The sequence below is a fragment of the Fibrobacter sp. UWH9 genome, from assembly GCF_900129715.1.
Classification (GTDB): domain Bacteria; phylum Fibrobacterota; class Fibrobacteria; order Fibrobacterales; family Fibrobacteraceae; genus Fibrobacter.
The window spans coordinates 1-115,343 of sequence record NZ_FQWP01000005.1; the positions used below are offsets into that span (position 1 = coordinate 1).

The 115,343-nt window shown below is 48.9% G+C and carries 99 protein-coding genes, 3 tRNA genes and 4 pseudogenes; 65 read left to right on the top strand and 41 right to left on the bottom strand.

Annotated elements, in window-relative coordinates; genetic code table 11:
* The 5 genes and pseudogenes from BUB94_RS05760 to BUB94_RS05780 all read left to right on the top strand — a co-directional run.
* Nucleotides 1-286 (top strand): annotated as a pseudogene (locus BUB94_RS05760) (hypothetical protein); the annotation flags it as partial.
* Between the two features lie 258 nt (nt 287-544).
* Nucleotides 545-826, top strand: coding sequence for a UPF0175 family protein (locus tag BUB94_RS05765; RefSeq protein ID WP_073235011.1), 282 nt, complete (start codon nt 545-547; stop codon nt 824-826).
* A gap of 140 nt (nt 827-966) precedes the next feature.
* Nucleotides 967-1,194, top strand: coding sequence for a PIN domain-containing protein (locus tag BUB94_RS16385; protein ID WP_139258468.1), 228 nt, complete (start codon nt 967-969; stop codon nt 1,192-1,194).
* Between the two features lie 55 nt (nt 1,195-1,249).
* Nucleotides 1,250-1,456, top strand: a pseudogene (locus BUB94_RS05775) (succinate dehydrogenase/fumarate reductase iron-sulfur subunit); the annotation flags it as partial.
* Between the two features lie 164 nt (nt 1,457-1,620).
* Nucleotides 1,621-1,728 (top strand): annotated as a pseudogene (locus tag BUB94_RS05780) (IS3 family transposase); the annotation flags it as partial.
* 14 nt (nt 1,729-1,742) lie between these two features.
* Here the strand turns inward: BUB94_RS05780 and BUB94_RS05785 are convergent.
* From BUB94_RS05785 to BUB94_RS05795, 3 genes are read right to left on the bottom strand one after another with little or no spacing between them, the layout of a single operon-like run.
* The gene (locus tag BUB94_RS05785; protein ID WP_073161622.1) at nt 1,743-1,973 is read right to left on the bottom strand and encodes a hypothetical protein; all 231 of its coding nucleotides are present in this window, start codon (nt 1,971-1,973) and stop codon (nt 1,743-1,745) included.
* A complete protein-coding gene (locus BUB94_RS05790) occupies nt 1,966-2,475 on the bottom strand; it encodes a DUF3990 domain-containing protein (RefSeq protein ID WP_073235017.1) in 510 nt (169 codons plus the stop codon). The genes BUB94_RS05785 and BUB94_RS05790 overlap by 8 nt, the downstream gene beginning before the upstream one ends.
* Nucleotides 2,472-2,687 carry a DUF3791 domain-containing protein gene (locus BUB94_RS05795; RefSeq protein ID WP_072801212.1) on the bottom strand — a complete coding sequence of 72 codons (216 nt, stop codon included), beginning with the start codon at nt 2,685-2,687 and terminating at the stop codon, nt 2,472-2,474. The genes BUB94_RS05790 and BUB94_RS05795 overlap by 4 nt, the downstream gene beginning before the upstream one ends.
* A 182-nt stretch (nt 2,688-2,869) precedes the next feature.
* Here BUB94_RS05795 and BUB94_RS05800 point away from each other — a divergent pair, with 182 nt between their 5' ends.
* The 5 genes from BUB94_RS05800 to BUB94_RS05820 all read left to right on the top strand — a co-directional run bounded on the left by BUB94_RS05800 (nt 2,870) and on the right by BUB94_RS05820 (nt 6,880).
* Nucleotides 2,870-3,400, top strand: a complete 531-nt coding sequence (locus tag BUB94_RS05800) for an esterase/lipase family protein (protein WP_073235020.1) — start codon at nt 2,870-2,872, stop codon at nt 3,398-3,400.
* Nucleotides 3,393-4,301 (top strand): hypothetical protein, encoded by a 909-nt coding sequence (locus BUB94_RS05805; protein WP_073235023.1) that lies wholly within the window; start codon nt 3,393-3,395, stop codon nt 4,299-4,301. Before BUB94_RS05800 ends, BUB94_RS05805 begins: the two co-directional genes overlap by 8 nt.
* 141 nt (nt 4,302-4,442) lie before the next feature.
* Nucleotides 4,443-5,234 carry an amino acid ABC transporter substrate-binding protein gene (locus BUB94_RS05810; RefSeq protein WP_073235026.1) on the top strand — a complete coding sequence of 264 codons (792 nt, stop codon included), beginning with the start codon at nt 4,443-4,445 and terminating at the stop codon, nt 5,232-5,234.
* A 156-nt stretch (nt 5,235-5,390) separates the two neighbouring features.
* Nucleotides 5,391-6,050: an amino acid ABC transporter permease gene (locus tag BUB94_RS05815; RefSeq protein ID WP_073161387.1), complete on the top strand. Its 660-nt coding sequence runs from the start codon at nt 5,391-5,393 to the stop codon at nt 6,048-6,050.
* Between the two features lie 53 nt (nt 6,051-6,103).
* Complete coding sequence (locus tag BUB94_RS05820; protein ID WP_083538133.1) at nt 6,104-6,880, top strand: amino acid ABC transporter ATP-binding protein; 777 nt, start codon at nt 6,104-6,106, stop codon at nt 6,878-6,880.
* Between the two features lie 112 nt (nt 6,881-6,992).
* On the opposite strand, the gene BUB94_RS05825 is transcribed toward BUB94_RS05820, so the two are convergent.
* The 8 genes from BUB94_RS05825 to BUB94_RS05865 all read right to left on the bottom strand — a co-directional run bounded on the left by BUB94_RS05825 (nt 6,993) and on the right by BUB94_RS05865 (nt 16,137).
* Nucleotides 6,993-7,823, bottom strand: coding sequence for a hypothetical protein (locus tag BUB94_RS05825; RefSeq protein WP_073235029.1), 831 nt, complete (start codon nt 7,821-7,823; stop codon nt 6,993-6,995).
* A gap of 45 nt (nt 7,824-7,868) precedes the next feature.
* Complete coding sequence (locus tag BUB94_RS05830) at nt 7,869-8,231, bottom strand: four helix bundle protein (protein ID WP_073161385.1); 363 nt, start codon at nt 8,229-8,231, stop codon at nt 7,869-7,871.
* A gap of 28 nt (nt 8,232-8,259) precedes the next feature.
* Nucleotides 8,260-9,234, bottom strand: a complete 975-nt coding sequence (gene floA / locus BUB94_RS05835) for a flotillin-like protein FloA (protein WP_073235031.1) — start codon at nt 9,232-9,234, stop codon at nt 8,260-8,262.
* Nucleotides 9,235-9,388: 154 nt separating this feature from the next.
* Nucleotides 9,389-11,047, bottom strand: coding sequence for an NfeD family protein (locus BUB94_RS05840; protein ID WP_254793681.1), 1,659 nt, complete (start codon nt 11,045-11,047; stop codon nt 9,389-9,391).
* Nucleotides 11,048-11,174: 127 nt separating this feature from the next.
* On the bottom strand, nt 11,175-12,218 hold the full coding sequence (locus BUB94_RS05850) for a SufB/SufD family protein (RefSeq protein WP_073235418.1): 1,044 nt from the start codon (nt 12,216-12,218) through the stop codon (nt 11,175-11,177).
* A 20-nt stretch (nt 12,219-12,238) separates the two neighbouring features.
* Complete coding sequence (gene sufC / locus BUB94_RS05855) at nt 12,239-12,985, bottom strand: Fe-S cluster assembly ATPase SufC (RefSeq protein WP_073161382.1); 747 nt, start codon at nt 12,983-12,985, stop codon at nt 12,239-12,241.
* 54 nt (nt 12,986-13,039) lie between these two features.
* Nucleotides 13,040-14,938: a DNA primase gene (dnaG, locus tag BUB94_RS05860; protein ID WP_073235034.1), complete on the bottom strand. Its 1,899-nt coding sequence runs from the start codon at nt 14,936-14,938 to the stop codon at nt 13,040-13,042.
* 68 nt (nt 14,939-15,006) lie between these two features.
* On the bottom strand, nt 15,007-16,137 hold the full coding sequence (locus tag BUB94_RS05865) for a DegT/DnrJ/EryC1/StrS family aminotransferase (RefSeq protein WP_073235036.1): 1,131 nt from the start codon (nt 16,135-16,137) through the stop codon (nt 15,007-15,009).
* Nucleotides 16,138-16,239: 102 nt separating this feature from the next.
* Between BUB94_RS05865 and rpsT the strand changes: the two genes are divergently transcribed.
* From rpsT to BUB94_RS05895, 6 genes and pseudogenes are all read left to right on the top strand, one after another.
* Nucleotides 16,240-16,500 (top strand): 30S ribosomal protein S20, encoded by a 261-nt coding sequence (rpsT, locus tag BUB94_RS05870; RefSeq protein WP_073161379.1) that lies wholly within the window; start codon nt 16,240-16,242, stop codon nt 16,498-16,500.
* A 257-nt stretch (nt 16,501-16,757) separates the two neighbouring features.
* Nucleotides 16,758-17,321: pseudogene (locus BUB94_RS17470) on the top strand (ATP/GTP-binding protein); the annotation flags it as partial.
* A gap of 407 nt (nt 17,322-17,728) precedes the next feature.
* The gene (locus BUB94_RS05880; RefSeq protein WP_073161377.1) at nt 17,729-18,148 is read left to right on the top strand and encodes a roadblock/LC7 domain-containing protein; all 420 of its coding nucleotides are present in this window, start codon (nt 17,729-17,731) and stop codon (nt 18,146-18,148) included.
* Between the two features lie 29 nt (nt 18,149-18,177).
* Nucleotides 18,178-18,639: a hypothetical protein gene (locus BUB94_RS05885; protein WP_073161376.1), complete on the top strand. Its 462-nt coding sequence runs from the start codon at nt 18,178-18,180 to the stop codon at nt 18,637-18,639.
* A 77-nt stretch (nt 18,640-18,716) separates the two neighbouring features.
* Nucleotides 18,717-21,605 carry a hypothetical protein gene (locus tag BUB94_RS05890; RefSeq protein WP_254793682.1) on the top strand — a complete coding sequence of 963 codons (2,889 nt, stop codon included), beginning with the start codon at nt 18,717-18,719 and terminating at the stop codon, nt 21,603-21,605.
* 78 nt (nt 21,606-21,683) lie between these two features.
* Nucleotides 21,684-23,090, top strand: coding sequence for a BamA/TamA family outer membrane protein (locus tag BUB94_RS05895; RefSeq protein WP_139260147.1), 1,407 nt, complete (start codon nt 21,684-21,686; stop codon nt 23,088-23,090).
* A gap of 72 nt (nt 23,091-23,162) precedes the next feature.
* Here BUB94_RS05895 and BUB94_RS05900 read toward each other — a convergent pair whose 3' ends face one another.
* From BUB94_RS05900 to BUB94_RS05920, 4 genes are all read right to left on the bottom strand, one after another.
* Nucleotides 23,163-23,852 carry a porin family protein gene (locus BUB94_RS05900; RefSeq protein WP_083538134.1) on the bottom strand — a complete coding sequence of 230 codons (690 nt, stop codon included), beginning with the start codon at nt 23,850-23,852 and terminating at the stop codon, nt 23,163-23,165.
* Nucleotides 23,853-23,874: 22 nt separating this feature from the next.
* Nucleotides 23,875-26,277: a T9SS type A sorting domain-containing protein gene (locus tag BUB94_RS05905; RefSeq protein ID WP_083538135.1), complete on the bottom strand. Its 2,403-nt coding sequence runs from the start codon at nt 26,275-26,277 to the stop codon at nt 23,875-23,877.
* A gap of 401 nt (nt 26,278-26,678) precedes the next feature.
* The gene (locus BUB94_RS05915; RefSeq protein ID WP_073161371.1) at nt 26,679-26,954 is read right to left on the bottom strand and encodes a hypothetical protein; all 276 of its coding nucleotides are present in this window, start codon (nt 26,952-26,954) and stop codon (nt 26,679-26,681) included.
* Nucleotides 26,955-27,025: 71 nt separating this feature from the next.
* Nucleotides 27,026-27,841 (bottom strand): TIGR02147 family protein, encoded by an 816-nt coding sequence (locus BUB94_RS05920; protein ID WP_073235054.1) that lies wholly within the window; start codon nt 27,839-27,841, stop codon nt 27,026-27,028.
* A 208-nt stretch (nt 27,842-28,049) separates the two neighbouring features.
* Between BUB94_RS05920 and BUB94_RS05925 the strand changes: the two genes are divergently transcribed.
* The gene (locus BUB94_RS05925) at nt 28,050-29,291 is read left to right on the top strand and encodes a hypothetical protein (protein WP_073235056.1); all 1,242 of its coding nucleotides are present in this window, start codon (nt 28,050-28,052) and stop codon (nt 29,289-29,291) included.
* A gap of 131 nt (nt 29,292-29,422) precedes the next feature.
* On the opposite strand, the gene BUB94_RS05930 is transcribed toward BUB94_RS05925, so the two are convergent.
* The gene (locus BUB94_RS05930; RefSeq protein ID WP_175549683.1) at nt 29,423-30,616 is read right to left on the bottom strand and encodes an FISUMP domain-containing protein; all 1,194 of its coding nucleotides are present in this window, start codon (nt 30,614-30,616) and stop codon (nt 29,423-29,425) included.
* Nucleotides 30,617-30,677: 61 nt separating this feature from the next.
* On the bottom strand, nt 30,678-32,873 hold the full coding sequence (locus tag BUB94_RS05935; protein WP_073235062.1) for an FISUMP domain-containing protein: 2,196 nt from the start codon (nt 32,871-32,873) through the stop codon (nt 30,678-30,680).
* A 296-nt stretch (nt 32,874-33,169) separates the two neighbouring features.
* On the opposite strand from BUB94_RS05935, the gene BUB94_RS05940 reads away from it, so the two are divergent.
* From BUB94_RS05940 to BUB94_RS05950, 3 genes are read left to right on the top strand one after another with little or no spacing between them, the layout of a single operon-like run.
* A complete protein-coding gene (locus tag BUB94_RS05940; protein WP_073235065.1) occupies nt 33,170-35,431 on the top strand; it encodes an FISUMP domain-containing protein in 2,262 nt (753 codons plus the stop codon).
* Nucleotides 35,432-35,451: 20 nt separating this feature from the next.
* Nucleotides 35,452-36,591 carry a fibrobacter succinogenes major paralogous domain-containing protein gene (locus BUB94_RS05945; RefSeq protein WP_073235068.1) on the top strand — a complete coding sequence of 380 codons (1,140 nt, stop codon included), beginning with the start codon at nt 35,452-35,454 and terminating at the stop codon, nt 36,589-36,591.
* 31 nt (nt 36,592-36,622) lie between these two features.
* Nucleotides 36,623-38,503, top strand: coding sequence for an FISUMP domain-containing protein (locus BUB94_RS05950; protein ID WP_083538137.1), 1,881 nt, complete (start codon nt 36,623-36,625; stop codon nt 38,501-38,503).
* A 7-nt stretch (nt 38,504-38,510) separates the two neighbouring features.
* Here the strand turns inward: BUB94_RS05950 and BUB94_RS05955 are convergent, their stop codons facing one another.
* Nucleotides 38,511-39,485, bottom strand: a complete 975-nt coding sequence (locus BUB94_RS05955) for a KamA family radical SAM protein (RefSeq protein WP_073235074.1) — start codon at nt 39,483-39,485, stop codon at nt 38,511-38,513.
* A 44-nt stretch (nt 39,486-39,529) separates the two neighbouring features.
* On the opposite strand from BUB94_RS05955, the gene efp reads away from it, so the two are divergent.
* Nucleotides 39,530-40,114: an elongation factor P gene (efp, locus tag BUB94_RS05960; protein ID WP_073235076.1), complete on the top strand. Its 585-nt coding sequence runs from the start codon at nt 39,530-39,532 to the stop codon at nt 40,112-40,114.
* A gap of 139 nt (nt 40,115-40,253) precedes the next feature.
* On the opposite strand, the gene BUB94_RS05965 is transcribed toward efp, so the two are convergent.
* On the bottom strand, nt 40,254-41,264 hold the full coding sequence (locus BUB94_RS05965) for a hypothetical protein (RefSeq protein WP_254793684.1): 1,011 nt from the start codon (nt 41,262-41,264) through the stop codon (nt 40,254-40,256).
* A 39-nt stretch (nt 41,265-41,303) separates the two neighbouring features.
* Nucleotides 41,304-41,738: a hypothetical protein gene (locus tag BUB94_RS05970; protein WP_073161364.1), complete on the bottom strand. Its 435-nt coding sequence runs from the start codon at nt 41,736-41,738 to the stop codon at nt 41,304-41,306.
* A gap of 239 nt (nt 41,739-41,977) precedes the next feature.
* On the opposite strand from BUB94_RS05970, the gene thiL reads away from it, so the two are divergent.
* The 15 genes from thiL to BUB94_RS06045 all read left to right on the top strand — a co-directional run bounded on the left by thiL (nt 41,978) and on the right by BUB94_RS06045 (nt 57,605).
* Nucleotides 41,978-42,973 carry a thiamine-phosphate kinase gene (thiL, locus tag BUB94_RS05975; RefSeq protein ID WP_073161363.1) on the top strand — a complete coding sequence of 332 codons (996 nt, stop codon included), beginning with the start codon at nt 41,978-41,980 and terminating at the stop codon, nt 42,971-42,973.
* A complete protein-coding gene (locus tag BUB94_RS05980; RefSeq protein ID WP_249269280.1) occupies nt 42,970-44,904 on the top strand; it encodes a GspE/PulE family protein in 1,935 nt (644 codons plus the stop codon). Before thiL ends, BUB94_RS05980 begins: the two co-directional genes overlap by 4 nt.
* Nucleotides 44,905-44,999: 95 nt before the next feature.
* Nucleotides 45,000-47,540 (top strand): ATP-dependent helicase, encoded by a 2,541-nt coding sequence (locus BUB94_RS05985; protein ID WP_073161362.1) that lies wholly within the window; start codon nt 45,000-45,002, stop codon nt 47,538-47,540.
* A 328-nt stretch (nt 47,541-47,868) separates the two neighbouring features.
* Complete coding sequence (gene gatC, locus BUB94_RS05990) at nt 47,869-48,156, top strand: Asp-tRNA(Asn)/Glu-tRNA(Gln) amidotransferase subunit GatC (protein ID WP_073161361.1); 288 nt, start codon at nt 47,869-47,871, stop codon at nt 48,154-48,156.
* A 19-nt stretch (nt 48,157-48,175) separates the two neighbouring features.
* The gene (locus BUB94_RS05995) at nt 48,176-48,892 is read left to right on the top strand and encodes a 3-deoxy-manno-octulosonate cytidylyltransferase (RefSeq protein ID WP_073161360.1); all 717 of its coding nucleotides are present in this window, start codon (nt 48,176-48,178) and stop codon (nt 48,890-48,892) included.
* A 37-nt stretch (nt 48,893-48,929) separates the two neighbouring features.
* Nucleotides 48,930-49,379: a ComEA family DNA-binding protein gene (locus BUB94_RS06000; RefSeq protein ID WP_073161359.1), complete on the top strand. Its 450-nt coding sequence runs from the start codon at nt 48,930-48,932 to the stop codon at nt 49,377-49,379.
* Between the two features lie 38 nt (nt 49,380-49,417).
* Nucleotides 49,418-50,332: a hypothetical protein gene (locus BUB94_RS06005; RefSeq protein WP_073161358.1), complete on the top strand. Its 915-nt coding sequence runs from the start codon at nt 49,418-49,420 to the stop codon at nt 50,330-50,332.
* The gene (locus BUB94_RS06010; RefSeq protein ID WP_073161357.1) at nt 50,329-51,342 is read left to right on the top strand and encodes a hypothetical protein; all 1,014 of its coding nucleotides are present in this window, start codon (nt 50,329-50,331) and stop codon (nt 51,340-51,342) included. The genes BUB94_RS06005 and BUB94_RS06010 overlap by 4 nt, the downstream gene beginning before the upstream one ends.
* Before the next feature lie 13 nt (nt 51,343-51,355).
* Entirely contained in the window at nt 51,356-51,910 is a 555-nt protein-coding gene (gene rsmD / locus BUB94_RS06015) for a 16S rRNA (guanine(966)-N(2))-methyltransferase RsmD (protein ID WP_073161356.1), read from the top strand.
* Nucleotides 51,911-51,921: 11 nt separating this feature from the next.
* Nucleotides 51,922-52,446, top strand: coding sequence for a pantetheine-phosphate adenylyltransferase (coaD, locus tag BUB94_RS06020; protein ID WP_073161355.1), 525 nt, complete (start codon nt 51,922-51,924; stop codon nt 52,444-52,446).
* A 58-nt stretch (nt 52,447-52,504) separates the two neighbouring features.
* Entirely contained in the window at nt 52,505-53,401 is an 897-nt protein-coding gene (locus BUB94_RS06025) for a rhomboid family protein (protein WP_073235079.1), read from the top strand.
* A gap of 57 nt (nt 53,402-53,458) precedes the next feature.
* Nucleotides 53,459-54,424: an adenosine kinase gene (locus BUB94_RS06030; protein WP_073235082.1), complete on the top strand. Its 966-nt coding sequence runs from the start codon at nt 53,459-53,461 to the stop codon at nt 54,422-54,424.
* Between the two features lie 112 nt (nt 54,425-54,536).
* Entirely contained in the window at nt 54,537-55,688 is a 1,152-nt protein-coding gene (locus BUB94_RS16685) for a hypothetical protein (protein WP_073235084.1), read from the top strand.
* A gap of 40 nt (nt 55,689-55,728) precedes the next feature.
* On the top strand, nt 55,729-56,196 hold the full coding sequence (locus BUB94_RS06040) for a hypothetical protein (protein WP_073161351.1): 468 nt from the start codon (nt 55,729-55,731) through the stop codon (nt 56,194-56,196).
* Between the two features lie 20 nt (nt 56,197-56,216).
* Complete coding sequence (locus tag BUB94_RS06045) at nt 56,217-57,605, top strand: choice-of-anchor I domain-containing protein (RefSeq protein ID WP_073235087.1); 1,389 nt, start codon at nt 56,217-56,219, stop codon at nt 57,603-57,605.
* Between the two features lie 15 nt (nt 57,606-57,620).
* On the opposite strand, the gene BUB94_RS06050 is transcribed toward BUB94_RS06045, so the two are convergent.
* Both BUB94_RS06050 and BUB94_RS06055 read right to left on the bottom strand, forming a co-directional pair.
* Nucleotides 57,621-60,158: an ATP-dependent helicase C-terminal domain-containing protein gene (locus tag BUB94_RS06050; RefSeq protein ID WP_073235090.1), complete on the bottom strand. Its 2,538-nt coding sequence runs from the start codon at nt 60,156-60,158 to the stop codon at nt 57,621-57,623.
* 99 nt (nt 60,159-60,257) lie between these two features.
* The gene (locus BUB94_RS06055; RefSeq protein ID WP_073161348.1) at nt 60,258-60,725 is read right to left on the bottom strand and encodes a hypothetical protein; all 468 of its coding nucleotides are present in this window, start codon (nt 60,723-60,725) and stop codon (nt 60,258-60,260) included.
* A gap of 88 nt (nt 60,726-60,813) precedes the next feature.
* On the opposite strand from BUB94_RS06055, the gene BUB94_RS06060 reads away from it, so the two are divergent.
* From BUB94_RS06060 to BUB94_RS06075, 4 genes are all read left to right on the top strand, one after another.
* Nucleotides 60,814-62,136, top strand: a complete 1,323-nt coding sequence (locus tag BUB94_RS06060; protein WP_249269279.1) for a BamA/TamA family outer membrane protein — start codon at nt 60,814-60,816, stop codon at nt 62,134-62,136.
* 63 nt (nt 62,137-62,199) lie between these two features.
* Complete coding sequence (locus BUB94_RS06065) at nt 62,200-62,841, top strand: hypothetical protein (protein WP_073235093.1); 642 nt, start codon at nt 62,200-62,202, stop codon at nt 62,839-62,841.
* A 25-nt stretch (nt 62,842-62,866) separates the two neighbouring features.
* Complete coding sequence (locus tag BUB94_RS06070; RefSeq protein WP_073235096.1) at nt 62,867-65,185, top strand: PEP/pyruvate-binding domain-containing protein; 2,319 nt, start codon at nt 62,867-62,869, stop codon at nt 65,183-65,185.
* A gap of 151 nt (nt 65,186-65,336) precedes the next feature.
* Nucleotides 65,337-65,927: an inorganic diphosphatase gene (locus tag BUB94_RS06075; protein WP_073235100.1), complete on the top strand. Its 591-nt coding sequence runs from the start codon at nt 65,337-65,339 to the stop codon at nt 65,925-65,927.
* Between the two features lie 102 nt (nt 65,928-66,029).
* Here the strand turns inward: BUB94_RS06075 and BUB94_RS06080 are convergent, their stop codons facing one another.
* Nucleotides 66,030-66,914 (bottom strand): radical SAM protein, encoded by an 885-nt coding sequence (locus tag BUB94_RS06080; protein WP_073161343.1) that lies wholly within the window; start codon nt 66,912-66,914, stop codon nt 66,030-66,032.
* Between the two features lie 45 nt (nt 66,915-66,959).
* Here BUB94_RS06080 and BUB94_RS06085 point away from each other — a divergent pair, with 45 nt between their 5' ends.
* The 5 genes from BUB94_RS06085 (at nt 66,960) to BUB94_RS06105 (ending at nt 76,034) form a co-directional block, all read left to right on the top strand.
* Entirely contained in the window at nt 66,960-68,144 is a 1,185-nt protein-coding gene (locus tag BUB94_RS06085) for a hypothetical protein (RefSeq protein WP_073235104.1), read from the top strand.
* Entirely contained in the window at nt 68,144-68,551 is a 408-nt protein-coding gene (locus BUB94_RS06090; RefSeq protein WP_073161341.1) for a hypothetical protein, read from the top strand. Before BUB94_RS06085 ends, BUB94_RS06090 begins: the two co-directional genes overlap by 1 nt.
* Before the next feature lie 83 nt (nt 68,552-68,634).
* Nucleotides 68,635-72,189, top strand: coding sequence for a chromosome segregation protein SMC (gene smc / locus BUB94_RS06095; protein ID WP_073235106.1), 3,555 nt, complete (start codon nt 68,635-68,637; stop codon nt 72,187-72,189).
* Nucleotides 72,190-72,398: 209 nt separating this feature from the next.
* Nucleotides 72,399-73,277, top strand: a complete 879-nt coding sequence (locus BUB94_RS06100; RefSeq protein WP_073161340.1) for a DMT family transporter — start codon at nt 72,399-72,401, stop codon at nt 73,275-73,277.
* A 78-nt stretch (nt 73,278-73,355) separates the two neighbouring features.
* Entirely contained in the window at nt 73,356-76,034 is a 2,679-nt protein-coding gene (locus tag BUB94_RS06105; RefSeq protein WP_073235108.1) for a hybrid sensor histidine kinase/response regulator, read from the top strand.
* 86 nt (nt 76,035-76,120) lie between these two features.
* Here BUB94_RS06105 and fabF read toward each other — a convergent pair whose 3' ends face one another.
* The 4 genes from fabF to BUB94_RS06130 form a co-directional block, all read right to left on the bottom strand.
* On the bottom strand, nt 76,121-77,374 hold the full coding sequence (gene fabF, locus BUB94_RS06110) for a beta-ketoacyl-ACP synthase II (RefSeq protein ID WP_073161390.1): 1,254 nt from the start codon (nt 77,372-77,374) through the stop codon (nt 76,121-76,123).
* A gap of 79 nt (nt 77,375-77,453) precedes the next feature.
* A complete protein-coding gene (locus BUB94_RS06115; protein WP_073235426.1) occupies nt 77,454-79,157 on the bottom strand; it encodes an AMP-binding protein in 1,704 nt (567 codons plus the stop codon).
* Nucleotides 79,158-79,184: 27 nt separating this feature from the next.
* On the bottom strand, nt 79,185-79,958 hold the full coding sequence (locus BUB94_RS06120; protein WP_073235110.1) for a DUF2334 domain-containing protein: 774 nt from the start codon (nt 79,956-79,958) through the stop codon (nt 79,185-79,187).
* Between the two features lie 612 nt (nt 79,959-80,570).
* Nucleotides 80,571-81,737, bottom strand: coding sequence for a hypothetical protein (locus BUB94_RS06130; protein ID WP_073235116.1), 1,167 nt, complete (start codon nt 81,735-81,737; stop codon nt 80,571-80,573).
* Between the two features lie 312 nt (nt 81,738-82,049).
* Between BUB94_RS06130 and BUB94_RS06140 the strand changes: the two genes are divergently transcribed.
* Entirely contained in the window at nt 82,050-83,054 is a 1,005-nt protein-coding gene (locus BUB94_RS06140) for a hypothetical protein (RefSeq protein ID WP_139258421.1), read from the top strand.
* Nucleotides 83,055-83,224: 170 nt separating this feature from the next.
* Here BUB94_RS06140 and BUB94_RS06145 read toward each other — a convergent pair whose 3' ends face one another.
* From BUB94_RS06145 to rpsD, 3 genes are all read right to left on the bottom strand, one after another.
* Nucleotides 83,225-84,472 (bottom strand): hypothetical protein, encoded by a 1,248-nt coding sequence (locus tag BUB94_RS06145; protein WP_139260149.1) that lies wholly within the window; start codon nt 84,470-84,472, stop codon nt 83,225-83,227.
* A 9-nt stretch (nt 84,473-84,481) separates the two neighbouring features.
* Nucleotides 84,482-85,294, bottom strand: a complete 813-nt coding sequence (locus BUB94_RS06150; protein ID WP_073235122.1) for a TIGR02147 family protein — start codon at nt 85,292-85,294, stop codon at nt 84,482-84,484.
* A 200-nt stretch (nt 85,295-85,494) separates the two neighbouring features.
* Nucleotides 85,495-86,100 carry a 30S ribosomal protein S4 gene (gene rpsD, locus BUB94_RS06155; RefSeq protein ID WP_073160538.1) on the bottom strand — a complete coding sequence of 202 codons (606 nt, stop codon included), beginning with the start codon at nt 86,098-86,100 and terminating at the stop codon, nt 85,495-85,497.
* A 342-nt stretch (nt 86,101-86,442) separates the two neighbouring features.
* On the opposite strand from rpsD, the gene BUB94_RS06160 reads away from it, so the two are divergent.
* Complete coding sequence (locus tag BUB94_RS06160; RefSeq protein ID WP_073160540.1) at nt 86,443-86,847, top strand: sugar 3,4-ketoisomerase; 405 nt, start codon at nt 86,443-86,445, stop codon at nt 86,845-86,847.
* A gap of 27 nt (nt 86,848-86,874) precedes the next feature.
* Here BUB94_RS06160 and BUB94_RS06165 read toward each other — a convergent pair whose 3' ends face one another.
* Nucleotides 86,875-87,888 carry a GNAT family N-acetyltransferase gene (locus BUB94_RS06165; protein WP_073235125.1) on the bottom strand — a complete coding sequence of 338 codons (1,014 nt, stop codon included), beginning with the start codon at nt 87,886-87,888 and terminating at the stop codon, nt 86,875-86,877.
* Between the two features lie 121 nt (nt 87,889-88,009).
* Between BUB94_RS06165 and BUB94_RS06170 the strand changes: the two genes are divergently transcribed.
* From BUB94_RS06170 to BUB94_RS06180, 3 genes are read left to right on the top strand one after another with little or no spacing between them, the layout of a single operon-like run.
* Complete coding sequence (locus tag BUB94_RS06170) at nt 88,010-89,188, top strand: DegT/DnrJ/EryC1/StrS family aminotransferase (RefSeq protein WP_073235129.1); 1,179 nt, start codon at nt 88,010-88,012, stop codon at nt 89,186-89,188.
* Nucleotides 89,189-89,191: 3 nt separating this feature from the next.
* Nucleotides 89,192-90,445: an O-antigen translocase gene (locus BUB94_RS06175; protein WP_073235132.1), complete on the top strand. Its 1,254-nt coding sequence runs from the start codon at nt 89,192-89,194 to the stop codon at nt 90,443-90,445.
* The gene (locus BUB94_RS06180; RefSeq protein ID WP_073160548.1) at nt 90,430-91,317 is read left to right on the top strand and encodes a glycosyltransferase family 2 protein; all 888 of its coding nucleotides are present in this window, start codon (nt 90,430-90,432) and stop codon (nt 91,315-91,317) included. The genes BUB94_RS06175 and BUB94_RS06180 overlap by 16 nt, the downstream gene beginning before the upstream one ends.
* Before the next feature lie 12 nt (nt 91,318-91,329).
* Here BUB94_RS06180 and BUB94_RS06185 read toward each other — a convergent pair whose 3' ends face one another.
* The 3 genes from BUB94_RS06185 to BUB94_RS06195 are packed head-to-tail and all read right to left on the bottom strand — an operon-like array spanning nt 91,330 to nt 93,552.
* Nucleotides 91,330-92,079, bottom strand: coding sequence for a glycosyltransferase family 32 protein (locus BUB94_RS06185; protein WP_073235135.1), 750 nt, complete (start codon nt 92,077-92,079; stop codon nt 91,330-91,332).
* Entirely contained in the window at nt 92,076-93,044 is a 969-nt protein-coding gene (locus BUB94_RS06190; protein WP_073235138.1) for a glycosyltransferase family 2 protein, read from the bottom strand. The genes BUB94_RS06185 and BUB94_RS06190 overlap by 4 nt, the downstream gene beginning before the upstream one ends.
* A 13-nt stretch (nt 93,045-93,057) precedes the next feature.
* Nucleotides 93,058-93,552 (bottom strand): hypothetical protein, encoded by a 495-nt coding sequence (locus tag BUB94_RS06195; protein WP_073235141.1) that lies wholly within the window; start codon nt 93,550-93,552, stop codon nt 93,058-93,060.
* Nucleotides 93,553-93,687: 135 nt separating this feature from the next.
* On the opposite strand from BUB94_RS06195, the gene BUB94_RS06200 reads away from it, so the two are divergent.
* The 3 genes from BUB94_RS06200 (at nt 93,688) to purL (ending at nt 98,897) form a co-directional block, all read left to right on the top strand.
* Nucleotides 93,688-94,245 (top strand): hypothetical protein, encoded by a 558-nt coding sequence (locus BUB94_RS06200; RefSeq protein WP_073160556.1) that lies wholly within the window; start codon nt 93,688-93,690, stop codon nt 94,243-94,245.
* A gap of 13 nt (nt 94,246-94,258) precedes the next feature.
* Complete coding sequence (locus BUB94_RS06205) at nt 94,259-94,813, top strand: hypothetical protein (RefSeq protein WP_073235144.1); 555 nt, start codon at nt 94,259-94,261, stop codon at nt 94,811-94,813.
* A gap of 208 nt (nt 94,814-95,021) precedes the next feature.
* Nucleotides 95,022-98,897: a phosphoribosylformylglycinamidine synthase gene (gene purL / locus BUB94_RS06210; RefSeq protein WP_073235147.1), complete on the top strand. Its 3,876-nt coding sequence runs from the start codon at nt 95,022-95,024 to the stop codon at nt 98,895-98,897.
* Between the two features lie 179 nt (nt 98,898-99,076).
* On the opposite strand, the gene BUB94_RS16395 is transcribed toward purL, so the two are convergent.
* Nucleotides 99,077-99,562 (bottom strand): hypothetical protein, encoded by a 486-nt coding sequence (locus BUB94_RS16395; RefSeq protein ID WP_139260150.1) that lies wholly within the window; start codon nt 99,560-99,562, stop codon nt 99,077-99,079.
* Here BUB94_RS16395 and BUB94_RS06215 point away from each other — a divergent pair.
* The 3 genes from BUB94_RS06215 to BUB94_RS06225 all read left to right on the top strand — a co-directional run bounded on the left by BUB94_RS06215 (nt 99,548) and on the right by BUB94_RS06225 (nt 101,736).
* Entirely contained in the window at nt 99,548-100,036 is a 489-nt protein-coding gene (locus BUB94_RS06215) for an FISUMP domain-containing protein (protein ID WP_254793685.1), read from the top strand. The genes BUB94_RS16395 and BUB94_RS06215 overlap by 15 nt on opposite strands.
* A 95-nt stretch (nt 100,037-100,131) precedes the next feature.
* Nucleotides 100,132-101,175 carry a hypothetical protein gene (locus BUB94_RS16690; protein WP_073235153.1) on the top strand — a complete coding sequence of 348 codons (1,044 nt, stop codon included), beginning with the start codon at nt 100,132-100,134 and terminating at the stop codon, nt 101,173-101,175.
* Nucleotides 101,176-101,247: 72 nt separating this feature from the next.
* Nucleotides 101,248-101,736, top strand: a complete 489-nt coding sequence (locus BUB94_RS06225) for a hypothetical protein (protein ID WP_073235156.1) — start codon at nt 101,248-101,250, stop codon at nt 101,734-101,736.
* Nucleotides 101,737-101,997: 261 nt separating this feature from the next.
* Here the strand turns inward: BUB94_RS06225 and leuB are convergent, their stop codons facing one another.
* Together leuB and BUB94_RS06235 are read right to left on the bottom strand one after the other, a co-directional pair.
* Nucleotides 101,998-103,089: a 3-isopropylmalate dehydrogenase gene (leuB, locus tag BUB94_RS06230; protein WP_073235159.1), complete on the bottom strand. Its 1,092-nt coding sequence runs from the start codon at nt 103,087-103,089 to the stop codon at nt 101,998-102,000.
* Between the two features lie 75 nt (nt 103,090-103,164).
* Nucleotides 103,165-104,091, bottom strand: coding sequence for a tyrosine recombinase (locus BUB94_RS06235; protein WP_073235163.1), 927 nt, complete (start codon nt 104,089-104,091; stop codon nt 103,165-103,167).
* Nucleotides 104,092-104,524: 433 nt separating this feature from the next.
* On the opposite strand from BUB94_RS06235, the gene BUB94_RS06245 reads away from it, so the two are divergent.
* From BUB94_RS06245 to ruvX, 5 genes are all read left to right on the top strand, one after another.
* Nucleotides 104,525-104,597 (top strand) — tRNA-Lys (locus BUB94_RS06245).
* A 182-nt stretch (nt 104,598-104,779) separates the two neighbouring features.
* Nucleotides 104,780-104,852 (top strand) — tRNA-Lys (locus BUB94_RS06250).
* Nucleotides 104,853-104,951: 99 nt separating this feature from the next.
* Nucleotides 104,952-105,024, top strand: a tRNA-Lys gene (locus tag BUB94_RS06255).
* A 183-nt stretch (nt 105,025-105,207) separates the two neighbouring features.
* Nucleotides 105,208-106,131, top strand: a complete 924-nt coding sequence (locus BUB94_RS06260) for a sugar nucleotidyltransferase (RefSeq protein ID WP_073235169.1) — start codon at nt 105,208-105,210, stop codon at nt 106,129-106,131.
* Nucleotides 106,132-106,144: 13 nt separating this feature from the next.
* Entirely contained in the window at nt 106,145-106,555 is a 411-nt protein-coding gene (gene ruvX, locus BUB94_RS06265; RefSeq protein WP_073160572.1) for a Holliday junction resolvase RuvX, read from the top strand.
* Nucleotides 106,556-106,615: 60 nt separating this feature from the next.
* Here the strand turns inward: ruvX and BUB94_RS06270 are convergent, their stop codons facing one another.
* Nucleotides 106,616-107,842: a diguanylate cyclase domain-containing protein gene (locus BUB94_RS06270; protein ID WP_249269276.1), complete on the bottom strand. Its 1,227-nt coding sequence runs from the start codon at nt 107,840-107,842 to the stop codon at nt 106,616-106,618.
* A gap of 170 nt (nt 107,843-108,012) precedes the next feature.
* On the opposite strand from BUB94_RS06270, the gene BUB94_RS06275 reads away from it, so the two are divergent.
* Complete coding sequence (locus BUB94_RS06275; RefSeq protein ID WP_073235172.1) at nt 108,013-108,534, top strand: nitroreductase family protein; 522 nt, start codon at nt 108,013-108,015, stop codon at nt 108,532-108,534.
* Here the strand turns inward: BUB94_RS06275 and BUB94_RS06280 are convergent.
* From BUB94_RS06280 to BUB94_RS06290, 3 genes are all read right to left on the bottom strand, one after another.
* Nucleotides 108,531-109,763, bottom strand: coding sequence for a phosphotransferase (locus BUB94_RS06280; RefSeq protein ID WP_175549684.1), 1,233 nt, complete (start codon nt 109,761-109,763; stop codon nt 108,531-108,533). The genes BUB94_RS06275 and BUB94_RS06280 overlap by 4 nt on opposite strands.
* A gap of 93 nt (nt 109,764-109,856) precedes the next feature.
* Nucleotides 109,857-110,396, bottom strand: coding sequence for a beta-class carbonic anhydrase (locus BUB94_RS06285; RefSeq protein WP_073235177.1), 540 nt, complete (start codon nt 110,394-110,396; stop codon nt 109,857-109,859).
* A gap of 35 nt (nt 110,397-110,431) precedes the next feature.
* Nucleotides 110,432-111,304, bottom strand: a complete 873-nt coding sequence (locus tag BUB94_RS06290) for a hypothetical protein (RefSeq protein ID WP_139260151.1) — start codon at nt 111,302-111,304, stop codon at nt 110,432-110,434.
* A gap of 345 nt (nt 111,305-111,649) precedes the next feature.
* Between BUB94_RS06290 and purB the strand changes: the two genes are divergently transcribed.
* From purB to BUB94_RS06310, 3 genes are all read left to right on the top strand, one after another.
* Nucleotides 111,650-113,092 carry an adenylosuccinate lyase gene (gene purB / locus BUB94_RS06300; RefSeq protein WP_073235187.1) on the top strand — a complete coding sequence of 481 codons (1,443 nt, stop codon included), beginning with the start codon at nt 111,650-111,652 and terminating at the stop codon, nt 113,090-113,092.
* A 595-nt stretch (nt 113,093-113,687) separates the two neighbouring features.
* On the top strand, nt 113,688-114,878 hold the full coding sequence (locus BUB94_RS06305; RefSeq protein WP_073235192.1) for an iron-containing alcohol dehydrogenase: 1,191 nt from the start codon (nt 113,688-113,690) through the stop codon (nt 114,876-114,878).
* Between the two features lie 9 nt (nt 114,879-114,887).
* A complete protein-coding gene (locus tag BUB94_RS06310; protein WP_073235195.1) occupies nt 114,888-115,304 on the top strand; it encodes a YunG family protein in 417 nt (138 codons plus the stop codon).
* Nucleotides 115,305-115,343 lie beyond the last annotated feature (39 nt).

Consider the following 115,343-nt stretch of genomic DNA (forward strand, 5'->3'; position numbering starts at 1 on the left):
GTTCGAAACTGTCAAGATCAGCGACATTTCTCCCGACATGTCCTTCCTGGAAATGCTGGACATTGTCAACGAAGAACAGATGAAGCAGGGCAAGGTCGAAGCCAAGAAGCGCGTGCTCGCTATGGTGGCACAGATGGACAAGGAAGGCTTTGGTAACTGCACCAACCTTTACGAATGCCAGGCTGCCTGCCCGAAGGGTATCACCGTGGATTACATCGCCAAGATGAACCGCGAATACCTCATGGCAACCGCTACCTACGCTGAAAAGGTTTATGGTAAGGACTAATTCCTAGCATGTCATCCTGAGCGAAGGCGCTTGCGCCGGAGACGAAGGATCTAGAACTCCGTTCGGGTAAACTCCGGGCGGGGTTCTTTTTTGTGAATTTTGTATTGTCAATATTTATCCTAGATAATTCGATTCAGTAACATTCGCCAAACGCTTCACCTCGGAACTCCTCAGTGAACAGCATCTAACGGTGTCACGTAAATCGGCTAGGTTGCTTTATTCTTGATAAAATTATATATTAAGAGTGGAGGCTTTACAATGGAAATGACAACAGTCCAACTTCAGATCCCGGTGGATATGGAGCCGTATATTGCGACGAAGCCAGAAGGCGAACTTGTGCAGTTGGCCTTGTTGTTGCATCCGTTTGTAAAGAACGAGACCATATCGCATGGTCGCGCTGCCGAAATTCTCGGTATCACAAAGTGGCAGCTAATCGAGCTTTATGCCAATGAGGGCTTTGCCTACTTTGATATGGATTGGGACGAGGTCGAAGAGGATGTCGCTACCTATGAACGTCTCAAGGCGTATTTGAAGAATTAACTGCCAATCCTGACTTTTCTGAAGAAGCGGAAGAGATTAGGAAATGTGAATTCATTGAAATACAAGATGTCAATCCTCAAGAAGTCTCCCTTTTTAGGAGGGCTACGGGGCTTGACCTTGGTGAGAGTGAGGCTCTCGTTTTGACAGATCGGTTAAATGCGGACTTACTTCTTGTTGATGAAATCAGGGCAAGGCATGTTGCCAAAACAATCGGTCTCAACATAATGGGTACAATCGGCATTTTTAGAGCCGCTTATAAGGATGGCTACATTTCTGCAGATGAAGTTCGCGAAGCTGTAGAAATATTGCGTTCTAGCGGTCGTCACATTGGCGAACGACTTTTCAAGAAGTTGCTTGAATCCTTGTAATTTTCCCATACATTCGTCCTTCCTGGAAATGCTGGACATTGTCAACGAAGAACAGATGAAGCAGGGCAAGGTCGAAGCCAAGAAGCGCGTGCTCGCAATGGTCGCTCAGATGGACAAGGAAGGCTTTGGTAACTGCACCAACCTTTACGAATGCCAGGCTGCTTGCCCGAAGGGTATCACCGTGGATTACATCGCCAAGATGAACCGCGAATACCTCATGGCAACCGCTACCTACGCTGAAAAGGTTTATGGTAAGGACTAATGAGGCGTGAGGTATGAGGTCGGTCGCTTCGCTCCCTTTGAGGTGTGGGGCTTCAGCCCCTTTGGGTCTTCCGCGCACCCCCATTGCGGGCTTCAGACGCCAGCCCGCAACGCCTGGCTTATAGCAAAAAATGGAGAAAGTATTTCTGCATGGGGGAGGTGGTGTCGGACATATTCGACTATATTGAGGCGTTCTATAACCGCAGGAGGTTGCATAGCACGCTCGGGTGCCTGAGCCAGGTAGAGTATAGGTTGAAAAGGCTGGCTGCGTAAGGAGCCGGCTTAGGCTAGACTTCGAGTTGAGTCAGTTTCCCGTTTTCCTGTTCCGCCTTGAATATGTCGTAGACATAGGGAGAACTTTCAAGGTAAAGTCCGGTTTCCAGGTCAACCAACTTGGCGAATGTTTCAGACGCGTAGAGCCTGCGCATTGCTTCGATGAGCGGGATTTTCTGGTCTTCCATCATATACGAGATGATGTCTCCCGTTATGAGTTCAGCAAGCATTTTGGGCTTAGACATGGACCGACTCCTTCTTTTTCAACAGCGCAATCGCTTTTTCTGAGTGGAAGGAATATTGGTCGGTTAGTTTCTTGAACTTCATCTCGCTAACGAGCGTCTCGACAGAGATTGTTCCTTCGGAAAACTGCCTGAATAGCAATGCCAAGTCATCGTTCGCAATCGGCCCTATAACCAAGTCGAACCGACCGTCTATGTTGGAGTCTTCCTGCGGGTCTTTCAGTTTCGTTGCGTTTCGGTTCGTGATGACGAATTTCGCCCATTCTATGGTGGGTGAATCAAAGTGACGGATGTTCAGGGTTCCAAGTTTGTCCGCCGAATTGTCGAAATCGTATATATTCAGGGTGGGCGAGCCGCCATACATTCTTGCTACCCTTTGCGCCATCCTTACAGCCTGCTCCCGAATGGTGGTAAGGTAGAACCCCTTGCCGAAATCCTTGTTCGGACGGCACTTGGACAGTTCAATTTGGGCGATGTCCGTGTTCGAACCGTGGAAGAGAATCACTGTATCTTCCCTCCGTTCTGCTGGCTGACTAGCGTTAGGTCGTTGATGGCGTCTTCAAATGAAAGCGTATGCTCCACATCGTAGAATTCGACAAGGAAATCCATCGCTCCGTGATTGCATAGATAATCAAAAGCCTGCTTTTCTGTAAGGCTCTTGTTTGCGGCGAACTCGTTGACGCATGCAACGGTATATCTGATCAGTTTCTTGTCCATTTCTTAGATAATATACATAAAGGCTAGAGTCGTGGCAATAGTATGGGCACTCTCCCGGTACAATGTAGTGCTTATTCATGGAGCTGCTCCGGAAAATCAAGGATTCGAAAGTTCGTGTGATGAAACTGTTCGTAGTGCGTGGGGTTTTCATAACAATTGGGTTGTAGACTATACAACTTAAGATGGATAGCGCGAAACTCCAAAAGTCTTTGGGTGATGCCGCAGGCATGTTGGGGGCATATAATCAGGATGGTGAAAAGAAACTTACTCTTTGGCTAGATTCCGCTGTCTTTGAAGATACGGTAACATACGGCTCCGAGTATATCTATATCCAACGTTCCTTTGCGAATCCAGCGGCGTCCCCTGCACATAACGCATACGAAATTGGTGATAGAACTTGGAAAGGGAATAACAAGTGTTCCGTACGTAGGGCCTTGTTTGAAGAGGCTCAGGAAGTGAAGGCGAAAATATACAATAAGCATATTGTTGGGGATTCTGTTGTTGTTGATTCTACGGTTGGACAAAAAGCTCTTGAAATCATCCGTAAAAACTCCAACCTCTATCGTCAACTTGCATCTCGTTATATCCTTATCGGTCACAGCATGGGCGGTGTAGTTTCCCGCGAGTACGTGCAAGGCAACTTCTACAACGGCGATGTGGACAAGATAATTTCTATCTTCTTCGGAAGAACTGGAGACGAAATTTATGGTTAATGAAAGGAATGTGATTGTGATGAACGTTCTGAAGTTCTTTGTAGGGGCTGTGCTTGCGCTTGTGTGCGGCGGATTTGCGGGGTGCAGCGACGATGTGGAGTATCAGTTGTCCGAGAGAGGCGGGGGCAGCGTTGTTGGTTTTGTTGACGATTCGTTGGTGATGGTTTTAGAAAAGCGTCAATGGCATGAATTTAGGGAAACGTGGAACAGCGTTTATTCGGAAAAATCGGGGTACCAGGACGCACGACTCTGCATGTATAATTATCGTGTGCAAGAAGATGGACCGAGAGTGTGTGACTCGATATCAAGTGATTTTTCATGTAGCGGGCAACTTGCAGACTCCATAATATGGTACGGAATGTTTGGTTCTCGCAGTTCGCTGCATTTGTGGAAGTTTGGTGGGGATGTTCGTTATTATGGTCTTGAAGTTGTTAATAAGGACTGTAAGGTTGGTTTTGATGCGGCAAAAGCGCATCAATGGTTTGACGATAAGTTTATTGTAATCGGTAAGCAGTCGTTGAATGCAGGTGGAGACAGCTGCCAGTATGCTGTATTGGATACGGTTGGGAGGACGCTGGTGTATAAACGTTTCGACGAAGATTTGAAGTGGGTTGAAAAGTGTGACGATGTAAGGGCTTGGGGCGAGGATGTGTATTGTCTTTTGCGGAAAAAAGAAAATTGGAGTGTCCTATTATCTGTGGATAATATTGTCGTTGATTCTATGGAGTTTGATGAAGAACGCAGATATGCGGTTTACCCAGCTCTGTTTGCTGGTAATATGTTGCATACGGGCGACTACATTTGTTCTTTAACAAATAAAAAAATGGAGAGAAAACCGTATGTTAAATCGCTTAGTGATTTAAAATTCATTAATGCGGATGAAAGTATAGTTTCTTATTAAAATATGAAAAAACTTCTTCTTTTAGTGATGGCTTTCGCTATCGTGGTTTGGGCTATACCCAGGCCCATGGAATGTTTAACGAATTTTTTTGTTTTACATTTTTAACTACATTTACCATTGTAAATTTTAAGGAGTTACACAATGAAGTTTTTCTCTAAGATCGCTATGGTTGCCTGCTGTACCGCCTTTTTGTTCGGCTGCAACGAACAGAAGAATGATAATGCTGCCCAGGCTGACGAATCCCTGAACAAGGTGAAGGCTGCAGGCACTTTCGTGCTTGGCCTCGATGACTCTTTCCCGCCCATGGGCTTCCGCGACAAGGACAACAACATTGTGGGCTTTGACATTGACTTGGCTGCTGAAGTTTGCGCACGTCTCGGAGTGACTCTCAAGACTCAGCCCATTTCCTGGGACGCCAAGGAACAGGAACTGAACACAGGCAAGATCGACTGCATCTGGAACGGTATGAGTGTTGACTCTGCCCGCGCTGCCGCCATGAACCTGAGCGACGCCTACCTCAAGAATCGCATGATCTTCTCCGTGAAGGATAAGGCTCTTGCTAACCTCGCTGCTCTCGCTGGCAAGAAGATTGCCGTGCAGAACGGTTCCACTGCCCAGAAGTTGCTCGAAGCTTCTGACGCTGGCAAGGCCGCCAAGGAAATCGTTCCCTTCGACGATAACCAGACCGCTATGATGGACCTGGACAAGGGCGGTGTTGACGCTGTATTCCTGGATGAAATCGTTGCCAAGTACTGGATCGCTTCCAACGCCAAGGATTTCGTTGTTCTTGAAGAAGGCCTCAGCGATGAAGTCTATGCTATCGGCTTCCGCAAGAAGGACCAGGCTCTCCGTGACGCCGTGAACGAAACCATCAAGGCAATGCAGGCCGATGGCAAGTTCGCAGAAATCCAGACCAAGTGGTTCGGTAAGTAGGATCGAGGTCGCTTCGCTTTGAGGTGTGAGGGCGTGCCTTCGGCACTTTGAGCGAAGCATGGCGCCTTTGGCGCTTTTAATATAATGCGCGGAGCGCCAAATAAAAACCTCATACCTCTAGCAGCGTAGCTGCGAACCTCAAACCTCATTGCTGATATGTCTGATTTATTTACTCTTCTGCCAGTTTTGTGGGGCGGTTTCGTTACCACTCTAGAAATCTTTGGACTTACGTTATTGTTCTCCATTCCGCTGGGACTCTTGGTCGCAGTGCTGAAGATGAACAAGTACCGCGTTGTCCGCTATCCGGTGTCCTTCTACATTTCCGTGATGCGCGGGACACCGCTCTTGCTGCAGATTGTAGCTATCTATTTCGGGTCCTATTACCTCAGCGAATTCTCTGGCCTAGGAATTTCCTTTGACCGCTTCCCGGCGGTGGTGGCTGCATTCTCCATCAACTATGCGGCCTATTTTGCCGAAATTTTCCGCGGTGGCATTCAGGCTATTCCCAAGGGCCAGTACGAAGCTGCCCAGATGCTGGGCCTGACCCGCGGCCAGACTTTCTTCCGCATTATCTTCCCCCAGGTTGTAAAGCAGGTTGTTCCCGCCAGCGCCAACGAAGTCATTACCCTGGTGAAGGATACGTCCCTGGCTCAGGTCATTGCCGTGGCGGAACTTTTCTCTCTGGCTAAAAAGCAGCAGGCTGCCTACGCCAGCATTTATCCGCTGTTTGTGGCTGGCGTGTTCTACTATATCGCAAACCTTTTGCTCAGTTGCCTTTTCGCCTACGTAGAAAAGAAGCTGAACTATTATAAGTGATACGTTTCGGTGTCATTCTGAACGAAGTGAAGAATCTAGGATAAAGGTTAAAGATGAGTATGAACGCTGTTTTGAAAGTAGAACACCTAAAGAAGTCTTTTGGTGATAATCATGTGCTGAAAGATATTTCCTTCGACCTGAAGGAAGGCGAAGTTCTTTCTATCATTGGCCCCTCTGGTAGCGGCAAGTCTACGCTTCTCCGCTGCATTACCCAGCTGGAAACCATGAATGCCGGTACGGTTTGCGTGAATGGCAAGGACATGGTTGTGGGTGTGGACAAGAAGGGCGTTGCCAAGTACGCTCCTGCCAGTGTCCTTCGCGAAATTCGTTTGTCTACAGGTCTGGTTTTCCAGAACTTCAATCTATTCCCGCACTTGACGGTGCTTCAGAATTTGACCATCGCGCCTATCCGCGTTCTGGGAATGGATCGTGAAAAAGCTCGCAAGCGTGGCCGCGAACTGCTTAAGCAGATGGGACTTGAAACCAAGGAAAAGGCCTATCCCTGTGAACTTTCCGGCGGCCAGCAGCAGCGCGTTTCCATTGCCCGCGCCTTGGCCATGCAGCCCAAGATTCTGTTCTTTGATGAACCTACCAGCGCCCTGGACCCGGAACTGACCGGCGAAGTGCTGAAGATTATCAAGGGCCTTGCCGACCAGAAGATGACCATGGTTATCGTGACCCACGAAATGGCCTTTGCCCGTGATGTTGCGAATAAAGTAATCTTTATGGACCAGGGTGTGATTGTGGAACAGGGAACACCTGACTTTGTCTTCAACCAGTCCGGTAACGAACGCCTTGCTAGCTTCCTGAGCCGATTTGCGCAAGGGTAGTGAACACTCGGGGAAATTTAAGAACTGCTTATCGCATAGTTCTAAAATCGAAAATGAAAAAGCGTCGGGGGATAAACCTCGACGCTTTTTGCTTTTAAGAGTTGTCTGACAACTAACGTGCCCGGGCGCTCCAGCGTTTTTTGAAGCGGGGCTCGTCGAGAACCTTTGCCCAGATGAAGCCACGGCGGATTTCGAACTTGTCAAGATTGCGTGTGTGGACGTGGTTGTCTGCACTGGCTAGACAAGGTTCCCCGATAGCTTCATTCATGTCAGGAGACGTTCCCTGACCAGCCTGCTCACGTAGTTGCCGGGCTCGCTCTTCAAGTTCTGCCAATTCCTTTTGGTGCTTCAGCTCGGCTTCACGACGTTCTTGGAGGGATGCTTCCTGGGCGGCTGCAGCCTGCTGTTCTTCCGCTTCGCGCTGTAATCGCTTGAAGTGGTTGTCTAGCTCAACCTTGTCGTGGACAAGAAGGTCGCAATCTCCATCGCCCATGTCGCGGCCGACGATGCGCTTTGCCTGAAGTTCCGCAAGAACCTGCTGGGCAATCCGCTCAGAGAAACCGAAAGCTTCCTGCAGTAAATCAACGCTGACGTATTCCCACTGGACCACAGATTCAGCGATTTCGCTGAAGGTGTATTCTCCGGGCTTCGCCGGCGTGACGACTGGCAGGCCCACGTCTTCCTCATCATCCTCTACTTCGGGAGATGGCGGAACATAGGTTCCTCCGGAATTTTCTCGCTGGGCTTCCTCAAATTGGCGAATAAGATCTTGCAGGGAACGTGGCTTTGTATGGCTAGTTTGTTCTTCCTGCTGTTCATTATCGAATTCGTCATCAGGAGGAATTTCCCGATGTTGATCCTGTTGTTTCTTTTTACCTGCAGCAACCTTCTTGATGACAATATCAAGAACGTAGATGCCGATAAGAATGAGTAAACCTTCCATATGAGTTATTAGGTTATAGGTTAAAGGATAAAGGTTAAAGGATTGCTAATTTGAATTTCTTGATTTCGCAGACTTTAAGCCAGAAAGCATTTTGGCAATTTCTTCCGTTTTGCATTCAATGGATGTGAGTTGCTCTTTGGAAATGTAATTCAAAAGAGCAGCGATTTCCAATTGGCTTTGTGCTTCCATCAGAGATCCAAAACTTATTTCCAAAAAATGGATCGAATCTTTGGTAGATGTTCTGCCAGAGCCTTCAGCAATGTTTGATGTTACAGAAACTGCGGCTCGTTGAATTTGGTTTGTCAAAGCGAATTTCTCTGCAGTTGGAAATGTTGACGTAAGATTATATACGTCTATAACCCATTGCAAAGATTTTTGATAAACCTTAAGTTTCCTGTAGGCGAACATCTTTAACCTTTATCCTTTCTACTTTACGCTACTTGGCAGCTTCGCTGCCAGTCCCGATTTCCTTACGCATCTGGGTGTCGGCTTCGATGTTCTTCATGTTGTAATAGTCCATGACGCCAAGCTTTCCGTCGCGGAGGGCGGTTGCCATGGCCATGGGAATCTGTGCTTCTGCTTCCACCAGCTTAGCCTTCATTTCCATGACCTTGGCCTTCATTTCCTGTTCGGCGGCGAATGCCATGGCGCGGCGTTCTTCCGCCTTAGCCTGAGCAATCTTCTTGTCAGCTTCTGCACGGTCGGTTTCGAGGATTGCACCGATGTTCTGACCAACGTCAACGTCGGCAATATCGATGGAAAGAATTTCGAATGCGGTACCTGCGTCCAGGCCGGAAGCAAGAACCTTCTTGGAAATCATGTTGGGGTTTTCAAGAACTTCCTTGTGGCTCTGTGCGGAACCGATGGAGGAAACGATGCCTTCGCCAACACGGGCGATAACGGTTTCTTCACCAGCACCACCAACCAGCTTCTGGATGCTTGCGCGAACGGTAATACGGGTAACAGCGTGAAGCTGGATGCCATCCAGAGCCACAGCGGAAACCTTGGGCGTTGTAATAACCTTGGGATTCACGGACATCTGGACAGCTTCAAGAACGTTACGACCGGCAAGGTCGATAGCCGCAGCTTCCTTGAAGTCCAGTTTGATGTTTGCCTTGTTGGCAGCAATGAGAGCCTGGATCACGCGGAGAACGTTACCGCGAGAAAGGAAGTGGGCTTCCAGCAAGTTGGTGTCTACAGGGAGGCCAGCCTTGCAGCTAAGAATGCGTGCTTCCACAATCACCTGGGGTGGCACTTTACGGAGGCGCATACCGATGAGTTGGAAAATGCTCACGTTTGCCCTGGAGAACAAGGCCTGAAGCCAGAGGCTAAAGAACTTGCCGATAAAGGCGAGAAGAATGATGACGACGATGGCGGCAATGACAATGCCTACGGTAATGAGTGTATCCATGTTGTGTTCCTCGTGGTAATTAAACTTAATTGATAATTAAGCCGAGTGTCGCAAAAATAAACTTGTTTATTTTTATGACCGAGGCGCATTATCAAAAATGATGAAGTTATTCATTGATAATTGACGATTGGTGATTTAATATGGGATGTTGGCGCTAACAGGCAGAAACGAAAATGTGACCTTCCTGCACAGCGTCTACCTTGATGTTCTGACCGGCCTCAATGATTTCACCTTTTGTATGAACGTCATAAAGTTTGACGCTCCCGTCAGGCAATGTAAAGGAGGCTTGTCCAACGGGACGTAAGAATGTCTTTGCAACTCCGATATCGCCAACGTGAATTTCGCTGACTGCTTCCGTGGGGGAGGAGGCTGTTTCCAAATCGGTTTTTAACATTGGAGTCCAGCCTTCAGGTAGCAATGGTATAATGTATTTGCTTGCCGCAATGGGGAATATGAGTGCGATTGCCGCACAGCAAAGCATGTAGAATAATCCGAATAGCCAGGGAAGGGCATCAAAGGTTTCTTCAGTAGCTTCGGGAACGTATTCGGGAATATTGGCAGGATCATAGCTAAAGGCAAGGGCTAGAATCATGCAGATAATGCCACCTACGCCAAAGAGGAACGTTCCTGGCATTACAAAAATTTCAACTAGGAAAAGGGCTACGCCTGCAATCAGGAGAATGGCGGGGAACATTCCGTCTAGCTGAGGTGCGAACTGTCCTAGGAACACCACGGCAATCAATGCGATACCGACAATTCCAAAAACTCCAAAACCAGGAGTCTTGAACTCAATGTACAGGGCGCCGAATCCAAGAATTAATAGCAATCCGCTAATGGCGGCAATGGCGCTGGCGATGTCTTCGCCAAGGGTCGTTTCTACTTCACTACGACTTTCGATGAAAAGAGTCTTTTCGAATTCATTGCGGCTCTTGAAGGTTCCCTGAGAAAAACCCAGTTCTAGAGCTTCCTTGTCCGTCATGGTCAGAAGTTCTCCTTCCTTTACAAGAATCTTGGGTGCACCCCAGAATTCGATGTCCTTCTGACTTAGAACTTCGTACTTTGCGGCTTCAATAATCATGGACGTATCTCGTTCGGTCTTCTTACCGGCATCCAATGTCGTGCTGAGCTCAAGAATAGCTAGTTCCGGTGTTACAAAGGCAGAACTGAGTAGCTCGGGGTAACCATTTTTCTGGGCCAGGTTGCGGAACTTGGCGCGGAGAGGGGACTGAATCTTTTCTCCCACAATCTGCGGGGTTCCGTCACCGTTCTGTACGATGGGCGCGCAGTCGCCGATGGTGGTGGCTTCCATCATATAAAGCTTGCTGCAGGCAAGAGCGATAAGGCTGCCCGCACTGATGGCTTTCTTCTTTACAAAGGCGATGGTTTGTGGACCTTGAATCGCCATGATGGTGTCTACCAGGTCGAATGCGGCGTCAAGTCGGCCACCAAAGGTATTGATTTCAAAAATGATGTAGTCCGGATTTTCCTTTAAGGCGTCGCCAATGGCACGGGCGCAAAAATCGTACATGGATGGTTCCACGTCTCCTTCCAGCTTGATCCAGACGGCGTGCTTTTTTGCTGTGGCTTCGCCTAAGGAATCCGTCTTATTGAGGCGTTCCAGAACAGCGGAATCGGAAGGATCGTTTTTTGCCAGTTTGGAAATCTCGGTTACTGCGGCCTCGGCTGCAGCGATTTTCTTTTCAATATTTTCTGAAACCTTGTTGTGCAAAGTGTCGGCTATACTTTGAACGTTGGCGAAAGCAAATGCCGAGAAAATAGCTAAAGAGACCAGGATTTTAGATAAAAGTTTCATACTCCTAATGTATAAAGTTTTATTGACAAAAAAATGTCATTTGAGAGGTATTTTAATGGAAAAGCTATTTTTATTGACAAAAAAATCCCCGTTTCCGGGGATTTTCGTTAACAAAACTTTGATTTAACTACAGGTATGCCAATACCTGCAGCAGACGCTTCTTGGCGGGGCCGTCGATCAGGGGCAGGAACAGCTCCTTGGCGAAGGACTTCATGAGCATCTTCTTGGCGGTTTCGGCGGGGATGCCGCGGCTGGTCAAATAGAACATCTGATCTGCGTCAAGTTCACCGCAGGTGTTGCCGTGGGTACATTCCACATCGTCGTGGTAAATCTTCAGCACCGGCTTTACGGAAACGCTGGATTCGTCACCTAGGAGAATGGAATTTACCAGCTGGCTGGAGTTCACCTGGCTGCATCCGTTACCCACAATGACGCTTCCATCGTAGCTGACGTAGGACTTTTCGTCAAGCAGGTTGCGGGCGAACTGGGAACTGACGGTGTTGGGTGCGTTATGACGGATGGTCAGGCGCTGGTGCTTGCTGGCGGAACCCTTCAACACGCTGAGAGAACGGTAATCGAAGTTGGCGCCTTCGCCGTTCAAGTCTACGTCAATGCTGATGCGGCCAATGCCTGCGTCCTGCAGGATGTTGGAAAAACGTACCACAGAATTGGCGGCTTGCTTGATTACAAAGTGGCGGAACTGCAGCGGCAGTTCGTTTGCGGGGTTGGCAAAGAAGATTTCCAGCTCAGCGCCTTCTTCCACGTTAATGTCGAAGCGCTCGGCGGCAATTTCGTGCTCCACCTTGTTGTCCAGAATTTCGAGGGAGACCTTGGCGTTCTTCCCGATGTTGAAAATGCTGTGACCGAAGTCGTCACGGCTCTTGATGAGGCCCATTTCGGTTTCGCCTGCGGCAAAATCCTTCTTCATGGCGGGAGCGGACTTTGCGATGGGCAGGAGGGCTGCGATGTCGGTTTCGGCGGCAATGCCGAAGTCGGCGCATTCCACAGCGGCGCTGTTCGCGACGATCCCACCAGCAGTGCAATCGGCACCAGCATCCACTACAGATGGAATCTTATGGACCGGGAAGAAACTCCACAGCTCGTTGTTGCGCTTGGGCATGCCAAGGGCGTTGATGCGAGCCTGGGCGGCCTGTGCTAATTCAGAATTCATATAGCTCATTTGGCCCTCGATTACTTTTCTTCAATCCAGTCGTAGCCCTGTTCTTCCAGCTTCAATGCCAGTTCAGGACCGCCGCTTAGGATAATCTTGCCATGGCGCAGCACATGAACGTAGGTGGGCTTGATGTAATCCAGCAGGCGCTGGTAATGGGTCACCAGAATCACTGCCTTTTCGGGGCTCATGATGTGGTTGATGCCGTTTGCCACAATGCGCAGGGCATCAATGTCCAGGCCGGAGTCAGTTTCATCCAGGAAGGAAACCTTGGGGTCGAGAATTGCCATCTGGAGGATTTCGTTACGCTTCTTTTCGCCGCCGGAGTAACCTTCGTTGACACCGCGGTCGCGGTAGCGGTTGTCCATCTCCAGAAGTTCCATCTTCTCTTCGCAGAGCTTTTTGAATTCGTCGGCGCTCATTTCCGGGAGGCCCAGGAAGTTGCGCTTGGAGTTCAATGCCATCTGCAGGAATTCCACGTTATTTACGCCGGGGATTTCGGTGGGGTACTGGGTGCTGATGAACAAGCCGGAATTGGCGCGTTCGCAAATTTCCATGTCCAGGAGGTTCTTGCCGTCAAGTTCTACGACGCCGTCGTTGACGGTGTAAGCCGGATGGCCTGCGATGACCTTTGAAAGGGTGCTCTTGCCACTTCCGTTGGGGCCCATGATGGCGTGGACTTCACCGGGCTTTACTTCCAGGTTGATGCCCTTCAAAATCTGGGTGCCGTCTTCGATGCTTGCCTTAAGATTCTTGATGCTTAACATTTTTTCCTCTTTATTTATAAAGTCTGCGTTCCTTGTTTGCGAACCCCAAAATAATCAATACCCATTGTCGGGGATGGCCGCTTGGAACTTCATCAACATGCTTCGACTTTTGACCACCTGGTCGGCGAAGGCGTTGATGTCAATTTTTTCGGTGCTGTAGAGCTGGTTGATTTTTTGCATTCCCTGGGTGAACTTGGACATCTGCATTCTGATTTCAACGGCGTCGTTGGAGTTCAGGGGAATCATGCGTTTTTGCCTGTCGCAAAGTTTTGTAGAAAGCACCGTCAGGGTCTGGTAGAATTCCTTGATTTCCTGGGGGGACTTCCACTGCTCTTCGGGGAGGCCTTCCAGGAACAGTCGCAGTTCCGGAGAGAAGTTCTCGTACAAAAGTTGGGGAGAGTGGTAACCCGATTCCAGGTAGATGGCCACGGTGGAACTGATGAAATCTTCTACGACGCGGGATTCAAAAAGTTGGATGCCGCTGGTGGCCCAGTCCATGTCGAAGTATTCTGCGGCTCGGTCCATCAAGGTGGGGTTGCGCAGAATCAGGTTGGCGAAGCGTACTTCCATGGGCGGGATCATGGCCCAGTCGATGCTTGCTTCCTGCTCCAACTGAGGGATGACTTCGCCCTGGGAGTTGGAACTTGCCACGGGGCGAGGTGCCTTGTAGGCGGGCTTGATGCTCTTGACGTGTGCCAGGGAACGGTCTGTATTGTAACGTTCCGAAATAAGTTTGAGATATTGATTCTGCAGTTCGCGATCGTCTATACTTTTAACCAAGCTCTTGACGTAGCTGACGAATTCCGCCCTTTCTTCGGGGGAGCGGGGGTTGCGTTCCATGGCCAGATAGTTGAGCCAGTCTTCGGCTTGGGTGAGTGCCTGCCTGAAGGCGTCGGGACCCTGTTCGTTTACGAAGTTGTCGGGGTCGATCTTGGTGCCGTCGGGCCGGGACAGTGCAAAAACGCGGGGGGCGATTCCCTTGGGCAACACGATTTCCAAACTGCGGAGGGTTGCCTTTTTGCCTGCGGCGTCACCGTCAAAAACCAGGTAGGCGGTCTTGGCGTAGCGAGAAAGGATGTTGGCGTGATTTTCGGTGAGGGCGGTTCCCGATGCGGCCACCACGTTGGTGACGCCGCCCTGATAGAGACTCATCAGGTCGAAGTAGCCTTCCACGATGATGACGGATTTTTCCTTGGCGATGCTTACGCGGCTGTGGTTGAATCCGAAGAGGATGTCGCTTTTGTGGTAGGTGGCTGATTCCGGGCTGTTCATGTACTTGGCCGGGGAATTGCCAGAGAGGTCGCGTCCTCCGAATGCCACTACGATTCCGGACTGGTTCTGGATGGCGATCATCAGACGGTCGCGGAACTTGTCAGACACTCCGCCGTTTTCGCGTTCCACGGCGAGACCTGCCTTGACGCAGTCCAGGGGAGAAAATCCGTTCTTGACGGCATATCCGATAAAACCTTCGCGGCCATCGGGAGCGTAGCCGATGTGGAACAGTTTGCGTGTCTCTTCGGTAATGTGTCGGTTGGCCAGGTATTCCAGGGCCTTCTGGCTCATGGACAGCTGACTTTCAAACCATTGGCAAGCCAGCTCGTTTAGCTTGCGGACCATGGCCCGCTCTTCGGAAACCTCGGCGTTCTCGTTATCTAGCTGGGGGAGGGCGAAACCAACATAGTTGGCGACCCATTCCACGGCCCCTCTAAAGTCTAGCTTTTCATGTTCGCGTACGAACTTAAAAACGTCACCGCCGGCTCCGCAGGCGAAGCACTTGTAAATCCCGATGGTGGGATTGACGCTCATGGAAGGGGAACGGTCGTCATGAAAAGGACAGCGCCCCACATAGCGGCCGTTGCCGGAACGTTTCAACGGCAAAAAGTTCTCGATGACCTGCGCAATATCTGCGTGGCTCTTCAGCTCTCGAATAATGTCATCGGAATAAAACGGCACAGGCCAAATTTAGTAAAAGCCGAGAGTCGTGACTGGCAAGCGAGCTTGCCAGGCATGACCGAGGCCCCCTAAATGCAAGCGCAGCTTGCCGCTTTTAGTCGCGTTATAATTTCCTCAACGTCGCTGAAGGCGCAGACGGGAAGGCTCAATGCCTGCTTCGTTGCCTTTTGGGCGTTGGGTGTAATGGGTTGCGTTTCTTCGCCGACCATTTCGCGAAAGCATTTCTGCTGGGATAGCGTGTTTGGGTAATGAATACAGTAAGGAATGCCCTGACTCTTCAATATTTCAATAAATTTGTCGCGCTTTTCTAACAACAACGTGTACTGGGCGTATGTACTTTCGTTTGTTTGTTCTATGAACTGCGGGTTTACTCCGCAAACTTTTTTTATGAAGTCAGGTAAACTGAAAAAATCGTCGTACTTACGGGCGTTTTCTCGCCTTACAGTCAGTTCATCTTTTAAATGTCTCAGCTTTACTCGGAGAATTGCTGCCTGGAATGCGTCTAGGCGACTGTTTAGACCGAGTGTTTCGTGATTGTAGTGCCCCTTGCTGCCGTGGTTGGCCAGCATTCGCATTTTTTCGGCCAGTTGGCTGTCTCGAGTGAACATGGCCCCGCCGTCTCCGTAGCAGCCCAGCGGCTTCGTTGGGTAGAAACTTGTAATGGAAATGTCGCCCAAGGTGCAAGCCGTCTGGTTCCCGCACTTGGCTCCGTAAGCCTGGGCTGCGTCTTCCAGCAGCCAGAGTCCGTGCTTGTCGGAAATTCTGCGCAGTTCTTCGAAGGGGGCGCACTGCCCGAATAAATCCACTCCGATAATGCCGACGGTCCTATCTGTTATAAGGCTTCTAACGCTTTCGGGGTCGATCTGCAACGTCTGGTTGTTGATGTCGGCGAATCGCGGGGTTCCGCCCAACAGTGCGACGCATTCCGCCGGAGCGATAAACGTAAAGTCCGGAACGATGACCTCGTCCCCTGGTTTGAGCCCCAATGCCATAAGTGCAATGGTGATGGCGTCGGTGCCGCTTCCGCAGGAAATGGCCTGCAAATCGGGGAGCCCGATGTAATCGACCAGCTCTTTTTCTAGATTGTCTACCTGAGGGCCGCCGATAAAGCAGCCGCTATCCAGCACTTCTTTCTCGGCCTCGAGGAACTCGTTTTTGTAGAAATCACGCTGTTTTTGCAGGTTTACGAAGGGAATCATGGCCCTAAAAGTAGAAATTTTTGAACACCCCTTGAAAAGTTTCAAACATTTACTAACTTTGTGCCAACATTTTTAAGTAGGTTTTCACCCGGAGATAATAAGGTGCCTCAACACAAATCTTGCAAAAAGCGTTTGCTTCAGGCCGAAAAGGCCAATGCCATGAACCGTTCTACCCGTTCCGCCATCCGTACCGCTCTCAAGGCTGTGCGTTCTGCTTCCACCAAGGAAGAAGCCCTCAAGGTTATGCCGGAACTGTTTAGCATGCTGGACAAGGCTGCTGCAAAGCATCGCGCTGGCTTCTGCGCAAACCGCGCTGCCAACTACAAGGCTAAGGCCGCTAAGGTCATCAACAGCCTCGCTTAATTTTTAGTTAAGTGCTTAAGGTTTAGCCGATACAGGAAACTGTATCGGCCTTTCCTGTTTTTACCTATTTTCTATTAATTGTCTTTCCCATGTATGCGGAACTTGTCCCGCGCTCCCCTTTTTACGTAAAATTTTCTTTTTCTTGCCGAAATACTTGCTTTTGGACGTTTCAATTCATCCTTTGATTGTTAAAAACATTTCTTTTTTTGTTAAATTATCAACGATTAATTGAAAATCTGAGTATTCAGGGATTTGTAATGTCGTCAATAAATTTTGCTACACGTGAGATTAGTTGTAAAGTTGTTTACTACGGTCCGGGCTTGAGCGGAAAGACCACCAATTTGCAGGTGATCCACCAGAAGATGCCGCAAGACAAGCGTACGGACATGGTCTCCTTGGCTACCGAAGGTGATCGAACCTTGTTCTTCGACTTCCTTCCGCTGAACCTGGGTGACATTAAGGGTTTCAAGACCCGCTTCCAGCTTTATACCGTGCCCGGTCAGGTGTACTACAATAGTACCCGTAAGCTGGTGCTTCGCGGTGTGGATGGTATCGTGTTCGTGGCTGACTCCCAGCGTTCCCGTCAGGCCGAAAACCTGGAAAGCTTGCAGAACCTTAGACAGAACCTGCAGGACTACGGCATGGACCTGGACGATATGCCTTTCGTGCTTCAGTACAACAAGCGCGACATGGAAAACGTCTTTACTCTTGAAGAACTGAATGCTGAACTGAATCAGCGCAACGTGCCTTTCTTCCCGGCAACTGCCCATAACGGTAAGGGCGTGGTTACTACCCTGAAGACCATCGCTATGCTGGTGATTGAAAAGTTCAACGTCAAGCAGGGCTTCCTCCGCCAGGCTGCCGCCAATGCAAATAACGCTGGCGTTCACGATGTGTCCCTGACCAAGGATGGTGTTTCCGTTAAGGAAGCAACCGCCCAGCCGGCACAGGCCGCCGCCCCTGCATCTCCGTTCCGCATGCCCTCTTTCGCAGCCAAGCCGCCTGCAGCTGGTGGTGCTGCCGCTCCTGCATCTGCCGGTGGTGGTCTATTCCAGAAGGGAGCCACATCTTCCCCCTTCGGTCGCCCCCGCGCTGCAGCCCCGGTTCCCCGTATGCCCACCTTTGGTCGTGATGTAGCAAAGCCCAACAACGAGGCTGACGACGAAATCGAACTGCGTCCTTACGTTCCCAAGAAGAAGGACTAATCTGATTTTTAAGGAATCTACTCATGAGTGATTTTACCATTTATTCTGATGATGCTGACAAAGTCCGCCGTTTGATGTCTGCCTATCAGGCTAGCATTAAGGCCGAATACATTGTGCTCTGCCACCGCGATGGTTCCATTATTGCAGAAGTGGGTTCCATTGGTGTCGATGCCACTCCGCTGGCAGTGCTGAGCACCGCTTCCTTTGACTCCGCCAAGCAGGTGGGTCTCATGTTGGGTGGCGAAAATTTCAACTCTGTCTCTTATGTTGGCGACAATCGTTCCATCTACATTTCCCCTGTAGACCAGGCCTTGCTCCTTGTGCAGATCTTCCCGGGCAACCATCTGCCCAACCGCATCGAGGACTTCAACCGCCTGTTGGTCGAAAAGCTGGTGGATGCCGTTCCTGCATTTACCCAGAATACCAGCCGACTGGTCCGCTAGTTTGGTCTAGTTAGTTTGTCGGGTATTCCGTGGCAAAGGCTACCGCATTACGTAATTTGAGAAAGACGACAATCATTGTGGTTGCCGTCTTTTTCGGCTTCTTGGTGCATCGTATTGTGGCCTTCTGCCTGGATGATGTTTCTATTAGCTCCTCCGCCGACGCAGAACTTTCCCTTGCTCAGAGTGTGGTTTGCAGCCATATCGTGAACGGTTCCCCTTTCGGTGTAGATAGCGTTTTTGAAGAAGGCACTCGCCTTTACTATTACTCCACCTTGTCCACGTCTGTAAAGTTGGAATCCGATACCTTGTTGCATATTTGGTACAACGGGGCGGATACGGTCCAGAAGTCAAATTGCATTGTTTCTATGGGCGTTTGCCATACGACCATTGTCCCAAAACTTCTGAAACCGGGTGAGTGGAGTGTTGACCTGGCGGCAGGTCGAAAGCTTCTGTCGACTCAGCAGTTCCTTGTGGAACCCGTCCGTAGGTAGCCTTTATGTCCCGCCCATTGCGTTTGGGACGGCTTCGCCTGCTCTTTTTACTTTCCCTTATAAATTTTGCGTTTGCAATGAATGTTGATTCATTGCCTGTGTGGGACCCCTCCATTCTTGTACGAAGTAATGGGGACGCAATAAGTACCGCTAACGGTTTGGGTTCCGTGGATGAATCATCGGAAAATGTTCGTCATGATTCCGTCGAAACCCACGGCTATAAGACCATGCAGATTACGGTGGGCGATGGCGGCACCCAGGTGGATCAGGAACTGCGCCTCTCTATAACGGGGCGTCTCGCCGACAGCGTATGGATTGACGCCCTGCTTTCGGATGTGGGCCGCAAGGCGGGTGACCAGACCACGGCTACCTTGCGGGAAGTGGACCAAATATACTTTCGCGTGGAATCGCCCCGTTATTTTTTGCATCTGGGGGATTTGAACTGGGTCGACAATTCCTTGGAACTGTATTCCGTTGAACGGAGTAGCCTTGGGGCCATGGGTGGTGTGCGTGGTGATTTCGGTGGGGGGTACACTGAGGTTCGTGGCGTTGTTGGCACCGACGAGGTTCAACATTTTAGACGAACTCTGAATGGTGTCAGCGGTCAGCGCGAGGGGTATTCCCTGGATGCGTCTGGTGGCTTTGTAGCCATTGTGCCCCAGTCCGAAACGGTCTGGATGAATGGGGTGAAGCTGACCCGCGGTGTAGACTATCTGGTGAATTATGCTGGCGGTATGCTGGATTTCAAGGGTTCCATTGTTCCTAGCTTTGATGATGAAATTCGGGTGGAGTACGACGCCTACGAAGATGACAACATTTATTCTCTGAAGGGGGCTGCCGCCAGTTATAGGCATCCCAACTTGTATCTTGATCTTTCCATGTTCCAGTTGGAGAACGATGTGGACCGTTTGCGTCGCGGCGTGTGGACGGACGAAGATTACAATATGTTGAAGTCTGACCGCGGAGAAGTTTTTGTTCGTGATGATTCCCTGAGGGCTTTACGTCGCCCCGATCGTAGCGCTCGTATGGGGGCCCGCCTTCGCGTTCAGCAGAACCGGCAATTCTACGCAGACTTGGAAGTGGCTCTGAACAAGAGCGATTCCAATACGGTTTCTGATCATGTGGGTGGGCCGGAAGGCAAGGCGTTCCGCTGGTTTGTTACCACAGATTCTACCAGGGACTTGCTGCATTTCCCGTTGGCCATGGATGTTTACGGCAACCGCATTATGGAAGGCTATGATGTTACGGAGTTCCGCAGCATAAATTCGGACTGGGATCCATACATTTTGCAGGACCAGTGGGATTTGGCCTACGGTGGTTCCGCATTCTTGGATGACGACTTGCTTTACGACGAGGTAAAATTCCGCACGGCCTTTGGAAATGGCTGGTTCGGGAATGCCCTTTGGGGGTACCGCCGAAACGATGGGGAAGAATGGAATTCCTCGAGGGCGAAAATTTCGTTGCAACATCGGAATAGAAACACCCTAAGTGAAGTGGCCTTGATTCGTGTGGCTAGTACCGCAGACCGGAATATGGAACGTTACCAGGGAACCGCTTCCGCTGAATTTTTACAGGGCTTTGTACGCCCCTTTGGCAGCGGCGATTTCCGCTACACGCGAATTGATGAAACTTCTGATGTGGCAGGAATTGACGGTGGCGTGGGAGCGATTCATAATGAAGTCCTGTACGGAAAATCCACAGGCGGTTTCGGGATGTATTTTGACAAAGGCTTCTTGCGTGAAAGTGCAGGAGGTCGAATCGCCTGTCGCAGGGGCGATACCTATGGCAATGAATGGGCGGATTCCTTGCGGTCGGCCATGTGGTTGCAGGAAGCGAATTACGGAGCCCGTTACTTTAGTTTGAATCACCTGCTGCAGTATGAACGTATTGCCCGCGATTCCTCCGAGGGGGAAAATAGCTGGGTGGGGGAATTGAATTCCCGAATGGGTGGTGACGAAATTGGCATGACGGGAAACGTCACTTATAAAATCGGTCTGACAGAAGAGCAAATTTATACGGCTGTGTATAAGGCGGTGGCGCCTGGTACCGGAGATGTGCGCTATGATAGCCTGACGGGAACGTTTATCGAGGGAGTCGACAATGGCGATTTCGTTTATGACGGTATGGGACGTAATGATTCCGTGGGGGCCGTTCTTTCGTCGGACGCCTCCTTCGGATTTGATTTCCGCTGGAATCCCGGTGTGTCTCTTGGTGTAAAACGAGGAATTTTGCGTGATGTTACTTTTGGCGCTTCCTGGAATGGAGAAGGTAGCGATACGACAGGACGCACTTTGTATTTCCCTCCGGTCACTGCAGCCGCCTTGCGCCGAACCACTTCGGGACGCATCAACATGGAAGGTCTGGTGGAATGGGAACATCCGTCGGGTGTTAGTCTCGCTTATAAACCGGGTGCCACCTTTGAAAAAAAACTCAGCTCCGTTTCATATTTCGAAACGGTCTATTCCCATGAAATCGAAACGGGCTATCGCATAAATCCTGATCACTTTGTTGGGGCGGACCTGTTGATGGAAGATGATGAACTTTCTGCATTGCAAATTTGGAACTGGAACATCTATGATGTTTCTTTGAAATATCGGTTTGATTTCTTGAACGGATTTTTCGTTCAGCCTCTAGGCCGTTACCGCCAGGGAACTGGAGCTGATGATCTTGATAATGATTTTGAAGCTGACCTTTGGGAAGGCGCTTTTAGAGTCGGATATAACAAGCAAAAAAAAGTGGATGCCTTTGCGAATTTTTCTGTAATCCAGGTGGACGACCGGGGGGATTACATCCCCTATCAGGTCCTGTCCGGTTATAGTGATGGCCGTACCTATCGTTTTGAATTCTCCCTTTCCATTGACATGAATGATTTTATTTCTCTGGGCTGCCATTACATTTTGCGCTTTGGTAACTCCGAGGAAAATGTTTTCCAGAAACTCAGCACAGAAGCCAGAGCGGTGTTTTAACAGTTAACAGTGATGAGTTGGTGTCATTCTGAGCGAAGAATCTAGTATCTCATAATTTGTATCTTATATTTCGTTGCCTTGATTAGATTATTCTTGACATTTCTTCTTTTGGTGAGCATTGCCTTTGGTGGTGAATGTCGTATTTCTGACGTGGTGTGGAATGGCGACCACGAGATGGCTGATGAAGCTGATGCTGCGAATCTTGTTGGAATGCCCTGCGAAGGTTTGAACGGCCCCGTCTGGAAAAACACCTCTCGAAAAATCCAGGAACGTTATGAAAATGGCGGATTCCTTGCTGCAAGTCTTGTTGGCGAACTTTTGGAAAATCCTGCTGACTCCAGTGAGGCAACGAATACCGCTGTATTACTGTTGGAGTTGAATCGTGGCAGTGCCTGGGTGTGGGGACCTGCAGAAAATATGGATTCTACCGGAACCAAACCTGAAGTGTTCCGTAAATTGACAGGAATGGAAGTGGGCTCCTATGTTTCCCCCAGAGATCTGGAGCGGGCTAATTATAAACTTGCCCGTGTGGGGTACTTTGAAGAAGTGGGTAAACCCCGCATGTATCGAGATGCCTACCGGAACCGTATCATTCCCGTGTTCAATATGCGGGCTGCAGCCATGTCCGAGGCGGAAGCCTTGCTGACTTATTCCAGCGAAACTGACTTGTGGGAAGGTAATGTCAACGTGTCGCTGTACAACATTTTGGGGACAGCCCGCGACCTACAACTGGAAGGTTATACAGCCGCAGATTCCCGCCGTCTTGAAGGCTCCTATAAGGAACCCTGGATTTTTGGCTCTGCCTGGAACGTTATTGCCCGCGGCTATTTTGACGAAGATTCCTCAACCCGCGAAGCTTACGGCGAAGTGGGCATTAGCCGCGATATCGGTTTTGATTTTTCTATTGGGGTCTTTGTAGGAATCGGTGATAATGAAAAGACGTCCTCGTTGGAGTTGACCTACACGTCCCTTGACCGGTTTGCTTTACCTCGTAGCGGAACCAAATTTTATGGACTTGCCTCTTGGAATTTTTCCCGTCCCGATTCCCTGGATCATTACTTGAAGGTGCGAGGCTCCCTGGTGCGCTATGTACCGGTTTACGCAAACTGGATTACAAGATTCAGTGGTGCCGCCGGTGGAATATTCGCTCCCGATGCTGACCTTGATCGTCAAGATCTATTTGCCTTGGGAGGCATGAACGATTTTCGTGGAATGGATTATCGATTCCTGCGTAGTCGGGCCTATGGCTATACCGAGTTCGCTTTGCTTTGGCAGGATGGTTATGACCTGAGCATTGAAGGCTTCTATATGCCGGGCTTGTATCGCGCTCCTCGTCCGGATCATGGCTGGAAGCGTGAACAGGAATACGGCTTGGCCTTTACTCAGTATCGCAAGAATTGGAGCGTCAATTTTTATTATGCCCTTCGCAATGGCGAAAGCTACTTGGATGGTATTGTGGGCGTCGGTGTCAAAACGCTGTTCTAGAATTTGAATTGAAAAAGAAAAAAGGCTTGAGTGGAAAACTCAAGCCTTTCGCATATCCGAAGGCAGAAAATGTTAGAACCAGTAGGTTACAGTAAACTGCATCTGGTAATTCTGAATATCGACTTCGCAAGAACCGAGACCCAGGTCTACATCGTCAAACACATTGGTAAGGCCGAGAATGTAACGGAAGCCTACGTCAATGTTCGGGGATACGTCATAGCCGAGACCGAATACCAAGCTGAATTCAAAGGTGTTCTTCTTGTACATGTCGTCGAGGAGGTTGCTTGCTGCGCTAGATGCTCCGTAGCCATAGTCATAGTCATAGTCGTTCCAACCATAGTCATAGTCGTCCCAACCATAGTCGTCACCATCGTCGTAGAAGGAACCGCTGCTAGAAACATCCCAGGAACCAGACAGGATCAAGGCAATCTGCGGACCTGCTTCTACGTAGAGGTTCATGACTGGGGTATAGTGGAAGAGAACGGGAACGTCAATGGCCCATGCGGTGTAAGAAACATCGTCGTTACCAACGCGACGCAGGTCCAAGGTGACTTCGGGGATGACGGATGCCTTTTCGGAAAGGGCGATCTTTGCGGCAACACCGGCGTTAAAACCTACGCTCATGCCTCCGTCGGTGGTGGCATCACCAGACATCCAGTCGGTAAGGTTAAGGGCTGCGTGGCCGCCAAACTGAATGTTCTGTGCGCTGGCGAAAGATGCTGCACAGGCGGCTGCTACTAGAATAAGTTCTCCTTGTTTGATTGGTTAGCGAAATGTAGATCGTTTATTTCTTCTTTGTGAATTTAAGTGAAGACATTCCGTTTGTAGTTTGAACTTTTACTACATAAACTCCCTGATTTAGGATTTCTAAATTCATGACGGGATATTCAAAACCTGTTTTAGAATAAACCTTATTTCCGAGGGCGTCATATATAACGATTGACTTTACTTCGTGGATGTCGCCTGTGTAAATGAGGTTGTTTTCCGCAAATTTGACTGTTGCACTGGCGTTGTCTAAAATTTTCGCAAACGAAGTCTCGCTGGTATCCTTACCAGGATCTATAGTTGGTTCTTCCTTGTACATGTCCGGGTTGTATGTTGCCACAATTTTATAAATGGCGGTCTTGCTGCTATCTGCGGAATGGAAGTCAAAGTCAATGGTGTCGCTTAAGTCATATTCATGGAAAATTTTATAATTCTCAGAATAAGATTTATGGGGGCCGGCAAAAACGATGGTTGCTCGCTTCAAGTTTATTTCGAAGGGGAGGTCTACGTGAACAATCTTGTTTTCCTGATCAATTTTACCTTCAAAATATGCAAGCCCGGCTTCGATAAAGAATGACTTTAGTTCGGCAACATCCTGTTCTTCAGCCTTGTGAACAACATTTGCTGAAAGAACTGTTCGTTTGTTGATTTCATTGTAGGTTATAATTGAAAGTATACTTCCCTGACCCCATACGGGGTAATCGTAGTTTGTGGGTTCATAAGAATATGTGGCGAATGGATTGGGCATTGCGACATAGAGGTCATAGTCGCTATAGTTTATACTTGACCTTTTATCAGCCAGGTTTATGCTGAACTTTTGACTCGTTGCGTTGGGAGTTGCTGCAATGGCAGAGAAATTTTTGTTGTCGGTGAGGTCTACAACGTAAATGCCAGAGACGTTGTTGTCAGGCCAGACCTTTGGCTGTCTAACAACTTTAAGGGCATAAGTCTTTTTATCGTAGTCTTTAGTCAGTGTAGCATACATGCCGGATGTACCGTACATTTTCCCGGTAATAGTCAAGGTGATGTTCGTATCGGGAAGAGAAAATGTTCTTTCGCAATTTCTCCAAAAGGTGTTCTCGACTAAAAAATCATCTCCAGAACCGCAGGCAAACAGTTTTGCAACGGGCGTTCCCTTGTAGGGAAGGTCGTAAATAATCTTTCCCGTGTCGTTGGGAGATTCCGGGTCATAAATGGTTCTTGGGTAGATGTATTCCTGTTTTGCTGTGTCGATCATGAGCAATTGGCTCAAGTAGTTGTTTTCTTCTATGACGTCAACAAATTTGAATTTGTAATAGTGAATAGGACTTCCGTTTTGTGAAATGACTTCTACAACTGTGTTTTCTAGATCGATGGGGGTATTGAACAAGTCAACACTGATTGGCTCGCCATTCTTATACCAATTCCTTTTCGCCAAGCCGGAAAATTTTAATCCGGCGTAGTCTGAATTTGATCTGCCGGCACTGTATCGGCCATACAAATTATGACGAATGGAATCTGGTACCCATTTGTAAAGCTTTAACTCGACCAGCCCTGTGTCGCCAGAATTTTGGGGATGGGTGATTTTTGTTCCCTCTGTGCAGTATGTGCCTTGTTTAGCCAAGGTACTTTTCGTAACATGAATAATGGGGGAGTCTGAATATGTTTGGTACCACTGATAAACTTTGCTTTCTGAACAGAAGTCAAAAACGTTGACAATTGCCGCATTGGTATCGCCTGGGGTTCGGCTTATGTTTAGGACGATGTCTTTGGTGCTGAGTCCGCTTTTGGACTTGAATGTATAGGTAACAGGCCCCTTGCTAAAATCTTGTGCGGTACTGGGAGTGACCGAACTGTATAATCCCGTAAAGTAAGGGGTTATGCTTTCCATCTTTGCAGTGAACGGTACCGTGAAGTAGATGGTGTCGTTGCTTCTGACGTAATTGGTATAATCGCTTGTCACGCTGGCTTTTGTAACGATAACATCACTTGGGCCGCCAATGGCAATAGAATTGATGGAAACACTACATTCCTTTGTAGAGGAAGTTTGTGCCTGGAAGGCTATTTTGGAATAGTCGCATTCGATTGACAGCGCCTGGCCGCTAGAGAAGGCTCCGATTTCGTACCAGTAGCCGTCGTAATAGCCATAGGCGGCAAGGCTGTTGCTTCCGCAGGTACCGCCGTAATTGACGATGCCGGTAAGGTAGCCTTCGCATGTTTCATTCGGGGTGACAGTCAAGCCAGAGGAGAACTCTGAACCGGTAATGGTTGTGGTTACGTAGCCTTTTTCCTTTACCCAGGGAGTCCAGGATTTTTGATCCAATTCAAACTTGGCGTTGGTGGTGGTGTAACCGTCTGTCTTTTCGTAAAAACTGAGGGATACCGATGCGAAGGACATGCTTGAGGCAAGACCTAGCGTTAAGGCTATTTTGCGACAATCCATAAAAACTCCAGAGTTCAGTCTTTACAAAAGTAAGTTTTTTTTTACAAAAACAAGGGGTTTGGTATACCTAGCAAATACTAAAAAAAGAAATCCTTGTTACACAAGGTCCTTCCTAAAAAATTTTACGTCAAAAAAGGGCTTTATTAAAAATTTGGATGTCATATGATTCAATGTGAATCATATGGGATGATTTCTAGATCAATCCTGCCATGTACACCGGCAGGTAGGTGAATCCGTCCTTGACTTCCAAATTCTTTGTGTAGACGATGAACTTGTCCCTCAGCTTTAGCTGGGGGAACACGAAAGTCAATTTTTTTTTGTCTGTTTATTTTACCGAAAAATGAAAATCTTTTTGGCTAGTTTTTCACGAATTTAAAAAATCTCTCTTTTTGTAGAGGGGTTTATTCGTTGTCGTCTTCCAACTGCTCCCCGATGGAGCGGAACATCGGGTCCCATGTCATTTTGCCGGCGTCATCCGGACGCACCCATTCGGCTTCGCCATCGTTCATCCACATTCTAAACTTAGTCATTTTAACAGTACAAGAGGTTTCGTCACCGGTAACGTGGATCCAATATTTAAAACTGAGGTTTAATTTCTGAGCAGAGACTGTGCCATGCCCATTGTATGTTTGGATGTTGCCCGTTACAACCGACATGGCCTTGAATTTCTCTGTCACCAGTTTTCCTTTTTCTGGTTCATCCTTGGCAATAGGAATTTTTTCATAAGGCTTTTCCTTGCGTATAATTTTTACACTTTCTTTGTTAGGGGAAACATTTGCAGGTTGATTCGAAACACTTGATTGATGTTCTTGGCGGCGGAAGTGATGGCTGTGATTCGGTCGCGACAATCCTCTAGTTCGGCGGTTACTTTCTTGTAGGTTTCCTCGTCGCAGCCGCAGGTGATTCCTAGAAAGTGGCGTTCGTCCTTTGAAAACTTGCCGATGGCTTTTTCGGCGAGAGCTGCCATTTGACGCTGCATTTCGCGCATGGCGCGGGGGAGGCTTTCCTTGGAACCGGTCACGTTGGCGTCCGTTTGCGTGTAGCGTCCCTTTTCATCTTTTTCCAGAAATCCGGAATTCACCAAAAACTGCAGAGTATTTTCAACATCCTCAGCGCAAATTTTTTCGTGGCAGACATCTGCGATTTTCTTGGAACTTGCTCCTGGCATCAAAGGGGCCAATTCACGAAGGACAGGGTACTTCCAGGATTCGTAAAAAACATAAGCATCGGCATCGATGATGCGGGCTTTTGACTTGCGTGCCATTTTGCGCAATTCCAAAGTCAGTGCTTTCCGGTCGGCTTCGTTAGTGGTGTTGTCGATGGCGACCATCAGCTCAAAGAAGTCCTGTTCGCTGGCAGATAAATTCATTACGGCTGCAACGAATCCCGCCCTTTTCTTGCTTAGCTTGCTTTTTCCGTCGCAAACAAGCTTTAGGTAGTTGGGGGAGGCAAATCCTGCTAATTTGTTGAATTCACGCCAGGAGAAAGTGGAATGTTTCTTGCGTTCCTCAAAATAATCCCTGATGAAATCTCGATAGTCACTGTATCCAAAGATGAGTTTCATGGATTTGAATATAGTTTTTTGATTTGTCAATTCGGATTTTGAAAATGTGCAGCGAAATTGACTTTGGAATAAATTCTTGAAAAACGTTTTTCTATATGATTCACAATGAATCATATAGAAAGTGAAAAATGCCAGTGAGGTAAAGAATGCGAAGAATGTGCGGGACTACAACAGTGTTTAACGCCCTCAAAAAGCCTAAATTTAGGGTATGAAGATTTTTTATTCGCTGGTATTAACGGTAGCCTTGTTTTTTGTAGCGTCTGGTTGCTCCGAAAAGGAAACGGCGGGCAATGCCACGGAACCCAATACGATTGGCGAATTGGAATCGTCCAGTTCTGTGGCTGTGGTGCCCCAAAGTTCTTCAGAAGTTCATGAAATTATCTTCACCACAAAACCGTCTAGCGAAAATCTTCTCGGTAGAACAGTTGTGCGTGTTTATCAAGAAGAACAGGGTGCGCAAGGTACATGTACCGTGGGTGAAATCGTCTTTACTGCTGCGTTCAAGATTGTAGGCAGGGGCGTGCTTAGTTATTCAAGTGCCCTGTCGGTTGCGTCTTACGACATGTGCAATTCCCTATGGAAGGATATTTCTGGGGAATGCTTTGCTGACGATGCAATCTTGCTGGACGAAAATGAAAACTGCAATGAAAAATCCTTCGATGTTCTGTGTCGCATAGAACGGACTGGCGAACGTAATTTTGATCATGAACTTTCTGAATTCGAAAGACGCTTTGTTTCTGCTTGCGATAAGTTGGCTGGCGCGAATTCTGGCGAACCGACATCTGGACATTTTGAATCCGCCGTACTTCCCGATGTAGAATCTTCAGAAATTTCTAGCGGTTATGAGCCGATGGTAAGTTCCTCCAGTGAAGATCCTTTTTATGAAGAAAAGGAACCTTACAGTTCCTCAGCAAGATCCTATTCTATGGAAGAAATCTATGCGGAAGAAAGTTCCATGACTCCGGAAGAAATTCTTGCATCATACAAACCCGAAATAAAGGTTGATTCCTCTGCACATCAATATGGACATGGGGAACCCTGGTATGAAGTTATCTTTACGGGAGAACGAACCTTTGTTCATGAATACTATGATGAACATGGTTGGCGTGCGTGTGTTGTTTATGTGGATGAACCGCAAAATGGTCTTGAATTGCATATTTTGGATGATGATTATATAGCCTCCTTCCAACAGTATTTGTCCTTGAATGATGGGGTCGTAAAATCTGTGGAACGCCTTTTAATTTCCTCCAATGATCATGAATTGGTTGATGAAGAATATGTCCCGAAATTTAGTAGCCAATGTGCAGAAAATGAGGGCGAATTGACAGACCATCTGCAGGACGATAAATACAGATATTGGACCTGCGATAGAATTTTAAAGCCTTCTGTTTCTGCAAAGCATTACTTGTATGAACGCGCGCTGGAACTGAAAACCAACTGTGCGGAATAGGAACGTTTTTTTCGTGTCTATTACAAGGAAAAGGAAATTTGGTAAGGTAAAATCAATCTCGGGATTTTTTCCTTTGAAAATTGAAAACTGGTTTGACGTATGAAAAAGGCTCCTTTTCAGGAGCCTTTTGCTTAATCGTCTTCTTCTTTTGGAGAATTCATCATGCAGCGAATAGGGGCGAGGTTATACTTGCTGATATCGCTAAAAACAGCTTCGTGATTGTTAAGGATGCACATACAGATGGCATTTTTGCTGGGGTAAGTGTTTCCTATTGTAGATGTCCATACGCATTCTTGCAGCATCGACAATCCATAAGTGTTTTCGCCACCGTAATCTGTATAATCTCCATAATAATCTCTGTCCATCCAACCGCTAGCCGATTTTAGGTATAATCCTGCGGTTTCCGCTCCGCCGACATATTCAAAAAGATCTTCGTAGTTTCGTTTTGTAGCCAAATGCCAGCCATCTGGGCAGATGCCTGTTGGATTTTGTTGTATGTACCACGACTTGTAAACATCGAAATTTAAGGCATATCCATAGCCCACCCCTTTCATGTCTGTAGAATAGACTGCGGCGGAATCTGCTGCTGCTGCCCAAGTATAGTATCTGCCCTTTTCGGTGCAATTATCGTTGTCATAATAGCACTCGTTTTCATAGATAACGCGTTTGCCATTCTGGTAGATCTTATATATAAAGTCCAGGTTCTGGGCCATCCAAGTCTGTTCGCCGATTTTTATGGTGTTGTACACATGCTTGTTGCGAATGTCCAAAACTTCTCCGTATTCGCCCTTTGCCAAAAGATCCTGATTCAAGTGTTCTGTTGGAGCACAGACGTATTTGTCGCAGTCGTAGGTGCCTAGGGACATTACCGGGGTCGGGTTCTGGCTGGAGCTGGACAATGCTTCACTAGAGCTGTCTTCTTTGGAACTGTCGTTACTGGAGGACGACTGCGGCTCTGAACTGGAGCATGAACCTGCATCGACATCGTTGCTTGACGAATGCTTTTCGTCGGATTCGGATGCGGCTTCGCTGCTAGAGCTGGACTTGGCGTCTTCGCTGGAACTGGATTCTTCCTTTTCTTCATCCTTTGACGAGGAACTTTGGACTGTAGAAGATTTGCCGGATTCGGAGTCGTCCTTGTCGGAAATCCAGCTTGTTCCATCGCATTCGTAGTAGGCGTCTTCTTTTTCCACAAAAATGACTTCGCCCTTTCTATCGGAAACGCATTTTCCCAGATTGTAGATGGTTTCTACTCGATCGTTTTTGGAGTTTTCGTTATCCGAGGACGATGTGGAGGTTGAATCTCCACAGGATAGAAGAAGCATGCTTCCGACAGAAGCTGCTAGAGTTAGTCCTACAATGCGCATGATAGGCACCTGTTTTTAATTAGTCCTTGACGCAACGAAGTGCGAATCCGCGATCCTTTTCATTGTACGATGCTTCGTAACTACGAATTGCGTTTTCTCTGTAGTCGAGGTACCAATAAACTGCGCCGGTGTACTTTGTTGCTTCTGTTGCACTCCAGAAGTTGGCGAAATACTTTGCGTCGTCAAAAGCGTATCTACTATAGCTTTCGCTAGGATCAGCGTATCTTCCGTAATAAGCGCCTGTTGCAATGGCCGAGAATCCGTAGGAATCCGCGGAGGGCTTGGAGCTAGTTGAGTACGGATACCATCCCTTGGAGGACTTCATGATTCCGGTGTATGTTCCTGTAGAACCACCTTCCATTTTTGAAATATAATTTCTCACTTGGAGCCATTCGGCGTTGGTGGGAACATGCCATCCATCGGGGCAGATACCCTTGTGGGGGCTTTCGACCAGGAAGTCGGCGATGGTCTTTGCATACTTAGGATCTAAATTCATTGCTGCAGTCCAGCTATAAAGACGACCGCCTACGTTGCAGTTGGCTTCTACGTTCTTGTAGCACCAGCTGTTGTCGACAAGGTTTGAATTGTTCTTGTCGTAGTAGTTCAGGTTTTCGGCCATCCATGTCTGCAAACCGATTTCAGTAGTCTTATAGGTCTTGCCATCGCGGGAATCCTTGAGGGTTCCGTACTTGTAGTCCGGATTCAAGTAGTATTCCTTCGGGTGGTCGTAAACGGTTGAAACTCGCCAGTTGCCGTTGCCTCCATCGCAGACGTATTCCGTTTCACGGTCATACGCATCAAAGAGGGATGCGAAAGTTCCTTTTTTGGAGGCTGAACAGGTTTTGCCGAGTCTATTTTCGTTGGCGGTGGGGTAGCGCCACTTGGTGTCGTCGCAAGCGTAGAATTTGCCCAGGTTGTCGCTGTAGGCATTTGTCATCTTGATTTTTTCGCCGTCGCGTTCACCGTTGCAAACGCCGATGCCGTATACATTGCCAACAAAGAGGCTGATGTACTTTTCAAAGTTGGGAACGGATCCTCCAAGTTCTTCAAGCTGAGTCCTTGTTTTGGAGAATTTTCTTGTGGTGTCCATGGCCCAGTCGGCTGCCTTTACCTTGGCGGCAGAATCGCTCCACAGACCGTCTTCTTCAAAGTCTGTAGCAAGAACGGTCAGGCGGCTGGTCATGTCTACGTCGCTCAAGCCTTCCTGGAGCAGGATCGATGCGGCCAGAAGCTTTGCGTCGTCTTCAGAGGTTCCGAAAATGGAAAGGTCTTCAAAGGCGTGATTGTTGGTCGGCCAGCCGAAGGCTGCAAGGACTTCCTTTTCTGCCTGGGACTTGGCTGCGGGAATGTTCTTGAACTTTCCACTCTCGACAAAGAGATTTACGGCTCTCTTGTAGGCGAGATGGCCGAGGATGTTGATGTTTGCCGAAGTACGTCCGTTCAAGTCGATCAAGGATTTTAGACTCACCTGGTTGGCTGTCGTTTTAGCCGTATTTTCGTTGTAATAGTAGCCGTTTGCCAGGAGCAGGGCGTACTGGCTCTTGAGGGTTACCTTAGTCGAGGTGTAGGCGCCGAGATCGGATGTAACTTCCCAGTCGAATGTGGTGCCAGTCGGGTCCATTTCGTCGTCAAGTTCGGACAGCTTGATTGTCGTGCCCGACTTGTATGGGCCCTTTTCGGCAACACCAGTGAATGTCATCTTGGTGATGGCAACGTTTTCTACGACCTTATCAGAGGGTACGATGCTAGAACTGGATTCCTGAATGCTGCTGGAGCTAGAATCGTCGGTGTCGTTGGAACCGGGATTTTTGGAGTCAGAGGATTCGGTCTTGTCAGGGGAGGATCCGTTTGAACTTTCAGGATTTTCAGTTGAAGAGTTGTCCTTTTGGGAACTGGAGGATCCGTCTTTTGCCGATGAGGAAGACTTGTCATTTGCAGAAGATTTTCCGTCTTCCTTGTCTCCGGTTTTTGAAGAAGAAGATTCGGACTTGCCGATGTTCTTCCAATCGTCGTTGACGCACTGGTAATCGGAATCTTCGTCCTCTACGTAAACAACATCACCTTCTCTATCAGAGGTGCATTTGCCTAGATCATAGATGGATTCCACCTCGGTGGCGTAGGAAACCTTGTTTTCGGTATTAGACCCTGTAGAGGAATCATCTCCACAGGCAACGAATAATAGGGCTGCTGCACTTAAGGAAAACAGTTTTTTCATTCACACACCTCATTTGCTTTTTTTCATTTAGAATATAAATTTTTTGTGCAATCTTAGCTCGCCGAAATGGAGCCGAATTCAAACTATTATGGGCTTTCAAACTCATATGATTCATTGTGAATCATATAAAACATTTTGTTTCTTTGAAAAAGTGTGTTCCCGGTCACAGTGCTGTTTATTTGGCTGTTTTAGACTTGTTGTGTGTTGAGGATAAAAAGGGAATAACCTACATTTGTAATAAATGTTGATATGGGCGTTGTTTCGCCTGAAGTAAAAATTTTTAGCGGGATGCTGGTATGAATAAAATTAAGTTGTCCGTCCTTGCAGCCTCCGTTTGCACCTCCCTTTTCCTGGGCGCATGCGGAGAAGATTCTTCCACTGGATCGAACTCTGGTGACAAGGTAACTTCCGAGACCTCGGTTGAGACTATCTACGACTTGGGAAAGTGTTCTTCAGAAAGAAAAGGTGAAATCATCTTTGTTGAAGAAAACGATTCGGATTATCTGTGTGATGGAAACAACTGGAAAAATCTTGGAACTCCGGAATCCTCCGATTCCAAGGACATATCCTCCAACTCCAAGGATGATTCTTCTACGTCCAAAGATGAATCCTCTGATTCAAAGAACGACGTTTCCTCGACGGATAAGTCTTCCGATTCCAAGGACGACTTGTCTTCTGCATCCAAGGATGAAAATACGTCTGTAGACAAATCCTCCGACTCCAAGGAAGTATCCTCCTCTTCGAAGGATGAAGCTTCTGAAACTCCGGGCTCGTCCAGCAGTTCTGTGGTAAACTCCAGCAGTGTGGTTGAGTCCAGTTCCAGTGTCCGCGGGCAGAACGAGGTCGTGGCCGATGTGGCTGTTTCTAAGCAGACCTTTACCGGTGTTGCCCAGAAGGGTCCCTTTACGGCAGGTTCCGTTGTGAAACTGTCTGAATTGGACGAAGTGCTGGATCTTACGGGAACTTCCTTTGAATGGGAAGTGACTACCGATCAGGGTGAATATACTTCCTCTAAGGTGACCTTGAGGAGTCAATATGCGTTGATGCAGGTCAGCGGTTTCTACTACAACGAGAATACAGGCAAGACTTCTACGGGCCAGCTTACCTTGAAGTCTATGGTAGACTTGAATGAACGCAAATCCGCCAATGTGAACATCCTGGGTCATCTGACTCATAAGCGAATTGTAAACCTGTTTGCTGAAAGCGGCAAGTACAAGAATGTGCCTGCAGCAAAGTCCGCAGCAGAAAAGGAAGTGATGAACTCCTTCCACTGGACTGTCAATAACCATGCATTTGAAGACTTGAATATTTTCGGCAGTACCGAAGATGATGCCAAGCTACTTGCTGCATCGATTCTTCTGCAGGGTGATTTAAGCGATGCTGATTTTTCTAGCCGACTCGCTTCCTTGACCACCGATTTTGAAGATGATGGCGTATGGAACGATTCTGCAGCAAGAATCGCTGTGGCAGACTGGGCTATGGATACCACTAGGTCCTTTAGTAAAATCCGCGAAAAATTGCTTGAAGTGGGCCCCCGCGTTCCGAACTTCGAAAAGTATATCTACCAGTTTGCGGGCATTGTGTATGACATTGGCGTCTGCTCTGAAAATAGGGACGGCGAAAAGGTTAAAATCAAGAATCCCTATAGTAAGAATTTAGGTCAGGAATACGTTTGTGCCGATGGCAAGTGGCGTAAGCCTACTTCCACCGAAAAACGCCTAGGTTTCGCATGTGCCGTTAAGAACAAGGGAACCATTGTGCACGAGGGTACCACTAATGGAAATCTGGATTGGTATTGCCCCGGCGACGGAAACTGGAGGTTGGCTAGAGTTTACGACTACCCAAAGAGTAACTATTTCAATCCCAGCAAGAGCTACGGGACATTGAAGGATTCTCGCGACGGAAAGACTTACAAGACCGTAAAGATTGGAACCCAGACTTGGATGGCGGAAAACCTGAATTACTATGACAAGAACAATGCTAATTTGCAGAAAAGCACCTGGTGCTATGAGGATGTTGAAGAAAATTGTGAAGTGGGCGGCAGGTTCTATACCTGGGCTGCAGCCATGAACCTTGATCCCAAGTACAATTCCAATTCCGCATCGGCAGCGGGTGTTATCAAGATTCCGCATCAGGGGCTGTGCCCCGCGGGTTGGCATATTCCCAATACAGGCGAGTTTAGCATTCTTAGAGAGTACGTGGTTATGATGGAAGGGGGTGGAAAGGTTGACTTTAATGATGGCTCCGGACAGCTGAAGTCCGTGCTTGGCTGGCATGATTTGAAAAGTCCCTTTATTACGCCCCGAGATCCGTATGGATTCTCTGCAATTCCCACTGGAGCCTACTACGGTTCTCATAGGGATCCGGATGGGCAATTCAGCCGGTATGTTTTTGACGATGCCAGTTACTATGCCAACTACTGGTCTGCTTCAGAGGGCAAAAAGGCCACGGGTGCTGTCTACTGGTTCCTTGAGTACGGCAGTAGTACCTTTGATTATCACGACGCCCAATACAACGACAAAGACAGAGGCTACTCCATTCGTTGTATAATAGATTAATAGAATTAAGTTTTTAAAGGATGATTGCAATGAATAAGTTCGGTATTGCTAGTTTAATCTCTATTGCAGGCGCTGTATTTTACGCCTGTGGTGATTCCACGTCTTCAAATTCCACAATGGACTTGCCTGGGGATCAGGAAACTGTTACCGAGGTCGGCTCAGTGTATGAACTGGGAAAATGCAAGGACGACCGAAAAGGAACCATCATCTTTGTCAAGAACGAGAATAGAGAGTATGTCTGCTATTCTGGAAAATGGTCCCCTCTCGATGAAATCGGTTCTGTCGAGGAATCTTCTTCCAGCGTTCAGAAGGATGAACAATCGTCAAGTTCTGAAAATGGAAAATCCTCATCAAGCGTAGACAAGGATGATTCTTCGTCTAGCCAGGATGAGGGTGGATCTTCGTCAAGTCAAGATGAGGAAAAGTCCTCGTCCAGCCAAATGAAGGATGATGCTTCTTCAAGCAGCCAAAAGGAAGATACTTCTTCGAGTAGCCAGAAAGATGAACCTTTGTCTAGCTCCCAGGATGTGGAGGACAACCCGGAAGTCAAGGACGATGTGTCCTCTTCCAGTGAACAGAAAGAGGAATCTTCATCAAGTGTCAAGAGCGAAGAATCCGCTTTTTTCAAGGATCCTCGTGACAACCATGTGTATAGGATTGTAAAAATCGGCAATCAGACCTGGTTTGCCCAGAATCTGCAATATGCAGGTCCTGTAGGAAGCTCCCGATGCCATTCCGACGATTATATACAATGCGATGTCTACGGTCGCCTGTATCAAAGGGACAAGGCCATGACGGCGTGCCCCACAGGCTGGCATCTTCCTTCTCTTGATGAATGGAAGGTTCTTTTTGAATATGTGGGCGGAACCAATGTTGCTGGCATCAAGCTGAAATCTAGAAGCAACTGGGTTCTACAGGAAAACTTTGAAAAGTACGCTGGAATAGATGAGTACAATTTCTCAATATTGCCTGCTAGTTTTGCTACGTCAACTGGAGTCTACGGATCGACAATCAAGTATGACTCCCATCTTTGGACATCCTCCGTTGATGCTGATGGCTATAACGTGATGGTCTATTTCTTGCATAGCATGGGTGGCGTTGGGATGAGCAGTGTCTCCGAAAATCTGTACTATTCTGTCCGCTGCCTTCAGGATAACTAGTTCTGCATAATCTTTATCTAGAGGTTTTATTATGAAGTTTGGTTTTGGGAAAAGTTTGATGACTGCTTGCTTGGCGACTTTTGCCACGTCGGCATTGGTTGCTTGCGGTGGCGACTCCAGCTCTTCTGCGGAATCAGGAATTTCCAGTGATTCCGGCCCGAGCGAAGAAGAAATTGCCCAGCGTTGCTATGAAAAGTTCGGTACGACGGAAAACGATACCTGGGCAGAAACCTTATCAGGAAACGAATTCATTAGCAAGCAGGTTTGCGAAAGCATTTCGGAATACATGAGCTATCAGCTTGCTTTCTATGCAAGGTGTACCTCAGCGAACTACAATTCTGCAAAGAATCGATTTGATGTCGAGGTCATTACAGAACAGAAGTATATGCATATCTGGGCGGAGATGGATGGTTGCAGCTATAAGCTGGGTACCGATGGTGACATGGAACCGCTCATTGCTAAGGGTCGCCAGTGGACTTTGGATGACTGCCTTTGCAAGGAAGATGCTGAAAAGACTCTCTATCGAGAAATCATGCCCGAGGAAAAGGTGGAGTCATCTAGCTCTTCCGAGAACGTGGAATCCAGCTCTTCTAAGGATGTATCCTCCTCCAGTGTCCTGAACGGCAGTGCCGGAGTTGATGGATCCAGTTCCTCTATCGAAAAGGTCTCCAGCAGCAGCCAGCCTGCAGTAGGCGAATTTGTGAAGATTGGCAACCAGGAATGGATGACTAGGAATCTCGATGTAGATGTGGAAGGAAGTTCCTGCTACAATGACAAGCCGGAAAATTGCGAAAAATATGGTCGCATTTATACATGGTCCATGGCCATGGACATTGACATTTCCTACGACAGAAAGAAGTACGGTGAGACTAAGGAACCTCACCAGGGAATTTGCCCCGAAGGTTCACACTTGCCAAGCCATGAGGAATGGAAACAACTGAATGAATTCATCAAGGCAAATCCGGAATACCTGACCTATTTCCAGAACCAGTACGGCGGAGCCTACGATTACAAAGGTTTCTACAGAAGTGTCGGCTCCGAGGTGACTTTTATAAGTTCTACAGAATACGATGTATCTGGATCATCATCCCTCTACGAATATGCCTGGCTTTGGTACATTCACGACAACCACATCTATTTTTATAAAGATAACGGTCATAAATACACTGGCGCCTATGTCCGTTGCGTAAAGGGCGAACTCTCTCCCAACACAGTTCCGTCCTCGTCATCTGGCAATGCCACGCCGGTTCTCGAAGTAGCCGAAGGCTGTAACGACTATGGCTACAACAGCAACTGGGAATACCTGAATCCGGATGTGGAATACGGCTGCATCTTTGACGAACGTGATAGCCATTATTACAAGACTGTCTATGTGGGCGATCAGCTGTGGATGGCCGAAAACCTGCGCTATGAGGCTACCGTCGGTAGTTCCTGGTGCTTTAACGATGAACTAGACGAATTCGGCGATTGCAACGAGTATGGTCGTTACTATGGCGGCAACGCCATTGCTACAGACGACCCCATCTGCCCCGAAGGTTACCGTGTACCTAGCCAAAGTGATGTAAACAAACTTATTGAGTACATGAAGAATCAAGAAGCCGGTGTAGAAATTTTCATGGCAAAGACGGATCTGTGGGATCTGCCCAACGAAAACGCATTTGAAGGAAACAATGCTACCGGACTTACTATGCTGCCGGGCGGCCTTCGTGGCTACGACAACGGACGTTTCTATGAGACCGGCGTTTACGCGGACTATACCCACCGATTCCACATGTGGTTAAGCGACAAGTATAACGGCCTTGTTGGCAACTATACCTTCTTGTTTAGCAACATTACCCAGTGGGGCAGCTCTTATTCCATTACTGATAAGGAACGTGGCTTCGGTATTCCCGTCCGTTGCATTAAGGAGTAGCTTTGAGTTACACCGGCGTCTTGCTTTTTTCGCCGGCGATTTCGCGCACCAGGCGAGGCACCAGATAGCCGGGAAGCTTGGTGCGGATTTCTTCGATAAGGGCCTTTGCCTTTTCGTCGCTGACTTCGTAGTGGGCAACACCCTTGGCGTGGTCCAGCTGGTGCAGGTAGTAGGGGAGGACTCCCTGCTCAAAGAGCTTACGTGAAAGCTTGGTCAGGGTGTCCGCGTTGTCGTTTACGCCCTTCAGCAGAACGCTCTGGTTCAGCAGCGTCCAACCGCTGTATCTCAGCTGACCGAAAATTTCCATGCTGCTTTCGTCCAGTTCGTCGGGATGGTCCACATGGCTTACCAGCACGCAGTCAAATCGGGCGGGGAGGTCTCGCAGGAATTCGAAGTGCTGCTGCACCAGGTCGGGGCGCATTACGGGCAGACGGCTGTGGATGCGAAGTGTGGTCACGGAACCATGGTCGCTAATGGCTTCAATGAGGCTCTGCAATTTTGCGGGCGATAAAGTCAGCGGGTCGCCTCCAGACAAAATCACTTCCCAGATATCGGTGTGTGTGTCCAGCCAGGAGCCGACCTCGGCTGCAATATTCGGAGAACTTTGGAAGGGGTAGTTCCTGCGGAAGCAGAACCTGCAGCGGACACCACAAGTGGCGGTCGTTACGATAAGGGCTCTGCGGTCGTATTTCTGGATGACGCATTCGCTCTTGCCTGCGTCCAAGTCGCCGACTGGGTCCATGACGAAGCCGGGAATGTCGGCATATTCTTCTTTCGTGGGGAGCACTTCCCGCAATAGGGCCGCCGGTTCCTTGGCGTTCTTGATCAGGTCTGCGTAATGCCTGGAACAGCAGAAAGGGAACGAGGGGGCGTGGTCCAAGTTGGCCAGATAGGGCGTATTTGCAATCAAAGTCGCAAAATCCGGGCCTAAATAGTCCAAAAAGTCAGAAATTTGTGTGAATACAAAAGCGGGGTGTTCCATTATATTACTAAATTTAGAAACATAAAACACAAAAAGAGGATAATATGGGTACTGTAAGCACCAACGAATTCCGCAAGAAGCTCAAAATCATCGTCGACGATCAGCCGTACGAAATCATTGAAAACCAGTTCGTGAAGCCGGGTAAGGGCCAGGCTTTCAACCGCGTTCGTATCAAGAACCTGGTTAACGGCCGTACTCTCGAACGTACCTGGAAGAGCGGTGACACTGTTGAAGAAGCAGATGTGACCTTCACCGAAATGACTTATCTCTACAATGATGGCGAAACCTGGTTCTTCCTGGACAACGACACTCAGGAAACCATGGAAATCCATAAGGAAAGCATGGGCGGCTGCGAAATTTGGCTCCTCGACGGTGCTACTGTTGAAGTGACCTGGTGGAAGGACCCGAAGTCTCTGGCTACCATCCCCGTCGAAGTTATTCCGCCGACCTTCGTTGACCTCATGATCATCGACGCTCCTCCGGCTGTCCAGGGCAACACCAGCGGTAACGTTCTCCGTGAATGCACCGTTGAAACTGGCGCTAAGGTCATGATTCCGCTGTTCATCGAAAACAATACCAAGATCCGCGTGGATACCCGCGACGGTTCTTATTTGGAACGTGCCAAGTAATTCGTCGGGATGGTAACCTCCGATAACTTGGCACTTCGTCAGGTAAGGAGAGCGTACTTTCAGACTGAATCAAAAAGCCCCCGTGATAAACGAGGGCTTTTTTGTTTAGGTTCAATTTTATGTGGTGGGGCTTGAGAGGTTATTTCAATGCGGTGCGGAATGCTTTGGCTACGGCATCCGGATTGTCGGATTTCAGCCAGCTTAGGGTTTCTGTTCCGCGATAGCTCCAGGCGAAGATGTTGTCGATGGCGGCCTTGCGGCTTTCTTCGACGGCGATGGCGAGGTCGTTTTCACGGCCTGCTTCGATTTGATAGGCCTTGATCCACATCTGCACGTCTTTGCCGAATTGCTTGGCGACGTCGGTCAACTTGCGGGCGGTTTCGGCGTATTTTTCGCGGACCCATTCCTCGGTAGCTCCCTTTTCCCAGTAAGGGTCGCTGGCCACTTCGTCTACGGATTCCAGTCGGGCCACCTTGCTCCAGTCATCAAGGCCTGCAGGGAACCAGGGGGGCAGCATGCAGACGCAGTTGCGCTTGCCGCGGGCGTGAACGTCTTCTGTCATTTCCTTCAGGAAGTCAATAAGGCTGTCTTCGCGGAACTGAAGGACGTCTCGGGCTTGATCCTGCTGCATTTCATCAAAGGGGGCGGCGGGCATATCGTAGCCGAAACGTTGGCGGAACTTGGCGCAGCAGACGGGGCAGCGGCAACTCCAGTTGCTGAGACCGCCCTTTTCGAAGTAGAAGTGGGGCTCATCCCAGAAGATGGTGTCTACGGCGGTGTTGCAAACGGTTTCAATCCACTTGTGCATGTATTCGCTGAACTTGGGATTGCTGGGACAGGCTGCAACCTTGGGTTTCCCGTCTAGAGCAACCTGGCACATACTGTGGTCGCGGGCGGTCAATTCCGAATAGGCTTCTCCGCCAAACACGCGGCCGATTCCCCAGGGGTTCACGTAGACTTTCAGTCCGAGGTTGGCGGAACTGTCTACGATTTTCTTCATGGTGCCGTAATAATACTGCTGGTCTTCTTCACTCCAGGTGTGGAGTACTGCGTTGAATCCTGCGGCCTTGATGTCGGCCATGTCGGCAAGAACATGCTTAGGGGAGCGCACGCCAAAGTAGCTTACGCCTTTTACTTTTACTTCCATCATTTTCTTTAAGGTCTGACTTTTTAAGTCGGATGAAAAAATCTAATTGTTACTGGCCCATTGGGGGGATCCGTTACGGACCAGGACTAACTCCAGTGTCTTGTGCCATTCTTCTTCGCTGACCGGCTTGCGGATCCAGTAGAAACCGTTTTCTTCGCAATCCTTGTCGGGGAGGGGCATGGAGTCGGGGACCAGTTCCACAATCCAGGATTCGGGGATGCCGTCGTGAAGTTTCTTGCTGAAAATCAGGTTTTCGGCCTTGGGGCGGTCGGCATGGTCCAACACGATGAGGGCCGGGGATTCGCCAATAATCAGAGCCGATTCCAGAAGGTTCGTGGCATCTTCGATGGTATTGCAGGTGTAAAGGGTAGCATCTTCGGACAGTTCATCGTGCTCCAGCAGCCAACGGAATGTCCATTGGCTCAGCTTATCCAAGCTGCCTGGTGAAGACGGTGAAATGAAAAAAATGTGACCCATTGGCTAAAATGTAAAAAAAGATAAAGCAAATTGTTCCGAAATTGGCGATTTTCCTCCGTAAAAACTACATTGTTATTGGAATCAGGTATGAGGGCGGAGCCTGCGGCTCCCTTCAGCGGTGAGCTATGAGCCGTGAGCTAGATAATCGCGCCAAAGGCGCCTTACTTTGACTCAATACACATTGCTCGCAGCTCATCCTCTTTAACCTTTAAGCTATTCACTCTTCATTGTTAATTGCTATGCTCGATCTTGGTGAATTTCGTTTTATTGACGCTCTTTTGAAGGATGCCGCCCCCCTGGAGGAACGTTCTCCCGGTAGCCGTACTTGGCTCGGGGTGGGGGATGATGCCGCCATTTTTGACGGATGGCTTGCTACCAAGGACCTTTCCGTTGAAAACACCCATTTCCGTCTTGATTGGTCGACGCCGGAACAGGCTGTAGAAAAGCATATCGTTTCAAATGTTTCGGATATTTCCGCTATGGGCGGGCGTCCCCGTATCGCCTTGCTGGGGCTTTGCCTGAATCGTCATTGGTCTGACGAAATCAAGACTAGAGTGCGTGTCGCCCTGGCCGAGGGTTTTGCCAAACGTGGAATTACCTTGATCGGGGGTGATACCGTTTCTGGCGAAGAGGGGGTGTTCTCCACAACTCTTCTCGGCGAATTGGCCGGAAGTAAACCTCTTCTACGCTCGGCGGTACAGCCTGGAGATAACTTGTATGTAAACGGAACTCTGGGCAAATCTGCTGCGGGGCTCTGGCTTTTGATGAATCATCCGGAAGACCGCGAAAAATTCCGATCCCTGGTGGAGTATCATCTGGCTCCCCGTATTTGCGAGAGGGCGGGGGCTGAGTTGGTAGGTCTACTGAACGGTGCGTCTTGTGCCTGTATGGATATTAGCGATGGGCTTTCTTCGGAATTGAATCACCTGGCATTGGCTTCCAGGGTGTCTATTGAAATTGACGAACTTTCCCTGCCAATTGATCCTGAAGTGGCGAAAATGGCTGAATGTTATGGTGTGAACCCCCTGGATTTAGTCCTGAATGGAGGGGAAGAATACCAGTTGTTGTTTGCCAATTCTAGCCCAATAAGTATATTTAATGGATATAATGATGGATTAGGCAAGGTCTACAGGATTGGTGTTGCCCGTGAATGGTCCGGGAATGACAATGTCTGCATGCTTTGCAAGAATGGAGCTAAAATGCCTGTTAAACCGCAGGCTTGGTCGCATTTATGATAAATGGTACTAAAATGAATGTGGGTCAGCTGTTGCTGCGTCAAGGTGTGCTTGACGAAGATCAGTTGGCCCATGCCATGGCGGAACACAAACGCACTGGCCTTATGCTCAGTAAGATTCTTGTTCGACTGGGCATGGTTAGCGAAGATACGCTAACGAGCATTTTGGGTGTGCAGATGCAGTCTTCCACCAAGATGCGTATTGGTGAAATGCTGATCGCTCAAGGTTATATCACCGATGAACAGCTGAACAAGGCTCTAGAAACTCAGAAGACCACCGGTAAGCGTCTAGGTCGTACCTTGGTGGATCTGGGCTTTATGCCCGAAGAACGTCTTATTGAAATTCTTTCTAGGCAGTTCGAAGTTCCTTACGTAAAGCTGGATACGTTTAGCATTGACTCCGAGGCCTACACTTACCTGCCTGAAGATATGTGTAAGCAGTACAAGGTATGTCCTTTGTACATGCAGAAGGGTGAAGACGGAATGGGTCAGGCCCATAGCATCCTGACACTTGCTATGACGGACCCCACCAACATGCGTACCATCAGCATCATCAAGTTCAAGGTGAAGATGGACGTGGACGTGGTGATGGCTTCCGATGCCGATGTGCAGAAGGCCATCGAACGAGTCTATGCTGGCCATGGTGGCGGCACCGAAGAATCTTTGGCAGACCTTATCGGTGATTCCAAGGATGGTGAAGAACTTGAGACCGTGGAACGCGGTCAGGGCAACCAGGAAGAAGAACTGAGTGACGAAGAAGGTCGCCAGGTCGTTAAGATCGTGACCACCTTGATTCACGAAGCTATTGCCCGTAAGGCTTCCGATATTCACCTGGAACCTCAGGAAACCTTCCTGAAGCTCCGCTATCGTATTGACGGTGACCTGCAGGTCATGTCTCCTATTCCGGCTCGTCTGATGCCGCAGATTTTGTCCCGTATCAAGCTGCTTTCCAAGATGGATATTGCTGAAAAGCGTAGACCCTTGGATGGTCGTTTTACGGTGCGATACAAGGGTTCTGAAGTTGACCTTCGTGTGTCTTCTTTCCCCATCTCTCTCCGTAAGCGCGGTGTCTGCGAAAAGATCGTTATGCGTATCTTGAACCCCAACTCCGGTCAGTTCCCGCTGAAGGATATGGGCTTCGATCCTCGCGTGCTCAAGCAGTTTATCGACGCTATTAACGCTCCTAACGGCATTGTGCTTGTTACTGGTCCTACGGGTTCCGGTAAGTCTACTACGCTTTACGCATCTATTGGTGAAATTCTTGATAGTACTATTAACATTTCTACCATGGAAGACCCTGTGGAATTGAATATCGACGGCGTCAACCAGGGGCAGATCAACAATGCGGCCGGGTTTACGTTTGCCGCGGGCATTCGTGCCTTGCTCCGTCAGGACCCTGACGTGATCATGATCGGTGAAATGCGTGACCAGGAAACTTCTTCAATGGCTATCGAAGCCGCATTGACGGGTCACTTGGTCTTTAGTACGTTGCATACAAACGATGCTGCTGGTGCATTCCCCCGTTTGCTGGAAATGGGACTGGAACCCTTCCTTGTGTCTACCGCTATCAAGGGCGTGTTGGCTCAGCGACTTGTGCGTCGTATCTGTAAGTTCTGTAAGGAACCGTATGAAATTTCCGAATCCCTCCGCGAAGAATTGCACTTGTCTCCGGATATGCAGTTCTATCATGGTAAGGGTTGCGATAAGTGCGACGGTTCTGGTTACAAGGGTCGTGCGGGTATCTATGAATTCCTGGTGCCTAACGAATCTGTTCGTAACTTGATCATCAAACGTTCTTCCGGTGACGTGATTAAGCGCGCCGCTATGCAGGAATGCGGAATGATTACGCTTCGTATGGATGGTATTTCCAAGGCTCTGCAGGGTATTACAACTCTGGAACAGGCTCTGGGTGCATCTACTGCCGACGATTAATAGTTCCGTAGATGTATTGCAAAACTTAGATGTCGGGACCCATGGGTCTCGACATTTTTGCTATCTTGCGAGTCCTAAAAAGTCAGGAGAGGTAAATGGCAAATATTGTGGACAATGGTGTGTTGGACCGGGAACTGAATCCGGAACAGGCTGCTGCAGCCAAGAAAATCCAGGGACCCATGCTGATTCTCGCTGGTGCTGGTTCGGGAAAAACCCGTTGCATTACCTATAAGATAGCCCATCTCGTTTCTGCCCACAATGTGGAGTCCGATCGTATTTTGGCGGTGACCTTTACCAATAAGGCCGCTCGCGAAATGAAGGAACGTATTCACAAGCTTCTGGATTGCAGGATGAGCTTCAGCTGGATGGGAACTTTCCATTCTGTTTGTCTTCGTCTGCTGAAACTTTGCCTGTCCAAGGAATCCGTAGTGGCCGCTATGGCCGGCTCGGGGGGTAGGTGGTACGACGGTAACTTCTCCATTTATGACGATGATGATCAAAAGCGTATCCTTAAAGAAATTCTTAAGGCTGACGGTGATGAAAATGTGGAAGCCGCTGATGTAAAAAAGGCTCACGCCGCCATTTCCAAGTTCAAGAATTCTATGATGGTGGTAGGGAACAGTACCTTGTTGCAGACTCCGGAAGTGGCTCGCAACAATGCTCAGTACCCTGACGAAGAAAAGTACGCCCGCTATTATACGGAATACCAGAAGAAACTTCTGGAATCCAATGCCATGGACTTTGACGACTTGCTGTTCAATACGGTGCTCATGCTGCAGAAGTTGCCCAATTTGGCGAATCAGCTGGCTACCCGTTTTCAGTATGTGGTTGTGGATGAATATCAGGATACCAACGATGTGCAGTATGAACTGCTGAAGTTGCTGATGAATGAACAGCACAATGTGACTGTGGTGGGCGACGACGACCAGAGTATTTATGGCTGGCGTGGTGCCAACATCAAGATCATCCGTAATTTCCATCGCGACTTTGCTCCGGTGACAATCGTCAAACTGGAACAGAACTACCGATCCACATCGAATATTGTCAGAGGCGCAGGGTCTGTGATCGCTCACAATATCCGTCCGCAGGAAATGCAGAAGAACGTGTTTTCCAAGCAGGAGGCGGGTGAACTGATTCATGTTCGCCACTTTATGGACGATCGCTCCGAAGCTTCTGCCATTGCCGATACTATTGCCAAGGCCGGTCCTGAATCGTATGCCAAGACTGCGGTCTTCTATCGAACAAATTCCCAGTCCCGTTCTCTTGAAAAGGCTTTGAACGATCGACGCATTCCTTCTGTGATTTTTGGTGGAACGCGATTCTGGGACCGCAAGGAAATCAAGGACATTATTGCCTATCTGCGCGTATTGGCCAACGAACGTGATGACGCCGCCTACCTCCGTGTTATCAATACGCCTCCTCGTTCCATCGGTAAGACGACTGTGGAAACGGTCCTGGAAAAGGAACGTAATGGGGAAGGTTCCTTCTGGGAAAATCTGCTGGCCGAAGCCAATGGCCTTGGACGTACGGCTCCCAAACTTAAGGGATTTACAGACTTGGTTCTCGGTTGGAAGGCTTTGGTGGCCGCAGGCGAGACTCCGCTGCCCATCCTTGCCGAAAAGATTATCAATGACGTTGGCTATAAGGAATTCCTCCGTAAGGAAGATGAGATTACTGCTGACGAAAGAATCGCTAACTTGGATGAAATGGTTAACGCCATCCGTGAATTCGATGAAGAACATCCCGGTGCTACTTTGGATGCGTTCCTCCAGGATATTTCCCTTTTGACAGATGGCGACAAGAAGGTGGATTCTTCTAAGGGACAAGTTACCCTTATGACGATTCATATGGCCAAGGGCCTGGAATTCAATACGGTTCATATTGCGGGTTGCGATGAAGAAATTTTCCCGTTGATCCGAATGTCTTCCATGATGTCTGGATCCGAGATGAATGAACAGATGGAAGAGGAACGTCGACTGTTCTATGTGGGATGTACCCGAGCCGAAAAGAAGCTGTTCCTGTATCATGCGGAACGCAGGTTCTTCCAGGGGAATATCCGTCCCTTCGCCCCGTCCCGCTTCCTCAAGGAATTGGATCCGTCTGTTGTAGATTTTGTACCGTGTGAAGATTTCGGATTTGGTGGCGGTTTCAATAGCTTCAATCAGGATTACTCTCAGGGTGGTGGCTTCAGGGCTCCTCGCATGGGAAATCCTCCTCCGCCCATTCCTCGTCGTCCGGGAGCCTCTGGTAGCTTTGGCAGTCGTCCCAGTTCCGGTAGCTTTGGTGGCCGCAGTTCCGCACCTTCTAATTTCGGTTCACGCGGCTTTAGCGGTGGATTCAGTCGCCCTGGCGCTGTTCCCGATTCCATTCGCAAGAACGATAAGCGCATTGTCTACCGCAATCCGGTTTCTGTTCCCAAGCCTGCTCCTGCGGCACCCGCAGGCCCCCGTGTGGTGTACGACGAATTCAGCGAGAATCCGTTCCACCAGGGAGCAAAGGTTCGCCACATCAAATACGGTATCGGCGTGGTTCAGAAATCCTACGGAACTGGAGACAACGCCCGAGTGGACGTCCGCTTTGGAGACGGTGTCACGAGAACCATTATCCTGAAGTACGCATCGTTGGAAGTGGTCTAGAGGGTGAACGATTAACAGTTAATAGTGAAGAGTGAAGAGTGGATGGTGGGCTGTGAGGGTGTGTCATCCCGAGCGAAGTCGAGGGGTCCAGGGACTTAGATACGAATTATGAGTTAAAGTAAGGCGCCTTTGGCGCGATTATCTAGCTCACGGCTCACAGCTCACGGCTCATAGCTCACAGCTCATAGCTCACAGCTGAAAGGAGCCGCAGGCTCCGCCCTTCTCACTCTTTTTACCGTCTACTACCGCCTTCCAACCGTCTACTTCCTACTACCTACTATCTACTTTTTTCTACATTGTTCCTGTATTTGATAAAAAAGAGGCTTTTATGCTTGAACGTGAAGAAGTATTGAAATTGGCTAAGCTTTCTCGCCTGAGTGTTTCTGAAGAGGAAATTCCGGCTCTGAAGGGTCATCTTGACAAGATGCTGAACCAGATGGAAGCTTTGAAGGCATTGAACCTTGCCGATGTCGAACCTATGACTGGTGTCGAAAATGGTGCTACCATTCTTCGCGAAGATGTTCCCATGCAGGGTTTCACCCTGGAACAGGCTTTTGCAAACGCTCCGGCCGTAGAAAACGACCACTTTGCTATTCCCAAGGTCATTGGCGGTTAATCTCTTCGATTTTTAGTCTATGACCGTGCATTGCATAGTTCCTGCCCGCATGGGGTCGTCTCGTTATCCCGGGAAACCCCTGGTCAAGATAGCTGGCAAGGAAATGATTGTACGCACCTTGGAACGGGCCCGTGATGCGGGCTGTTTTGGGACGGTGGTCTGTGCTACTGATTCTGAAGTCATTGCCGATGTAGTGACTAGGGCTGGTTTTGAATGTGTCATGACCGGTCCTGCCCAGACGGGGTCTGATCGTGTGGCTGAGGCCGCTTGCAAGCTGGGACTTGACCTTGTGGTAAACTTGCAAGGGGATGAACCGCTTGTGGAGCCTGCTTTGCTGGCTCAGGTGGCTAGGGAACTGGAATGTCATCCTGATTGCTGGGTGACGGTTGCCTGCCCCCTTAATCCTGCCGAACATCACTTGAACACCGTGGTGAAAGTCCTGGTGAAAGATGGTGTGGCTCTTGATTTTACCCGTGATGTAGACGAGCGATGTCTCGCCACAGCAGATCAGTTATCTGCGGAGTGGTTCCAACATCAGGGTGTATATGCTTATTCTCGGGCTTCCCGCGATGAATTCGCAGCTCTTCCTCAATCCGGCGTTGAATTGGAACGCTCCTTGGAACAGATGCGTATTATTAATTGCAGGACCATACGCATGGTTAAAAGTCCTTATATCTCCATTTCTGTAGATGTACCATCGGACGTGGCTGCCGTAGAGGCTCGTCTAGTCCCTTGATTTTTTAGATTCAGACCCTCGCCTTACGAGAGTTCTTATGAACGGACCAGAAAAAAAGATGGTTTTTCTGTCTTTTGTCCTTTTTGTCATGGGAATCGTTTACCGATTCTTGCCTTGGGGACTTCCTTCGATCGATACGTTCCAGGTCGGAGATCCTGTAGTCATCGCGAATGTTGAAGATTCAACTCATGGGGAATTACGCGGAGAACCGGTTGAAAAAACGGTTTTTGTTGCAGACAAAATAAAAGACAATTCTCAAAAAATGTCCAAAAAGAAGCCGCCAAAAGTTCAATTTCCCATACCGATCAATTCGGCGGATTTAGATATGCTTTGTGCCTTGAAGGGGGTTGGTCCGAAGCTTGCCGAAAAGATTATTGCCCAAAGAGAGTCCTCTGGCCCCTTTAAAAGTGAAAAAGACCTGAAAAAAGTGCCTGGAATTGGCAAGAAAAAGTTGGAGACCATACTGCAAGGGGTAATTTTTGATTAATTTTTTTAATGGAAAACTTTTTGTAAGTCATTGATAGTATGAGTGATAAGAAATTATACATGGGTATCGAGGTGGCTGACGCCTCCCTGAAAGTTGCCGTTTTTGATGTGGATGAACGCCGCGTTCTGAAGACAGCTATTCTCGAGACTGAAACCAGCCCTCTGGATGACGTTTTTGCTTTTGAATCCGTCCTCGAAGGTTGGATGGAATTTGCGAAGATTGAATCCGTAGATGCAGTTTCGGTTACCGTTCCTGCATTCAGGTCTATTGTCCGTCAGGTGTTTGTTCCGGCTGAGGCTGCCAAGACTCTGGACGAATACCTGAAGTGGTACGTTTCCCTGATTACGAATGCTGATCCTGGTGCCTATATCATCGATTACCAGGTCTTGAGCGGAAGCGAATCGCTGGGCTTTACCGTCATGCTGATTGCGGTCCGCCACCAGTGGGTGGACAACATGCGCAAGGGCTTCCGTAACAAGTCCCTCGCACCGAAGTCCCTGGACGTGGATGTTCTTTCTGTAATGAACCTGATGGCCTTTGCAGAAAACATGACTGAACTGGAATGCGTTATTAAGGCTGACTACGCCGGTGTGACGCTGATTTGGCTCACCAAGGATAATCTGCAGGCCCTGCGTTGTGTCTCTACTCTTCCCCTGGTAAACAAGACTAAGGAAGAAGCTTACAAGATCCTTGTCGAGGGCATTGTCGAACAGATTAAGGTTGCCCAGGAAGAAAATTCTGCCATTGTCACCAAGAATGTCAATCTTTGCGGTGAAATGGCTCTGGACCCCGAATTCATGGTATGCCTCAGAAAGGCTCTTCCGGATTGTCTGCTCACATCCATGGATTCTTTCTCCAACATTAGACTTCCGGTGGAAGCTGAAGATTCCGCTGCCGTATTGAGTTGCGCCGGTGCCATTGGTGCTGCCCTTTACGCATTGGAGGGTGTATGATTCATTTGAACTTGATTGATGCCGCTGAACGACTGACTGTGGTCGAGTCCGTTTCTCCGGTTCACGTTACCAGTATCGACGAACTGAAGAAGAAGAGCCGCAAGAAGGCTCTTACGGTTGCCGTTGCCGCTCTGTTTGCCATTGTTGCTTTCAGTGCCTTCCTCAGCATTTGTGGCGTTCCCGCTCCTCTGCAGGGTATTTTCCCCGAGGCTTACTTGTCTCTGATTGGTGCCGAAGATGCAAGCCGCACCGCACTTGTCATGGGCAACGGACAGCGGACTTCCGCAGGTGGTTCGTTGGAAGCTCAGGCTGCTGCACAGGCTGCCGCCCTGCGTTACCGCGACAATATGACCGCCAAGCAGGTCGTGGGTGAAATCAATCCTCAGGCTCTGTTTAACAACAAACGCACGGATTACAATTCCTACCTGCCTCTCGAAAAGGTTTCCTTCCAGAAGTCTTCTCTGGGTCAGTTCGTTGCTTTCATGAATTCGGCAACTCCCGAAGACGTGGGCTTCTCTGACTGTATCTACCAGGCTCCCAACTACTTCTATGTTCGTGGTGTGGCTGCTAAGCCTGCTTCTCAGCGCAGCTTCCTGGATCGCATCAAGACGGTTAGCTCCAACTTTAGGACTCCGCCTCTGCCGGAAAACGCTCCTGCAACCGACATTACCGCCTTCGGTCAGTACAACGTAGAGAATGTTAACCTGAATTCTGTCAACAAGTTTGTTTCCGCTGCTGAAGTTGCCAACGAAGTCAAGGCTATAAAGACCTTGGGCTCTACCAACAAGGTAACGTTCAATGGATTCGAAAAGCCTGTTGTTGAAGATTTCGGTGTCTACAAGCGTTTTACCTATCAGGTAACTACTTCTGCTGACTTTAGCGATCTGCAGGCATTTGTCGCTGCCTTTAGCGCATCTCCCATCCGCATGGGCGTTCCGTCTGTAGAAATGAAGTTTGCAAGAAAGGACTTGCTGACTGCCATTCGTTTCGAAATGTTCGTGATTCCGTAATTGGGTTGAACTCATGCCCATTCGCATCACAGGTGGAAATCTGAGGGGACGCAATGTTCCCTCTCCGGACACATCAAAAACTAGACCTACAGCCTCCCGCACGAGGGAGGCCCTCTTTAATATTCTTCAGGGCGTAGAAAATTTCCGTATGCTGGATCTGTTTGCGGGAACCGGTATCATGGGAATCGAAGCCTTGAGTCGTGGCGCCGCCAGCGTGATTGCTGTAGAAATGGCTCATGTGCAAGCCCGCCTGGTGCAACAGGCTTACAAGGCCTTGAATCTTGAATCGAAGTTGACTTTGCTGGAAAGCAATGCCCTGACTTTGTCCAAGGAAACCTTTTGCAAGGAAGAAGGCTTTGACCTGATTTACGCCGATCCTCCTTTCAAGAATATGGATTACCCGGATTTGCGCCCTTTCGTTGATTGGCTGAATCCTGGTGGCGTGGCGGTGTTCGAGGCTCCCACCAAGAATTTACCGGCCTGGGTCAAGGAATCCGAAGAAGCGGGTGAGGCCTCTGTCCGAAAGTATGGCGAATCCTCCCTGGTCATTTTCCGCAAGGCTCTTTAATTGGGGTAGAAATGTCCGAGAAGAATGTTGCTACATCTAGAGTGGCGGTCTTTGCGGGATCCTTTGATCCCTTTACTTTAGGTCATTTGGATATCGCAGAAAGGGCCTGCAAACTTTTTGATGAATTGTGGATACTGCTGGCGGTAAATACCTCCAAGAAGTATATGCTGGCTGGAGACTGCCGTGAATCTCTGGTACGGGAAGCTGTTGCCCATTTGCCCAACGTAAAGGTGGCTTCCTACGAAGGTCTTACTGTAGACTTCATGAAGTCTGTCGGGGCCCAGTTCCTGGTTCGCGGAATCCGTAACGGTATGGACCTGGATTTCGAGCAGAGCGTCTCCTGGAACAACAAGGTGCTTTACCCGGATTGCGAAACCGTGCTGCTTTCCAGCAAGCAGGAACATCTGGCTATTAGCAGTACCGTGGTCCGTGAAATCGTAAAATGTGGAATCGCTGATACCGCTGAAGGTGTCGAGACTTTAAAGAAGTTCCTGCCCGAAAATGTAATTCGGTTTATCACAAAGTCAGCTGTGTGAATTTGCTATTTTTCGTAGTGAAAATTCTTTCGACAATTTATTGAATAGGTAATGTGAAATGCGACCGTTTAGTTTTTTGCCTAAGGTTTTGCGAGTTCTGCTCCTGATCAACGCGGGTGTTTTTGCCGCAGCCTTTGTTCTGGGTGGTGTGCTAGGCTTGCAATTGAACATTCCCGGTGTTGGACCGGGCAATCTTCGCGACTATATCACTTATTTTGGCGCCTATTTCCCCACGGTTCCGTACGAAGCCTGGCGCTATGTGACTTACATGTTCGTCCATGTGGATTTCTGGCATTTCCTGTTTAACATGCTGATGCTCTGGATGTTCGGTTCCGACGTGGTGGACATGATGGGTTCGAAACATTTTACGGGCATGTACATGTTCTGCGGAATTTTTGCTGCAGTGTTCAGCCTGGTTATGTGTGTACTGGGCCTGACCAATAATCCCATTATCGGAGCCTCTGGCGCCTTGATGGGGCTGTTCGTGGCCTACTATAAGTTCTTCCCCAACCGTGTGATTCTCATGTTCATGTTCTTCCCCATGCGAATCAAGTACGCCATGTGGTTTATGGTAGGTATCGACGTGTTCATGGCTCCCTCCGGAGATGGCGTGGCTCACCTGGCTTATTTGGGCGGTGTCGTTGGTGGCTTTATCTATATGCATTTTTACGAACGTGGCTTTGGCAAGATTGGTGGTCTTGCCGACAAGTTTGAACGCGCCGCCCGCAAGGCCCGCGGCCCTAAGTTCAAGATGAATGACGGTGGCCGTGCGGAATCCAGTCGCAGTTCCCGCAAGTCGGACGAACCCTTGGAAGGTGAAGTTTTCTATGTAGACGAAAACAAGCGCATGGACGAAATCCTGAAGAAGGTGAACGAAAGCGGAATCAATTCGCTGACGGACTCTGAACGTAAATTCCTTCTGGATGCAAGCGAAAAGCTTCGCCGCCGTCGGTAGTTTTAAAAATGCGGGTCTCTGTACCCGCCTTGTTTTTTAAAGGTTGAACGAACTCATATGACTAAAAAAATTCTTGGTATTGGAGCTGCCCTGGTTGATGTCTTGGCCAATGTCAGCGAAGAATGGATGGCTGCACAGGGTGTTCAGAAGGGTGGCATGAATCATGTGGATTGGCCCCAGATGGAAAAGTTCCTGGGCGAGTTGAATAATCCCATTCGCGTTCCTGGCGGTTCTACCTGCAATACCATGGTGGGTATTTCGAAGCTGGGTGGCGATTCCGCCTTTATTAGCCGCGTGGGTGATGACGAACTGGGTCGACTGTTCCAGAATCATCTGAAGTCTCACAATGTGGAAAATCGTATGGGTCTTTCTGACGTGGCTACGGGTTGCGTCTTTAGCGCGGTGACTCCCGATGCCCAGCGTTCTATGTGGACTTTTTTGGGTGCGTCTAACGATATGAAGTCTGAGGATTTCTGCCCGGAACTGTTTGATGGCGTCTCCCTGATTCTTGCGGAAGGTTATAGCGCCTTCGATACCGAAAATTTCAAGAAGTGCTTTACCTTGGCCCGTTCCCTTGGTGTTGAAACCGCTCTGGATTTCAGTTCCTTTGGGGTGGTGGATGCCTGCCGCGGCTTGTTCGATGAACTCTTCGAAAAGAAGATGATCGATATCGTGATTGCCAACGAAGACGAAGCCTTCGCCTATGCCGGTGTCAAGGAAGAGGCCGCTCTTGAAGTTCTTGCCAAGAAGGCCAAGGTGGCTGTGGTTAAGATCGGCAAGCGTGGCGCCTTGATTGCCAAGGACGGCGTGGTGACTCGTGTGGAGGCTGGTGCTGCCAAGGCCATTGATACCACCGGGGCAGGCGACCTGTGGGCTGCCGGTTTCCTTTATGGCTATATGAATGGCTGGGATATGGATCGTGCCGGTAAGTTGGGTAGTGTTGTTTCTAACGAAGTGGTGCAGGTCATGGGTGCCATGATTCCTGAAGAGGGGTGGAAACGCATTAAGTCAACGGAATTGTAGTCTTTTTTACGAAAATTCGGCTGATTTAATCACTCTTTGTAAAAGACAGTTTACGGACTGTCTTTTTTTGATATATCTTTAGTGGTAGTAAAATTGTGTTTTGGAGGCTAAAATGAATCTGGCCAAAAAAGTTTTGTTTGTTGGAATGCTGCTGGGTGTGTCTGCCTGGGCTGACGAATCCATTTATGTTCGCAATGTGTGCGATACTTTGCTTCATAGTTCGTTTCCCAAGGTGACTTTGAAGATGGCCTATATGGATGAGACCTTGTGGAAAGGTAGCAAGGATTTGAAAACGGCTACTTCTGTCACGCAAACTCGTCATGAAGATATTTGGACTTTAAAGCCTTCTCGAAATACCAAGTACAATTTCCCGTATACGGTAACCGCTGCCTGTAGTGAAACTTATTCCAACGACTATAAGTATTACTCTTGGTTGAGTTCGAGTTCCTCTGGAAGGTGGGAGCAAGGTTCGAGTGACTATGCTACGGTTATTTTGGATATCCATGGCAATAAGATGAATGGTTATGATTCTACCAATACCAATAATCTTCTGGTGTTTGTGGAGGACGACTTTTCTGAAGATGGATCTTATCGTTCTGGAGAAATTCTTGCGTCTAAAACCTATGAATTCCAGTTTGACTGGTGGTATGCTTCTGTAGCCTATTACCATGTCACTAGAAGGGATACTGTTGTTAAGGGTGGTGAGACCAAGGTGACTACCGCAGGTAAGTATTACTTTGGTGAAAGTGTTGGCATGGATTCTGTAACGGTTGTTGATCAGGCTAAAAAGGCTGTTGCAATTCCGGATTCAATTAAGGACGTGACATTGCAAGTAGTTCATGGCATATTCATGGACGAACGGAAGATCGGGTTGAGTAGTTCTACCGAAAATGAAGCTTCATCTTCTTCCCCGTCCGCGGAGCCTGCATCTTCTGAAAATGAAGTTTCATCTTCTTCCCAGTCAGCAGAGCCTGCTTCCTCTGAAAATGAAGTTTCATCTTCTTCCCAGTCAGCGGAGCCTGCATCTTCTGAAAATGAAGTTTCATCTTCTTCCCAGTCAGCGGAGCCTGCATCTTCTGATGACGAATATGGTCTTACATCTATTGCAAACTTGAAGTCTGTTCCAAAATTCTCGGGAAGCCGTTTGCAGGTGCGCCGTCTAGATGGTTCCTTGGTTGCTCCTGGTGACGCCATGGTGCCTGGTGTTTACTATGTAAAGGGTGCCAATGGTATTTGGAAAAAGCAGATGGTTCTTCCGCGATAGTTCCAAAACTCAAATTCTTCAGTTTGCTATATTGTAAAACATGAAGAATTTGATTGCCTCTATTTTTGCAGTCGTCGTTCTTTCGGCGACTTTTCTTTTTGCCCAGGATTCCGCTGTGGTTGCACCTGTCGCCACTCCGGCTGAGCCTGCTGTTGTTGAACAGGCTGCTCCTGCAGAAGTTTCTGCCGAAGATGAACTGAAGCGTGAAATCGCTGTCCGTGATTCCGTGATGGCTGTTCGCGATAGTTCCTATTCTGTAGAAAGGGATTCCTTGAAGAAGGCTCTGGAAGTGGAACAGGCCAAGAGCGCCAACTGGGAAAAGAGCTACAATACTGCCAAGCAGAACAACGAAGTTTGCGCCCAGGCCTTGAGCGTTTCTATCGGCGTTAATGAAAAGAAGAAGGAAAAGGAAAATATGGACCGTCAGCAGGCCGCCATGATGACTTCTACTTCTTTTATGGGCGGTCTCGGTCTCGGTATGTTGCTGTTCTGGTTGATTTTCGACTAGAAATTTAAAGGGTGTCTGGAATGGTTCGTCTAAATTTTATCTTGATACCGCTGTTGCTTGCTGCGGGGATTAGCTGCGCCAAGAAGGGTGGCGATTCCCAGGAGACGTCAGTTCTTAGACCTCTTTCCCGAATTGAGCTGAAATCTGCCGAGATTTCTGCCTACATGCCTCAAAACAGGTTGCTGTTCTCTGTGGGCGATTCCAACAATATGGATGTCGTGGACTTGGCTGATCCGACGAAGCCTGTGGTTCAAAAAACATTCTCGCTTGATGGGGAAGCGACAAGTGTTTCTATTCATGGAAACTTGATTGCCTCTAGTTTGCTTGCGGACCCGGCTTGGGAAGATGGTTTTGTTGAGCTGATGCAGTACGTGGGGGAGCAACCTGAGGATTCGTCTGTGGTGGGGGGCGTCAAGAAAATCGGGACGTACAAGGTATGTAGTCATCCGGATATGATTACGTTTACCCCTGATGGAAAGGCGTTGCTAGTGGCTTGCGAAGGCGAACCTAGCGAAGATGGTAAAATCAATCCTCCTGGCGGTGTTGCCATTGTAAGTCTTGATGATGCCACCTTTATGGATATTTCTCCTGTGGTGACCGTGGTTCCTTTTGACGATGTGGATGTGGAACCGGAATACATTACAGTTTCTAAGGATTCTAAATGGGCTTGGGTCAGCTTGCAGGAAAACAACGCCATTGCCCGCATCGACGTGGTCGGCAAGAAATTGGATGGCGTGTTTGATTTAGGCTATGTGGATCATTCCAAGGCCGGGTTTGGACTGGATGCCATTAAGGATGGCAAGATCCGTATTGAAAATGCGTTCATTAGGGGACTCCGTCAACCTGATGGAATTAAGGCCTTCGAAACGGAAAGTTCAACTTTTGTCGTGACTGCAAATGAAGGTGCCGATGTCAAGAATTTTGACGAATCAAAAATTTGCGGCAATGAAGAAATGTGCAAGGTGAAATTTGGCTCCCGTTCCATTAGCGTGTTTGATGGTTTTTCGGGTAAGTTGATTTGGGATTCCGGAGATGCCCTGGAAAGGGAATTTGCCAGAAAGTATCCCAAATATTTTAACTGGAATTCCAAGAAGGGAAAACGTAAGGCTGATGCCCGCAGCGATGATAAGGGCTGCGAACCGGAAAATATTGTAATCGGTACTGTAAATGGCCGCCGTCTAGCCTTCGTTGGATTGGAACGGATGAGTGGTGTTGCTGTTTTTGACTTGACCAGCATTGGCACGGAGCATGTTGCTCCGAAGCTTGTTGAATATACCATGGATCCTGAAGATCGCGGTCCTGAAGGTATGCTGTTTATTGATGAGAAGAACAGCCCCCTTGTGGGAACTCCCATTCTGATTGTCAATTACGAATACAGCAAGTCGCTGGTGATTTATACTATCAAGTAGTTCGGGTTCCGTGGCCTAGAGAACGGATTCCGGCCAGGGATGCTTGGGGTATCTGCCGCGAAGTTCCTTGCGGACTTCGGCGTAGGTGTTCTGCCAGAATCCTGTTAAGTCCCAAGTTTTCTGAATGGTTCTGAAGTTTGGGGCAAGAATATCGTAGCGGACCTTCAACTTTCCGTCGGCAATTTTATGTTCGCCTCGCAACTGCATCAAGTCTTCGATGCGGGCGGAAACTTCTACGAGAACGCCTTCAGCACTTTGGGTAACGAGATTGCTGCCGGGGGTTCCCGGTTCCGGCGCTTCAACTTCCTGATAACTGTAGCGAGCTTTCTTGCCGTTGGGGAGAATGTAATGGTCGGGGAAGGTCTTGTGAAGCCATTGCAACATGGATCGTCCGAAGTAGTCTTCAAGAATGGCGCGGTAGCGGTCTTCGTTCAGGTCACGTAGTAGGAAGATGCCGTTGGCGAATTCATCAAAGATCAGTTCCATATCTTCTTCATTGAATTCAGGAAGGCTGAATTCTGGATACAGTTGTGCGGCCAGTCGCATCTTGATTAGAAGAGTCTGCAGATTTTCTGTAAGGTAACGCCCGGTCCAGTTTTCCTTTTCCAGCTTTTCTTTCCAGGCGCTGACGGTCAGTTCCTTTAGCTGATCAAGAACGGCGGGGGAGGCTTCCTGAGGGAGAATTTCCCGTTCGACTGTGCCGCGGATTTCCTTTCCGATAAAACGTTCCTGGCCACTACGCCAAATGAGTTCGTAGCGGGCTTCTTCGTCCTCGTTTTCTAGAAGACTTCTAGGAACGGGAACGTAAAGGTTTAGACGGAGTTCCGTCTTGGTGCCTGCAGCGGCGCCAGAGCTGGTGCGGAGCATGGTCATGGCCAGCAATGCAAAGGGCGGTTCCGGATGTTGCAGGCGGATGACATTCTGGTTGGGAAGCTTATAGGATCCGTTACTGGACGTGGGGGAGGCAAGCCTATCGGAGTAGGCCTTCATTAGCATCTGGATGGTTTCGGTTTCGTTGTCTGCGCTTTTCTTGAAGTTCTCCTTTTTGCAATAGTCTTGCAACTGTCGCAGCGTTAGTGAAACTTCGCGGGGAGTGTTGTTGCCGTGTCCAGAAGAATCGCCTGCCAACATCAGTAGGTTGGTGGGCTGCTTGTTCTTTTGCAACGTTTCTGTGCCGCCGTGAATCCATGCCATTGCAGACAAAGTTAAATTACTGATTCCTGCAGGCTTGGACTTGATTAAAACGTAAGCCAGCTGAACATCGGAAAGGGGGGACTGAACGGCCTGCAGACCCAATTCCGTAATTCCATTTTCGTCGACCATGTCCAATTCTTGCAGAAGTTCCTTCGCGACGATTTCTCGTTTTTCGGGAATAGCCGTCGGCAGAACCAATCCATTCTCGCCTCTAGTTCCTTCTCTCTCGTCTAAGAAACGTTCCAGTGCGGACTTCTGTAACAAGAATTCGGAAGGTTCAATTTGGGTAACTTCGGGAATGATTCCGCGGGGCATTCTGTTTTCTGATTCTTCGCTCCACAGTCGGATGCAGGCTCCGTTCTGTGTACGGCCTGAACGTCCGGAACGCTGGATGGCATTCTGCATCGAGATGGAGGCTGTGCGTAGTACGTTTACTTTCTGGCTGTCGTCGTATTCGGAAATTCGTTCCACGCCGCTATCTACCACGCCGCTAACGTTGGGAACGGTGATGGAGGTTTCGGCAATATTGGTGGTAAAGATGACGCGGGGGCGTTCCGTTTCTTCGAAGATTCTGTCTTGAACATCACGTTCCTGACCGCCATACAGATCTAGAAATTCTGCAGCATTGCCCATGGATTCTTCGGCTGCAGTGTGGCATTTAGAAATTTCGGCTTTACCGGGGAGGAATACCAGTGTGGTTTTCCAGACGTTGCTGCGGTACAGGGACTTGAGGGCCTTGACCACTTCACTTTCGAGGGAGGAACCTGCTAATGGGGTTTGATGTAAAATCTGGACCGGATAAAGAGGGTGTCCCAATTCCAGACATTTTACGCCTAGGGCATTTTCCATTTCTTCGCGATTCAGCTTTGCTGACATGACCGCAATTCGCGGAACTTTATCACTGTTCTTTTCTCGTCTTTCGTCTTTCGTCTGTAGTCTAAGCAGGTAGCTGAACAGCAAATCCATGTCCGACTTGCGCTCGTGGTATTCATCGAAAATAACCCATTCGGCGTCCATTTTCCCGTGGAGAAGTTCCTGCAGAAAGTTTCCGTAGGTCTGGAACAGAATGCGGGTTTCTGCGCTTTTGCAGGTGTCCTGTCTGAATTGATAGCCTACGGTCTTGCCACAAGGTTCGCCGTGTAATTTTGCGGAATACTGGGCCAGGGAAAGAGCAGCGATGCGTCGGGGCTGCAGTACTACCACACGACCTGTACAATGCTTCGAAAGGAACCAGGGAATATATAGGGACTTGCCGGAACCGGTGGGCGCTTCAACCAGTAGATTTCTGGTTTGGTCAATCGCTTCGATCAGTTTGGATTCTTCTTCGGCAATGGCAAGGTCTTTGTATGTTCGGAACATCTTGTTTCGTGCGGTTGAATTTTGAAGTCTGCTTTAAATGCTTATGAAAAAAGCGCGACCTTGATCGCGCTTAATCTTTATCCTTTAACCTTTAATCTACTAGGTCTTGGGGAAGCGGAGCTTTTCGCCGGTGGCGACATCGTTGTAAGGCTTCTTGCCGGCCTGGAACTTCTGGTTAATGACCAGGTTGTCGATACGACGGCGGAGGCCCTGTTCAGTCTTGCAGAAGAAATAGGCAACCTGTGTGGTGCCCGGCACCAGGAACATGGCCAACTTGTACTTTTGCTTGACGGCGTTGCGGAACAGCTTCAGGTCTTCCTTCTTGGGGATGACGTAGGTGGCGCCTTCCTTGACTTCGCAGATCATGTCGGCATCTGCCAGCAGGGCATGAGACTTCTGCTTGAGGGCGGCGAAGTTGGGCTCGGTTGCCTTCTTGATGGTTTCGAGACTGAATGCTCCACCACCTTCCTTGAGGGCCTTGCGGAGTCCGCGAATTGCGAAGACTGCAAAGACGATAATGACTAGTGCGATAAGATAGGGCCAATTGTTGGCAAGAAAGTCTAACATAAAAACCTCGGGTTTTCTCCTTGACGAAGCCAAAGATAGAAAAAATGAAATGTGTTTTTTTATCTTTGTACTATAAATTTGAGGATTTGTGAAGATAGTTTTTGCCCCATTACATTTTTTGGAAGCCTTGCTGCTTTTGTTGGCGCTTTTTTTGATGGTCCCGTCTGTTGGTGCTGTCTGTGTTGATGGGTCGATTATCAAGAAAATAGAACTGGGTGGTCTAGAACATACAAATGAACGCGTGGTGCTGCGTGAATTGCAGAATCGTGAAGGCGAACCCTTTTCTACAGAGAAATTTGAGTCTGAAAAATTAAAACTTCAGGATCTGGATTTATTCACGGAGATTTCCGCAAACTGTGAAAGTGCCGATAATGGCGGCGGGATGGTCCTTCATTATTCCTTCAAGGAAATTTTCCGCTGGATTCCCGCTCCGGCGGGGAAGACGACTGACCGCGACGGGCTCATGATCGGCCTTGCCTTGGCAAATCTCAATGTGCTTGGTGAGGACATTCGTGCCGAGGTCCAGTACCGTACTGCAATTGACCCGATTTTTGAAAGCAACGAATATGCCTTCTATGCAAGTTCGCCGTACTTGTTTGGACTCCCGGTGGGCTGGAATTTCGAATTCTTGCGGACCGATAGCTGGGATGACTTGCGTTCCTTTCAGGACGATAGCTACCTGGCCGATCTGGATGTAGAATATCAGGTGCTTTCCCGACTTTCGCTGCTGGGAACGGTGGCGGTTCGTTATTTGGAGAAGGCGGCGTGGCTTCCCGAAGCGGGCCTTGGCTTTGCCTTTGATTTCCGCGATAGTAAACTGGACAGCCGCAAGGGTGTGTATTTTGAGTACATGATGACTCACGTAGGCTATGGAGACGATCATGATGCTGATTGTACTGTGGAAAGCTGTGACGACATGGGCGGCGAGAACTACTGGGAACTGCTGACGGATGCACGCGCCTATTATACGGCATGGCGCTTTATTACTGGGGCTACGGCTCTTGTTCGTATTCGTCCAGGCGATGTAGAACGTTACGATTATTTCTATCATGGCGGAACCAATACCTTCCGCGGACATGAAGCCGACAGCAATAGTTTAGGCGTCCACGAGGCTCTTCTGACTTTGGAAGAACGTTTTGTGTTGCGCGAACGTAAGGCGGCTTCTCTCTGGGGAATCAATTTCTTCTATGGTTTGCAGCTGGTGGCTGGCCTTGATGGAAGTCTGCTTTGGGACAAAGGTTCGCCAAGCTGGAAGAACTATGAAGGTGCTGTTTACGGTGGCCTGCACTTGGTGATTCCCGCCTTGGACCGTGTGCGTTTTGAAGTAGGCTATAGCCCTGACCGTAAGGAACCTAAGTTCTATTTCGGACTTTTCGACAAGACGACTTCTGCCCGCTGGCGCAGTCGATAATTTCTTGATTTACGATTTATAAAAATTTTTTTATTTTATTTCAAAAAATTAGGAGTAGAAAATATGAACTTAAAATTTATCCTGTCCATTGGCGCACTTGCTTTATTTGCTGCCTGCGGTGATGATTCCTCTTCCAACTCTTCTGCAGATCCCGTAAAGAACGATGATCCCATGTCCATCTTCGAAGTCCGTAAGCCGGATTCCGTGAAGGTTTCCTATACCGACGAAGATGGCAAGCCTGCTTCTGAAAAATTCATGCAGCAGGATTGGATTTGCACTTTTAACTACGAAGGTGAAAATGGTTACTTCTACATTCAGTCTTCTGTAGACGAAGTGGAAATGCTCATGTCTGTTGTTCCGGTTTCCTCTGAAACTGAAAAAGCTGAACTTTATGTGAATGGTAAAATGGTGCCTGTTTCTAAGGCCGAGTATAGCTGGGGTGGAAACCATCATAACGATAACATCTCCTTTACCTACAAGGACAAGGTGTTCAAGTTTTACCACTCTTCCTTTGGCTTTGGATGGCGTTCTTGCCAGGAAATGGACTGTCTGCAGGTTTTCAAGGCTGACGGTGAAACTGAAATCAAGGATGGTTGCACTTCAGAACGCTCCTTGCCTGTTGTCTGTAGAAATGTTGATGAAAAGGGCCGCGTAAGTAGCTTTGATGATACTTTTGAAAAGTGCCCTGGTGATTTTGATGATTAATCTGAAAAAATATCGTAATTGTTTTATGGCCACACTAAGCGCAGTGGCCTTTTTTTCGGCTTGTTCCGATGACAGTTCTTCTTCTTCGGTGAACGAGGAATTTTCTGGTCTGCATATTAACGCTTCTGGTGCGAAACTTGAGAGTTTTTTTGTCGGAGTCGATGGACAGCAAATTTTATGTCCGGGATCGGATAGTGACAATCTGAAGTGTACTTCTTCGGGTGTCTCTATTTCCTTTGACGTAGGCGATTCTGCCGATGTGGTGGTGAAGGCCTGGGGAAACGAATTCTTTGCCGGAAAGCTGGGCGCGGACAAGGATCGTAATATCGATGTTTCCTTGAGTCGCCTTGACGAATTCAAGAATACTGCAGATGAAGCTTCTGGATTTACTGCTGATGAAGGTTACGATGCTTTCTTGAAGAAGGCTTATAAGTCGTCGACTGAAATTGGCCGAAGCTACCTGGTCAAATTCATCATTACGGATTTTGATTCCAAGAAGCCTGTGCTGCATTTGCAGAATACCGGCAAGCATTCTCTGCATTATGAATTTGCAAAGAAGGTGCTGAAGGATTCCCGTAGCTTGTCGGAATTTGAAAGCGATGTTTATTACAGCACGAAAAAGAAGACTGTGGCTGGAACGTTAGTCTATTATGCGGCTCAAGATTCCATGATCGCCCTGACGTTCTTCCCGACAGACAAGATTAGTGCAGAACTGGTGGCGAAAACTCATCGCATTATTGAATCCCGTCTGCAGTTCCTGAATGTGGGAACAAAAAAGAATCGCCTGTATTATATGCCGTCGGGTAGCGTGGCCGAATCTGCGGCCGAAGATTACGCTGATGAATTTAAACGGTTAGACGTTCCCGTGTACACTCATGCCCAAATCTTTGGAGACGTCAGTCTTCAGATTATGAATACGGGTGTCGCTTACGGTACTCTCAGAAAGTTTACCGCCGATGAACTGGATACGGCTATTGTTTCTTCCCATGATATTTTAATTCTTGAAACCCTGCCTGCCGAAATTCCGCTGGTGGCTGGCGCTATCAGCAAGGATGCCCAGACTCCGCTTTCTCATGTGAACCTTGCGGCCAAGGCTCGTAAGACTCCCAACATAGCCTTTAACGGGCATGAACTGCCGGACTCCCTTCTGGCTCTTTGCGATAGCCTGGTGAAGCTGACGGTCAGCACCGCGTCCTATACCGTAGAAAAGACGACCTTGAAAGAAGCTAAGGAATATTGGGAAAGTCTCAAGAAAGAAAAGACGATCCTCTCTTATGACTTGAGCGAAAAGGGATTCCCCGATTTCAAGGATCTTGGTTTTAATTCTGCGGGATTCGTAGGCGTCAAGGCAGCAAACCTGGCTGAACTTCAAAAGTTTATTCCCGAAAATTCTCCTGATGGTTTTGCGGTACCGTTCTATCATTACGATAATTTCATGAGCTATGCCCAGGTGACGGAATCTCTTTGCCTTCGCTCTCAAAAGGATTGCAAGAAGGAAGGTCGCTCTTCTGAAATTTGCGATTACATTGAGACCCTGTGCGAGTCTGCAGTCAAGGACGATTCCTTGCCGCTGAAAAAGTACATCGCCGCTGTAACTGCTGACGAAAAGTTTGAATCAGATACCCGTACAAGGGAAGCTGTTCTTGATAATATCCGTTACATGATCCGCCATATTCCCGTAGACGAAAAATTCGGTACGGAACTGGATGAAAAGGTCTACAAGATTTTTGGGGAGACTCCGGTGCGCTTGCGTTCCAGCACGAACTCCGAAGACCTTGATGAATTTAATGGCGCAGGACTTTATAAGTCTGTAAAGGCGACCCGCGAGCCTAAGGATTTGCCCTCCGATGAAATTCGTAAGGTCTGGGCCTCGGTTTGGAGCTTTAAGGCCTACGAGGAACGAACCCTGTGGAACATCGACCATTTCTCTGTGCAGATGGCTGTTGCCGTACATGGTGCCTTCATCGATGAAGCTGCCAATGGTGTCATTGTTACCCAGAACATCGCAGACTTCTCTGTTGCCGGCATTTATGTGAATGTGCAGAAGGGTGAAGTTTCCATTACGAATCCCGAAAACAATTCCAGACCCGAAATTTTCTCTATCGTTCCAGCGGCCAAGGGTGTTCAGAAGGTTCTTCTGCAGAGCTCCACGTTGTCTCCGGATGAACCCGTCTTGACTGATTCCGAGGTGACGGAACTCTATGGCTTCGTCGAGAAAATCCAGACTCATTTCGCCAAACTCTACAAGAAGAGCGCCGATGAGCTGATTTTGGATATTGAATTTAAGGTGATGGGCGACGAACGCGAACTGATGTTCAAGCAGGCACGCCCCTATATCCTCTAGATGTTGAGAAAACGGTGAGCGAGAACAACATTATCTCAATGTTAGACCCCTTACCGCTTGACGTATAGGATTATAATACTAAATTCTTATTACAAAATTTGATGGATTATCAAAAGATGAAGAACTCAAGGTGAGTTCTCGTAGGAGAAAAATGGCTATTAACTATTTGGATTTGCCCATCGGCAAGAAATATCCGTACGAAGTGGATTGTGTTGTGGAAATTGGTAAGGACACCAATTTGAAGTACGAATATGATGAACGTCTTCATGTTTTCCGCTTGGATCGTTGCCTTCTGAGCTCCATGAGCTACCCCTGTACTTATGGCTTTATCCCCAGCACCAAGGCCGATGATGGCGATGCTCTGGATATGCTGATTTACAGCCCCGCCTCCATGATGACCGGTACCGTCTGCAGTTGCCGCGTGGTTGGCGCTCTGGACATGACCGACGGCGGCAAGAAGGACTACAAGGTTCTTGGCGTTCCCGTATTTAACCCGCGCCCCATTCACGACATCAGGGATGTGGACCAGATGTTCCTCCGCATTACCAAGAACTTCTTCCAGAACTACAAGGAACTGGAAGGCAAGGATGTTCAGATTGGTGAATGGAAGGATGCCGCCTTTGCCCGCGAAAAGGTAATCGCCGCCCATCGTGCCTATTTCCAGAACCAGGTTCAGATTCCCGAAACCTGCTACCAGGAACCAGAAGCCGACACAAACCTCCCGCCTGAAGAGTTGATCTAAGGCGAGTGCCGCGACGGCAATTTTGCTGATTTTGAAATTTGGCGAAATTAAGAAAAGCCCGCTTCGACGCGGGCTTCTTTCGTTATATGGTTTAATTTTACTTTAGAAAATTCGAACCTGTACCGGCAATTTTTCGTTAATCTTTTTGGCGACCGCTTCCAGGAATTCCTTGGGGAGAGGGAGGACGTCGGGAGTGGCCGTCTGACGGATAACGGTGTACAACTGAACTTCTACGAAGTTCTTGGGTGCCGCTGCGTAAATTCGCTGGAGGTGTCCGATGTACTGTTCGATTTCTGCGTCGGTGGGAACGTCTCCCTGAAGGCTGCATAACATGGTCTGGATGCAGATGGGGTACAGCTTGATGACCTTTTCCAGGTTGTTCAGGATGGTTTCGAACTTGACTGCGGAGCGGTTCATGCGCTTGTACCATTCTTCGGTACCGGCGTCCAGCTTGGCCCAGATTTCACCGTCACTTTCCAGCAGGTAGGCCAGGGCATCTTCGACTTTCTCGTTCCCGAGGCGGCTGGCGTTTGTAATCAGGCGGAGCTTGAACTGCCCTTCGTTTTCCTTCTGGAGTTTGCGCATGCGCTTGCACACTTCGGGGAATTCCTTGACGATGGTGGATTCTCCATCGCCAGAAAGGCAGATGTCCTTTAGAATCTTTTTGTCTTCGGGAACGTGTCCAAAGAAATCGCACTTGCTGAATTCGCCGGACTTGTAGAATTCCAGGAATTGACGAAGCTCCCGCTCCACGCCGTCGATATCGATGGCGACACTTTCGTGACCTTCTTGCGGGCCGCTCTGGCAGTAGGCACAGGCGAAGGAACATTTGTGGTCGGGATTTAGGTTTATACCTACCGATAAACCGCCTGCGCGACGGCTAATGACGGGGTAGACCCAGGTGTTGTCTTTCCACATGCGGGAATGATCGCTCCATGCGGCGATCAGGGCCTTGTTCTGTTCCTGTGCTTTTTCTTGCTCGTTCATGGGCGCAAATATAAATTTTTCCCCGGCATTTTCTAGATTTGGGTTATGCGAATCGGAAATCTTTTTAAAGGTCTGGCTGTGTTGCTTGCTGCAACCACTTTTTCCTTTGCAGATAGCGTGACTCCAGAAGCACTTTCTGCCGGTGGTGCCGTAACTCGTGACCGTCAGTTGACCGAAATCTCCCAGATTTTGCGTGGGGGGCGTGGTGGTTATATCGATGCCGGTTTTTACTATTTGCCTTCTGCCGAGCAGATGCCTCTAGAAAGCAAATATGGCGAACATGATGGATTTGCTTTTAGGCAACATATGGCTGGTTTCTTCTCGGGCGATGTGAGCCCCGAAAGGTATTTCGGTTTAGTCCTTTGGTTCGACCGTTCCGGTTGGGATGGCGAAGATTTCGTTCTCTTCCCCCATTATACCGATTATTCCCTGGTCCGTTCTACAACGACTTGGGGTATGGTTTATACCGATGTAAAGTCTAACGCTACAATTGCTGCCGGTATGCAGCATTCCAATGTTGAACATGTAGGAAATATTTATGCCGACGAAAGCGATTCTTTGGCATACAGCTGGGGTTATTTCCGTTGGGGCAATTTTAGCGCAAGTGGAAGTTTCTACCGTACTTCCTGGCGGAACGCCCATGTGAATCTCGACCTGGAAAGCCGTTCCGTTTATGGGGGCCGCCTTTCTGGACCTTTGACTTACTTGCCCAATTTTGACATCGGATTTTATAATGGTCATGGGGAAGATTCCATCCGCGTCACATGGGAGCAGAACCTTTTTGCCCAACGTCTGTATGGAAAGGTCTCCTTTGATTTCCCTGATGGCGAATTCCATTCCGCTTCGTTGGCCTATTATCCGGATCCTTCCCGCATGATCGGCTTTGAAGCCACTTGCGTGCGTCGCGGTGTGCGCAGTGGATTTAAGGACCTGTTGTGGGGAGGTGCCGTAGACTTATTATTTGTACGTCTGGCTTACAATTCTTCTTATGACTATGACAATTTCTTTGGTGCCAAGGGAACCTTCATTGCCGAAGTCAAGTTTGGCTTGGCCGCTCTTGATGGTTTCCTGTTTGGTCGCGGTGCCGCAAGAACGGCTCCCCTGGAAACGGAAATCCTGAAGGAGAAGAATAAGTCCAAGTCTTCTGAAGAAAGCGGTTTCTCGTTGAATCCTGGATCATCCAAGACTATCGAGGCTAAGGGTATCCGCTACGAAAAGGGAGGTAAATAATGCGATTGCAGATAAAGTCTTTCCTTGTTTCAAGGTTTGCTGTACTTATTGCGATTCTCATTCTCCCATTGGTCTTGACCGGGTGCATTTCCCATTGGTTCCTAGAATCTTCTAGCCGACTCCAGATTGAAAATGGTACCGAGGATTATTCCATTGTGCGAGTTGATATCCTGGCCAATGATGGAACGTCCAAGAAGTGGATCGACGAAGTTATCCTTCCTGGCGAAAGGAGCCGGGTGGTCGAAGAGGATCTGGTGGGGGAATTTACCCTCCGTTTCAAGTACACCAAATCCAAGGACGGTTCGGGCAAGGTTTATGCCGATGATCGCTCCTTTGACTTGGATGGGGGGAGCCTCTATATGGTTGTTGAAGCGGATGGAGACTCGCTAACCTATCGATTCCGTTAGAAATTCCCGTAAAGCTTGACTTATGAACGTTTCGTAACCTGTTGGTGCGAAACGTTTTCTGCTTATTTTCTAAATTTGCCGCCGTGCAGATTACAAAGCTAAAGATTTTTGGTTTTAAGTCCTTTGCCCAAAGGACCGAAGTGAACTTCCCCACGAAGGGTCTTACCGCCGTGGTGGGCCCTAACGGTTGCGGTAAATCCAATATTACCGACGCTATCCGCTGGGTGCTTGGCGAACAGAAGGCCGCCGCACTTCGTATGGGCAAGATGCAGGACGTGATTTTCAGCGGTACCGAAGAACGTGCCGCCATGAGCCTTGCCGAAGTTTCCATCGTGATTGATAACAGCGACGGAACTTTGAATTCTGAATATTCCGAAGTGATCGTGACCCGTCGCGTCCATCGTGATGGTTCCGGTGAATACCTGATTAACAACCAGGAATGTCGTCTTCGCGATGTGCATGCCTTGCTTTTTGACTCGGGTCTGGGTTCCAGTACGTATTCCCAGATGAACGCCGACATGATCAAGGCTGTGCTGTCTGACAAGGCCGACGACCGCCGCGTGCTTTTCGAAGAAGCAGCCGGCGTTAGCAAGTATAAGCAGCAGCGTAAGGAAACCCGCCGCCAGCTGGAACGTGTGCAGATGGATATGGATCGTGTGGAAGACAATCTGCGCAGTGTCCGCCGTTCTGTCCGTCAGTACGAAACCCAGGCTGAAAAGGTTAACGAATTTAAGCGTTTGAGCAAGCGCCTCCGCGAATTGGATCTTTCTGTCAGCGTCGACAAGTACGAAGATATGAAGGAAGGTCTTTCTACTCTGGATACCACCACCAAGCGAATGAACCACGAGGTGGAAAGCGCCAAGACCAACGCAACGGTGCTCCAGGCCAAGATTGACGAAAAGAAATTGTTGATCGCCGAAGATGAAACCGCATACCGTGATTTGGAACGCGATGTTCAGAAGGCCACCATCGAACTGAACGACTTGAATAACAACATCGGTCGTATCCGTGATGTGGTGTCTAGCCTGGAATCCGCCAACGATCGCGCCCAGGAAGAAATTAGCCGCAACCAGTCCAAGGTCGAGGAATTGACCGTGGAACGTGGTCGCCTTGAAGAAGAAAATGCGGCTCTGGGTTCCGACAACGAAATGGACGAACTGAATGCCCTGCTGGAACGTGAACGGGAAACCTTGCAGGTCATGCGTGATAAGCTGGATGACTTGCGCCAGCAGTCTAGGGAACTTTCTAACCAGCGTCTGCAGGCAACCAACAAGGCCAACTCTCTCAAGAGCCGCTTTGAACGTATGGATGCCGAAGCCGCCCTGCTCCAGGGAAACTTGACCCGCTGGCAGGGGGAACTGGAAAACCTGAATAACCAGAAGAATTCTGCCCAGGACATTATCCGCGATATCCAGGAAAATATGGATAGGGCAGATGAAGATATTGAACGTCTGACCGAACAGAAATCTACCCGTGAAGAACGTCTGGAAGCCGGCAAGGCTGACCTTCAGGATGCCCAGAAGAAGTTACAGAATCTGCGCAACGAAGAGGCTCGCCTCCAGTCTAGAATTGACGTACTTCAGAGCGTGGCCAACGAAGGAACTGATGCCAGCCGTTGGCTCATGGAGAACAAGGCCGACGTGGTTGGTGGCCTTTTGAGCGAACGTATCGAGGCCGCTCCCGAATATGCTTCCCAGGTGGAAGCCGCCCTGGGCGACTTGATGGATGCCGTGGTGGTGGCCAACGATTCCGCCGTGGTGGACGTGGTCAATTCCATGAAGGGCTACAATGTGGGCAAGGCCCTGCTGGCCCTGGCAAGCGATAGCGCTCCTGCATACACGGGAACCGTTTCCGGTGAAGGAGTTGTGGGCTGCCTGAATGACTTTGTAAAGGCTGATCCCGAAATCGGTCCCTGGCTTTCTGGAATCCTTTCCCGCTACTTTGTGGTGGATTCCCTGCAGACGGCCTTGAACTTCGCCCGTTCCATGCGTGACGAGGATCTTTGCTTTGTGGCACCCGATGCCATTGTCCGTACTAGCGGCCTGGTTTCCAGCGGTGCGGCGACTTCTGGAGCCTTGTCTCGCAAGAATGAAATTGCCGAAGCTCTGGAACTGCTGGAAAATGCCCAGTCCGAAGCTTCCCAGATGGAAGATGAAGTGGCCCGCATCCAGGAACTTGTGGATGAAGATAGCCAGATGCTTGCTTCCCTGGCCGATGAAATTCGCGAAAAGCAGGATATGAAGCGTGGCGGTACCGCAGGCCTTTCTATCCAGAACAATACGGTTCAGAACTGCGACCGTCGCATTGCCCAGCTTGAAAATGACATCCGCAATGCGGAAAGCAAGATTCAGGCTGCCGAAGAATCCAAGAACAGCGATGCCGAACTTCAGGAAGCTTCCGCTACGATGGAACGTGTGGAAGCCGAATACTCCAGAGTCAACGACGAACTGACGGAACAGGATACCATGTATCGCGAGAAGGAAGAAGATGTCCGCGAACTGGAACGTTCCGCCAACGACAAGAACGCCCGCCTGGCTCAGAATGAAAACCGCCTGAAGAGTATTGCCGATCAGATCGGTTACCTGGAAAATTCCATCAGGAACCGTTCCGAAGAAATGGAAAAGAATACCATCGCCATCGAAAAGAATAACGAAGATGGCCGCGAACTTGAAATCCAGATCCAGTCCAAGGATTCTGCCCTCCGCGATCTCGAAGGTCAGCGCGACTTGGCCAAGGAAAAGTTCGACCTGGTTTCTGGCGACCTTGAAGAATGGCGCTCCGAGGTAAACCGCCTCCGTGACGACATGATCGAGAAGATGAAGGAATTGAACGACGTGGGCCGCCGTCAGGAAGCCTTGCAGGCCAACCTGGACCGCCTCGTGGAACGCGTGACCAACGAATACAATTTCGACCTTTCTAATCCTGAAGACTTTGAACGTGTGGAATACAGCCAGCCCGAAGCTGACCGCGAAATTCGCGAACTCCGAGGCAAGATCAAGGAACTGGGCCCCATCAACGTGAACGTGATGGAAGACTACGAAGACGAAAAGAAACGTCTTGAAGAAGTGGAAAAGCAGTTCGACGATTTGGACCGCGCCCGTGCCTCTCTGGATCGTACTATCACCAAGCTGGACGACATCGCCCGCAAGCGCTATCTGGATACTTTCGCACGCATTCAGAAGAACTTCCAGTTCGTGTTCAGTAAGCTGTTCCTGAATGGCGAAACCAAGATGAGTCTTATCGAAAAGGTAGACGAAATGGGCAAGCCCATGGATATCCTGGACGCCGATATCGAAATTAACGTCCGTCCTACCGGTAAGAAGATGCGTGGCATCAAGGCCCTGTCTGGTGGTGAACATGCTTTGACCGCAACGGCACTGCTCTTCGCCATCTACATGGAAAAGCCGTCTCCGTACTGCGTGCTGGACGAAGTGGATGGTCCTCTGGACGACGCTAACGTGGGTCGTTTCATGGCCCTCCTCCGTGAATTCAGCAAGCAGACCTTGTTCATCGTGGTGACCCATAACAAGCGTACCATGGCTGAAGCCGATATGCTGTACGGCGTGACCCAGGAAATCAAGGGTATTTCCCGTATTGCTAGCGTTCAGCTTGCCGATGCAACTAAGTTCGCGATTTAAGACCGCTCGCGCTAAGGCTGGAGAAGGACATCCTGTAGGCGCTCGCTCTCGCAACGGCGGCTCGTTAATACGAGTAGCCTTATGCTCACGTAAGACCGCTCGCGCTAAGGCTGGAGAAGAACATCCTGTAGGCGCTCGCTCTCGCAACGGCAGCTCGTTAATACGAGCTGTCTTGTGCTCACGTAGCACTAAGGTTCGGGGGTGCGCCTTTGCTTAGTAATTCGGTGAAGGGCATTTTTTACGGGTGTGGTGCCGCCATCTGTTACGGCACTAATCCGTTGGGAGCCTTGTTCCTGTATCGCGAAGGGTTGTCCCCTGAATCGGTGCTGTGCTATCGCTTTGCTACGGCCATTGTGCTGCTGGCTCTGCTGATGTTGTTCAACCGCAATCGGTTCGCCATCAAGAAGGCTGAGATTCTTCCTCTTGCGGTTCTTGGATTCCTGTTTGCCTTTTGTGCCCTGACTCTTTTTGCGGCTTTCAATTACATGGATGCAGGACTTGCCTCCACGCTACTTTTTCTTTATCCGTTAGAAGTAGCCCTTATGATGGCCCTCATCTATAAGGAACGCCTAACCGCCAAAACCGGTGCCGCCATCGCTTTGTCTCTTTTGGGGATCGGTCTCCTGTATCGAGGTGGGGAAGGGGGTATGCCCCTGAGTTCCATCGGGCTTCTGCTGGTATTCCTTTCTTCTTTCACTTACGCCATTTATATCGTGTTCGTGAACAAGGCCAATTTGCAGATGGGACCCCTGAAGCTTACCTTCTACGTGATGATTTTCTGCCTGTTGTTCCTTACGCTGTATTCCGTGAGCCTTGGGTCGGGGCTTCCTCCCTTGCTGCAGTCCCCGTCTTCGTACGGGTGGGCCCTGATGCTTGGTTTTGTACCTACCGTGTTGTCTCTGGTACTGATGACCAAGGCGGTTAAGATTGTGGGTTCCACTTCCACGGCGATTATGGGTGGCCTTGAACCTCTTACGGCTGTAGTTATTGGGGTTTGCGTCTTTGGAGAAACGCTGACTATAAGACTTGCGTTGGGTATTTTGCTGGTTCTTGCCTCGGTTGTCGTGTTGGCCGTAAAGAAAAAGTGATAAAACTATCGGCATAATTACGAGTTGTAGTAATAGGACGTTTGCATACGGCCTATTTTTTTTATAAGATTAGAGTATATGGTTTTATTGAATAAAATAAAGGATTTTGCTCTTTTTGCCGGCTTTACTCGTGAGCAGTATTCTCAGGCTAGCGAACTTTTTCCGGAATCCAACCGAAAACTTTTGATGGCTTTGTCTTTTTTGCTGGGTACGGTCGTGCTTGCCCTGGCTCTGGCAGCCATATTCTGGGAAAGCCGCGGTGTCATGGTGAGCTCTCTTGCCTACATCGCCTTTTCTGTGCTGAATTACGGCATGTTCTTTATTTCCTATAAGTTTGGCGTCTCGTTCCCGAAGGTCATTCTCCCTTTTTGCTATGTGGTCTTGATTTCGTGCTACATTCTTGCGATTTATGCCGGATGTGCCCATGGGCCTAGGGGATTGGCTGTGGCCATGGCGGCTATGGTGGTTGTCCTTCCGATTTTCTTTTACGATTTGCCCCTTCGAATGATCGGGTTGAATATTGTAGGTACCGGGGCTTTCCTGGTTTGCAGTCACCACGTAAAGGATTACGAAATCTTTTTGGCGGATGTTGTTGACGTTGTTCCCTTTGCTGTGGCCGGTTGCATGCTTTGCTACGTGATAAATCGAACCAAGGTGAATGACTTACATCAACGTAAGGAACTGGCGAAGCAATCTGCAAAGATTGACGAGTTGAACTTCAGTCTCATTGCCCGAAACAGCGAACTGGAAACGAGCCTTGAACATGAACGTCTGAACTCCTCGGTGATTCGTTGTCTGGGTAACCCTTTTTATGCCCTCTACCTTTTTGATCTAGAAAAAAAGAACTTCAAGGAAATCAAGTCTACAGAGGCAATTCGTAACCTGGTTGGTGTAGAAGGGGATGCAAGACAGGGATTCTACCTGTTGACAGAAAAGACGGTGTCGGCCGAGGATAAGGCTGCCATCAGTCGTTTTACAGATATTGATACCATGCAAGAACGATTGAGGGGCAAGAACACCATTACAGAGGAATTCCTTGGGGTTTTCTCGGGCTGGAGTCGTGCCCTGATTATTCCTCTGACCTTGAACGAATTTGGTGATACGGTTGAGGCTCTATTTTGCGCACGTTCTATTAATGACGAAAAGCAGGCTTTGCTTCGTCAGGAACATTTGCAGAAGTTGAATGAGTCCATCAAGTCGGGCATGTGGAATGTTGATTTTGATGAGGCTGGCGAGGTTGTCTCGTGCTACCGTAGTGAAGCCTACCGCAAGATGATGGGGTACTCTTCTATTGATGAGTTCCCGAATACGTTGGACGCCTGGTCGGAGCGGCTTCACCCCGAAGACCGCGATATTATCCTTAATTCTTTCTGGACTGCGATATATGACAGGTCTGATCGAATTGTATACGATGTAGAATATCGAGCCAAGATGAAGAATGGGGTCTACCATTGGTTCCATGCGGCTGGGCGTGTGACTAGACGTAAAAATGGATCGCCTATTTCGATGATCGGTGTGTTTATCGATATCAATAACCAGAAAGAAATGGAACTTCAGCTGGAACAGCAGCAGGCAACCTTGCGGGACGCCTTTGTGACTGCACAGCAGGCCAGCGCCGCCAAGTCTGCTTTCCTGAATAACATGAGCCATGATATTCGAACTCCGCTGAACGCAATCCTTGGTTTCTCTAGCCTGGCCAGTACTCACCTAGATGAACGTGAGCAGTTAAAGGGCTACATCTCAAAGATTTCTACAGCCGGTCGCCACTTGCTGGAACTGGTGAACGATGTCCTGGATATGAGCCGCATCGAAAGCGGTAAGGTCAAGATCGATGAAGCTCCTGCCAGCATTTCTGCGATGATCCGTGAAATCGAGACCATCGTCAATGAAAGCTCCAAGGAAAAGTCTCTAACCTTGATTTTTGATACCAGTGAAGTTATTAACGATTCTGTCTCTTGCGACAAGTTGCGACTGAACCAGGTTCTTTTGAACTTGATGGGAAATGCAATCAAGTTTTCTCATGATGGCGGTCATGTTTCCTTGCGAGTTAAGCAGAAGGGGGCCGCTGTTGACCAGTCTGCCGCCTACGAGTTGGTCGTAGAAGATGATGGCATCGGAATGAGTGAGGAATTCCAGAAGCACGTATTCGAACCTTTTGAACGTGAGAAGACTTCGACGGTCAGCGGCATTCAGGGAACGGGCCTGGGCCTTGCCATTTGCAAGAACATCGTGAATATGATGGGCGGTACCATTTCTGTGCAGAGTGAATCTGGGAAGGGGACCAAGTTTACGGTTTCACTCAGCTTCAAGATCGAGGAAACGGTTGTTGTCGAAGAGCCTGATGTCAAGATCGAGAATATTGCGCCCAAGAGTTTCAAGGGTCTGAAGGTCTTGCTGGTAGAAGACAATGAACTGAACGCGGAAATCGCCCAGAGTATTTTGCAGGAAGCAGGCTTTGTGGTGGATACCGTGGGAGACGGTTCTGTTGCCGTTGAACGAATCCGTACCGCGGAATTGGGGCAGTATGACGTAATCCTTATGGATGTGCAGATGCCTGTTATGGATGGCTACGAGGCGACCCGCCAGATTCGTGCCATGCACCGTTCCGGAATTTCTAGCCTGCCTATTATTGCCGTAACTGCAAATGCCTTTGAAGAAGACCGCTTGCAGGCTTTGCAGGCGGGTATGGATGGTCATGTAGGCAAGCCTATCGAGATTCCAAAGCTGTTGAAAACTCTGGAATCTGTGCTTCGCTAAGTCCCAGGCGAAAACACCTGAAAGAACTACGAAAAAAATCCGCGAGTTTGACTCGCGGATTTTTTTGTGTTCATAAGGTTTGAAGTTTATTCTTCGAACTTCTTAATAATCACGATACCGTTGTGACCGCCGAAGCCCAGGGAGGCAGAGGCTGCACAGTCGATGTTGCCCTTGACGCCAACATTGGGAACGTAGTCCAGGTCGCATTCCGGATCCGGAGTTTCGTAGTTGATGGTGGCGGGGTAGAAGGAGTTGCAAACAGCCAGGGTGGTAATGATGGCTTCGCAGACACCGGCGGCACCTACGCAGTGACCGGTCATGCTCTTGGTGCTGGACACCTTGATTTCGCGGGCGCGCTTTTCGCCCAGGGCAATCTTCAGCATGGCGGTTTCAGTCAGGTCGTTCAGGTGGGTAGAAGTACCGTGGGCGTTGTAGTAGTCGATATCTTCGGGAGTAACGCCAGCGTCCTTCATGGCGCGTTCGAAAGCCTTGGCGCAGATGGAACCATCGGGGCGGGGGCTGGTAATGTGGTAGTTGTCGGCAGAAGCGCCGTAGCCAGCCAGTTCGGCGTAGATCTTGGCGCCGCGGGCCTTTGCGTGTTCCAGTTCTTCGAGAACGAGAACGGCGCCGCCTTCACCCATGATAAAGCCGGAACGGTCCTTGTCGAAGGGGCGGCTAGCCTTTTCGGGGCAGTCGTTGAACTTGTCGGTGAGGGCGTGCATGCCGGCGAAGGCCTTGATGGAGTAGTCGGTAATACCGCTTTCGGAACCACCGGCAAGGCAGACGTCCAGACGACCGGAGCGGACTGCATCCAGGGCAACGCCGATAGCGTCGGTACCGGAAGCGCAAGCAGTTGCAATAGTCCAGGCGCAACCGTTAATGCCCAGGGCGATGGTCACGTTGGCAGCGGCTTCGTTGGGAATCAGTTCGGCCATAGCCAGCGGAGAAACGCGGCGCTTGTTGCCATCTACATACTGGTTGAAGGTGCTGTCGAGAATGTCCATGCCGCCGAGACCGCTACCTGCGATGACGCCGGTGGTATCTGCGTGGAGGATTTCTTCGGTGAGCTTGGAGTCGGCGACGGCTTCGTTGGCGGCAGCCAGCAGGAACTGGGTGAAGCGTGCCATGCGGCGGGCTTCCTTAGGGTCGATCCCGTGTTCTTCGGGCTTGAATTCCTTGACTTCTGCGGCAATCTTGACGGGGCAGTTGGTGGCGTCGAACAAGGTGATGGGGCCTACGCCGCACTTGCCTTCTTCGATGGCCTTCCACAGGTCATTAACGTTCTTGCCAACGGGTGTAACAGCACCCATACCGGTAATCACAACTCTTCTTCTGTTCATAGAATTCTCGTTAAAAGTTTTGGTCAAATATAGAAATCCCAGCGCATTTTACGCCGGGATTCCTTAGACTTTGTCCTGTTTACTTTTCGGCTCCGTTAGCTTCGGACTTTGCTTCTGTCGTTGCCTTTTCCTTGTCGTTGTCGCGGATAGTGGCGCGACGGATCTTGCCGCTGATGGTCTTGGGCAGTTCAGAAACGAAGTCGATGTAGCGGGGGCTCTTGTAAGCAGCAGCCACCTTCTTTGTGAACAGCTGGATTTCCTTGGCCAGTTCCTTGGAAGCCTCGTAACCCTTGTGGAGCACGATGGTTGCCTTGACGGCCTGGCCGCGGGCTGCGTCTTCTACGCCAGTCACAGCCACTTCCATAACGGCAGGATGCTGATGGAGAACTTCTTCCACTTCAAAGGGACTTACGCGGTAGCCAGAGGTCTTGATCAGGTCGTCGGTACGTCCCACGAACCAGAAGTAACCATCCTTGTCCTTCCAGGCGGTATCGCCGGTGTGGTAAACACCACCTTCGAAAACCTTCTCGGTACGTTCCGGATCGCGGTAGTAACCGCCGAACAGGCCGAAGGGCTTGCCGCCATCGATGCGGATGATGATTTCGCCCACTTCTTCAACGCCGCAGGAAGTTCCGTCGGGGTTGATGATGTCCAGGTTATAGCCGGGGGAGGGGCGGCCCATGGAACCGGGCTTGGCTTCCATCCATTCGTAGTTGCCGGTAATGAGGGTGGATTCGGTCTGACCGTAACCTTCGCGAAGTTTATGGCCGGTCTTTTCGAGCCACCTATTGAAAATGTCGGAACTGAGAGCTTCGCCTGCGGTAACGCAGTAGGTGAGGCTAGACAGGTCGTACTTGCTCAAATCCTGCTGCAGCAAGTAGCGGTAGGCGGTAGGCGGTGCGCAGAATGTGGTAATCTTGTATTCTGCCATCTTTTCCAGCATCTTGCCGGGGATGAACACCTTCATGTCGTATACAAAGACTGCGGAACCTGCAATCCACTGACCGTAGATCTTGCCCCACATGGCCTTTGCCCAGCCGGTTTCTGCAATACTCAGGTGACGTCCGCCATCTACGACGTGCTGCCAGAAACGTGCGGTATTGATGTGTCCCAACGGGTAAGTAAAGGTGTGGGCCACCATCTTGGGGTTGCTGGATGTTCCGCTGGTAAAATAGACCAGCATGATGTCGTCATTCTTGGTAGCTTCTTCGCCGACCGGACGGGGAAATTCCGGAGACATGATTTCGTAGTCGTCGTAGAAACTGATCCAGCCTTGACGGGCCTGGCCGATAGTCACAAGCTTTTCTACGGAGGAGCACTTAGACTTGGCGGTCTCCACTTCCTTCTGGAGGGAGGGCTCGTCGTAGGATACCACCATCTTGATTTCTGCAGCATCGAAACGGTATTCCAGATCGTGGGCGGAAAGCATGTTGGTGGCGGGGATGACGATGGCGCCAATGCGGTGAAGGGCTATGATGAAGAACCAGAATTCATAGCGACGGCGGAGGATAAGCATCACGCGGTCGCCCTTCTTGATTCCCTGTTCCTTCAGGAAGTTTGCTGTACGCTGGGAGGCACGGGAAAGGTCCTTGAAGGTGAAGATATGACTTTCGTCGTTATCGTCGCACCATACCAGGGCTTCGCGTTTAGGTTCGTTCTTTGCGTACTCGTCTACGACGTCGTAAGCGAAGTTGAAATTGTCGGGGATAGAAATCTTGAAGTTCTCGTGGAGATCTTCATAGGAATTGTAGTCAACTCGACTTAAAAATTTGTTTAAAATCATCATTCGTTCCGTTATGATTATGGACGATTACAGGTCCTTGTACATCACTTTTTCACGCATGGTGGATACGTAACGGATTAAGTTCAAAATTCTCTTTTCGCCAATGGTAAAGAAATCCTTCTGGTGGAATACCAGACGGGGAATGCCGCCGGGGAGCATCATGGTCAGGCAGGCTCTGGTCTGGGCGATTCCCAGAAGAATATCTGGGACGATGGAGAAGCTGAGAGCCTTGGATGGAATCTTCTTGATGGAGCCGTCTCTCTTGCTGTAAATAAAATGCAGGTCTTCGTAATTGTCGAACTGTTCCAGAGCCTGTTCACGCAGGTGGCGGTTGCCGAACCAGATGGGCGGGACAAAGCCAGAGGGAATGGCGTGGCTGCAGTTGGCCTTCCAAAGGGCAAGGCTGCGTTTCAGGAGGGCGATGGTGAATTTTTCATCGAGACCGGCGAATTCGGCTTCGTTGCCGGAAATCCATTGGGCAATTTTACCAACCCATGTTCTGTTGACAGCCAGGTCTGCACGGTGGTGTGCCCCGTGAATCATGATTTCGTAGCCTTCGTCAACGAACTGCTGGATGGTTGCCTGGAATTCTTCGGCTTCGGATTCCGGAACACCGCCGATGGAGGGGACCACGGCGATACTGATGGGGGAACCTGCAGCTTCTGCCAGCTTGCGGATTTGTACGGAAGCCTTCTTGAAATTCTTCGCATTGAAGTTATGATAGCACAGAATGAACTTCTTTCGCTTGTTGCGATATTCTTCAGCAGCTTGAAGGTCGGCAATATCCTTATTGATTTCCATAATAAACCTTTGGTGTTCTCGTTAAAGATTGTCTTTGTCGAGCTTGTTGTTGACGAAAATGTGGAATGCAGCAAACAGGGCGGCTGCGACAACGGCCAGTCTGCAGATCATCTTGCTAAAGGAATTTTCCATATTGGACTCCGTTTAATTTTTTTTATAAAATAGAATAAAATGAAGGCGGAAATTCGCTTGAGATGTTTTTTTAACTTATGAAAAAGTACCTTGCAAACTCAAGGATTGTAAGTTTTCTATAAGTTTGTTTTTTTTTGTAAAATTTCGCTTTTTTTACGGTTCCCGGTTCTCGGCGACCCAAATTTTGACCGTGCTATTGCTTTCAACTATAGCGTGCAGGTAATGTAGGCCGCTAATTAGGTGTCCACGGGAGTCCAGTTCCAGGCAAACTCCATAAGTGTCGAACCGCCCCTTCTTCATCTGGATGGCGGTGGCATGAACCCTGGATTCATCGACGGATTCGTCGCTTAAGCTATTGGCGATGAGACCTCGGGCTGTTTCTGGGTCAATGTCTCTGAGTGAGCGTGTGCGGGCTGGAATCATATAAGCAAAAATAAAAAATACCGCCAGTTTCTTTCTGGCGGCATCCTTTTAAATGGGCTAGTTTTTAAGTAAACTTTCGCTGAACCATTCCGAATAGATTATGTTGTAATCGCCCCCGTTGGACCATCGAGCGCTTAAGACGCTTTGGGAGGATAAGACAGATCTGTCATTAATGATGTTTTCGCAGTCCTCGATAAGGAATTTTGCAGACGTAAAAGTGTCAAAAGAAAGATCGAGATATTTTATCTGGAGAACCATTATGGTGTCTGAAGAAACCTTGGTAAGGACGCTTCCTGTAGGTTCGTTGAGTGGTAATGCGACCACGTAGTATTTACAGGATTTATCCCTTTTTGAAAAATGTCCGATTGAATCCGTTTTAGGGAAACAGGAGGAAATATGCTTTCTATCGACGGGATAGATATTGTTGTCTATGTCTGGGTAGGGGTAGGAGCTCGTGGAATCCTGATTCGTTTGACACTCCGAATCCGAGATATATGCCATTACATGTTTGTCGAAGGACAAATCTTCTGGGTCGGCATACTGCAGTGCGAGACGATTCAGTGTATTGACCGTTGTATCAACAACGACAGGATCCGCCTTGGGGTCATGTTTGTTTGGAAGAGTTATTTCGGGCTGCTCTTGGGGCTCGGCTTCGTTAACGATCTTGCAGCTGAGATCCATTGATTTGCTAAATGCTTTTTCTACATCATCAATGGATGTGGCCTCAGTTTCTGTTACGCAGGCGTAATTGAAGCTGTTTCCCTTAATATAAAGTGAATCTGCTATGATGTTTACATCGTCCTTTCCGCCTGTGCAGGCTTTTGACAAGTTGATAACCAGACTGTCAATGTTGGCTGCTAGATGGCGGCCAAAGAAAGCCATGTTGAGTTGTCCTTGGCTGATTTTTGCGATACCGATAATACCGGAATAATCGGGCTCGTATGGAATTACGGGACATGATGCTTTTACGGCGTTTTCTTTTTTGTAGATTTCAATGTTTGTTAAACCTACCGAACGGCTGTCTGTTTTGGACGTGCTGAGGGTGAGTATTTCTTTCAAGTCGATGGCGATGCTGCTTGACGATTGTGTGTCGGCTTTCGGGGCAGAACTACTGCTTGTAGTTTCGTTGTCGTCGATAGGACTTCCTGAAACCTGATCGTCCGAACATGCCATGAACATCAGCAGGCTTAAAATCCCTGCGGTGGTAAAGAATATTTTTTTCATGTAAACCTCCTAACCTTAAAAAAACGTGCTTTTGGGGTTCCCCAATTGCATTTTCATCCCCGAATATACCTTCTTTTCTTAATAAAAGCTATACTTTTTTTTTATTCAAAAAATGAATGGCGCTAGTTAAAAAACACACCCCATTAGAAACTGAGATTTACCTACCTAAAAACTGTATCTTAGATACTTGGTCTAACCTAATTTTTGTTAGGTTAGACCATTTTTTTAGTATTTTTTTTTTTCAGTAAATTCAACATAAAATGGCAGTCCTACACATTAGTAGAACATAGCCAAAATGTTTATATTCAAGATATGCGTGGGTTAGTTTTTACAATTCTTATTTCTTTGCTGGTCTGGGCTTGTGATCCGGGATTACATGATGGTGGCTATGTGGATCTCCATGCGGTTACAAAGGCCGTGCATCGTCCATCGGTTTTGGAAGTTTCAGTAGACGTCTCTGGAAAATTAGACAGCGTCGCCGTGACATATAGCGACTGCTACCGCAATCGTGATATATCTGTTGTTGATTCCGTTGTGTTGTGCCCATCGAAAGTTCATCACGATGGAGACGATGTAGAAACCCATTGTCATGACTTTTGGGGTCAATGTTCGGGACCATGGACTGCGAAAATTCCTTTGGATGAAGATCATCATTTGCGTTTTGACTTGCTGGACGAAGATAGCGTGACGAAATCCTACGATGTGGATATGACTCCTTATCTAAATGCCGTAGTCAAGGAAAATGAGTCTTTTAAAATTTCTACTTATGACGAGGGGGTTCGGTTAGATGCGTACGTGTGGGCGAATGATATGACGGTGTCTGATGATGGAAGCTTGTTGGAAACGTGCTTTGAATATAGTGTTGATAGTGTAGCCTATGACTCGTCCTATAAATGTTGCCAGGGAAGTGTTGGAAAAAAAGAATGGGATAAGTTTTGCAGCGATTATATAAATGAATCTGGTTATGGGGTGTATCTTTCGGGAGAAGAAATGTGCATGCAAACTCCAAGCAGGGAGACCTGTATATCCGATTCCGTTTCACTGGTGGTAAGTGAGTATCATCCTGTAAAAAATGGGAGCGTTCCTTGTAAGAAACTCTCGTTGAATCGTAAGGCGATTGTGGATGACTTGTGGATTGTGGATGATTATGTTCGTCGTTCTCAAGTAAAGGATTCGTTGGATGCCTTTTTTGATGAAGCTGTGGTTGGTTTTGCTTATAAGAAAAATTTTGTTTGGCTTGCAACCTACGGCATAGGTGAGCAAAGTTCCTTTGAAACGGATTCTATTGTTGTTCTGTTGAAGTATTCGGAAAAGTAATCCCTGTTCTCTTTATTTTACAATCGCTCTCGGGTTACTCCCGAGGGCTTTTTTTGTGAGAAGTTGCATTCGTCAAAAAAATGTTGGCTATGTTCTTTCAAAGTGTAGATGTAATATAAAAAAAGAAACGCCCGCATTTTCTGCGGGTGTCTGTATCTTGAGAGAGAATCTTAATTGTCAAGAAGGGCTTCGCTATACCATTCTCCGTAGGCTCGTACTTTGTATTCATTGCTGGTTCCGCATAACCAACGGCTACTTTGGGCGTAGCGATTCTTTACCACCGTATTTTCGTTGATGATTCCTTCGCAGTCTTCAATAAGGTAGATTACATGTGCATGTGAAATCATATTTGTGACTGCGCATCCGAACAGTTCGCCTTGCTTTTTGTAAAAACCACGGCCAATGCTCATTGCTGTAATGGTATCCTGGGCTACCTTGGTAAGAACGTGGGCTGTAGGCTGGTTTGAGTCAGAATTATTAATTACATAGTACTTGCAAGACGTTTCTTTTTTGGAAAACTTCCCTATGGAATCCGTAGTAGGGAAACATGCAGAGATGTCCTCTTTTTCGATGAAGTTTATTGCCTTTGTATTGATGGGTATGTACGTTTCGGTTTTGACAGGGGAGCTTATGGCGTTGATACATTCCGTACTCAGGTTGCTGTTATATGCTAATACATGACTGTCGAAGGATAAATCCTCCGGTCTCGCGAACTGGGCTGCGTATGCACTCAAGGTTCTGGAACTGGTGTCGATAGAAATGGTGTCGGGATCTTCCTCTGAAAATTCGATGATTGGTTCTCTGTTGGCAGCGCTTGCGCTATCCTGGGAGTCTTGCTTTACCTTGTTTTTCAGGACCTTGCATTGAACAGCCATGGCATCGTTGAATTTGAAAAGAGCTTCATCGATGTTCATAATGTCGGTTGTGGTTACGCAGGCAAAGTCGAAACCATTTGCAGTGGTAATCAAGGAATCTATTGAAGCGTTTGCGGCGTCAAAGGTGTATGCGCAGGTCTTCTTGAGCATATCGACCATTTTGTCTACGTCAACCCTTAAGTTTCTGCCGGAAAAACCTCTTGTAATTAGCCCGTCCTGGATTCTTGTAACACCAGTGAGTTCCTGTTCTGCGGCCTTGCAACTAGCCGACGCTGCGTTTTCCTCCTCATAGGTGTTTACAGAGACGATATCCTGTATTACGCTGCTAGCAGTTGCTTCGGTGGAGAAAGTGTAGAGTTGGTCGAAATCGATGACCGCGTTGAATAAACTACCGGAAGAGCTTTCTGCTGATTCGACGCTGCTTGACGATGTATTCTCTGCGATGCCGTTGGGTTCTATGGCGTTTCCTGCGGTATTGTTGTCGGTGCAAGCGGTAAGTGCCAGCAAGCTCAATGTGCCCATTGCCATGATTTGTTTTTTCATATTTGCCTCCTAAACCTTTTTAGTAAATGGGAATAATTGAATGTTCATGCGGTAAACCTGGTCCAGGTTCTCGCAGTTGGCGGTGATGGCATTGATGCGTCTGCAACAATTTTCCAGTTCTTCTACCACCTTGCCGTAAAGTTCCTCGTTGATCCCCATGGTAATTCCCATGAAATGTCGCTCTTCGGTTGAATACCTGTCAACAGCCTTTTCTGCATAATTGGCCATCATCCGGTGCATGGCTCGAATTGCCAGGGGCATCGCCTCCTTGGATCCTACTACAGTTTTTTCTGTCTGGGTGTAACTGCCGTTTTCGTTTTTCAGGAAACCCCGCTTCACAAGAAATTTTAAAATGCGGCTTACGTCTTCTGCCGAAACATCTTCATTGCAGGCTGCCGCCAATTCGTGGGGCTTTGCTCCCGGCATCATGGGGGCCAGTTCTCGAATGACGGGGTATTCCCAGGACTGGTAAAATTCAAAAGCATCGCCGTCAATGACGCGGGCCTTATGTTCCTTTGCCATTTCATCCATCTGAAGCAAGATGGATTTTTTGGAAAGGTCGTCTTTGGCGTTGTCCAGGGAAACCAATAGGCGAAAATAGTCTGCCTCGTAGCCCGTCAGGTCCATGGCGTGAGCCACGGATTCTGTCTTGACCTTGCTCAACTTGCTTTTGCCGTCGCAAACCAACTTCAGGTAGTTGGGGGAGGTGAATCCGGCCAACTTGTTGAATTCTCTCCAAGAGAAGGCGGATGTCCTTTTTCTCTCTTCGTAGAAGTCCCTAATGTACTGTCGGAAATCAGTGTAACTTATGATGTTCTTCATGTTATCAAATATAGGTTCTGAGCAGGAAAAATAACTTGTTTATTATACGAAAAACGTGTTTTTACGTAAAATATTTAGATTTTAATAAAAATTTTAAAGAAATTATTTCTTTATTATACGTCTTGTGTTATAAAAAAGAAACACCCCGCTTGCGCGAGGTGTCTCCAAATGTTCCAGTTGTCGTTGGATCGACTCTCGGACTAACGAGAGTAGTATTCCACAACGAGCTGTTCTTCAAGCTGAACGGGGATCTGGTCGCGGAGCGGGAGCTTCACGAGAGAGCCGGACATCTTGTTAGCATCGACAGTCAGATATTCGGGAACAGCTGCGCCAGCGGCGAGTGCTTCCTTGATCTGTGCATGTTCCTTAGACTGTTCGCGAACTGCAATCACGTCGCCGGCCTTGAGCTGACGAGAGGGAGAGAAGCTGCGGACGCCGTTCACGGTGAAGTGACCGTGAGCAACATACTGACGAGCAGCGAAGATGGTGCGAGCGAAGCCCATGCGGAGCACTGCTGCGTCCAGACGGGTTTCCAGCAAGATCATCAGGTTGTCACCAGCAGAACCTGCGCGACGGTTTGCTTCGGCGTAAGCCTTAGCGAGCTGTGCTTCGGAAATGTTGTAGGTGAAACGGAGACGCTGCTTTTCGACGAGCTGCTGCTTGTAAACAGAAGAGGACTTCTTGCGGTTCTGACCATGCTGGCCAGGTGCGAAGTGACGGCGGTCGAGAGCCTTCTGAGTCTTCTGAGAAACAGCAAGGTCCAGGGAACGGGCAACCTTGCCCTTAGGTCCACGGAAAGAGGACATATTAACCTCGTAAAAGGAAGCTCTTTGGTTAATGACGTATGCTGGTAGAGCTTAACACGACATACGCTAGATGTTGGAGCTATATATAGAAAATCCAATAGGGGTTTTCAAGTGTCATAGGAGTTCACGCAAGGAAATCCGGCTACCAGCGGGGAAACTTCCACCGGAGGAACGAGGTGGTGAGGTCGGAGCGGAGCTCCTAGAGGGGGTCTGGTCGCGTCTAGCGACGCTAGATGTCAGAAAAATGCACCATTAACCCCCTATAAAACCTCTAGCACGCTTGCGTGCGACCTCACACCTGAAGCGCAGCGTTCCTCACTCCATTTTGTCTATATTTATCTCATGAATTGGAACGAACCGCAGATTATTGATATTCCTATTGTACACGATGAACGTGGTAATTTGAGTGTTGTGGAAGGGGGACAACTGGTCCCTTTCGATATCAAGCGTGTTTATTATCTGTATGATGTTCCCGGTGGATCTACCCGCGGGGGGCACGCCCATCGCAAGCTTCGTCAGCTGATTTTTGCGGCCAGTGGCAGTTTTGACGTGGTTCTGGACGATGGTAAGACACGTCAGAAGTTCCAGTTGAACCGTTCCTACAAGGGGTTGTATATCCCCACCATGACTTGGCGTGAAATCGAGAATTTCTCTTCTGGCGCAGTATGCATGGTTCTTGCTTCGGAACATTACGAAGAAGCCGACTACATATATGAATATGAAGACTTCCTCAAAGAAGTTAGATGATGCATGGGGGCTACGGCCCCTGCGTCGTTAAAAATTTTTTGTGTAGTAGGTGTTGAGGGAGGCTTTGCCGCCTAGGCCTTCCTTGAACTTGAACAGGGTTTCGTTCAGGTATTTGCCGCCATCTTCGGTGGAGATTCCCCAGGACACGTTCTTGAAACCCTTGGTTGCCGCTTCGCGCATGATGGACGTGAGGACTGCCACGGTTGGGTTGAATGCGTCAAAGCTTGGGTCTGGGGCGATGTACTGGTAGTGTACGGCCTTGGTTTCAGGGAAGACGAAGAACATGGCTCCTGCGATGAGGTTTTCCCTGCCGGTTTCATCTTTGCCGAAAATGCCTCGAAGCCAAATGTTATCTGCAATGCGGGCGGAAGCGAGATCCTTGATTTCCTCGATGGAATGGACTGGCTTGACGTTGTACTTGGCTTTTGAAATTTTCAGAAATTCGTAGAACGGTCCGAGTTCTTCAGCCTCGATGGGGCGGTAAATGATGTCTTTGTGTTCGGCCTTGTATTTTTCGTATGCTTTAACCTGTCTGCGCTTAGCCCCTTCGCAGAGATCAAAAGGATCGGCGAATGTTCCATCCGGCGCAGAAACGATGGTTGTTACGGCGCTTAGTTCAGTATGTCTTTCGTAGCCCAGGTGCTCTAACAGGTATTCCACAAGGGCAGGGGATTCCTGACTAAATACGGCCGGGGTTAGTTTCAGACGGACTTTTCTAAAATTCTTTGCGAAATATTCGTCGGCGAATTTCAGGATTTCCTGCAGGCGGCTGGCGGTGTAAAAATCCTTTGAAATGACGGGGCCGCCGAAGGTGGAACCTTGGTGGGATATGAATTCTCCGTCTGCTGTAACCGTGCCGGGGAAATAGGCTGTTATGATTCCGCTTTTGTGGATGGCGAAGCTTGCATCCTTGAATCGATCTTCCGGATGGTAGTTCAAAAATTGCCGGGTCTGTAGAAAGGTGCCGTTGACGGACTCCCGGTTCACAAACCGGTCCAGTCGTTGGTCCAATTCCTTGTTGTAGGGCAAAATCTCGAACATATTCACAAATTAGTATTTAACGATGGATGAAAACTTTAGATTGTCCATTAAAATGGTGGTTTTATCGGTTTTAATGCTTTAGACTGTTTTTCAAATAGGGATATTTTCTACTTTGAGGTTCATGATTCAAGTTCCCTATTACCCTTTGAAGCGAGTAAGCGATTCCTACGGCTCCGAAATAAAGGAGGCTGTCAATCGTGTGATGGATTCTGGTTGGTATATCCGTGGCAAGGAATGCGGCGGTTTTGAAGAGAAGTTTGCCAAATACTGTGGATCTCGCCATTGCGTCGGGGTAGGGAATGGTCTTGAGGCCTTGGCCTTGATTTTGAAGGGTTATGTCTCCTTGGGCCGTTTGCAGCCTGGCGACGGGGTCATTGTTCCTTCCAATACTTTTATTGCCTCATGGCTTGCGGTAAAGGCTGCTAATCTTGTGCCGGTTCCTGCGGAACCGGATGCAGAAACTGCGGTTTTGAGTGCCGTTTCTGTGGATCGTGCGTTTGCAGGTGCCCAGCAGGACGGTCTTAAGGTTCGGGCAATTCTGGCGGTTCACCTGTACGGTCGTCTTTGCCCCATGATGGAACTGAAACAGTTTGCAGAGAATCGCGATCTTCTTTTGCTGGAAGATGCGGCCCAGGCTCATGGCGCGTCATTTGCTACTGAAAATGGCGTTGTTCGCGCCGGGAATCTCGGAGACGCAGCCGGTTTCAGTTTCTACCCGGGAAAGAACCTGGGGGCCCTTGGGGATGCCGGCGCTGTGGTTACCAGCGATGGCGAATTGGCTGCCGTTGTCCGCAAACTTGCAAATTATGGTTCCGAAAAGAAGTATGTTCACGAGTTTGCCGGTGAAAATTCCCGCCTAGATGAAATTCAGGCTGCAGTCCTGTCCGTGAAGCTTCCTCGACTGGACGAAGAAAACCGCCGCCGTAATGAAATCGCTAACCGCTACCTGGCCGAAATCAGAAATCCGCTGGTGAGGTTGCCAAAGGCTGCTGTTTCTGTGCCCGCCGGTACTGTGGCGGATTGTGTGTGGCATATTTTTGCGGTACACTGCGAACTGCCTAATGGCGAAAGTTGTCGCGACGCCCTTCAAAAACATTTGGCAAATCGTGGTGTAGAAACGCTTATTCATTATCCGACGCCGCCCCATTTGCAGAAGGCCTTTGCCGATGATTTTTCCACCGGGGCTTACCCAGTTGCAGAACGTCTGGCCAATGAGGAGTTGAGCCTGCCTTTACACCCCTTCATGACTGAAGATGAAATTGCAGCAGTAATTGAAGGCGTTAACAACTTTAAGGATTAGTCTATGTTTGTGAAAAGTTTCCTGGGTTCGGGTGCGGTAACGGCTTTTAACGCCTTGAGGGCTTTTGCCATCAACAAGCTTTTGGCTGTTTTCTTGCCGCCTGCAGCCTTTGCCTGCGTCGGGCAGTTCATGAACCTGTTGACTATCGGGCAGGCCACTTCCAGTCTTGCTCTTCAGAATGGCTGGACTAGCCTGACCGCTCAGAATTTCAAGAACGAAAAGCAACTTCTTGGAGTGTGGCGAGGCGGTCTTCGTCTGACAACTTTTGCGAGCCTGTTCACTTTTGTGGCTGCAGTTCTGTTCTGTTTCATGGCTCCATTGGAAACTCTGTTTCCTGGGATGAATACTCGACTGGTGCAGGCAGCAATCCTGTTTGCTTTGCCAGGTGTATTCGCTACCAATATTATTGCCATCTGTGCTGCCGTCATGAACGGTATGGGTGAAAATCGCAAGTGGGCGCTTATCAATATTGTGGCTTCCTTGTGGCAAGTTTTATGGGTTGCATTTTTCCTTTATACGGGCCAACTGTCTGTCCTTTCTATTATTGCGACCCAGTCCATCGTGGCCGCCTTTTTTGCCATCCGCATTGCAAGCCAGGCTGGTTTTAGTGTCAAGAAAGTCTGGTCTACGGCAGCCGATATTCGTGAACCTTGGGTCTCTTATGCCTTGATGGGCTTGGTTCCCATGGTCATGACTCCCGTTGTGCTTACGGTAATCCGAACCGCAGTGGCTTCGAACTTTGGGCAGGATGCCGCCGGCATCTGGCAGAGTGTGTTGAAGGTTTCGGACTTCCTCTTCATGATGATGTCGGCTATTCTTACCGTGATTATCCTGCCGAAGGTTTCGGCCCAGCAGACTAGGCAGGAATTTTTCAAGTTGTTTAATCCCTTGCTCTTGCGTGTGATGGGAATTTCTCTGGTGATGGTGACGGCTTTATTTTTGTGCCGCGGTCTCCTAGTGCAAATCCTTTTTTCAAGAGCCTATATGGGTGCCGCCGATTATCTGTTTTATCAACTGTTGGGAGATTTCTTTAGGGCTGGTGGATTTTCCTTGGCACTGGTCCTGATCGCTCGCCGCGAAACAAAGAAGTTCCTTTCCATTGAAATTGGTTCGGAAATTTTTCTGGCCGCAGGTTCCCTGATCCTAATGAAACTGGTGGAATTTCAGGGGCCCATGATGGCTTACGCCGTAGAAAACTTCCTATACTTTGCAGTTATGTTCGTTGTTGTCCGGAGGCTGAAATGGAATCAGCAGTAATCGTTTCTGTGCTGATGGCCTGCTACAAGCATGAACGTTTTGTAGAGGCGGCTGTCCGTTCTGTAATGGCTCAAGAGGGCGTGTCCTTTGAATTGATCGTTATTGATGATGGCAGTCCCGATAGGTCGCCCGAGATTCTTGAACGCTTGGCAAACGAGTTCCACTTCAAATACGTCCATCGTCCGAACAAAGGGGTGGTGGCGACCATGAATGAATTGCTTTCTATGGCGAAGGGCAAGTATTTTTGCTCCATGGCGTCAGATGATATGATGCCTGCAGGCCGATTGGCTGAACAAAGTCAGTACCTGGAAAGTCATCCTGAAGTTCCCGTATGCTTCGGACAGATTGTGGTAATGGATGGGGAAGGGAATCATGGCGAAACCCCGGACCCGCGCTATACCCGTTCTGTTCCTCAAGTGACATTCGAGGAATTTTTCATGGGGAAGAAAGAAGTTCACGGCTGTTCCGAAATGATTCGCCTGGATGTATTCCGTGATATGGGCGGCTATGATAAGGAATTCCCTTTCGAGGATTTTCCCCAGTGGCTGAAGTTCTTCCATAGGTTTGGAACGTTACCTGTGTTGCCTACCTTGTGCTGCTACTACCGCGTTCATGGAAACAACATGTCCAGCAACAGTACCTTGATGTATGGCACGTTCTTAAAGGCGCTGGCTCGTTACTCCGATCATCCCCTTTACCCGAAAGCTGTGAAAATCTGGAAGTCCCATTGGTTCTCCATGCTTGCTTATACCAACAAGGCCGAGGCCGTTCGCAGGATTCCTCAGCTAGCCTCGTTCTCCTGGGACTTTTTCAAAAGGTTCCCGAAGCTGTTTGTGCCCAAGTTTATTCTGGACCGCCGTTTTAACGTCTGATTCAAAACGCCGTTATCGTCTGAAAATTTTCTTGATGGTCCCTGCAATTCCCAGTGACTTTAGGTTTGTCCAAAGGGCAAGGGGAATGGAGAGAATCTTGGCGACCGGTGTCGGAAAAATCTTGTAAAGCTTTTGACGACGTTCAATTCCCTTGCGGACGGATTCCGGTCTCCAGTTACTTTGAAAGTGGTGGATGCAGTAGGTTTCTGCAGTGGCGCGAATCTTGCCGTCTATAAAGCTTTTGGGTGAAAAGAAATCTTCTGGGAAAATTTCCAAAGGGTCACGCAGACTGTTAAAGGCGTTGGCAAGGATGTTGGGCAAGACCAGCTCATTCACCTGGGATTCTGTGTAGTTGAATGATTCTTGTCTGTAGAAGTCCAGGGCTTTTGTAATGGCGGGGTGATTTTTGTTTGCGGCGAGAATCGCGCCTTCTATGCGGCGGGATCCGTTTTCGAATCCGAAGAAATATTCGCGGCCCATTAACGGATCGAAACTTTTCACGACTTCAACGTCGGTGTCGAGATAGATACCGCCTTCTGTTTCTAGGGCGTACAGACGGACTGCATCTGCGGCGAAGGCCCATTTTTTTTGGGCGAGGGCCTGCATTACCCAGGGAATGCCTGTGGCTTCGGCTTTGGAACGGTCCCAAAGGATCAGTTCATAATCGGGTAGAACTTGTTTCCATCCGTCCAAAAATTGGGTTACATCAGCAGGGAACGGCTCCCCGGAAAACCAACAGTAATGAATTTTCCTAGGAATCATTTTTCATCCCTCCTAAGCATTTTTTGCAAGACGTCGCGGCCTCCGAAAGAGATTACGTTGGCCACCTTGTTGCGAAGTCTAACCTTGAAATCCAACAGGTTCTGCAATCGAAGTTCCTTGATGTGATTCCAGGCGCGATTGCGGTAATCCTGGAATTCGTCGGTATCGGGGGTGCGCTTCAGAATGCTGTAGCTGGTGCTGATGAGCATGTTCTTTGCGGCACGAAGTAACTTCGGGTTCCTTATTTTTTCCGTGATAGTCGTACAAAGGTTTTCGGCGATGTCCAGCAGTTCCGCTTTCTTTAAATTGTAGGCGGAATTCAGGATGCTGGTTTCGCGTTTGCGGTACAGATATAGAGGCAAACTTACGGAACGGATTTCCTTTGCGCTCAAGAAAATCTGCGGGATGGTACAAAGGTCCTCGAAGTACTTGCCCCTCGGGAAGCGGACGTCTTTCCAGAGCCTTGCTGAGTAAAGTTTGTTCCATGCGGAATGGTCGGGAATCCTGTCTTGGTACAGCGCCTGGATAAGGGCGTCTTCGGGGGACCAGATTTTCTGGATGGACTTGCTTCGGTTTCCTGGAATCTTGGCGGGCAATTCGGTAAAGCTGTTGGACCCGCAGCAGATAATCTCTGCATCGGAATCTTGTGAAGCCTTGAGCAGGGTTTCTAGAAATGTGGGGGCGATCATGTCGTCGCTGTCGACGAATGTAATCCAGGGGGCGGAGACCTTCTGGAGGCCTGCATTGCGGGCTTCGGAAAGTCCTGCGTTCTCTTGGGACAGAAGCGTGAAACGTTCATCACGTTTGATGAATTCTTCGACAATTTCTGCAGAGTTGTCTGTGGAACCGTCGTTAACGACAATGGCTTCGAAGTCGGCAAAGGTCTGGTGCTGTACGCTGATAAGGCATGCTTCCAGATATTCGGCGGTATTGTATACCGGAATAATGACGCTTACGGTTGCCATAGGGTGGGCTTTTTTACGCCTGGCTTAGGTTTTGGACCACTTCGCCCCAGCCCATTTGCACAAGGGCGCCTGCTCGTACCAAGTTCCCCTGGGCGTCTTCGTATTCCTTCAGGATGCGGCTCCATTCGGTTACGTCGCGCTTGAACTTGATGTCCTTGCGAATTTTTTTCATGAGCATGTCCTGTTTCCATTGGGCGGCTTCGCCAAGGAACTTGCAGGATTCGTCCAGTGCGTCGAGATAGGCGGGCACCGCGTTCAGGAAGGTCTTTTCAAAAGGTTTGGCCTTGCCTTTTGCTTGACCCACAAGGTTCTTCTGATTGATGACGTTCTTGCGCAGTTCGCTCATCAGTCGTACGATTCGCTCGAAATCCACCTGGGGCCAGATCAGGTTGAAGGGCCACATCTTTTTCCAGTGGAACTTGAACATGGACTCGTGGGCCGTGTTCTTGGCCTTCAGCATTTCCTTGAGGTTGTTGAATATAATCTGGGATGGAAGCAAATCACTCATGGCCTCCAATATAGATTAATTCTCCATTTATAACTGAAAAAAGCCCCTTTTGTGGTAATTTTACAAAGCTTAGTTTGTTATTTTGGAAATAAGAAGTTAAATTCACCCCTGCATAAACTTGTAAAAAGGAAATCTATGAATAACAAAAAGTTCAAGATTCTACTTATTGTAGATATCGCATTGATTATCGGCTTGTTTGCCTTGATGATGATCCTCAAGGGTACTTATAATGACCAGGCTCAGAAGTCCGTTGGCGAACAGGTGGGTGCCTACCTGGAACAGTCTAACGGTGTTGTTCAGGAACAGTGGAAGGCTGTTGACCAGTACGGCATGGCCTGGAAGCTCGTTTTTGCCACTTTGACCGGCGACAAGACCGAAGCTACCTTTGATGCCACCGCAAAGGCTATCGAAGAAGACAAGGATGCCCGTTTCAAGCAACTTTCCTATATGTACAACGCTGCAGGCATTCCTCCTCAGGCTCAGAACTCCATCTACGAAAAGGCTGGCCTTGCTGACAAGTTCCTTCTGAAGAATGAAGGCGGCGTCAAGGAAGTGGCTTGCGGTAAGAACTGCGTCATTAGCTTCACCTTCGCAAAGGGCAAGCTGAAGACCGCTGACTACAAGGCTCTGACCGAATACAACATGGGTGCAAACTTTAAGCTGGAAGCTCCGGCTCCCTACCACTTTGAATAAGGAGTAATGAACGATGAACATGAAGAATATTTCCATTGCTCTTTCTGTCGTGGTTGTGCTTTTGCTGGCAACTCTTCTGATGCAGAAGGGTAGCTACGTTTCTCAGGCAACTGAACACTACGAAAAGACCACTACCAAGTCCTTCAAGGGCGCTTCCCAGATCATTGAGTATGTGAACAACTCCATCGAGACCAACAAGGGCGTTTGGACCCTGGCTTGCGAAGCTGTTCAGAGCGTAAAGACTTCTCAGGATCAGGCTCGCCTCGAAGCAAAGCTCTTCCCCTCTGTAAAGGGTACCATGAGCATTGCCAACAAGACTCGTAAGTTCGAAGCTAGCTCCGATTATTACATCGTTTCTAACTTCGCCAAGGTCGAAGTTGACAAGAAGACCGAAGTGAAGTCCCTTTCTGGCCTCGTCTCTGTGAACGTGAATGCTCTTCTGGGCAATGCCGCTGTTGCTGCATCTGACGAAGATGAAGAAGAAGGCGAAGACGCTGTTGTGGAAGAAGCTCCGGCTCCCAAGAAGGCTGCCAAGGGTAAGAAGGGCAAGAAGGGTAAGAAGCGCTAATCTGGCGAGCTAGAATTGGTGCGGAAAACCTAACTCTTTGATACTCAAAGAATTACAAAAATCCTCGCAGAAATGCGGGGATTTTTTGCATTTCTTCACCTGCTAATCACTAGCCACTAACCACTAACCACTAACCACTATTTACTATCTTTCCCCTCGTAAAAACAAATAACACAAGGTGCCGGCTAACCCCCGGCAAGAGGTAAAAATGCTCATTCTTCGTGGTACTCCGGCTCTGTCGGACTTCCGTCTCCAGAAACTTCTGGCTGACTTCAAGAAAGAAAACCTGAACGTCGCAAGCGTTTACGCTGAATTCCTCCATGTGGTGGATCTGTCCGCCGATCTTTCCGCTTCCGAAAAGGAAACTCTGGAAAAGGTGCTCCACTACGGCCCCATGCGTGAAGCCAAGGCCCTGGAAGGTGAACTGTTCGTGGTTTGCCCCCGTCCGGGTACCATCAGCCCCTGGAGCTCCAAGGCTACCGATATCGCTCACATCTGCGGCCTGCCCGCTATCAAGCGTATCGAACGCGCCATTGCCTACTATGTGAAGTTTGAAGGTGCCGCTTCTGCCGACGCTCGCAAGGTCATCGAATCCAAGATTCACGACCGCATGACTCAGGCTGTATTCGCAGACACCGCTTCCCTGGACGTTCTCTTCAGCAAGGAAGAACCGCGTCCCCTGAACATTATTCCGGTGCTCACCGAAGGCCGCGAAGCTCTCGTCAAGGCAGACAAGGCTATGGGCCTCGCTCTCTCCGCCGACGAAATCGACTACTTGGTCAACAACTTTACCGCTCTCAAGCGTAACCCCACCGACGTGGAACTCTACATGTTCGCTCAGGCCAACTCCGAACATTGCCGCCACAAGGTATTCGGTGCCGAATGGACCATCGACGGTGTCAAGCAGGACAAGTCCCTGTTCCAGATGATCAAGAACACCTACGCCCTGCACAACACCAACATCTTCAGCGCCTATAAGGATAACGCTGCCGTGATGAAGGGTGCAACCGCAGGTCGTTTCTACGCTGACCCCCGCACCAACAAGTATGACTTCCACAACGAAGAAGTGGATATCTTGATGAAGGTGGAAACCCATAACCATCCCACCGCAATTTCTCCGTTCCCCGGTGCTGCAACCGGTAGTGGCGGTGAAATTCGTGACGAAGGTGCAACTGGTAAGGGTTCCAAGCCGAAGGCTGGTCTCACTGGCTTTAGCGTTTCCAACCTGAAGCTTCCTGGTGCCGTTCAGCCTTGGGAAAAGGACTTCGGTAGCCCGTCCCGTATTGCTTCCGCTTTGGACATCATGATTGAAGGTCCTCTTGGCGGTGCAGCATTCAACAACGAATATGGCCGCCCCAACATTCTCGGTTACTTCCGTACTTTCGAACAGGAAGTTTCTGCTGAAAAGGGTACCGAAGTTCGCGGTTACCACAAGCCCATTATGCTGGCTGGTGGTCTCGGCAACATCAAGCACGACCACATCGAAAAGGGCCACATCGACCCGGGTGACCACCTGGTGGTTCTGGGCGGTCCGGCTATGCTCATCGGCCTTGGTGGCGGTGCTGCAAGTTCTGTGGCAAACGGTGCCGGTAACGAATCCCTGGACTTCGCCTCTGTGCAGCGCGAAAACCCGGAAATGGAACGCCGTTGCCAGGAAGTGATCGACCGTTGCTGGGCAATGGACGAAGAAAACCCCATTACCTTCATTCACGACGTGGGTGCAGGTGGACTTTCCAACGCCTTCCCGGAACTGGTGAACGATGGCGGTCTCGGCGGTAAGTTTGAGCTCCGTAACGTGCCTAACGATGAACCGGGTATGAGCCCCTTCGAAATCTGGAGTAACGAATCCCAGGAACGTTATGTGATCGCTGTTGCTGGTAACAAGCTTGACGTGTTCGACGCTATCTGTAAGCGTGAACGTTGCCCGTATGCTGTCGTTGGCGAAGCTATTCCCGAAAAGCACTTGACCCTTACCGATAAGCACTTCGGTTCTACTCCTATCGACATGCCGCTGGAAGTCTTGCTGGGCAAGCCGCCTCGCATGATCCGTAACGAAAAGAGCCAGAAGCGTCCGCTCACCTCTCAGGTGGTTCCTGCTGATGCAACCATCAAGGATATTGCACACCGCGTTCTCGCTAACCCGACTGTTGCTGACAAGACCTTCTTGATTTCCATCGGTGACCGTTCCGTGACCGGTATGATCTGCCGCGACCAGATGGTGGGCCCCTGGCAGGTTCCTGTGGCTGACTGCGCTGTGACCTCTGCAACTCTCGACACCTACGAAGGTGAAGTGATGTCCATGGGTGAACGCGCTCCTATCGCTCTCATCTCTCCGGCTGCTGCAGCCCGCATGACTGTTGCTGAATCCCTCACCAACATGGCTGCCGCTTACGTCCCCGACATGGGCCGCGTAAACTTGTCTGCAAACTGGATGGCAACTCCCAACTACGAAGGTGACGGTGCCGACCTGTACGAAGCAGTAAAGGCTATCGGTATGGAACTCTGCCCGGAACTGGGCATTACCATTCCGGTGGGTAAGGACTCCATGTCCATGAGCACTGTATGGCAGGACGAAAAGGGTAGCCACCGCGTTACCGCTCCGATCTCCCTGGTCATCAGCGCCTTCTCTCCCTGCGCCGACGTTCGCAAGACTATGACCCCGCAGCTCATCCAGAACAAGGAGACTACCTTGATGCTGGTTGACCTGGCTCGCGGTAAGAACCGTATGGGCGCATCCATTGCAGCTCAGGTTTACAACATGCTTGGCGACAAGGCTCCGGATGTGGATTCCGCTAAGGAACTCCGCGCCTTCTTCGAAACCATCCAGAAGCTCAATGCAGATGGCAAGATCATGGCTTACCACGATAAGTCTGATGGCGGTCTCTATACTACCGTTACCGAAATGGCTTTCGCTGGCCACGTTGGTGTTACTTTGGACGTAAATGCTCTCCAGGGCAATGTCATCGACGCTCTCTTCAACGAAGAACTGGGCGCTGTGCTTCAGGTTGCAAATGCTGACGTCGCCGCTGTTAAGGCTGCATTCGCCGCTGCAGGCCTGGGCGATACCGTTTCTGAAATCGGTAAGCTGAACGATACTTACAACCTGGTTATCGGTGACTACGCAGAAGGCCTCTCTGACCTTCGCGCTATCTGGTCCGATACCACTCGCCGCATCGCCGCCCTCCGCGACAATCCGGCTTGCGCAGAAAGCGAATACACCTTGAAGCTGGAACAGGATGATCCGGGTATTACCCCGAAGGTCACCTTCGACCTCAATGCAAGCGCAAAGATCATCAAGGACTACTCTAGCCGCCCGAAGATGGCTATCCTCCGCGAACAGGGCGTTAACGGTGAATTGGAAATGGCTGCCGCATTTGCCAAGGCCGGTTTCGAATCCATCGACGTCCACATGACCGACATCTTGAGCGGTCGCGTAAGCCTGAAGGACTTCAACGGTCTCGTGGCTTGCGGTGGCTTTAGCTACGGTGACGTTCTGGGTGCTGGCGAAGGCTGGGCAAAGAGCATCTTGTTCAACCCCAAGGCTCGCGCAGAATTCGAAGCTTACTTCAACCGTAAGGATACCTTCACTCTGGGCGTCTGCAACGGCTGCCAGATGGTTTCCAACCTGAAGGACTTGATTCCTGGCGCAAAGCATTGGCCGCGCTTCGTTCAGAACCTCTCTGAACGTTTCGAAGCCCGTTACTGCTCTCTGAAGGTTGAAGATACCCCGGCTGTTCTCCTGAAGGGTATGGCTGGTTCCGTATTGCCTATCGCAGTGGCTCACGGTGAAGGCCGCGCAGAATTCGCATCTCGGGTCGCTGCAGAAGAATGTCTGAAGACTGGCCTCGTGGCACTCCGCTACGTGGATGGTAAGCACGAATACACCGAACGCTACCCGCTGAACCCCAATGGTTCTCCCTTCGCCATCAACGGCCTCTGCTCTGAAGACGGTCGTGCTCTCGTCATGATGCCGCACCCGGAACGTGTGTTCCGTACCTGCCAGTACTCCTGGCATCCGGCTGAATGGGGCGAAGACGGCCCGTGGATGCAGCTGTTCCGCAACGGCCGTATTTTCGTTGGGTAGCTAGGGTCGAATGCGGCCTGGTCGTATCTTTGTAGGCTAATAAAAGTCTTGTCGCGGACATGTACCGCGCTGCTTGAAAAATCCGCTTTCTGCTTTACCGCAGGGGCGGATTTTTTTTACATTGCTGGTTGTTAAAAGTTAGGAGCTTATTATGAATCTTTTTAAGAAGATTTCTTGGCTTAAGCCTGCGGTGATGGCGATAGTGGAACTTCCACAAATGAAGATGTCAATGAAATTTCATCTTCAAGTGTAGTTGATGAAATCTCATCCAGTGAAAGTTCTGCAGACTTACCGAATGAAGGTTTTGCAAGTTCCTCCAGCGAAATTCCTGCAAGTTCCGCTAATGAAGGCTTTGCAAGTTCGTCCAACGATAATTCTGGATCTGTGTCCAGCGCGGCTGTTACGTCAATTACTTCAAGTAGCGAAGAAACAGACTCTGACGATATCGTTGCAAGTTCCTCCAGTGAGTTGCCTGTAAGTTCTTCAGGAAATATTTCGCCTTCTGGTAGTGAAGAAATGATTTCATCTAGTTCTCTATCTGAAGGGTTGTCTTCGGGGGCTGATTTTTTCAGAAGGAATCGTTCTTTAATCCCGACGTTACGTATGGCACCTTGGTCGATGAAAGGGATGGAAAAATTTATAAAACGGTAGTGATTGGCTCTCAAACCTGGATGGCCGAGAATCTGAACTATGCGGATTCTGTGCAGACCCCGAGTCTCAAGGAAAGTTCCTGGTGCCGTAATGATGACGCCGATGAATGCTCCATTTTTGGACGCCTCTATACGTGGATTGCTGCCATTGATTCGATCTCGTTGGCTAATGACGCGAATGACCCGCAGAATTGTGGCTATGGAGTCGTATGTGATTGTTTAAAAGACGATGCTCTTGCTTTGGCTCCAGTACAAGGTGTTTGCCCCAACGGATGGCATTTGCTCAGTTTAGCGGAATGGGAAACTTTGTTTGAAAGTGTTGGCGGCTGTGAATCTGATTTTTGGTCCGTTACCCAAAATGAAAGTGAAGATTATCATGGCCGATACGCATATTACGTGTTCATGACTTGTTATGCAGACTATGCTTTTTTGCAAGGTAGTGACCGTGTCAAATCGAATGCGATGTCCGTTCGCTGCCTCAAGGATTAGTCAGTACAGTAGTCTTATCAAAAATGTTTGTCAAAATTTACGAGTAATAGTGGTTTGACAAAACTATATTTGTACCACTATTAGAGGGTTTTGACATGAAAATCGGTTCTTCTACATTAGCCCTTGCCTTGGGCGCATTTGTAACATTTAGCTCTGCAGCCCAGATTCAAGGCTTTGTTTCAGGATACGCACCTGGTAACGTTAAAGAAAAAAAAGAAGTAAAAGGTGTTGAATCCAGCCGAGATCTCCATACCGATTTTATGTGGGGACTTGGTGCCGAATATTTGGCTTTCCCGGTCGGTCCCCTTATGGTTGGCGGTGGCCTCGGATTTTTTAGTGTACAGACTGATGGCGGCTATAATGTCGTGATGCCTTCCGTGCCTCTGTGGCTTTCTGTTGGTGTAATTGGCCCTGATAGCTGGAAGGTTCGCCCTTACCTTGGCGCTCGCGTGGGATATCCGATTCCGGCCACTAATTATTTGACTTGGTGGGATAAGCCTCAGGACTTTTTCGTAACGGGAAACGTCGGTGTGCAGCTGCCGTACCATATGGGTGTAGAGTTCGACTGCACCTATCTGACCATGGATAAGTACTTCAGTAAGCATGGTGTGAATTTCCGCCTGAGTTCTGTGAAGTTTGGTGGTTCCATTACGGTTCATTTTGATTTGTCTGGCAAATCTGCTGAAGCCGATAAGGCCGCTACTGTAAATGATGCTGTTGTGGCGGAACCGGTTGTAGAAGAAAACTATGACGCATATGCTCCTTCTGGTGTGAATGAAAATTCTGAGTCTACGGATCCGTATTCTAATTATGGTGAACCCGCTGCAGAAAATATGACTGGTGAACCTTCTGCAGAACCTGCTTATGATGCTGCTCCCGCAGAAGAACAGCCTGCCGCAGAATCTTCTGAAGTTGCTCCGGTTGAAGAACCTGCCGCAGAGGCTCCTGCCGAAGAATCTCCCGCAGAAGAGGCTGTGGCTGAAGAAGCTCCTGCTGAGGAACCTGCGGCTGAACCCGCTCCCGAACCGGAGAAGAAGCCTGTAGCCAAGAAGGCAACCGGCAAGAAAAAGGCTGCCGCCAAAAAGACGACTAAAAAGAAGGCTGCTGCAAAAAAGAAGACTTCTAAAAAGAAAAAGTAAAGTCTAATCTTTGAGAGGTGCCGCGCTATGCGGCATTTCTTGTTTGGAATGCTATTTTTGGAATGGTAAAAAATGTCTGAACAGAATTTAACTCGTGAAACTTTGGTGGAATTCTTCGGTGCTGAAGAATACTCTCGCCTGTGCCGCCATGAGGCGGGGCATGCTCTGGTTGCCTTTTTGTTTAAGCGTCCTCTGGAATATGTGAAGATGACAAATTCCAAGGAGCGTCCGGGCGTTACCCGCATTACCGGAAGTGAACTGGACGGCTCTGCTCACATTGCCATTGCGGGCCATATTTCCGAATTCATTATCCGCAAGAATTTCGCTTGTGACCTAGATACGGTGATGCGTGAACTGCCTATGGAGCTGAACCGCAGTGACGCGGACTACCAAAGCTTTCAGGCTGCTTGCTATTACTTCCAGATGTCGGAAACCAACGTGGTGGAGCAGTGCTACAACATTCTGATGGCTTGCCAGAAGGCCTTGCTTGTGATTGTGGATGGGCTGGAACAGCGCACCTGCATGACCTGTGAAGAAATCGCCGCTCTTTTCCAAAAATGATTGCGCAGGTTCGTTCGTAAACGCCCCAAAGGCGGTGGATTTGCATGAAAAATGCCGAAATTCACTGCCTTTTTGTTAATTTATTTGTAAAATCCGTGGCGGAATGGAACAAAAAACCCTTTTAAGGACAGTTGTCTTGGCCTTTTTGATTGTAAAATAGCTCAAAATGCTTTTGATTTAGTGTAAATTAACGAAAAGGCAGTGCCTGAACTAAAAAACTAGTTCAAGACACTGCCTTTTTTAGCGAATTGCTGTTTTCGATTACTTCAAAGCGGCAATAATAGCGTCGCCCATGCCGGTGGTACCGACCTTGGTGCAGCCTTCCTGGTAGATATCGCCAGTGCGGTAGCCCTGGGAGATCACCTTTTCGCAAGCGGCTTCGATAGCGCGTGCAGCTTCTTCTTCCTTGAAGGTATAGCGCAGCATCAAAGCGGTGGAGAGGATCTGGGCCAGCGGGTTAGCGATGCCCTTGCCAGCGATGTCTGGAGCGGAACCACCTGCCGGTTCGTACAGACCGAAGGAACCTTCAGCAATAGAAGCGGAGGGGAGAAGACCCATGGAACCAGTGAGCATTGCGCATTCGTCGGTCAGGATGTCGCCAAACAGGTTCGGGCAGAGCATCACGTCGAAGTCGCGGGGGCGCTTCAGGAGCTGCATAGCAGCGTTGTCCACGTAGAGGTGTTCGAGGGTCAGTTCCGGATAATCCTTGATGACATCGTTCACAACTTCGCGCCACAGAACGGAAGTGGTCAGAACGTTAGCCTTATCGATGGAAGCAACCTTCTTGTTGCGGAGCATAGCGGCGTCGAAAGCGAAGCGAGCGATGCGTTCCACTTCGTAGCGGCTGTACTTCATGGTGTCGAAACCGATTTCTTCCTTGGAGCCCGGAACGCCTTCGCGGCCCTTGGGCTGACCGAAGTAAACGTCACCAGTCAGTTCACGAACGGTAAGGATGTTGAAGCCGTCACCGACGATGTCGGAACGGAGGGGACAAGCACCGGCCAGTTCCTTATAGACGCGAGCGGGACGGAGGTTGCAGAAAAGCTTGAAGTGCTTACGGAGGGGGAGCAGAGCACCGCGTTCCGGCTGCAGGTTAGGAGGAAGGTGTTCCCACTTCGGGCCGCCCACAGAGCCGAAAAGAATACAGTCAGAAACTTCACCCAGCTTGAGGGTGGATTCCGGCAGGGGAGAACCGCTTTCATCGTAAGCAGCGCCACCGACGTTTGCCCATTCTGCGTTCACGTCGAAACCGAACTTCTTGGAAACAACGTCCAGAACGCGGACAGCTTCCTTCATCACTTCCGGACCGATACCGTCGCCCGGGAGAACTGCAATCTTGTAATTCTTGCTCATTATTGAGTCCTTGGTTAAAATTTGAACGAATCAAAGATAGTAAAAAACGAGGGGCATTTCTACCTCTCGTTTTGTTTAATTCCCGTTCTTTCCGCCATCCTCGCGAGATTCTCGTTGGGCCACTTCGCGGGGGTGAAAACTCTTGTGTTCCTGCTTGATAAATTCCTTGTCCACATGAGTGTAGATCTGGGTGGTGCTGATGTCGGCGTGACCCAGCAGTTCCTGCAAAACGCGGAGGTCCATGCCCGCTTCGAGACAGTGGGTGGCGAAGCTGTGACGGAAGGTGTGGGGCGATACCTGCTTAGTCAAGTGCATGGTATGTTGCTGCACGATCTTCCAAGCGCCCATGCGGCTCATGGGCTTGCCGCGGGAATTTAAAATTACGTTGTCTGTTTCCGGATGGGTGAGGGGACGACCTCGCTCGATCCATTCTTTCAGGTTTTCCTTGGCCTTGCTGCCTAGCGGAATGAGACGCTGCTTGTTGCCCTTGCCGATAGGGGTCAGCCATTCGTTTTCCAGGTCCAGGTGCGTCAGCTTGATTCCCAAAGTTTCTGAAATGCGAAGTCCTGCGCTGTACATCAGCTCGAACATGGCTGTGTCTCTCAATGGGTTCTTGCCGTTGGCGGCGCTCTCGAATACGCTGTCCACTTCTTCGCGGGTTAGGTATTGGGGCAGGTAGTGGCCCAGTCGCGGTGTGGCCAGCATGCTCTCGGTACTGAAATCGTACTCGCCCTGGTTCTGCATGTACTTCAGAAATCCTCGGAGGCTGGAGAAATGCCTGGCGATGCTGGTGGGGGAGTATTCCTCGTGAGCGGCCGCATCGGATAAAAATTCGTCCAGTTTTTCTGGGGTTAGGGCTTTTAAATCTAGAGAATGTTCGTCTAACCATCCAACGAAATGGCGCAAATCTTCTTGATAGCTCTGGATCGTGGCCGGGGAGAGGTTTCTCTCGACCCCCAGGAATGCCATATAGGCGTCAAGTCGGTTGAAATTTGGGCTCATAGGCTGGTACTAGGTTTGGGTGCGCGCCTTTGGCGCTAGAGATTTGAAGTGTGAAATACAAGATATAAAAAGATATGAGGTATGAGGTATGAGGTATGAGGTATGAGATGTCTTCTCTATTCTTTGGCTTTATGCTTGTTGCTGTTTGGTGTGTTTCCGGTATCGGTAATCGCCTAAGTGTCTAGATCCCTCCTTGTAGAGGGTAAGGATTGTGAGGTGGCGATTTGAGTCTCTTGCTCTGGATTCCTCGACTACGGCCTTACTGGCCTCCGCTCGGAATGACACGTAAAAGAACTCTTCGCTCTTCACTCTTCGCTCTTCACTATCCACTATTTTGGGGTGGATTCAAAAAAAAGAAAAAATTTTTGCCTTTCCCCCTTGCCGAGTGTTCTTTTCTTTTCTATCATTGTGCGCGTCTTCGAGACGCGACTATGGATGATTAGCTCAGTTGGTAGAGCAGCTGACTCTTAATCAGCGGGTCGCAGGTTCGACCCCTGCATCATCCACTACCGCTCGAGCCAAGAAATTGGTGAAAGTGGAAATCAGAAGCGACAGACAAAGATAAGCACCTTTCGCGAAAGCGGAACATGAACTTTGAAACTTCGTCTTCTTCTTTTAGGCTTCGGCTGGAAAGACTTCTGATTCTTCGATTGAAGACGACATAGCTTAATAGCGACCGTCACCTTATGGATGATTAGCTCAGTTGGTAGAGCAGCTGACTCTTAATCAGCGGGTCGCAGGTTCGACCCCTGCATCATCCACTAAAAGCGACAGACAAAGATAAGCATCTTTCGTGAAAACGAATCATGAACTTTGAAACTTCGTCTTTTGCTTTACATAGCCGCAAGGCATAACGATCTGGATGATTAGCTCAGTTGGTAGAGCAGCTGACTCTTAATCAGCGGGTCGCAGGTTCGACCCCTGCATCATCCACTAAAAGACCTCTCGAAAGGGAGGTCTTTTTTTATGGTTAGAATTTTTTATTACACGTTTTTTTATAAAAAATCCAAAGAATTACATTTTATAGTATGATATTAGTATTACAAAATTTATATCTTGTCAAAAAAGCTATCTTTTAGAGACTAACTTTTCAAATTTGTTTCACACGGATTTTTAATGAAGATTGTTCTCCCTGTTGCTGGCAATGGACTGCGTCTGCGTCCTTATACCGAAAATCTGCCGAAGTGTTTGCTTCCGGTGGCCGGCAAGACTATTTTGGACTGGATTGTTGAAGACTCATTGTTTTTGAAGCCTGCCGAAACCATTTTTATCACTGGTTACAAGGCTGAAACTGTTGATTCATTCCTTGCAGAACGTTCCGCATGGGGTAAAACCCGTACTGTCGTCCAGAATAACCCCCAGGGCCTGGGTGAAGCCATCAGTTTGGCTCTTCCTTTTGTTGGCGACGATGAGCCGCTCCTGATTATTTTGGGCGATACTCTTTTTGAGGCCGATCTTTCTGTGCTGGAACAGGCTGACGAAAACATCCTCTACACCTTCAAGGTGGAAGATCCCCGTCGCTTTGGCGTGGCCGTGACTGATGCCGAAGGTCGTATTGAACGCCTGGTCGAAAAACCCCAGGAATTCGTTTCTGATGAAGCCATTGTGGGCATCTATTACATCAAGGATACCAAGGTTCTTAAGGAATCCCTCAAGTATCTGATGGACAACGATATTCGTACCAAGAACGAATTCCAGCTGACCGACGCCCTTGAAATGATGATCCAGAAGGGTTGCCGTTTCCGTACTGCACCTGTAAGCAAGTGGTTGGATTGCGGTCTGGCAGAAACCCTGCTCGAAACCAATGCTCACGTGTTGAACCGCAATGACAATTCCGCTGACTTTATAAGAGACGACGTGAAGGTTATTGCTCCCTGCTATATTGGCAAGGATGCCAAGCTGACCAATTGCACCATCGGTCCTAACGTGGCGGTTGGCGACGGTTGCGTTGTCGAAAATTGCACAATCGAGAATGCTGTCCTCTGGAACGGAGTCACGGTCTGCAATAAGCAGCTTGATAACGTTATCATCCACGAGTAGTGGATTTACGATCATGAACTATCTTGCCCTGGATTATGGCGAACATCGTGTGGGAGTCGCTTTTGCCGATTCCGAACTGAAGTTTGCTTTCGCCCGCGAAACTATCGACCAGAAGACCACAAACTTGTGGGTCCGTCTAGATGCTCTTGTCAAGGAAAACAAGGTGAACGCCTTTGTGGTCGGTATGCCGTACCATCCCGATGGTCGTGCCAATGGCAAGAACGTTGTGGTCGAAAAGTTTGTGCAGGATCTCAAGGAACGTTTCCCGGGTATGCCAGTCTACACTCAGGATGAATCCTATTCCAGCGTGCAGGCCCAGGCTTGTACCGCACATTTCAGCAAGAAGAAAAAACAAAAGAGCAAGGCGGTTATTGACCAGCTTGCAGCCCAGATTATCTTGCAGCGTTGGTTAGACGAGAATTAACCGAAAATGAAACTAACCGAAAATGATTTAAGGCCGGCTTACTGTCGGCCTTTGTCGTTGTTAGTCGTCTTTACGTTTTTTTTCGGCCTTGTCCGTGTACATTTCGTGGTCGGCCCTTTCCAAATACTTTATGATGTCGTCGTTCTTGGAAGTCATGCAGGAGTAGCCGAAGGCAACGCTGAAGCGTCGTCCGCGAATTTGTAGCATCTGGGCCTTGGACTTCAGGTGCAGAATGTAGTTTAGCAACTGAGGTTCCGTAGTTCTCGGGATGATTGCCAGGAATTCGTCGCCGCCCATTCTGAAGAACATGGCGTCTTCGGGGAGAACCATCTTGAACAGCACGCCCACAAGTCGGATGTATTCATCGCCGATCAGATGTCCGTAATAATCGTTTACCTGCTTCAGGTAATTGCAGTCTGCCGATATGAATCCCAGCGGCAACTTGTCGTCGGTAGCGATCGTTCCTAGAATTTCGTTCAGGTAAGTTCGGTTGTATAGGCCGGTCAGTTCGTCGGTAATGGCCAGACGGTGCAGCTGGCGTTTAAGCTTTTCCTGTTCCGTCACGTTGTTGATCAGGGCCACGATGCCGTAAATGTTGCCCTTGTCGTCGTGGACGGGTTCCTTGATAATCTCGAGGAATTCCTGGATTCCGTCTGCGTTTACCTCGATGACGTAATGGGCGCCCTTGCCGGTACGGATAATCTCCTTGTCCTTTTCCATGGCCATCTTGGCGTTTTCTTTGTCCTTACGGATTTCCACGTCGGTCTTTCCGCGGATCGTCCAGCCCGGTTCGTCGGCGCCGTGAAGGTGGTGCCAGTAATGGGTGCAGAACACGTACTTGCCTTCGGCATCCTTCAAGAAGATGTTGGAGGGGAGTCGCTTTAGAATGTACTCCAGTTCCTGCAGATGGATGGATTCCTTGACGTTGGTCAGCTTTTCAAGTCGGTTGACGATTAGCTGCTTGCTGTAAGGGGCACTGATAAAGTCCAGTACACCGTAATCCAGGCACTTGAATTCCTTGTCGGACGGAGTCTTGGGGGTGACCACGATAACGGATGCCGGAAGCAAAGTCTTTTTGGATTGGATCGCCTTTAGCAGACTGTAATCGTTGTCTGTGGCGGCGTCCGACATGATTAGGATGATGTCCGGATTTGTTTCGGTCAGCGTTCCCCAGATGCCATTGCCCGATTCTGTAGTTAAAAACTGGCTGTCGAAATTTTCGACAAGGATGCTCTGGAGCGTCTTGTCAACTTTCGATTTCTTTGAGAATAGAACCAGTTTTTTCATTTACGGTAATCCTTGATTATGCAAACTGTAAAACAGCACACTCCAAATATAAATAGAGCTTGTAAAAAAATAGTGCGATTTTTTTTTGAAAAATGCTATTCCAAATGCGATTAAAGGCTGATAATTAGAAGAAAAAGGTTATATTCACCAAAAAAAGAGAGGTTTCTTCTATGGAATTTTTGGATTTGGTGAAAAATCGCTACAGTTGCCGCAAATTTTGTGACAAGAATGTTGAAGAAGAAAAGCTTCTGCAGATTTTGGAAGCTGGGCGTCTGGCTCCTACGGCGATGAATCATCAACCATTGAAGATTTTCGTTGTAAAGTCTGCCCAGTCGCTGGAAAAACTCCGCGGAATTACCCGCATGGCCTACAACGCCCCGGTTGTTCTTATGGTTTGTTACGACAAGGACTTGTGTTACCGCGCCCTAAATTACAACGACGAACACGAATGCGGCGATATGGATGCCAGCATTGTAACCACGACAATGATGATGCAGGCCACGGAACTGGGTCTGAATACTTTGTGGGCACGAGGATTCAATGCCGTGGAAATTGCACGGGCTTTTGAATTGCCTGAAAATTTGAAGTTGAGCTGCCTATTGGATATCGGCTATGCCGATCCTGCAGAAGGTGGCCCCAGCCCCCGCCATTCCGTTCGAAAGGGAATGGAAGAGCTGGTTTCCGAAATTTAGTTCTGGAGCAAGGCGTCAACCTGCTTGAACAGGCCGGCGATCATTTCGGGCTTGATGGCTAACAGGGTTTCAATCCTGGAAGTCAGCATGGCGATACTTTCGGGTCTGGGTTCTGGTGCCGCATTGACTCTTGCCGCAATGCTGGGGAGAACCTTGATCAACATACCGATCTGGGCTGCCTTGATTAGCAGTTCAGCGGTCTGGGGATTGAACTTGTCTCCCAGGTAGCTCTTGATAAATGCGGGCCAAACCTTTGAAGCCGTGGCTTCGTCGGTTCCCATGAATTGCCAGGGCTGCATCTGGGGGTTGTTCTTGAGAAGGGTGTCCAGCATGCACATGCTGCTGAACTCAAAGATGGGGTGGCCCACTCTGACGTCGCCCATGTCAATCAGTTCAATTTCACCATTACGGATCAAGGTGTTCTTGGGGTGGAAATCACCGTGGAGCAATGTGGACGGGTCGGGAATGGCGGCGATTGTATCCAGGATTTGCTGGAACTGTTCCTCGTTGACCCACTTTCTGACGTGTTCCATTTCGCCGATAATAAATTCCTTGAAACTCTGGAATTCGTTGTTCTTTACGACGGTGGCGTGAATGCTGCGGGCCAAGTCCGCGATCTGCTGGATACGCTGGTCAAATTCTTCGGGATGCTCGGTAATGTAGGAACCCACGGTCTGGGCGTCTAGCATTTCATAAACCACGCCCATATCATTGCCAACCTTGACGATGTCGTAGCTGATGGCTGTGGGCATGCCGTAGACAAATGCCTTGCGGGCGTTTTCCTGTTCGCGCTTGATGATGTCAATGGAGTTGGCGCCTTCAACCCTGTAGACCTTGACAATGGAATCTTCGCTCAGACGATAGACTGTGCCATAAGCTCCGCGGCCGATTTCCGGACAACCCTCGATACTTACGCATCGATAGGCCTTTTGAACGTCCAGAATTTCTGTAAAACCAGTCACTTCAAAGATGTCGTACACTTCGCTGGTAACGTTGATGACTGTAACTGTGGGAATTTTCTTTTTAAGCTTGAGAAGGATACGCAGACCTGCAGAAGAAATGTATTCCAGTTTTTCTGCGTCAATGGTGGCGGCTGTAGGGGAGTTGTCTCCGAGTAGTTCCATCACCTGCTTTTCTGCATCGCCTGCGTTGGATGAATCAACCTTACCGGATAGGATAATGCTGAGACTGTTATTCTCGATTTTCCCGTCAATATTTACAACAGTCATGATTTTCTCCTTCAAAATCATTAGATGTCAATAATATAACCTCAGATTTTGAAAAAAAGAGAAAATTGACTTAAATCGACGTTTTGGGGTGCGTTAAAGTGATTTTAGCGCACCTGTTTCGGATTCCATGATGTATCCTCGGACCACGATGTCCTTGGGAACCAGGGGATGGTTCTTTACCAAGTCAACTGTTTCTAGAACAGCAGCTTCGGTATCTTCGAAGCCGTGGAGCCAGGAATCCAGATCGATACCGCAATGGCGCATGAGGCTGATGTGCTCTTCGTCTACACCACGTTCCTTCATCAGGTGGAGCATTTCCTGGGCGTCCATGCCCTGCACGCCGCAGCCGGTGTGGCCGATAATCATAATTTCATTGACGCCCAGCTCGTAGATGGCTACCAGCAGGCTTCGGACGGTACTATCGAAAGGATTGGTAATGGTGCCGCCGGCATTCTTGATCATCTTCACGTCACCGTTCTTGATGCCTAGCGCTGCAGGGAGCAGTTCCACTAGGCGTGTGTCCATGCAGGTGACGATGGCAATCTTCTTGTCGGGATATTTACTGGTGGCGAATTTCTCGTAGCCCTTGTTGGCTACAAATTCCTTGTTATAGGCGAGCATTTCCTGAATCATGATGAAACTCCGTGTTTTTCTAGAAAGTTAAAATACTAAAATTCAGCTCGGTCTTCCCAGATGTCGGCGATAACTTCGCACATGTCGTCGCTGTCGTCGGAGGATGTTGTGCCTGTAATCATATAGATGTAATTGTTTGCCTGCACGCTTGCCAATGTGCAGGTCTTGCTATCGGGAAGGGATCGGCTGATGGTACCGTATTTCTTCTCTGCATTGTAGGTTGCTTCACTTGCGGTGTAGCTAATCATGCGGCCTCTTTTTTGTAAAGCGGCTGAACCCTGGTTTAAGATGGGGATCATTTCATTGCCCGCATTGCCGAATAACGATTGAACGACGTTCATCTTTTCGTTAGGGCTAAGTGCTCCGTGACCCGTAACTGAGAAACGGTCACTGAGTTCAAAAAACAATTCTTGGCTGGTCTTACTTTCTCCGCTTGTCTTTCTTGTTGATATTCCTATTGTGGAGAGAACCGAGTCGTTTTGCAACAGACGTTTTGCTATTTCTTGCTCAGTTTGATCGATGAGATTCTTCCAGTAATCCATATCCCAGTTCAAGTAGTATAGGGCAAATTCTTCGTCGCTTACATCAAAGGGGGAGGTGAATGTGGTATCCTGGGCGAAGTAGTCCTTACGGGCCCCTCGGATAGCGATAATCTTGTTGTCTTTTTTTACAGTAAAGGCAGATACTTCCCGGTCTAGGTCAAATATATTGAACCGAATATCCCAAGCACCGCCGAATTCATATTTGAACGGAAGCGGGGTGGGAATATGCACGGTTCTGCTGGTGACGAAGGACCTGCCCATGTTTTGCATGGAGTATTCCTTGACAGAAGGTGCCGTGCGACTTGGGGTAAAGCAACCGCAAAAAATGAACGCAATAAGAACGAGTGCAGCGAAAATTCTGAACATGTTTCCTCCTAAATTTTGCGAACAAATATATCAAATACAATTGTTGATGGTTTGGAACAACGAACTTACCTGAGTCGCGAAGATATTGAAAATTTGCAGAAAGGATAGCAGAAAATTCCCTAAAAATATGGATTTATTTCTAACGTCTTGCTCCTCAATGAGTTAGACGTTTTTTTTTGAACGTTTAAATTCTGCGTTTTGAAAATGTACTTGGTAAGTTGTTTTTAGGTTTATATGCGATTCTAATTTTGCATTGCATAAGTGAAGCGCTGGTATAGGATTTGAACGTTTTAATTTCTACATTTCACCCCGTAAATTTAACGGGGACAACCCAAAGGATAAAACATGCGTGATCAATTCGAAAGCCCGCTGATTCAGCGTTATGCTTCTAAGGAAATGAGTTTCATCTTCAGCCCGCAGTACAAGTTCCAGACTTGGCGCAAGCTGTGGATCTACCTGGCCGAATCCGAAAAGGAACTTGGCCTGCCCATTACCCAGGAACAGGTGGACGAACTGAAGGCTCACGCTACCGATATCAACTTTGACGTTGCCGAAGAAGAAGAAAAGCGCCGCCGTCACGACGTGATGAGCCACGTTTACGCTTACGGTGTGCAGTGCCCCAAGGCTAAGGGCATCATCCACCTGGGTGCAACTTCCGCTTTCGTTGGCGACAACACTGACCTCATCCAGATGCAGCAGGCTTTGATCATCGTTCGTAAGCGCCTCTGCCGCGTGATGGATAAGCTTTCCAAGTTTGCCATGGAATACAAGGACATGGCTCAGCTGGGTGCTACTCACTTCCAGGCTGCTCAGCTCACCACCGTGGGTAAGCGCGCTTGCCTCTGGCTCCAGGATTTGCTCATCGACCTGGAAGAAGTGAACTTCCTCATCGAAGTGCTGCCGTTCCGCGGCGTTAAGGGCACCACCGGTACCCAGGCCTCCTTCATGGACCTGTTCAACGGCGATGAAGAAAAGATCATGGAACTGGACCGCCGCGTTACCGCCAAGGCTGGCTTCAAGCGCGTGCTCACCATCACCGGTCAGACCTACACTCGTAAGTGGGACAACCGCGTAAACCAGGTGCTCAGCTCCATCGCTCAGTCCCTCCACAAGTTTGCAACCGACATGCGCCTCATGCAGGGCGTTAAGGAAGTGGAAGAACCGTTCGAAAAGACTCAGATCGGTTCCTCTGCCATGGCTTACAAGCGTAACCCCATGCGTTCCGAACGTATCTGCTCTCTGGCCCGTTTCGTCATGGCCCAGGTGAACAGCACCGCCATTACTCAGGCTACCCAGTGGTTCGAACGTACTCTGGACGACTCCGCCAACAAGCGTCTCGCTATTCCCGAAGCATTCCTCGCTATGGATGCAATGCTCATCATCGCTGAAAACGTGACCAACGGCCTGGTGGTTTACCCCAAGGTTATCGAAAAGCGCATTATGGCAGAACTTCCGTTCATGGCTACCGAAAACATCATCATGGAAGGTGTGAAGAATGGCGGCGACCGTCAGGAACTCCACGAAGAAATCCGCGTGATGTCTCAGGAAGCTGGCCGCGTCGTTAAGGAACAGGGTAAGGATAATGACCTTCTCGAACGCGTTCTCAAGAACGAAAAGCTCCAGAAGCTGGGCATCACCGAAGAAAAACTGAAGGAAATTCTGGACCTTCGCAAGTTCGTTGGCCGCGCTCCTGGTCAGGTCGTGAAGTTCGTGACCGAAGAAGTCCGCCCGGCTATCGAAGCAGTGGAAGACTGGAATAATATCGACGCCGGCGAACTGAAGGTTTAATTTTGTCCTATAGCCTGCGCGATACTGCGTTGCTCGCCCTCTCACGTACGATTAGTACGCTACGAGGGCTCGCGCCTTGTCTCGCTTGACTCTAGAACAAAATTGAATGCCTGGTTCTAAAGCGAAATTTGATTCAGATGTCATCCCTTCGACAAGCTCAGGGCAGGCTCTGAGCGTTAGCGAAGGATCTAGCAACTTTTAAAGTGCGGCTCCTATGGGGTTGCATTTCTTGTATTTGTTTCGTTTTTTCGAATTTTTGGACTCCATTTTAATTGGTTTATCGGATTTGGAGTCCATGTTTTTAGACAAACTAACGCGAAAATGGCGGATTACCGTGTTGTCTAAGTTTTGAATGGACTCCTTTTTTCATTGTTGTCCATTTTGGAGCCTATTTTTGAACAAACTTTATTATGTTCGTTGAATACAAAGTAATGAAATGGGCTCCAAATTAGCTTGGTTTGCCTTTTGGGAGTCCATTTTTTGCAAAAAAACGTTGATGGAAGCACTGATTTTATGGAACACTTGGTCATCTTTGCAATGTAATTTTGGAGGAGCCGTGGCTCAGCCCCGGCATTTCTTTTATATATTCAAACTCATGAATAATTTTACCTTCTACAGTCCTACAGAATTTGTTTTCGGTCGTTCCACAGAATCCCTGGTAGGGGAGCTTTGCCTTAAGCATGGCGCTAGCCGCGTGATGATTATTTACGGTGGGGGCAGCGTGGTGCGCTCCGGTCTTTTGGACCGTGTGAAAAGTGCATTGACCGCTGCAGGAATTGCCTTTACAGAAATGGGTGGCGTGCAGCCGAACCCCATTGATACCAAGGTTCGCGAGGGCCTTGAGATTGCCCGTGAATTTAAGCCGGATTTTTTGCTTCCGGTAGGTGGCGGTTCCGTAATCGATACTGCCAAGGCCATGGCTGTGGGTTACTACTACGATGGTGACTTCTGGGATTTGTACGAAGTGGTGGACGGCAAGAAGAAAGCCACGGGAACTCGTGCACTGCCTTTGGGCGTTGTGCTGACCATTCCTGCTGCAGGTTCCGAAGGTTCCGGCAACTCCGTCATTACCAATACCACCACCAAGGTGAAGGTGGGTATCCGCTATCCCATGATTCTTCGCCCGAAGTTTGCGGTGATGAATCCTGAATTGACTATGACTTTGCCGGAATGGCAGACAGCCAGCGGCGTCAGCGATATGATGGCCCACATTCTGGAACGTTACCTGAGCAACACTCCTGACGTGCAGATTGGCGACCGCCTTGCAGAAGGTATGCTGCTGGCCATTATGGAAAATGCGGAAAAGCTTATTGCCGACCCGCAGAATTACGAAGCCCGCGCTAACATCATGTGGAGCGCTACTATCGCCCATAACGATACTTGTTCCATCGGCCGCGTGGAAGACTGGAACAGCCACGCCATGGAACATGAAATTTCTGCAGAGTACGATGTGACTCACGGCGCAGGCCTTGCTGTGATTTTCCCGGCGTTCCTGCAGTACGGTGCCAAGCACAATCCTCACAAGATTGCCCAGCTGGGTCATCGCGTGTTAGGCGTTGCGAACTCCGGCGACGAAGCTGCCGACGCTATGGCGGGTGCTCTTGCCCTCAAGACCTGGTTCCACGACAAGCTCCATATGCCTGTGACTTTCGCACAACTTGGCATAGAAAATCCCAACCTGGAATTGCTCAACGAACGCCTTCATAAGTTGAAGGGCGACGTTCTTAAGGGCTATATGGATTTGGATGCTGCCGCTACCATGGAAATCTACAAGTTGGCCTTGTAAAGGTTTGCCATGTTGAATAAATCCTACAAGTTTTATGGTTGGGAAGGTGCTCCAGAAAAAGTGCGGCGCCTTTACGACCTGCTTTCCGGAATCTGGTGTGTTGAAACTTGCGCACCCCGCCTTCGTCAAAAATGGTCCTGCGAAAACAAAACCTGCGGACAGTGTTCTATTACGGCATTTTTAGTGCAAGATCTTTTGGGTGGGGATGTGTATGGCATTCTCCGGCCGGAAGGTGGTGTCCACTGCTATAATGTAATTGGAGACCGTGTTTTTGACTTGACCAGCGAACAGTTCGGCGGTGAAAAGCTTTGCTATGAGGGTAATGCATTGCAGTCTCGTGAGGTTCATTTTGCCAAGGAAGAAAAACGGCTTCGTTACGAGATGCTGAAATCTCGATTGTTAGAGGTTATTCCGGGGCATATTTAAAAGGGTTGCCTTCGCTTTTTAGGAATCATCCGTTCTGGA

Coding starts and splice junctions, on each gene's coding strand:
- BUB94_RS05765 (WP_073235011.1), top strand. CDS start 545: ATGGAAATGACAACAGTCCAACTTCAGATCCCGGTGGATATGGAGCCG.
- BUB94_RS05785 (WP_073161622.1), bottom strand. CDS start 1,973: ATGTCTAAGCCCAAAATGCTTGCTGAACTCATAACGGGAGACATCATC.
- BUB94_RS05795 (WP_072801212.1), bottom strand. CDS start 2,687: ATGGACAAGAAACTGATCAGATATACCGTTGCATGCGTCAACGAGTTC.
- BUB94_RS05800 (WP_073235020.1), top strand. CDS start 2,870: ATGGATAGCGCGAAACTCCAAAAGTCTTTGGGTGATGCCGCAGGCATG.
- BUB94_RS05805 (WP_073235023.1), top strand. CDS start 3,393: ATGGTTAATGAAAGGAATGTGATTGTGATGAACGTTCTGAAGTTCTTT.
- BUB94_RS05810 (WP_073235026.1), top strand. CDS start 4,443: ATGAAGTTTTTCTCTAAGATCGCTATGGTTGCCTGCTGTACCGCCTTT.
- BUB94_RS05815 (WP_073161387.1), top strand. CDS start 5,391: ATGTCTGATTTATTTACTCTTCTGCCAGTTTTGTGGGGCGGTTTCGTT.
- BUB94_RS05820 (WP_083538133.1), top strand. CDS start 6,104: ATGAGTATGAACGCTGTTTTGAAAGTAGAACACCTAAAGAAGTCTTTT.
- BUB94_RS05825 (WP_073235029.1), bottom strand. CDS start 7,823: ATGGAAGGTTTACTCATTCTTATCGGCATCTACGTTCTTGATATTGTC.
- BUB94_RS05830 (WP_073161385.1), bottom strand. CDS start 8,231: ATGTTCGCCTACAGGAAACTTAAGGTTTATCAAAAATCTTTGCAATGG.
- floA (WP_073235031.1), bottom strand. CDS start 9,234: ATGGATACACTCATTACCGTAGGCATTGTCATTGCCGCCATCGTCGTC.
- BUB94_RS05840 (WP_254793681.1), bottom strand. CDS start 11,047: ATGAAACTTTTATCTAAAATCCTGGTCTCTTTAGCTATTTTCTCGGCA.
- BUB94_RS05850 (WP_073235418.1), bottom strand. CDS start 12,218: ATGAATTCTGAATTAGCACAGGCCGCCCAGGCTCGCATCAACGCCCTT.
- sufC (WP_073161382.1), bottom strand. CDS start 12,985: ATGTTAAGCATCAAGAATCTTAAGGCAAGCATCGAAGACGGCACCCAG.
- BUB94_RS05865 (WP_073235036.1), bottom strand. CDS start 16,137: ATGATTCCCTTCGTAAACCTGCAAAAACAGCGTGATTTCTACAAAAAC.
- BUB94_RS05880 (WP_073161377.1), top strand. CDS start 17,729: ATGAGTGATTTTACCATTTATTCTGATGATGCTGACAAAGTCCGCCGT.
- BUB94_RS05890 (WP_254793682.1), top strand. CDS start 18,717: ATGAATGTTGATTCATTGCCTGTGTGGGACCCCTCCATTCTTGTACGA.
- BUB94_RS05905 (WP_083538135.1), bottom strand. CDS start 26,277: ATGGATTGTCGCAAAATAGCCTTAACGCTAGGTCTTGCCTCAAGCATG.
- BUB94_RS05920 (WP_073235054.1), bottom strand. CDS start 27,841: ATGAAACTCATCTTTGGATACAGTGACTATCGAGATTTCATCAGGGAT.
- BUB94_RS05925 (WP_073235056.1), top strand. CDS start 28,050: ATGAAGATTTTTTATTCGCTGGTATTAACGGTAGCCTTGTTTTTTGTA.
- BUB94_RS05930 (WP_175549683.1), bottom strand. CDS start 30,616: ATGCTTCTTCTATCCTGTGGAGATTCAACCTCCACATCGTCCTCGGAT.
- BUB94_RS05935 (WP_073235062.1), bottom strand. CDS start 32,873: ATGAAAAAACTGTTTTCCTTAAGTGCAGCAGCCCTATTATTCGTTGCC.
- BUB94_RS05940 (WP_073235065.1), top strand. CDS start 33,170: ATGAATAAAATTAAGTTGTCCGTCCTTGCAGCCTCCGTTTGCACCTCC.
- BUB94_RS05945 (WP_073235068.1), top strand. CDS start 35,452: ATGATTGCAATGAATAAGTTCGGTATTGCTAGTTTAATCTCTATTGCA.
- BUB94_RS05950 (WP_083538137.1), top strand. CDS start 36,623: ATGAAGTTTGGTTTTGGGAAAAGTTTGATGACTGCTTGCTTGGCGACT.
- BUB94_RS05955 (WP_073235074.1), bottom strand. CDS start 39,485: ATGGAACACCCCGCTTTTGTATTCACACAAATTTCTGACTTTTTGGAC.
- efp (WP_073235076.1), top strand. CDS start 39,530: ATGGGTACTGTAAGCACCAACGAATTCCGCAAGAAGCTCAAAATCATC.
- BUB94_RS05965 (WP_254793684.1), bottom strand. CDS start 41,264: ATGATGGAAGTAAAAGTAAAAGGCGTAAGCTACTTTGGCGTGCGCTCC.
- BUB94_RS05970 (WP_073161364.1), bottom strand. CDS start 41,738: ATGGGTCACATTTTTTTCATTTCACCGTCTTCACCAGGCAGCTTGGAT.
- thiL (WP_073161363.1), top strand. CDS start 41,978: ATGCTCGATCTTGGTGAATTTCGTTTTATTGACGCTCTTTTGAAGGAT.
- BUB94_RS05980 (WP_249269280.1), top strand. CDS start 42,970: ATGATAAATGGTACTAAAATGAATGTGGGTCAGCTGTTGCTGCGTCAA.
- BUB94_RS05985 (WP_073161362.1), top strand. CDS start 45,000: ATGGCAAATATTGTGGACAATGGTGTGTTGGACCGGGAACTGAATCCG.
- gatC (WP_073161361.1), top strand. CDS start 47,869: ATGCTTGAACGTGAAGAAGTATTGAAATTGGCTAAGCTTTCTCGCCTG.
- BUB94_RS05995 (WP_073161360.1), top strand. CDS start 48,176: ATGACCGTGCATTGCATAGTTCCTGCCCGCATGGGGTCGTCTCGTTAT.
- BUB94_RS06000 (WP_073161359.1), top strand. CDS start 48,930: ATGAACGGACCAGAAAAAAAGATGGTTTTTCTGTCTTTTGTCCTTTTT.
- BUB94_RS06005 (WP_073161358.1), top strand. CDS start 49,418: ATGAGTGATAAGAAATTATACATGGGTATCGAGGTGGCTGACGCCTCC.
- BUB94_RS06010 (WP_073161357.1), top strand. CDS start 50,329: ATGATTCATTTGAACTTGATTGATGCCGCTGAACGACTGACTGTGGTC.
- rsmD (WP_073161356.1), top strand. CDS start 51,356: ATGCCCATTCGCATCACAGGTGGAAATCTGAGGGGACGCAATGTTCCC.
- coaD (WP_073161355.1), top strand. CDS start 51,922: ATGTCCGAGAAGAATGTTGCTACATCTAGAGTGGCGGTCTTTGCGGGA.
- BUB94_RS06025 (WP_073235079.1), top strand. CDS start 52,505: ATGCGACCGTTTAGTTTTTTGCCTAAGGTTTTGCGAGTTCTGCTCCTG.
- BUB94_RS06030 (WP_073235082.1), top strand. CDS start 53,459: ATGACTAAAAAAATTCTTGGTATTGGAGCTGCCCTGGTTGATGTCTTG.
- BUB94_RS16685 (WP_073235084.1), top strand. CDS start 54,537: ATGAATCTGGCCAAAAAAGTTTTGTTTGTTGGAATGCTGCTGGGTGTG.
- BUB94_RS06040 (WP_073161351.1), top strand. CDS start 55,729: ATGAAGAATTTGATTGCCTCTATTTTTGCAGTCGTCGTTCTTTCGGCG.
- BUB94_RS06045 (WP_073235087.1), top strand. CDS start 56,217: ATGGTTCGTCTAAATTTTATCTTGATACCGCTGTTGCTTGCTGCGGGG.
- BUB94_RS06050 (WP_073235090.1), bottom strand. CDS start 60,158: ATGTTCCGAACATACAAAGACCTTGCCATTGCCGAAGAAGAATCCAAA.
- BUB94_RS06055 (WP_073161348.1), bottom strand. CDS start 60,725: ATGTTAGACTTTCTTGCCAACAATTGGCCCTATCTTATCGCACTAGTC.
- BUB94_RS06065 (WP_073235093.1), top strand. CDS start 62,200: ATGAACTTAAAATTTATCCTGTCCATTGGCGCACTTGCTTTATTTGCT.
- BUB94_RS06070 (WP_073235096.1), top strand. CDS start 62,867: ATGGCCACACTAAGCGCAGTGGCCTTTTTTTCGGCTTGTTCCGATGAC.
- BUB94_RS06075 (WP_073235100.1), top strand. CDS start 65,337: ATGGCTATTAACTATTTGGATTTGCCCATCGGCAAGAAATATCCGTAC.
- BUB94_RS06080 (WP_073161343.1), bottom strand. CDS start 66,914: ATGAACGAGCAAGAAAAAGCACAGGAACAGAACAAGGCCCTGATCGCC.
- BUB94_RS06085 (WP_073235104.1), top strand. CDS start 66,960: ATGCGAATCGGAAATCTTTTTAAAGGTCTGGCTGTGTTGCTTGCTGCA.
- BUB94_RS06090 (WP_073161341.1), top strand. CDS start 68,144: ATGCGATTGCAGATAAAGTCTTTCCTTGTTTCAAGGTTTGCTGTACTT.
- BUB94_RS06105 (WP_073235108.1), top strand. CDS start 73,356: ATGGTTTTATTGAATAAAATAAAGGATTTTGCTCTTTTTGCCGGCTTT.
- fabF (WP_073161390.1), bottom strand. CDS start 77,374: ATGAACAGAAGAAGAGTTGTGATTACCGGTATGGGTGCTGTTACACCC.
- BUB94_RS06115 (WP_073235426.1), bottom strand. CDS start 79,157: ATGATTTTAAACAAATTTTTAAGTCGAGTTGACTACAATTCCTATGAA.
- BUB94_RS06120 (WP_073235110.1), bottom strand. CDS start 79,958: ATGGAAATCAATAAGGATATTGCCGACCTTCAAGCTGCTGAAGAATAT.
- BUB94_RS06130 (WP_073235116.1), bottom strand. CDS start 81,737: ATGAAAAAAATATTCTTTACCACCGCAGGGATTTTAAGCCTGCTGATG.
- BUB94_RS06140 (WP_139258421.1), top strand. CDS start 82,050: ATGCGTGGGTTAGTTTTTACAATTCTTATTTCTTTGCTGGTCTGGGCT.
- BUB94_RS06145 (WP_139260149.1), bottom strand. CDS start 84,472: ATGAAAAAACAAATCATGGCAATGGGCACATTGAGCTTGCTGGCACTT.
- BUB94_RS06150 (WP_073235122.1), bottom strand. CDS start 85,294: ATGAAGAACATCATAAGTTACACTGATTTCCGACAGTACATTAGGGAC.
- rpsD (WP_073160538.1), bottom strand. CDS start 86,100: ATGTCCTCTTTCCGTGGACCTAAGGGCAAGGTTGCCCGTTCCCTGGAC.
- BUB94_RS06160 (WP_073160540.1), top strand. CDS start 86,443: ATGAATTGGAACGAACCGCAGATTATTGATATTCCTATTGTACACGAT.
- BUB94_RS06165 (WP_073235125.1), bottom strand. CDS start 87,888: ATGTTCGAGATTTTGCCCTACAACAAGGAATTGGACCAACGACTGGAC.
- BUB94_RS06170 (WP_073235129.1), top strand. CDS start 88,010: ATGATTCAAGTTCCCTATTACCCTTTGAAGCGAGTAAGCGATTCCTAC.
- BUB94_RS06175 (WP_073235132.1), top strand. CDS start 89,192: ATGTTTGTGAAAAGTTTCCTGGGTTCGGGTGCGGTAACGGCTTTTAAC.
- BUB94_RS06180 (WP_073160548.1), top strand. CDS start 90,430: ATGGAATCAGCAGTAATCGTTTCTGTGCTGATGGCCTGCTACAAGCAT.
- BUB94_RS06185 (WP_073235135.1), bottom strand. CDS start 92,079: ATGATTCCTAGGAAAATTCATTACTGTTGGTTTTCCGGGGAGCCGTTC.
- BUB94_RS06190 (WP_073235138.1), bottom strand. CDS start 93,044: ATGGCAACCGTAAGCGTCATTATTCCGGTATACAATACCGCCGAATAT.
- BUB94_RS06195 (WP_073235141.1), bottom strand. CDS start 93,552: ATGAGTGATTTGCTTCCATCCCAGATTATATTCAACAACCTCAAGGAA.
- BUB94_RS06200 (WP_073160556.1), top strand. CDS start 93,688: ATGAATAACAAAAAGTTCAAGATTCTACTTATTGTAGATATCGCATTG.
- BUB94_RS06205 (WP_073235144.1), top strand. CDS start 94,259: ATGAACATGAAGAATATTTCCATTGCTCTTTCTGTCGTGGTTGTGCTT.
- purL (WP_073235147.1), top strand. CDS start 95,022: ATGCTCATTCTTCGTGGTACTCCGGCTCTGTCGGACTTCCGTCTCCAG.
- BUB94_RS16690 (WP_073235153.1), top strand. CDS start 100,132: ATGAAAATCGGTTCTTCTACATTAGCCCTTGCCTTGGGCGCATTTGTA.
- BUB94_RS06225 (WP_073235156.1), top strand. CDS start 101,248: ATGTCTGAACAGAATTTAACTCGTGAAACTTTGGTGGAATTCTTCGGT.
- leuB (WP_073235159.1), bottom strand. CDS start 103,089: ATGAGCAAGAATTACAAGATTGCAGTTCTCCCGGGCGACGGTATCGGT.
- BUB94_RS06235 (WP_073235163.1), bottom strand. CDS start 104,091: ATGAGCCCAAATTTCAACCGACTTGACGCCTATATGGCATTCCTGGGG.
- BUB94_RS06260 (WP_073235169.1), top strand. CDS start 105,208: ATGAAGATTGTTCTCCCTGTTGCTGGCAATGGACTGCGTCTGCGTCCT.
- ruvX (WP_073160572.1), top strand. CDS start 106,145: ATGAACTATCTTGCCCTGGATTATGGCGAACATCGTGTGGGAGTCGCT.
- BUB94_RS06270 (WP_249269276.1), bottom strand. CDS start 107,842: ATGAAAAAACTGGTTCTATTCTCAAAGAAATCGAAAGTTGACAAGACG.
- BUB94_RS06275 (WP_073235172.1), top strand. CDS start 108,013: ATGGAATTTTTGGATTTGGTGAAAAATCGCTACAGTTGCCGCAAATTT.
- BUB94_RS06280 (WP_175549684.1), bottom strand. CDS start 109,763: ATGACTGTTGTAAATATTGACGGGAAAATCGAGAATAACAGTCTCAGC.
- BUB94_RS06285 (WP_073235177.1), bottom strand. CDS start 110,396: ATGATTCAGGAAATGCTCGCCTATAACAAGGAATTTGTAGCCAACAAG.
- BUB94_RS06290 (WP_139260151.1), bottom strand. CDS start 111,304: ATGTTCAGAATTTTCGCTGCACTCGTTCTTATTGCGTTCATTTTTTGC.
- purB (WP_073235187.1), top strand. CDS start 111,650: ATGCGTGATCAATTCGAAAGCCCGCTGATTCAGCGTTATGCTTCTAAG.
- BUB94_RS06305 (WP_073235192.1), top strand. CDS start 113,688: ATGAATAATTTTACCTTCTACAGTCCTACAGAATTTGTTTTCGGTCGT.
- BUB94_RS06310 (WP_073235195.1), top strand. CDS start 114,888: ATGTTGAATAAATCCTACAAGTTTTATGGTTGGGAAGGTGCTCCAGAA.